We start from the raw sequence: 111036 nt of genomic DNA on the forward strand, positions 1-111036 counted from the left end.
CAGCGCCATGGAGAAGCTCGGAGTCCCGCCGCAGCCCGTCGTGAGCGGCGAGCGCGGCGCCCCGCGCTGGCCGGACGGGCTGGTCGGCAGCATGACCCACTGCGAGGGCTACTGCGCCGCCGCCCTGGTCCGCGCCACCGACCTGGCCTCCCTCGGCATCGACGCCGAACCGCACGCAGCGCTCCCCGAGGGCGTGGCCGAGGCCGTACTGCTGCCCGCGGAGCGGGAGCGGCTCGGCCGCCTCACGGCCGAGCGGCCCAGTGTGCACTGGGACCGGCTGCTGTTCAGCGCCAAGGAATCCGTCTACAAGGCGTGGTTCCCCCTCACCGGGAAGTGGCTGGACTTCATGGAGGCCGACATAGAGCTCGTCCCGGAGCCCGGTGAGCGGCCGCACGGCATCCTGCGCGCCCGCCTCCTGGTGCCCGGCCCGGAGGTCGGCGGGCGGCGCCTGCAGGTCTTCGAGGGCCGCTGGAGCGTGGGGCACGGCATGCTGACCTCGTCCGTGGTCGTGCCGCACCCCTGACGCGCCGCGCCGGCTCAGGTGGGTGGGCACCAGTCGTGCAGCAGCCGGAAGAACGACTCCTCGTTGCCGGTCAGTCCGGCTCCGGCCAGTGCCTCCTCGGCCTCGGCGAGCACGGCCGGCGGCACCACGAACGGGCGCGGGGCGCCGGGCGGTCCGTCGAAGGCCGCGCGCACGGTGTGCAGCAGCCTCAGATAGGCCTGGACGGCGGCACGTTCACGGTCGGTCAGTACGGCGGTGTGCATCGGTCGGCTCTCCCCGTCGGTCGTCGTGGCCACGCGCCCGGACGGCGCGGGCACACCGCGTATGCGGTGCGCACCCCCCAGCTTGCCGGTCGCCACTGACAACGCCCCCGAGCCGGGCGTCGGTTCGCTCGCTTAGCGGAGGCGAAACCTCACCGAAACTCCCCGGGGAAAAGTCTTCCTACCCTGGACGGAGAGGATTCCGGCCGGGCCGCAGCAGGTCCGGGACAGCGGGGGAGGCCCAGCCGTGCCAGAAGGGGTGCCCAGCCGTCCGCAGCGCACCGCGCACCTGCGCCCGGTGGGCGACGGGGAACTCGTCGCGCGCCACCGGGTCGTGCACGGCTACCGACGGGCCTACCGCATCGCCGGTTCCGGGCCCGCCCTGGTCCTCATCCACGGCATCGGGGACTCCTCGGCCACCTGGGCCCGGCTCATCCCCGACCTCGCCCGCACCCACACCGTGATCGCCCCCGACCTGCTCGGCCACGGCGAGTCGGACAAGCCGCGGGCCGACTACTCGGTCGCCGCCTACGCCAACGGGGTGCGGGACCTGCTGACCACCCTCGGCGTCGAGTCCGCGACCCTGGTCGGGCACTCGCTCGGCGGGGGAGTCGCGATGCAGTTCGCCTACCAGTTCCCCGAGCGCACCGAGCGGCTCATCCTGGTCAGCGCGGGCGGGGTGGGCCGCGAGGTCAACCCGGTGCTCCGGCTCGTCTCCCTGCCCGGCGCCCACCTGATGCTGTCCGCGCTGCGGCTGCCCGGCATGCGCCTCCAAGTGGGCCTGGCCGTACGCCTGCTGAGGCTGCTGGACACCGGCCTCGGCCGGGACGCCCCGGAACTGCTCACCCTGGTCGACGCGCTCCCCGACGAGACCTCCCGCAACGCCTTCGTCCGCACCCTGCGCGCGGTCGTCGACTGGCGCGGCCAGGTCGTCACCATGCTGGACCGCTGCTATCTCACCGAGGGCATGCCGACCATGCTCCTGTGGGGCGACCGCGACAGCGTGGTCCCGGTACGCCACGCCCACCGCGCCCTGGAGGCGATGCCCGGCGCCCGGCTGGAGATCTTCGAGGGCGCCGGGCACTTCCCGTTCCACGCCGACCCGGCCCGGTTCGTCGCCCTGGTCCAGGAGTTCACGGCCACCACCGCCCCGGCGGACTGGAGCCGTGAGCACTGGCGCGCCCTGCTCCTCGACGGCCGCCCCGACACCGGCCACGGCCCGGCCGGGCAGCAGGACCTGCGCGAGGCGAGCGAGCGCAGCGCCACCTGAGCCCCTGCCGCCCCCCGCCGCCCCCCGCCGTCCCTGCCAGGGCTCCGAGGCCGCGGGCCGCGAGGCCTACGTCCCCAGGTACCCCAGCGACGCCTCGATACGGCCCGCCACGTCGTGCCGCCGTACCGGCCCGCGCAGTGCCGAACCCGCCAGCCAGGTACGGCACTTGCTGGCCAGCAGCAGCCCGAACGTCTCCGCGTCCCGTTCCTCGGCCCGGTCGAAGCGGGTGCGGGCGGCCACCCGCTGGACGGCGGCCCGGAGCGCGGCCCGGTCGGCCTCCGAGCCAGCGCCGGTGCCGGTGGCGGTGCCGGTGGGGGTCGCGGTGCCGGCGCCGGTGGCCGCGCCGAGGAGCCGTGCGGCCACCCCGACCCCGTCCACGTCATGGCCGCAGTGCTCGGCGTGCATGTGCCACAGTTCGTGGCCGAGGATCACCAACTGGTGGTCGGGCACGGTGCGTTCCTCGACGACGACCAGGTCGCGGTCGGCCAGGTCGAGCCAGAGCCCGCTGGCCGTGCCGGCCGGGAAGGCGGCCGTACGGAACTGGACGGGGCGGCCGCGGCGGCGGCCCAGCGCGTCGCACAGCGCCCGGTACAGCTCCTGCGGCGGGGCGGGCGTGGGCAGGGTCAGTTCCCCGACCAGCTCGCCGCTCAGCCGGCGCATGTCCCTGCCGATGCCCACGTTCCTCCCTCGGCTCACGACTCCCGGCTCACGACGCGGGGCGTTTGACGCTCTCCAGGAGCATGTCCAGCCATTCCGCGACCTTGTCCCGGTGCTGGTCGGTGGGCAGCTGGGCGGCCCGCCAGGCGATGCCGCGCACCCCGTGGTCCTGCAGCAGCCGCTCCAGCGGGTCCTCGGCCGCCCCGGCCGCGGCCCGCTCCCGGTCGGCCAGCTTCTGCAGCAGCTCCTGCTCGACGCGCTGCAGGGCGCCGGCGAGCGCCTCGGGGTCCTCGGCGGTGAGGAACCCCGCGTGCACCCGGAAGTAGCGCTGGAGGGCGTCGCAGTGCTCCATGGTGGGCCGCCGGTCACCGTTGATGAGGGCGCCGGCCTGCTGCCGGGACATGCCCGCGCCGTCGGCGATCTCCTGCTGGGTGTGCTTGCGGCCGTTCGGCTTGAGCCGGGTGCGGCGCAGCAGGTCCAGGCGTTGCAGGAAGCGGGCCTGGACATCGGGCTCGCCCGCCGGGCGGCCGCTCAGCAGGGCCCGGACCACGGGCTCGGGGACACCGCAGGCGTGGGAGAGCCGTCCGACGTCGAGGACCTCGGCGTGCGGGACGCCGAGCCGGTCGGCGAGCGCGGTGACGCGGGCGACGGCGGCCGGCAGCTGGGCGGTCGCCGCGGCGCCCGGATCCTCGTAGCCATCCGTCACCGACTGAACTCCTACGTCTCTCAGGGGAATCAGGGGCTTCTCACAAGCTGTGCCGTGAACTCCCGGCACCCGCGCGAACCCCCCGGACACTAGCGGGTCGTTCGAACTCACATCCAGGTCTCGCCACAACTGTGGCCAATTTCGGACGTCAACAGGCATGAAATGCCACGATAGTTGACATGACTCAGGGTGGGGCAGCAGGATCACATCGCCGCGAGAAGGCCGCATAGGCAAGAGGGGTGACCTCCCGATGGCATATCAGGCAGGTGGGCGGCGGCCGGCGCCGCGGCCCGTCCCCGAGAGCCTTGAGGCCCAGGCGTACCTCCAGGACTACGCGTTACTGCTGGACGCCGTTCCCTTCCCGTCCCTGGTGGTGGACCACCGCTGGGACGTGGTGCTGGCCAACGGCGCGTTCGAGACACTTTTCCGGGCGGTCGCCCCGCATCCCACCGCGATGCCCGGGGACAACTTCCTCCGTTTCGTCCTGTTCCACCCGGACGCCGGTGCGGTCCTCGGCGCCCACGAGGCGGGCTGGTGCCTGCCGATGCTGGCGCAGTTCAAGACCACCCTGGAGCAGTACGCCCACGACCACGAACTCCAGGCCATCCGCCGGGAGATCGCCCAGGACCCCATCATGGAGGCCGCCTTCCGGCAGGGCCTGCCGCACTGGCTGCGGGCGGTCGGCGAGGACGGCGCGCAGCTCGACGGCGCCGTCCGGCCGCTGCTGCACCCGGACCCGCTGCTGGGCGCCACCGAGTGCCGGGTCGTCGGCGAGACCCCCAAGACCCTTCAGGACATGGGCTACGCGCGTTACACCCTGGTGCTGCGCGCCGTCCCCCGCCCGGCCGCCCCGCGCCGCTCCCGGCGGCCCGGCGGCCTCGGTGCCCATCTGACCGTCGTCCCGGCCCCCGAAGGCTGACCCGGCACCGTCGGCGTTCAGGTCGCCGACGGCGCCGGGCCGGACGTGTACGACGCCCCGACCCCGACTCGCCCCCGCTTCGCCCCTGCTGTGCGCAGGCTCAGCCGCCCGCCACCACCAGGACCAGCGGCACGCCCCGGCACGGCACCAGCCGCAGCCCGCCGAACGCGCCCGGCCGGCCGCTCTCCAGCACCGCCGCGAAGTCCGGCCCCCGGTCCAGCGAACCTGCCAGCCGGGCCGGGTCCGCCGACGCCGCCACCCGGCCGCGGGCGTTGACCAGCCGCGCGGGTCCGGGCAGCTCGCGCAGCAGCGGCAGTGCGGCAGCCTCGAAGTGCCGCAGGTACACGTCGGCGGCGGCCACGCCCAGGAACCGGCCGCCCACCTCCACCGGCGCCGACAGCGTGAGGCTGTACTCGTCCGAGCAGAGGTAGTCGACGTACGGCCCGGCCACCGCCCGCCGCCCGGTGTCCCGGGGCAGCGCGAACCAGTCCCAGTGCGTGTAGTCGGAGTAGGCCGAGGTGCGCGGGTCCAGGTCGAGGAGGAGCGGCCGTACGTCCCCCGAGGCGTCGCTCTGCCACCACTCCAGCCAGGCCGGGACGTCGGCCAGCACCCCGGGCGCGGCCACGAACCCGACGCCGGAGACCAGCTCCTGCCGGGTCAGGCGCAGGTGGAGGCCGGGGCGGAGTGCGGCGAGGTCGGCGGTCACCGGCCGGCGGCCCTCGGCGGCCACCCGGGCCAGCAGCGCGGCCGTGTCGGCGCGGGTCGCCGCGACGGCGTCGAACACCGCCTCCAGGGCGTGGCCGACCCGCGCGGCCACGTACTCCTCGGCGGCGTCGAGCGTGGCCGTCGCCGGACCGGAGTGGACGGTGCCGCGGCTCATGGTGCCCTCCGGCGGACGGGGGAGCGGGTACGGCGCGGCTACAGGGCCAGCCGCAGGGCGATGAGCCGCGCCGTCGAGTCCCGTACGCACCGCTCGGCCAGCTCTCTGGCCGATGTGTGCGCCCCATCCTGCACGGCCGAGATTACGGACCGGTGACGGTCCGCCACCTCTTCACGATATTCGTCGTCGCCGAGCACAAGGCAGAGCAGCGCCCCGATCTCCGCCTGCAGCGCGACCTGTTCCCGGGTGAGCCGGGCGGACTGGGCGGCGGCGGCCAGCTCCACGTGGAAGCGGCCGTAGACCCGGCTGCGCGCCGCCGCGTCCGGTGCCCCGCGCAGCTCCTCGGTGGTGCGGCGGAGCTGGTCGAGGTCGTGGTCCTCGGTGCGCTGCGCGGCGAGGTCGGCGGCGGTGCCCGACAGGGCCGCCCAGTGGTCGCCGAGGTCGCGCAGCTCCTCGGGGCTCCAGCCGCGCAGCCGCGCCGTGAGCCGCTCCCGGTCGGGCACCTCGGGGGAGGAGACGAAGCTGCCGCCGCCCCGGCCCCGGCGGGTGACCACCAGACCCTGCTGGCGCAGGGCCATCAGCGCCTCCCGCAGGGTCACCGTGGACACCCCGAGCTGTCCGGCCAGTTCGGTCTCGCCCGGCAGCTGCTCCCCGTCGGAGAGCAGGCCGAGCTCGATGGCGTCGCCGATCCGGCGGACCACGGCGTCGACCCGGGCCCCGCTGTCCACCGGGGCGAAGACGGCCTTTCGGGCGCCGCCCACCGTCTGGTGCTGTCTCACGGCCCACCACCCTATGCGTTGACCCAACCTTTACCTCGGAAGGGTCTTGAGCTTTGAACTATGACTTCATATCTTTCCGGTCACCAGGTGCAACGCACGAGAGCGGCAGAGAGGTTCCCGCCCATGGAGGCCAGCGCGATCCGGTTGCGGGATCTGCGGAAGTCGTTCGGCGGCACGAGCGCCGTGGCCGGGGTCGACCTGGAGATCCGCGACGGAGAGTTCTTCTCGATGCTCGGCCCCTCCGGCTCCGGCAAGACCACCGTGCTGCGCATGGTCGCCGGCTTCGAGACCCCCACCTCGGGCACGATCGAACTCGCCGGGCAGGACGTCACCCGCCGCGCCCCCTTCGAACGCGACGTGCACACCGTCTTCCAGGACTACGCCCTGTTCCCGCACATGACCGTCGAGCAGAACGTCGCCTACTCCCTGAAGGTCCGGGGGGTCCCCAAGGCCGAACGCCTGGTCCGGGCCCGCAAGGCCCTCGCCGAGGTCCGCCTCGACGGCTACGGCGCCCGCCGCCCGTCCCAGCTCTCCGGCGGCCAGCGCCAGCGCGTCGCCCTCGCCCGCGCCCTCGTCGGCCGCCCCCGCGTCCTGCTCCTCGACGAACCCCTCGGCGCCCTCGACCTCAAGCTGCGCGAGCAGATGCAGATCGAGCTCAAGGCCCTGCAACGCGAGGTCGGCATCACCTTCGTCTTCGTCACCCACGACCAGGAGGAGGCCCTGACCATGAGCGACCGCGTCGCCGTCTTCCACCAGGGCCGCATCGAACAGGTCGGCACCCCCGCCGAGATCTACGAACGCCCCGCCACCGCGTTCGTCGCCTCCTTCGTCGGCACCTCGAACCTGCTCACCGGCGAGGCCGCCCTGCGGGTGCTCGGCGAGAGCGGCACCCACAGCATCCGGCCCGAGAAGATCCGCGTCCTCGACGAGACCACCACCCCGGACGAGGAAGGGCACGCCACCGCCGTGGGCACCGTCGCCGAGGTGGTCTACCTCGGCGATGCCACCCGCTTCCTGGTGGACCTGGACGGCGGCGGCCGGCTCACCGCGCTCCAGCAGAACCTCGACACCTCCGCCGAGGACGTCGCCGCCTACCGCGGCACCCGCGTCCGGCTGCGCTGGCAGCGCCGGCACACCGTCCACGTCCCCGACTGAACCGCCGTCCCTCACGCCATGGAGTACGTCGTGCGCCTCAACCGTCTTCGCACCGCGGCCGCCGTCGCCGCCCTGCTGCTGGCCGCCACCGCCTGCGGCTCCTCCGGCTCCGGCTCCTCGGCCGGACTCAACCCGCCCGACCTCAAACCCCTCGCCAAGCTCGGCAAGTCCGAGGGCGAGGTCAACCTGATCGCCTGGGCCGGCTACGTCGAGGACGGCTCCGACGACCCCAAGGTCGACTGGGTCACCGACTTCGAGAAGCAGACCGGCTGCCAGGTCAACTCCAAGGTCGCCGCCAGCTCCGACGAGATGGTCAAGCTGATGAAGACCGGCCAGTACGACGCCGTCTCCGCCTCCGGCGACGCCTCCCTGCGCCTGATCGCCTCCGGCGACGCGGCCCCGGTCAACACCAAGCTCGTACCGAACTACAAGGACATCTACAGCGGCCTGAAGAACGGCGCCTGGAACTCGGTCAAGGGCCAGATGTACGGCATCCCGCACGGCCGCGGCGCCAACCTGCTGATGTACAACACCGAGAAGGTCAGCCCCGCGCCCACCTCCTGGTCCGCCGTCTTCGACGGCGCGGCGACGTACAAGGGCCATGTGACGGCGTACGACTCACCGATCTACATTGCCGACGCGGCCCTCTACCTCAAGGCCACCAAGCCCGAGCTGAAGATCAAGGACCCCTACGCGCTTGACCAGAAGCAGTTCGACGCGGCCGTCGCCCTGCTCAAGCAGCAGAACGCGGACATCGGCGAGTACTGGAGCGACTACCTCAAGGAGATCTCCGCCTTCAAGAGCGGCGACTCCGTCATCGGCACCACCTGGCAGGTCATCGCCAACCTGGCGGCCGACGAGGGCGCGAAGGTCAAGGCCTTCGTGCCGAAGGAGGGTTCGACGGGCTGGTCCGACACCTGGATGGTCTCCGCCAAGGCCAAGCACCCCAACTGCGCCTACCAGTGGCTGAACTGGATCGTCTCCCCGAAGGTCAACGCCGAGGTCGCCGAGTACTTCGGCGAGGCCCCCGCCAACGCCAAGGCCTGCGACCTGACCAGCGACAAGAACTTCTGCGCGACCTACCACGCGGCCGACGAGAGCTACTGGAAGAACATCGCCTTCTGGAACACGCCCATCGAGCAGTGCCTGGACGGCCGCACCGACGTGAAGTGCGTGCCGTACGCCAAGTGGGTGCAGGCCTGGACCGAGATCAAGGGCTGACCCATGGCCCTGCTCACCCGGACCGCGGGGGCGCTGCACCGGCGCCCCCGGCTCCGCCTCGCGCTGCTGCTGACCGCCCCGCTGCTGTGGCTGGCCGTGCTCTACCTCGGCTCGCTGGCCGTGCTGTTCGTCTCCGCGTTCTGGACGACGGACTCCTTCACCTCCGAGGTGGTGAAGGTCTGGTCGACGGACAACTTCCACGAGCTGTTCACGACGCCGGTGTTCCGGCAGGTGATCCTGCGCAGCGTCGGCGTCGCCCTCGCGGTGACCGCCCTGTGCGCGGTGCTCGCCTTCCCGGTCGCCTTCTACACCGCCCGCATCGCCAGGCCGAGCCGGCGCCCGCTGCTCGTGGTCGCCATCCTCACGCCGCTGTGGGCGAGTTACCTGGTCAAGGTGTACGCGTGGCGGCTGATCCTGTCCGAGGGCGGACTCGCCGACTGGCTGCTCAAGCCCCTCGGCCTGAGCGGCCCCGGCTTCGGCCTGCCGGCCACCGTGCTCACCCTGACCTACCTGTGGCTGCCGTACATGATCCTGCCGATCCACACCGCGCTGGAGCAGCTGCCCGACAACCTGCTCGACGCGTCGGCCGACCTGGGCGCCCGCGCCGGGCGGACCTTCCGGTCCGTGGTGCTGCCGATGGTGCTGCCGTCCGTCGCCGCCGGATCGGTGTTCACGTTCTCGCTGAGCCTCGGCGACTACATCACCGTGCAGATCGTCGGCGGCAAGACCCAGCTCATCGGCAACCTCGTCTACGCCAACATCGAACTCAACCTGCCCATGGCCGCCGCGCTCGCCACCGTACCCGTCGTCGTCATCGTGCTGTACCTGCTGGCGATGCGGCGGACGGGGGCGTTGAGCAGCCTCTGACAATCAGGATGCTATGTCACATGTCACACATGACACTCTCCCGGCCCGCCCGGATCGCCCTCCGCATCGCCGCCGCCCTCGGCTTCGCCGTCATCTACGTGCCGTTGCTGCTCGTCCTCGTCAACTCCCTCAACCCCGACCGCAGCGCGAGCTGGCCGCCGCCCGGCCTGACCACCCGCTGGTGGTCGGCCGCCTGGCACAGCTCGGGCGCCCGCGAGGCGTTGTGGACCTCGGTGAAGGCAGGGCTCGGCGCCACCGCGATCGCGCTGGTGCTCGGCACCCTCATCGCCTTCGCGGTCGCCCGGTACCGCTTCTTCGGCCGGGGGGCCCTGTCCTTCGTGGTCGTCCTGCCGATCGCGCTGCCCGGCATCGTCACCGGCATCGCCCTCAACTCGGCGTTCAGCACGGTGCTGGAGCCGCTCGGCGTCGGGCTCGGCCTGTTCACCGTGGTCGTCGGGCACGCCACCTTCTGTGTGGTGATCGTCTTCAACAACGTCGTCGCCCGGCTGCGCCGCACCTCCGGCAGTTACGAGGAGGCGGCCGCCGACCTGGGTGCCGACACCTTCCGTGCCTTCGCCGACGTCACCTTCCCGCTGGTGCGCTCCGCGCTGCTCGCGGGCGGACTCCTCGCCTTCGCGCTCTCCTTCGACGAGATCGTGGTCACCACCTTCACCGCCGGACCGGGCGTCCAGACCCTGCCCCTGTGGATCTTCGACAACATGACCCGCCCGCAGCAGGCGCCGGTGGTGAACGTGGTGGCGGCCGTGCTCGTGCTCCTCTCCGTCCTCCCCATCTACGTCGCGCAACGGCTTTCGGCGGACACGGCGACCGCCAGCCGGGTCTGATCCGGCCGGCCGAGACGTTACGCAAAAGGCTTGCGTAAATTACGCTACTCTTGCGCGCATGACGCGACGACTTGCGGAAGTAGCCAAGAAGGTCGGGGTCAGCGAGGCCACGGTCAGCCGGGTGCTCAACGGCAAGCCGGGGGTCTCCGAGGCGACCCGGCAGGCGGTGCTCTCGGCCCTCGACGTGCTGGGCTACGAGCGGCCCACCCAACTGCGCGGTGAACGGGCCCGGCTCGTCGGTCTGGTCCTGCCCGAGCTGCAGAACCCGATCTTCCCGGCGTTCGCCGAGGTCATCGGTGGCGCGCTGGCCCAGCTGGGCCTCACCCCGGTGCTGTGCACGCAGACCAAGGGCGGGGTCTCCGAGGCGGACTACGTGGAGCTGCTGCTGCAACAGCAGGTCTCCGGGGTGGTGTTCGCCGGCGGGCTCTACGCCCAGGCCGAGGCGCCGCACGACCACTACCGGCTGCTCGCCGACCGCAACATCCCGGTGGTGCTGGTCAACGCCGCCATCGAGCACCTCGGGTTCCCGGGCGTGTCCTGCGACGACGCGGTGGCGGTGGAGCAGGCCTGGCGGCACCTCGCCTCGCTGGGGCACGAGCGCATCGGCCTGGTCCTCGGTCCCGGCGACCACGTCCCCTCGGCCCGGAAACTGGCCGCCGCGCGGGCGATCGGGGAGGTGCCCGACGAGTTCGTGGCCCGTGCGATCTTCTCCATCGAGGGCGGCCACGCGGCCGCGTCCCGGCTCATCGACCGGGGCGTCACCGGCATCATCTGCGCCAGCGACCCGCTCGCCCTGGGCGCTGTCCGCGCGGCCCGCCGCAAGGGGTACGAGGTGCCCTCCCGGGTCTCGGTCGTCGGCTACGACGACTCGGCGTTCATGAACTGCACCGAGCCCCCGCTCACCACCGTCCGGCAGCCCATCGAGGCCATGGGCCGGGCCGCCGTCGAACTCCTGAACGCACAGATCGGCGGGACCGTCGTGCCGGCGGAGGAGCTGCTGTTCGAGCCGGAGCTGGTCGTGAGGGGGTCGACCGCGCAAGCGCCGAAAGCCTGAGGGTCAACAGATCCCATCCGCTGTCGAATAATTACAGATTCTGCGTGACATCTTGCGCGGCGGTGCTGCCGGTGCTTGAGTGTGCGGCGCCCACCGGTCCCGGTGCGGCGCCCAACTGCTCCTGTTCTGGGGGGTCCACCGATGTCCAGCACCGGGTTCCGCCGTGCTCTCGTCGCGTTCGGCGTCTGTTCCTCACTCGCGCTCTCCGCCACGGCCTGCGGGTCGGGCGACGACGACGCGGGCAGCGGCAAGACACGCATCACCGTCAACTGCGAGCCGCCGAAGAGCGCCAAGGTCGACCGGTCGTTCTTCGACCAGGACACGGCCGACTTCGAGAAGAAGAACCCGGACATCGACGTCGTCATGCACGACGCGTTCCCCTGCCAGGACCCGAAGACCTTCGACGCCAAGCTCGCCGGCGGCCAGATGGAGGACGTGTTCTACACCTACTTCACCGACGCCAAGCACGTCGTGGACATCAACCAGGCGGCCGACCTCACGCCGTACCTCAAGGAACTGAAGAGCTACGACACCATCCAGAAGCAGCTGCGGGACATCTACACCGTCGACGGCAAGGTCTACGGCATCCCGCGCACCGGCTACTCGATGGGCCTGATCTACAACCGCAAGCTGTTCCAGCAGGCCGGCCTCGACCCCGACCAGCCGCCGACGACCTGGGAAGAGGTCCGCGCGGACGCCAAGAAGATCGCCGCGCTCGGCAACGGCACCGTCGGGTACGCCGACTACAGCGCGCAGAACCAGGGCGGCTGGCACTTCACCGCGGAGATGTACGCGCAGGGCGGTGACGTGGTGTCGGCCGACGGCAAGTCGGCGACCGTCGACACCCCCCAGGGCCACGCGGTCCTGCAGAACCTGCACGACATGCGCTGGACCGACAACTCGATGGGCAGCAAGCAGCTCCTCATCATCAACGACGTGCAGCAGATGATGGGTTCGGGCAAGCTCGGCATGTACCTCTCGGCGCCGGACAACATCCCGATCCTGGTGAAGGAGAAGGGCGGCAACTACAAGGACCTCGCCCTCGGCCCGATGCCCGGCGGCCAGGGCACGCTCATCGGCGGCGACGGCTACATGTTCAACAAGAAGGACACCCCCGCCCAGATCCGCGCCGGCCTCAAGTGGCTCGACTCCATGTTCCTCACCCCCGGTGACGGCTTCCTCGGCGACTACGCCCGCGCCAAGAAGAACAACGCGCCCGTCGGCCTGCCCGAGCCGCGCCTGTTCACCGGCGCCGCCGACGCCAAGGACCAGGCGGTCAAGAAGGCCAACGCCAACGTGCCGGTGGAGAACTACCAGGCGTTCCTGGACGGCAACCAGTCCCTGCAGATGAAGATCGAGCCGCCGGACGCCCAGCAGATCTACTCCGTCCTCGACGGCACCGTCTCCGCCGTCCTCACCAAGAAGGACGCCGACATCGACCAGCTCCTCAAGGAGGCCAACGACAAGATCGACGGCATCCTGGCCCGGGGCTGACCACGATGACCAAGACGGCCGAGCGCCGACCCGCCCGCGCGGCGGTCGGCGCCCGACAGGCCCCGGCGCCGCCCCCGGCAGGGGACCGGAGGCGGCGCCGGATCACCGACCAGGTCCGCGCCTACGGCTTCCTGCTCGGCGGACTGATCTGCTTCGCCCTGTTCTCCTGGTACCCGGCGATCCGCGCGGTCGTCATCTCCTTCCAGAAGTACACGCCCGGCTCCTCCGCCGAGTGGGTCGGCACCGCCAACTTCACCCGGGTCCTGCACGACCCCGAGTTCTCGGCGGCCTGGCGCAACACCCTCACCTTCACGCTGCTGGCCCTGCTGATCGGCTTCGCGATCCCGTTCGTCCTCGCCCTGGTCCTCAACGAACTGCGGCACGCGAAGGCGTTCTTCCGGGTCGTGGTCTACCTGCCGGTGATGATCCCGCCGGTGGTCAGCGCCCTGCTGTGGAAGTGGTTCTACGACCCGGGTGCCGGCCTCGCCAACGAGACCCTGCGCTTCCTGCACCTGCCCACCTCGAACTGGACCAACGGCACCGGAACCGCGCTCGTCTCCCTCGTGATCGTGGCCACCTGGGCCAACATGGGCGGCACCGTCCTGATCTACCTGGCCGCCCTCCAGTCCATCCCCGGCGAGCTGTACGAGGCCGCCGAACTGGACGGCGCGAATCTCCTCCAGCGCATCCGGCATGTGACGATCCCCCAGACCCGGTTCGTCATCCTCATGCTGATGCTCCTTCAGATCATCGCCACCATGCAGGTGTTCACCGAGCCGTTCGTCATCACGGGCGGCGGCCCGGAGAACGCCACCGTCACCGTGCTCTACCTGATCTACAAGTACGCGTTCCTCTACAACGACTTCGGCGGTGCCTGCGCGCTCAGCGTGATGCTCCTGGTGCTGCTCGGCATCTTCTCGGCCGTGTACCTGCGGCTGACCCGGTCCGGGGAGGACGGATGAGCAGCGCCACCCGCACCCTGATCTCCCCGGCGACGCTGGCCCGCCCGCGCGGGAAGGCCGCCTACTGGACGGTCTTCACCGGGGTCGTCGTCCTCTTCGCCCTGGCCTTCCTGTTCCCCGTGTACTGGATGGTGACCGGGGCGATGAAGTCACCGGACGAGGTCGCCCAGACCCCGCCGACCATCGTCCCCAAGCACTGGCACCTGTCCGGCTACGCCGACGCCTGGGACCTGATGCAGCTCCCGGAGCACCTGTGGAACACGGTCGTGCAGGCCGCCGGCGCCTGGGCCTTCCAGCTGGTGTTCTGCACGGCCGCCGCCTACGCCCTGTCGAAGCTGAAGCCGGCCTTCGGCAACGTGGTCCTCGGCGGCATCCTGGCCACCCTGATGGTGCCGGCCCAGGCCCTGGTCGTACCCAAGTACCTGACCGTCGCCGACCTGCCCTTCATCCACACCAGCCTGCTCAACGACCCGCTCGGCATCTGGCTGCCGGCCGTCGCCAACGCCTTCAACCTCTACCTCCTCAAGCGGTTCTTCGACCAGCTGCCCCGCGACGTGCTGGAGGCCGCCGAGATCGACGGCGCCGGAAAGCTGCGCATCCTCTGGTCCGTGGTCCTGCCCATGTCCCGACCGGTCCTCGGCGTCGTGTCGATCTTCGCCCTGGTCGCGGTCTGGCAGGACTTCCTGTGGCCGCTGATGGTCTTCTCGGACACCGACAAGCAGCCCATCAGCGTGGCCCTGGTCCAGCTGTCGCAGAACATCCAGCTCACCGTGCTCATCGCCGCGATGGTGATCGCCAGCATCCCGATGGTCGCGCTGTTCCTCGTCTTCCAGCGGCACATCATCGCCGGGATCAGCGCGGGCAGCACCAAGGGCTGACGGCCCTTCCTCCGACAGAAAGGTTCGCACCGTGGGACAGCCCAGCCATGCCCCGAAGGACCACGAGGACCACGACTGGTGGCGTTCGGCCGTCATCTACCAGGTGTACGTCCGCAGCTTCGCCGACAACGACGGCGACGGCACCGGCGACCTCGCGGGCGTCCGCGCCAGGCTGCCGTACCTCGCCGAACTCGGCGTGGACGCCCTGTGGTTCAGCCCCTGGTACCCGTCGCCGATGAAGGACGGCGGTTACGACGTCGCCGACTACCGGGCGATCGACCCTGCCTTCGGCACCCTCGCCGAGGCCGAGAAACTCGTCTCGGAGGCCCGGGAGCTGGGCATCCGGACGATCGTCGACATCGTCCCCAACCATGTCTCGGACCAACACCCCTGGTTCCAGGCAGCGTTGGCCGCCGGACCGGGCAGCCCGGAGCGCGGGCTGTTCCACTTCCGCCCCGGTCGCGGCCCGAACGGCGACCTCCCGCCCAACGACTGGCCGTCGCAGTTCGTCGGCTCCACCGAACCGGTCTGGACCCGGCTGCCCGACGGCGAGTGGTACCTCCACCTCTTCACCCCGGAACAGCCCGACCTCAACTGGGCCCACCCGGCGGTCCACCAGGAGCACGAGGACATCCTGCGCTTCTGGTTCGAGCGGGGCGTCGCGGGCGTCCGCATCGACTCGGCCGCGCTGCTCGCCAAGGACCCGGACCTGCCCGACCTGGCCTCGCACCCGCACCCCCACCCCTTCGTGGACCGCGACGAACTCCACGACGTCTACCGGTCCTGGCGCGCGGTCGCCGACGACTACGACGGGGTCTTCGTCGGCGAGGTCTGGCTCCCCGACGCCGAGCGCTTCGCCCGCTACCTGCGCCCCGACGAACTCCACACCGCCTTCAACTTCTCCTTCCTGTCCTGCCCCTGGGACGCGGCCCGGCTGCGGAACTCGATCGACAGCACCCTCGCCGAGCACGCCCCGGTCGGCGCCCCCGCCACCTGGGTGCTGTGCAACCACGACGTGACCCGCACGGCCACCCGGTACGGCCGCGCGGACACCAGCTTCGACTTCGCGGCCAAGGCCTTCGGCGTCCCGACCGATCTGGAGCTGGGGACCCGCCGGGCCCGCGCCGCCGCCCTGCTCTCCCTGGCCCTGCCCGGCGCGGTCTACATCTACCAGGGCGAGGAACTGGGCCTGCCCGAGGCCGACATCCCGCGCGACCGCATCCAGGACCCGATGTACTTCCGGTCCGGCGGCACCGACCCGGGCCGGGACGGCTGCCGGGTGCCGCTGCCCTGGGCGGCCGGGGCGCCGTACGCGGGCTTCGGTTCGCGGGAGGAGCCGTGGCTGCCGCAGCCGGCCGGCTGGGCGTCGTACGCGGTCGACCGCCAGCAGGACGACGCGGACTCCGTGCTCGCGCTCTACCGGCGGGCCGTCGCGCTGCGCCCGCGCTTCGGCGGCGGCCCGCTGACCTGGCTGCCCGCCCCCGACGGTGTCCTCGCCTTCACCCGTGCCGAGGGCGTGACCTGCGTGGTCAACCTGGGCGCCGGCCCCGTCGAACTCCCCGCCCACTCCGAACTCCTGCTCAGCAGCGGCCCGTTGGACGACGAAGGCCGGCTGCCGCAGGACACGGCGGCCTGGCTGGTGAACTGAGCCGCCGGTACCGCTCGCGCTATCCCCGCCCCCCACCCCCGAAGGGATCAGCACATGCAGCGCAGTACCGCCATCTCTGTCAGGAGCATGCCAGCAGTCGCGGCCGCCGTGGCGCTCGCCGCGGGCATGCTCGTCGCCCTCGCGCCCGCCGCCCACGCGGCCGCGGGCGCGAGCCTCCCCTTCACCTCGGTGGAGGCGGAGGCGGCGACCACCACGGGTACGAGGATCGGCCCCGACTACACCCAGGGCACCCTCGCCTCCGAGGCCTCCGGCCGCCAGGCCGTGCGCCTCACCTCAGGACAGCGGGTCGAGTTCACCGCACCCCAGGCGTCCAACGCCGTGAACCTCTCCTACAGCGTCCCCGACGGCCAGACCGGCACCCTGAACGTGTACGTCAACGGGGTCAGGATCGCGAAGACCCTGGCCGTCACCTCGAAGTACTCCTACGTCGACACCGGCTGGATCGCGGGCGCCAAGCAGCACCACTTCTTCGACAACGCCCGGCTGCTGCTCGGCCAGAACATCCAGGCCGGCGACAAGGTCGCCTTCGAGTCCACCGGCACCCAGGTCACCGTCGACGTGGCCGACTTCGAGCAGGTCGCCGCGGCCTCCTCCCAGCCCGCCGGATCGGTCTCCGTCGTCTCCAAGGGCGCCGACCCCAGCGGCAACGGCGACTCCACCCAGGCCTTCCGGGACGCCGTCTCCGCCGCCCAGGGCGGCACGGTGTGGATCCCGCCGGGCGACTACAGGCTGACGTCCTCGCTCAGCGGCGTGCAGAACGTCACCCTCCTCGGCGCCGGCAGCTGGTACTCGGTCGTGCACACCTCCCGGTTCATCGACCAGTCCAGCTCCTCCGGGAACGTCCACATCAACAACTTCGCGGTCATCGGCGAGGTCACCGAGCGCGTCGACTCCAACCCGGACAACTTCGTCAACGGCTCCCTCGGGCCCAACAGTTCGGTCTCCGGCATGTGGATCCAGCACCTCAAGTGCGGGTTCTGGCTGACCGGCAACAACGACAACCTCGTCGTCGAGAACAACCGCATCCTCGACACCACCGCCGACGGCCTCAACCTCAACGGCAACGCCCACGGCGTCCAGGTCCGCAACAACTTCCTGCGCAACCAGGGCGACGACTCCCTCGCCATGTGGTCCCTGAACTCGCCCGACTCCAACTCCAGCTTCGCGAACAACACGATCTCCCAGCCGAACCTGGCCAACGGCATCGCCATCTACGGCGGCACCGACCTCTCGGTGAGGAACAACCTGGTCTCCGACACCAACGCCCTCGGCAGCGGTATCGCCATCTCCAACCAGAAGTTCCTCGACCCGTTCTCCCCGCTGTCCGGCACCATCACGGTCGACGGCAACACGCTGGTGCGCACGGGCGCGATCAACCCCAACTGGAACCACCCGATGGGCGCGCTGCGCGTCGACTCCTACGACAGCGCCATCAACGCCACCGTGAACATCACCAACACCACGATCACCAACAGCCCTTACAGCGCCTTCGAGTTCGTGTCCGGCGGCGGGCAGGGGTACCCGGTCCGGAACGTCAACGTGACCGGAGCGACCGTGCAGAACACCGGGACGGTCGTGGTGCAGGCCGAAGCGCAGGGCGCCGCGACCTTCCGCAACGTCACCGCCACCGGCGTCGGCGCGGCCGGGATCTACAACTGCCCCTACCCGTCGAACTCCGGCTCCTTCGCGCTCACCGACGGCGGCGGCAACTCCGGCTGGTCCAGCACCTGGTCGGACTGCTCCACCTGGCCGGCGCCGGGGCAGGGCAACCCCGACCCGGACCCGAACCGCAACCTCGCCAAGGGCCGCCCGGCGACCGCCACCGGCTCGGTGGACGTCTACACCCCCGGCAAGGCGGTCGACGGCGACGCGAACAGCTACTGGGAATCGACCAACAACGCCTTCCCGCAGTCGCTGACCGTCGACCTCGGCGCCTCCTACGCGGCCCGCCGGCTGGTGCTGAAACTGCCCCCGTCCTCGGCCTGGAGCGCACGGACCCAGACCGTCACCGTTCTCGGCTCCACCGACGGCTCGAACTACTCGACGGTGGTCGGCTCCACGGGCTACCGCTTCGACCCGGCCACCGGCAACGCCGTCACCGTGCCGCTGCCCGGCTCCACCAACCTGCGCTACCTGCGGCTCACCGTCACCGCCAACAACGGCTGGCCGGCGGGCCAGTTCAGTGAGGTGGAGGCGTATCCGACCTCGTGACCGGGTCCTCCCCCCGGGGAACCCCGCGCTTCGCCGCCTGGATCTGCTCGTAGACATGGGTCCGCAGTTCGGCGAAGCGCGGGGCGATCCGCGTGTGCAACTGGTCGCGCTCGTCCGGCAGATCGACCTTGAGCTGCTCCTGGACGACGGTCGGCGAGGCGGAGAGCACGATCACCCGCTGGCCGAGATAGACCGCCTCGTCGATGTCGTGGGTGACGAACAGGATCGTGATCCCGCGCTCCCGCCACAGCCCCCGGACCAGATCCTCCAGATCGGCCCGGGTCTGCGCGTCGACGGCGGCGAACGGCTCGTCCATCAGGAGTACCCGGGGCTCGTAGGCGAGGGCGCGCGCGATCGCCACCCGCTGCTGCATACCGCCGGACAGCTGCCACGGGTAGGCACCGGCGGCGTCCGCGAGACCGACCGAGCCGAGCGCGTCGGCGACCAGCGCCTTCCGCCGCTCGCGCGGCAACCGCTTCTGCTTCAGCGGGAGTTCGACGTTCTCGGCGACCCGCATCCAGGGGAAGAGGCTGCGGCCGTACTCCTGGAACACGAACGCCATCCCGGGCGGCGGACCGCTCACCCTCCGGCCCTCCAGGAGGACCTCGCCGCCGGTCGGGGTGAGCAGGCCGCCCATGCACTTCAGCAGGGTGGTCTTGCCGCAGCCCGACGGGCCGACCAGACAGGCGAGTTCGCCCGCCGCCACGGTGAAGGTGAGGTCCCGTACCGCCTCGACGCGCCGGCCGGATCCGTCGTAGACCTTGTTCAGGCGGCGTACGTCGAGCATGGACCGCCCCTTCGACAGGCTCATTCAGGACCGCCGGGTTGACGCGCGCAGCCCGTGGTACCAGCCGAGCACCCGTCGCTCGACCACCTGGAAGACCACCGACAGCGCGAAGCCGAGCAGACCCAGCAGCAGGATCCCGGTCCACATGTCGGGGATCGCGAACTCGCGCTGGAACTGCACGATGGAGAAACCGAGCCCGTTGCTGGCCGCGAACATCTCGCTGATGACCATCAGGATGATCCCGATCGACAGCGCCTGCCGCAGGCCCGCGAAGATCTGCGGACTCGCCGAACGCAGTACCAGCGTACGCAGCCTTGCCGGACCCGTGATGCCGTAGGAACGGGCCGTCTCCGCCATCACCGGGTCGACCGCCCGTACGCCCTCGACGGTGTTCAGCAGGATGGGCCAGACGCAGCCGCTGGCGATCACCACGATCTTCATGGCGTCGCCGATGCCCGCGAACAGCATGATGACCGGCACCAGGACGGGCGGCGGCACGGCCCGCAGGAACTCCAGGACCGGTTCGCACACCGCCCGCACCCGCCGGTACGAGCCGATGACCGTGCCCAGCGCCACGCCCACGACGGCCGCCGACGCGTATCCGGCGAGCAGCCGCAGCACACTGCGCAGCAGGTCCTCACGGAGCCGCTGACCGGTCCACACGTCCGGGAACGTCTTCAGGATCGTGCGCAGCGGCGGCCAGTAGACGTTCGTGCTGCCGTCCGAGGCCAGCCACCACAGCGCGACCAGGACGGCGGGCAGCGCGAGGACGTACCCCACCCTCAGCAGTACGGCCCTCACACCGCCACCTCCCCGCGCACCGACTGGTGCCAGGCCAGCGCCCGCCGCTCCACCGACCGCGCGCCCACGTTGATGACCAGCCCCAGCAGCCCGGTCACCACGATCAGGGCGTACATGTCCGGCACCGCCTGCGAGGCCTGGGCGACCGCGATCCGCTGCCCCAACCCCGGTGCGCCGATGACCAGTTCGGCGGTGATGGTGAGGATCAGCGCGACCGCGGCGGCCAGCCGGACGCCGGTCATCACGTACGGCAGCGCGGTCGGCCACAGCACGTGCCGGATCCGCGCCCAGGTGCCCAGACCGTACGACCGCGCCGTCTCCTCGGCGACCGGGTCGACGTCCTGGACGCCGTACATCACCTGGATCAGCACCTGCCAGAAGGAGGCGTAGACGACGAGCAGGAGGACCGAGCGGAGTTCGGTGCCGTAGAGGAGGATCGCGAGCGGGATCAGGGCGACCGAGGGGATCGGGCGGAGGAACTCGATCGTGGAGGCGGTGGCCGCGCGCAGGTGCGGGACGACCGAGAGGACGACGCCGGCCACGATGCCGGAGCCGACCGCGACGGCCAGGCCCACCGCCCAGCCGGTGAGGGTGTCGCCGAGCGCCGACCAGAAGGCGCCGTCGGCGAGTTCGGTGCCGAGGGCGCGGGCGATCCGGCTGGTCGGCGGGAAGTAGTCCGCCTTGACCAGGCCGAGCCGCGGCACCGCCTCGCCGAGGGCGAGGAAGGCCGCGAGCCCGGCCGCGCCCAGCGCGGCGTCCAGCCATTTCACGTTCTTCACGGCAGCAGCTTGTCCAGGTCGGGGGCCGTCTTGAACAGGCCGTCCTGCTCGCTGAGTTTCTCCAGCGTCTCGATCGAGGAACGGTTCGCGTCGGCGGGCCACTTGGGGAGGGTCACCTTGGCCAGCACGTCCGCCGGGGTCTTGGTGTAGGTGGTGACGATCTGCCGGACCTCGTCCGGGTGCGCGTCGGCGTAGGACAGGGACTCCGCGACGGCCTCCTGGAACTTCTTCACGACGGCCGGGTTCTTCTGCGCGTACGACGTCGAGGTGAAGTACATGGCGACGGTCAGGTTCGCCGCCACGTCGACGAGCGGCGAGGCGATCTCGGTGGCGCCCTGGAGCTTCATGGTCGCGAGGGCCGGTTCGACGGCCATCGCCGCGTCGATCTGGCCCTTGTCGAGGGCGGCCGGCATCTGGTCGAAGGCGAGCTCGACGAACTGCACCTTGTCCGGGTCGCCGCCCGCCTTGCGCACGGACTCGCGCACGGCGGTCTCGTTGATGTTCTTCAGCGTGTTGACGGCGACCTTCTTGCCCTCCAGCTGCCTGGGCGACGTGATGCTGCTGCCCTTCTTCACGACGAGCCCGCCGAAGTCCTTGCCGGCCACGCCCGTCGAGGCCACGCCGTTGGCGATCGCCTGCACCGGCACGCCGTTGGACTGCGCGATCATCAGCGAGGTCATGTTGCTGAAGCCGAACTGGAACTGACCGCTCGTCACGCCGGGCACGATGGCCGCGCCGCCCTGCGCGAGGGTCGTCGACAGCTTCAGGCCGCGCTTGCCGAAGAAGCCCTCCTTCTGGCCGAGATAGAGGGGGGCCACGTCGACGATGGGGATGATCCCCACCTTGACCGTGGTGGTGCCGCCCGACGAGCCGGCGGTGGACGACGAGCCCCCGGAGGAGCCGCAGGCCGCCGTGGCGAGCAGGAAGGTGCCGGTCGCGAGACCGGCGAGCAGACGACGCATGGCTCCTCCTGTGCAGACAACGGTGTTCCGACAGGCTGTGCGCACTGCGCACAGTGGTGCTCGAACGGGGGGTGCTCAGCGGGACGGTAGAACCGGCCGGAGGAGCGGGTCAATGGGCTTGGCTGACAAAATTGTTGACAGTTATCGAACCGCGCTCTCACCGTGTTCCGGGTGTCGTCCATGTCGGACCGGGGAGGCGACGATGCCCGCGAACGCCCGCGCACCGCACTTCGTGAGGTCCTTCGAGCGCGGCCTGGCCGTCATCCGCGCCTTCGACGCCGAGCATCCGGCGCGCACGCTCAGCGAGGTGGCCCGCGCCTGCGACCTGACCCGCGCCGCCGCCCGCCGCATGCTGCTCACCCTCACCGACCTGGGCTACGTCCACTCGGACGGCCGTCTGTTCCGCCTCACCCCGCGCGTCCTGGAACTCGGCTACGCCTACCTCTCCGGTCTCGACCTGCCGCGCCTCGCCGCCCCGCACCTGGAGCAACTCGCCTCCCTGGCGGGGGAGTCGGCGGCGCTGTTCGTCCCGGACGGGGACATGGTCGTGTGCGTCGCCCAGGTTCCGGCCCGGCGGGTCATGGCCGCGGCCGTCGCGGTGGGGGCGCGCTTCCCGGCGCACGGTACGGCGGTGGGCCGCGCGATGCCGGCCCACCTGCCGGGAGCCGGGCACACGGAGGGGCACGTGCTGCTCGACGGCGACCCCGAGGACGGCGTGACGTCACTGGCCGCCCCGGTCCGCGACCGGGGCGGCCGGGCGGTGGCCGGGGTGAGCCTCGCGGTGCACTCCGGACGGATGTCCGGCACGACGGTCCGCCGCGATCTGCTGCCCCGTCTCCGGGCGGCCGTGGCGGCGATCGAGGCGGACCTGCGGATCACAGATCCAGCACCAGGCGCGCCCCCCGGCACCGCGACACGCAGATGAGCATGGTCTCCCCGGCCGCCCGTTCCTCCTCGGTGAGCACCGAGTCCCGGTGGTCCGGGTCGCCTTCGAGGACGTCCGTCTCACAGGTCCCGCAGGTGCCCTCGGTGCACGAGTAGAGCACCTCGACCCCGGCGGCCCGGACGGTGTCGAGCACGGAGACGCCGGGTGCGACGGCGAGGGTACGACCGCTCCGGGCGAGGACCACCTCGAACTCCAGCTCCTCGCCCGCCGCCTGGGCCTTCGGCCGGAACCGCTCGACCCGCAGTACGCCCGCCGGACACCGCCCCTCCACCGCGTCCAGCAACGGCCCCGGACCGCAGCAGTACACGAGGGTGCCGTCCGGGACGTCGTCGAGTACGGCGGCCAGGTCCAGCAGCCCGGCCTCGTCCTGCGGGACGACGGTGACCCGCTCGCCCCCGTACCGGGCCAACTCGCCGGTGAACGCCATGGACCGCCGGGTGCGGCCGCCGTACAGCAGCGTCCACTCGGCGCCCGCGGCCTCGGCGGCGGCGAGCATCGGCAGGATCGGGGTGATGCCGATGCCGCCCGCGACGAACCGGTAGCGCGGTGCGGGTTCGAGCCGGAAGCGGTTCCGCGGCCCGCGCACCCGCACCTTGCCGCCGACGCCCAACTGCTCGTGGACGTGGGCGGATCCGCCCCGCCCGTCCGGTTCCCTGAGCACCGCGATCCGCCAGCGGGACCGGTCCCCGGGATCCCCGCAGAGCGAGAACTGCCGCTCCAGCCCGGGCCCGAGCAGGACATCGACATGCGCCCCCGGCTCCCACTGCGGGAGTTCCCCGCCGAGTGGATGGCGAAGGGTGAGGGCGACGACACCGTCGGCCGCCGACTCCCTTTCACTCACGACGAGTTCGGCTTCGTAGAGGCTCATGCGGTGCGCTCCGGGGGCTGGTGGCCTTCGGGGTGGCCGAGCATCCACTCCCACATCTCGACCGGGTCCTGGGCGGTGTGCTCGGCACCGCAGTGGCAGGTGCCGTGCAGGACGTCGGTGCCCGGCAGCCAGTCGATGCGGTAGATCTCCCCGGTCGCACCGGTCGCACCGGTCGCACCGGTCGCACCGGTCGCACCGGTCGCACCGGTCCTGCCGGTCCTGCCGGTCCTGCCGGCCGGTGCGGTCACAGGACCTTCTCCACGGGCTTGTCGCCCTCCTCGACCAGCCGGGCGAGGATACGGCGGGCGGCCAGACCACCGGTGTCGATGTTGATGCTCAGCTCCTGGTAGCCGGCCCGCTCCGAACCCAGTGTCCGCTGCAGGAGGTTGAGGGCGTCCACGTCCTGCATGACCACGGTGTGGTTGTTGCTCCGCAGGAACTCGGTGACCTCGGCGTCGTCGGTCGCCCAGTCCCGGGAGACCATCCAGAAGTCGTACACCCTGCCGTCCGAGGAGGGGGTGATCGCATAGGTGATCTCCGTGTGGAAGCCGTTCGGGTCGCTGCCGTCGGCCTCCGGCACCACACCGGTCGGTGCGATCCGGCTGTGCAGCAGATACAGGCACGGCGCGTGGTACTCGATGTCCTGCCAGCGTGTGATCCGGCCCTCGATGCCGGTCGAACGGGCGTAGAACGGCGGGCACTCGGCGTCGTCCATGTGCCGGCTGACCCGCACGATCCCGGCGCCCTCGTCGACCTCGGTGGTGATGGGCGTCTCGGCGACCTCGGGGGTGCCTATGTAGCCGCCGTGCAGATAGGTCTCGTGGGAGAGGTCGAGGAGGTTGTCGACGAGGAGGCCGTAGTCGGCGTCGATGGGCTCCATGCCGCGCACGGTCAGCCAGCCGGGGGAGTCCAGGTGCCGGGCCCGCGGGATGCTGCCCGCGTCGGCGAGCGCCGGGTCGCCGACCCACACCCACACCAGCGAGTCCTGCTCGACCACCGGGTAGGAGGCGACCCGGGCGGTGCGCGGGATGCGTTTCTGCCCCGGCACGTACACGCACGCGCCGGTCCGGTCGTAGGTGAACCCGTGGTACCCGCACACGATCCGGTCGCCGTCGAGCCCGCTCTCCGACAGCGGGTAACGGCGGTGCACACAGCGGTCGCTGAGGGCGACGGCCGTACCGTCCTCCTCCGCCCGGTAGAACACGAGGGGTTCCCCGAGGATCGTCCGCCCGAGCAGCTCACGCCCGACCTCGTGGCTGTAGGCGGCGACGTACCACTGGTTCCTGGCGAAGGCGGTCATGTGCGGCATCGTTGCGGCTCCCGTCAGTGGGTGATGGCGACATCGTGCGGAAGGGCGTCGCAGGGCTGCAATACCTCTTCCGTCTCACGGAAGACGCAGGGGAAACCGCCTGTTCAGGGTGGGTGCTCGTCTGCGGGAGTGAAATGCGGAGTGCGCCGAGCCGACGACTTTGCCGAACGATGTGGTGGAGACGTTCACGGGGGCTGCGGTTGACGCAGTTCTCGGGTCCGTCGAAGGTGGTGCGGGAGCGCGGCCAGGGGGAGTGGATCACTCAGAAGGTGAGCACCACACGTCCCCGGAACCCGCCCGACTCCAGCAACCGGTGCGCTTCGGCGGCCTGTTCGGCCGGAATGCTCCGGAAGACCCGCGAGGTCAGGCGGCCTTCCTCCGCCAGCCCGCGGAGGCGGTCGAGTCTGGCGTGTTCGCGTGCGTACTGCGGCACGAAGGTGTTGCGGATCTCGATGCCGCGTTCGGCAGGCACATGGACGCCACCCACCGACGACACCACCCGGCCGCCGTCGCGCACGGCGCGGATGGCGGAGCCGGCGACACCGGCGGTGTCGACGAGTCCGTCGACACCGCCGGGGATCTCCGCACGCACCGACTCGGGGAACTGGTCACCACGAGGCAGGACCACGTCGGCACCGAGTTCCTTCACCAGCGTCTCGTCCTTCGGCGCCGCGTCGGCGATCACCCGGAAGCCGTCCGCCCTGGCCAGCTGCACGGCACAGCCGCCGACCGCACCGGCCGCTCCGGTGACCGCCACGGTGGCGCCTGCGGGAAGCTCCAGCAGATCCAGCGCCATACGGGCCGTCAGACCGTTCATCGGCAGCGTGGCGGCCTCGACGTCGGTCGCGCCCGCTGGTACGCGGACCACCGACTCGGCGGGGACGACGAGGTGCTCCGCGTAGGCGCCGTGTGTTCCGGAGACGACCACGACAGCCATGACATGGTCACCGATGCCGAGGTCGGTGTCGGTGCCCTCGCCGATCTGCTCGACCACGCCGGCCGCGTCCATCCCCGGGACGTAGGGCGGCTCGGCGTCGGAGACGAAGGCGATCCCGCGGCGCACCAGCGCGTCGACGGGGTTGACCGTCGCCGCGTGCACCCGGACGCGGATCTCGCCCGGTCCGGCCTCGGGAACCGGAAGGTCCAGGACCCGCAGCACGTCGGGCCCGCCGAACTCGGTCAGTCCTACGGCCTTCATGAGAATGTCCTTCCTCGGAAAACGAGTCGTTCGACCGCCGCGCCTCCGTGGGGTGTGCCCTCGTGGGCGTGAACGCGGCCGGCGCGGCCCACGCCCACGAGGCGAGCGGGGTCAGGGCGTGAGGAGGGTCTTGATGGCGCGGCGCTCGTCCATCGCCTGGTAGCCCTCGGCGACCTGGTCCAGGGGCAGGGTGAGGTCGAAGACCTTGCCCGGGTCGATCCGGCCGGACAGTACGCGGTCGATGAGGTCGGACATGTAGCGGCGCACCGGAGCCGGGCCGCCGCGCAGGCCGACCTGGGAGAAGAACAGCTCCAGGCCGTCGACGGCCACCTCGTGCGGGACGCCGACGAAGCCGACGTTGCCGCCGGGCCGGGCGGAGTGCAGGGCCTGGCGCATGGCCTGGGCGGTGCCGACGCACTCCAGGACGCTGTCGGCGCCGATCCCGCCGGTCAGCTCCTTGATGCGGGCGACGCCGTCCTCGCCGCGCTCGGTGACGATGTCGGTGGCGCCGAACTCCAGGGCCAGCCTCTGCCGGGACTCGTGCCGGGACATGGCGATGATCCGCTCCGCGCCCAGTTCCTTCGCGGCGATCACACCGCACAGGCCGACCGCGCCGTCACCGACCACCACGGCGGTGGAACCCGGCTTGACCTCGGCGGCCAGCGCGGCCCACCAGCCGGTGCCCATCACGTCGGAGACGGCCAGCAGGCCGGGCACGAACTCCTCGCCCGGGGCGCCGTCGGTGGCGACCAGGGTGCCGTGGGCGTTGGGGATGCGCACGTACTCGGCCTGGCAGGTGCTCATGAACTCGCGGTTCAGGCAGGAGGACTGCCAGCCCCTCTGACAGTTGGCACAGGTGTTGTCCGAGGTCGCGAAGGAGCCGACCACGAACTGGCCCGGCTTGACGTGGGTGACCTCGCTGCCGGTCTCCTCGACGATTCCGACGTACTCGTGCCCCATGGGGTGCGGGTCGCCGACGGGCTCCAGACCGCGGTACGGCCACAGGTCCGAGCCGCACACACAGGTGGCGACGGTGCGGATGATCGCATCGGTGGGGTTGACGATCTCGGGCTCGGGGACGTCCTCCACCCGGATGTCGCCGGGGGCGTGGATCACGGTCGCGCGCATGACTTTTCTCCTGATGCGTTTCTCGGGTGGGGGGCGGGCCCGGGTGGGCTCTTCGCACTGATGGGTGGCCCTTGCCGGTCGGCGGCCGCTTCAGGAGTTCCCTCGTGACTCTCATCGTGCATTCCTGTACTGCCGGGGCAGCCATGTCACCCGGACATGCCGAATTCCTCGACAATGGCCGATGGGGTATGGGGAAGCGTCGGCGACCGGTGCCGAATTATTGCCGGTCTCCGACTCTGCCATTGCCTGCCGGGCCCGTACAGAGAAGAATTCCACCCAGGGAGCGGTGTATCCAGGGAGAAAACCGTCCTACCCAGCCAAGTGGCGGACCGCGCACACTGGTCGGTATGAACAGCGGTACGCACCGTAAGGAGCTGGGGCAATTCCTGAAGGCCCGCCGGGCCGAGCTCAGCCCCCGCACGGTCGGTCTGCCCGACACCGACCGGCCAAGGCGCGTGACCGGCCTGCGCCGGGACGAGGTGGCCGTACTGGCCGCCATCAGCACCAACTACTACACCCGTCTGGAGCAGGGGCGCATCACCCCCTCCGCGGCCGTGCTGTCCGAGCTCGTCCGGGTCCTGCACCTGAGCGACGAGCAACGGGACCAGCTGTTCGAGCTGGCCGGAAAGGGCGCCGGCGGGCCGCGGCGGCGCGCCCCGCAGCAGGCGCACCCCCGGCTGCAAGCCGTGCTGAACGAGCTCGGCGTGGCCCCCGGCATGATCCTGGGGCGGCACCTGGACATCCTCGCGTGGAACCCGATGGCCGCCGCCCTGTTCGGCACCGACTTCGCGAAGATCCCCAAGTTGCAGCGCAACTACGTCCGGCGGCTCTTCACCGACCCGGCGATGCGTACGCTGTACGCCGACTGGGAGGAATCCGCTCGCAACACCGTGGCCGTGCTGCGGCAGCAGGCCGCGGCCTGCCCCGACGACCGGCGGCTGACCGCCCTCGTGGGCGACCTGTCCGTGAGCGACGACCAGTTCCGTGCGTGGTGGGGAGGCCGCCATGTGGCCCCCCGCGCCGGTGGCACCAAGGCGTTCAACCACCCGGTCGCCGGTGAACTCACCCTCGGCTGGGACGCACTCGTCTGCGTGGCCGACCCCGATCAGCAACTCGTCGTCTGGGCCGCCGAACCCGGCTCGCGTGCCTATGAGGGGCTGCGCTTCCTCTCCTCCTGGGCGGTGACCCAGCAGGACGGCCCCGCGTCCGACACCGCCGTCTGACGGGTCCGCCTGACGGGTCCGCCTGACGGTTGTGATCTCCGCACACACCTGTCCGGAGAAAAGGCAGGAGGACCCGAAAGAAACGGGCACTCCGGTTTTCGGCATGCCCTTCTGGGATTTCCGCCGAGCCAGGGACCAATCCTTCCTACCTTCGTTTTCGAATTCCGTGCCAGGCTTCCAGAGCACGATGCACACGATCCTTTTCCAGGAGTAATGCCCCCATGTCCTCCACCTCCCGTCCCACGGTCGCCGTCGCTTTCCATTCCGGTTACGGACACACCGCCGTCCTCGCCGAAGCCGTGGCCCGCGGCGCCGCCGAAGCCGGTGCCGAGGTGATCTCCGTCCCCGTGGACTCCATCACCGACGACCAGTGGACACAGCTGGACGCCGCCGACGCGATCGTCTTCGGCGCGCCCACCTACATGGGCACCGCGTCCGCCGCCTTCCACGCCTTCGCCGAGGCCAGCAGCAAGCGCTGGTACACCCAGGCCTGGGCCGACAAGATCGCCGCCGGTTTCACCAACTCCGGGGCCAAGAACGGCGACAAGTCCTCCACCCTCGGCTACTTCTTCACGATGGCCGCCCAGCACGGCATGCACTGGATCAGCCTCGGCGTGCAGCCCGGCTGGGCCTCCACCGAGGGCAGCGAGGACGACGTCAACCGCCTCGGCTATTTCGTCGGCGCGGGCGCCCAGACCCCGGTCGACGCCGGTCCGGAGGCGGTCCACAAGTCCGACATCGCCACCGCCGAGGGGCTCGGCGCCCGCGTCGCCCGGCAGACCGCGTACTTCCGCGCCGGCCGCGCCGCCCTCACCGGCCTCGCCGACCGCGCCGCCCTCACCGGCCTCGCCGACCGCGCCGCCTGAGACACCCACCGCAGATCATCGAGGAGCACCCCCATGCCCGATTCCCCGAACGTCGCCCTCGTCCGCCGGCTCTACGACTCCGGCATGGCCCCGGACGTGGTCGGCGAGGTCATCGACCCCGACATCGTCTGGGACATCACCCCCGGCTTCCCCTACGGCGGCGTCTACAAGACCTGGGCGAGCGCCGGCGCCGACTTCTTCGGCCGGCTCGCGCCCCGCTTCACGTCCTTCGGCGCGGTGGCCGAGGAGTTCTACGACGCCGGTGAGCAGGTCTTCGTCCGCGGCCACTACCACGCGGTCGCCAAGTCGGGCGCCGAGTCGGACGCCCGCTTCATCCACCTGTGGACGGTGAACGGCGGCAAGCTCACCCACCTGGTCCAGGCCGCCGACAGCCACGTCGTCCAGCTGGCCGCGAACGACGACTGACCCACTACTCGCCCACCCCGCAAGGAGAAGACCATGGCGAAGATCCTCTTCCTCGTCACCGCCGCCGACCACTGGACCCTGGCCGACGGGTTCGAGCAGCCCGCCGGCTTCTGGGCCGAGGAGGCCGTCGGCCCGTACGGCGTCTTCAAGGCGGCCGGCCACGAGATCGCGGCAGCCACCCCGGGCGGTGTCCCGCCGACCGCCGACCCGCTCAGCCTGACCCCCGACTTCAACGGCGGCGAGGAGGGCGCGGAGAAGATGCGGACCGCGCTGCGGCAGGCCACCGAGCTGGCCAGCCCGATACGCATCGAGGACGTGAACATCGACGACTACGACGCCGTCTTCGTCCCCGGCGGCTGGGGCCCGATGGAGGACCTCTCCGACGACCCCGCCACCGGCAGGCTCCTCAACGCCTGGCTCGCCTCCGGCAAGATCGTGTCGCTGGTGTGCCACGGCCCGGCCGCCCTGCTGTCCACCGTGGACGCCGACGGCAGGTCCCCCTTCGCCGGCTACCGCCTGACCGGGCTGTCCAACTCCGAGGAGATCCAGAACGGCCTCGCCGGCCGGGCGAAGTGGCTCCTCCAGGACCGCCTCGTCTCGGACGTGGGCGCGGACTACCGCCAGGGCGAGGAGAACTTCGCCCCCCACCTCGAAGCGGACCGCACCCTCCTCACCGGCCAGAACCCGGCCTCGGCCGTCCCGCTCGCCCTGGCAGTCGTCAAGGCGCTCGGCTGACGCCCGGCACCACCGCTCACAGCACCACGGAAAGAGGCAGTAACGATGGACAGCAACGCGACTCTCCCCAGCGTCGGGCAGACCTGGCTGGCGGACCTCGGCCCGGACACCCCGCTCGGCCACTTCACGGTGGAGATCACCTTCGACTCGGCGACCCAGGTCAGCTTCGAGGTGACCGGCGGCGCCATCAAGGGCCGCAAGCAGACGATGGAGTACACCACCACCCGGCTCCGCGACGGCCTCTTCGCCGTGCGCTGGACCGAGCCCGACGCCGGTGACCACGTCACGCACATCGAGGACTACACCGAGGGCACCTGCATGGCCAGCTCCGTCATCGGCGGGCAGTTCGTCCAGCTGCACGGCAAGTGGAGCCGCGTCCGCTGAACCAGGGAGAGATCCCTCCCCCTGACAACCCCGCGCTCCGGTGCCAGGGTGAGGGCATGAGCCACGATCCGCACCGCCATGATCTGGGCGAATTCCTCAAGGCGCGCCGCGCCGAGCTCGACCCGGCCGCCGTCGGCCTGCCCGACGGCGGCCCGCGGCGCGTCGCGGGCCTGCGCCGTGAGGAGGTCGCCGTACTGGCGGCCATCAGCACCGACTACTACGCCCGCCTCGAACAAGGCCGCATCCAGCCCTCGCCGTCTGTGCTGGAGTCCCTGTCCCGGGTCCTGCGCCTGGACGACGACCAGCGCGCGTACCTGTACGAGCTGGCGGCCAAGGAGGAGTTCCGTCCGCCCCGCCGACGCCCGCGTCCCAAGGCGCAGCCGCAGTTGCAGCGGATGCTCGACGACATGGCGCACACCCCGGCCTTCGTGATCGGTCCGCGTACCGAGATCGTCGCCTGGAACGCCATGGGCGCCGCCCTGATCACCGACTTCGGGAAGATCCCCGAGAAGCAGCGCTACTACATCAGGCTGCTCATCACCGACCCGACGATGCGCGAGCTGTACGCGGACTGGGAGGGCGTCACCCGGCTGGCCATCGCCCAGATGCGGATGCACAACACGAACAACCCCGGGGACGCGCAGCTCGCCGCCCTGGTGGGTGAACTCTCGGTCCGGGACGACCAGTTCCGGCAGTGGTGGGGAGCCCACCACGTCGCCGTCCGGGACACCGGGAGCAAGCACCTGCGCCACCCCGTAGTAGGGGACCTGCATCTCGACTGGAACGCCGTCACCTGGGCCGCCGACCCCGACCTCCAGATCATCGTCTGGACCGCCGAATCCGGCACACCCACCCACGACAGCCTGCGCATGCTGGCGTCCTGGGCCGCGGACCCGAGCCACACGGCCAGGAGCAGCTCCGCCTGACGCCCGCCGGCTGTTCCCTCCCCAAGCTATTCCCTTCAAAGGGGGAGCCTTTTCTCCTACGCACCCCGTGCCTGGGAAGAGACTCTCCCTTCTTCGTGTACGGCATCTCCTGGCACGCTCGTCACGAGGCCGACCGCGCCGCGCGTCCCCGCCCCCGGTCCGGCCCTCTTCCGACCGGTTCCTCAGCGCCGAGGCGTCCGACCGGCCGGCTCATCCGCCAGGAAAGAGATCCACCCCCTCATGTCCCTGACCCAGTCCCGCTCCGGGACACCGTCCTCGGCCGCCTCCGACCCGCGCTGGACCGCCCGCCTGTGGGCCGTCCTCGCCGTGCTCTGCCTGGTGCTGTTCCTCGACGGCCTCGACGTCTCCATGGTCGGCATCGCCCTGCCCTCCATCGGCCACGACCTCGGCCTGGCCACCGGCTCCCTGCAGTGGATCGTCAACGGCTACGTCCTCGGCTACGGCGGACTGATGCTGCTCGGCGGCCGTACCGCCGACCTGCTCGGCCGCCGCCGGGTCTTCCTGCTCGCCCTCGCCGTCTTCGCCGCCGCCTCGCTGCTCGGCGGGCTGGTCGACGACGGCACGCTGCTGATCGCGACGCGCTTCGTCAAGGGCGTGGCAGCCGCCTTCACCGCGCCCGCCGGCCTGTCCATCCTCACCACCACGTTCCCGGAGGGCCCGCAGCGCAACCGGGCCCTGTCGGTGTTCAGCCTCTTCGGCGCCCTGGGCTACTCCTCGGGCCTGATCCTCGGCGGCCTGCTCACCGGGATCGGCTGGCGCTGGACCTTCCTGATGCCGGTCCCGCTCGCGCTGCTCGCGCTGGGCGTCGGCCTGGTGCTGATACCGCGCGACCGCCGCACCGAGACCGGCGGCCATGACCCGGCGGGGGCGGTCACCCTCACTGCAGGCATGCTGCTCGCCGTGTACGCCGTGGTCACCGCTCCCGGCAAGGGATGGACCTCCCCGGCGACGCTCGGCGCCTTCGCCGCGGCGGTGGTCCTGCTGCTCGCCTTCGTCCTGGTCGAACGGCGGGTCCGGCATCCGCTGATCCGCTTCGGGATCCTGCGCCAGGCCACCACGGTCCGGGCCAACCTCAGCATGATCGCGCTGATGGGCTCCTACATCAGCTTCCAGTTCATGATGACCCTCTTCCTCCAGGACGGCCGCGGCTGGTCGCCCCTGCGCATGGCGTTCGCGCTGCTGCCCGTCGGCCTGATCGTCGCGGTCGGCTCACCGCTGACCGGCCGACTCGTCGACCGGTTCGGCACCGCACCGCTGATCATCACCTCGATGACGTCCTCGACCCTCGGCTACCTCTGGTTCCTGGCCACGGCCGGATCCTCTCCCGACTACCTGTCCGCCATGTTCCCGTCCCTGATCCTGCTCGGCGGCGGCTTCGCGTTCGGGTACAGCGCCATCATGGCCCAGGCCACCGAGGGCATCGACGACTCCGAACAGGGCCTCGCGTCCGGCCTGGTGCAGACCTCCGGCCAGGTGGGCGCCGCCCTCGTCCTCGCCGTACTCACCGCCGTGCTCGCCCAAGCGGGCGGCAGCGGCGCCGACTTCACCGCCTACCGGCCCGGCCTGAACCTGGTCACCGGCGTCGCGGTGGCCGGGCTGCTCCTGAACCTGGTCCCCGTGCTGCGGCTGCGGCGACGACACTGAGACCCGGCGCACGGGAGGCCGCCCTGGTCAGCGGACGTGCTCGTCGAACCAGGCGACGGCGACCTCGGGGTGCTCGCTGAAGTAGTTGCAGCCGTCGAAGCGGCGTGAAGTGCCCTGGATCCAGGGCATCTTCTTGTCCTCGACGGGGATGGCGTCGTGGACGGCCCGCACGGCTTCCGGGGTGGTCATCACGTCGTCGTGCACCTGCCCGACCAGCGTGGGCACGGTGATGGCGGAGGCGTACGGTTGCCGGGCGAGAAGTGGTTGTGGATGACCAGCCCGTCGGAGTCCGCCGGGATGAACCACCCTTCGAGAGGCACGCCGTCCAACGACGGGAACGTCACGTCCTCGTAGGCCAGGCCCAGTTCGGAGGGGCGGCGCAACAGGGGCGGCGCAACAGGGGCGCGCGCCGGCGATCGACACTGGCAGGGGCAGGACCGGCCGGAGATCCTGACTCGTATGTCGAGGCAGCTCCTTACTTCATCTCTAGGCGTGTGAAAACCAAGGGGGGTCAAAAGTCTCCCTGTCATGGGTGATGCGCGGGGTGTGAGACTGCTCGTGCGACCGGTCGGCACCTCCTGGGTGTGCGGTCGCTCGGTCTCCCGCGGTGACATCGGTCCCGCGCTGTGCCCCCCACCGCTGCCGTACATGACGGTCCGCCCCCCCCATGCGAAGGCGTACGTATGTCTGTTGACCTGCACGAAACCGCTGTCCCGCCACCCGACGGATCCCGCGGGCCCGTATCGGGGCCCAGCCGGCGCACCGTGATCGCCACCGGTGTCGCGGTGGGCGGCGCCCTGGTGGCCGGAGGAGCCCTCGCGCTCGCCCCGCAGGAGGCGGCCGCCGTCGGCACCGTACCCTCCACCGAGGTCTCCCTGACCGTCAACGGCACCCGGCGGACCGTCACGGTGGACAACCGGACCTCCCTGCTGGACCTGCTGCGCGAGCACCTGGGCCTGACCGGCTCCAAGAAGGGCTGCAACGCGGGCGCCTGCGGGGCGTGCACGGTGCTGGTCGACGGCCACCGCGTCAACTCCTGCCTGACGCTGGCCGTCCGGCTGGAAGACGCCGAGGTCACCACCGTCGAGGGTCTGTCCGACGGCGACGAACTGCACCCGCTGCAACAGGCGTTCATCGACCAGGACGCCTTCCAGTGCGGTTACTGCACCCCCGGCCAGATCGTCTCCGGCGTCGGCTGCATCCAGGAGGGGCACACCGGCTCGCCCGAGGAGATCCGGGAGTGGATGAGCGGCAACATCTGCCGCTGCGGCTGCTACGTCAAGATCGTGCGCGCGGTCGAGCAGACCGCGGGGAGGTGAACCGTGCATCCCTTCTCCTACACCCGTGCCGCGGACACCCGGGGAGCCCTCGACGCGGGCCGCCGCGGCGGCCGTTACATCGCCGGTGGCACCACCCTCGTCGACCTGATGCGGGAGACCGTCGAACGCCCCGACACCCTGGTCGACATCTCCGGTCTGCCGCTGCGCGATATCCTGGTCGCCAAGGACGGCGGTCTGCGGATCGGCGCCCTCGCCCGGATGGCGGAGACCGCCGCCCACCCCACGGTGCGCGCCGCCTTCCCCGTCGTCGCGCAGGCCCTGGAGCTGAGCGCCTCGGCCCAGCTGCGGAACATGGCCACCATCGGCGGCAACATCATGCAGCGCACCCGCTGCACGTACTTCCGTGACGTGAGCGCCGACTGCAACAAGCGTGAACCGGGCTCCGGCTGCGCGGCACGGGACGGCTTCAACCGGATGCACGCGATCCTCGGCACCTCCGAGTCCTGCGTGGCCACGCACCCCTCGGACGTCGCCGTGGCGTTCGCCGCGCTGGAGGCGCGCGTGCATGTGCTGGGCCCGGACGGGGCACGCGACATCCCCTTCGCCGACTTCCTGCTGCGGCCGGGAAGTACCCCGAGCCGCGAACAGGCCCTCGGGAAGGGTGAGTTGATCACGGCGGTGGAGATCCCGGCGCGGCCGCGTCCGCTGCGGTCCGGCTACCTGAAGGTCCGCGACCGGCAGTCGTACGAGTTCGCGCTGACGTCGGCGGCCGTCGCCCTGCACATCCGGGGCGGGGTGATCCGGGAGGCGAAGGTCGCGGCGGGCGGCGTGGGCACCGTGCCCTGGAAGCTGTCGGCCGTCGAACAGGCCCTCGTCGGTGAGCGTCCCTCGGACGCGCTGTGGACCGCGGCGGCGGCACATGCGGCGGACGGCGCCCGCCCTCTGCACCACAACCGCTTCAAGGTCGCCTTGCTGAAACGGACCGTCGAGCGTCAGCTGCGGGTCGTAGGAGGTTCGAAGTGAGTCCCCAGCCGAGTCCGCAGCCGAGTAGTCCCCGGCCGAGTGCCCAGCCGCGATCCGCCGTGGGCGCGCCGCTGTCCCGGGTGGACGGCCGGCTCAAGGTCACCGGCCAGGCGGAGTACGCCGCCGAGCTCCCCCACGCTCGAACGACCTCGCGCGGGGGGACCCCCACCACCGAGGGAGTCGTGCACGCGGTCATCGTCGACGCGACCGTCGGACGCGGCCGGATCACCTCCGTCGACACGGGCGCCGCCGAGCAGGCCGCGGGTGTGCTGCGGGTGATCCACCACGGCAACGCGCCGAAGCTGCCGTACCGCGGCAACACGGGCTCCAACACCCCGCCCGGCCGTCGGCTGCGGGTCTTCCAGGACGACCGGGTGCTCTTCTTCGGGCAGCCGGTGGCCGTCGTGGTGGCCGGCACCCTGGAGGCCGCCCAGCACGGCGCGAGCCTGGTGAAGGTCGGCTACGACGCCGAGCAGCCCTCGACCGACCTCACCGGGGCGGAGCCGGTCGAGCCGGTGAACTACGCGCGCGGCGACGCGGAAGCGGGTCTGGCCTCCTCGGCCGTACGGCTGGATCTGACGTACGAGCTGGCCCGCAACCACCACAACCCGATGGAGCCGCACGCCACCGTGGCCCGCTGGGACGGCGGCCGGCTCACGGTGTGGGACAAGACCCAGTGGGCGATGGGCACGCGCGACGAGATCGCCGCGGTCTTCGACCTGCCGGCGGACGCGGTGCGGGTCGTCAACCCGTTCGTGGGCGGCGGCTTCGGCAGCGGACTGCGCTGCTGGCCGCACACGATCGTCGCCGCGCTGGCCGCGCGGGTCGTCGGCCGCCCGGTCAAGCTCGTGCTGAGCCGCCGGCAGATGTTCTTCGGCACCGGCTTCCGGCCCTCCTACGCGTACCGGCTGCGCCTCGGCAGCGACCGGCGCGGCAAGCTGTCCGCCGCGATCCACGACATCGACGCGGAGACCTCGTCGTACGAGATGTTCTTCGAGGCCGTCATGGGCGCGGGGCAGATGATGTACAGCATGCCGAACGTCCGGCAGGCGTACCGCAGGGTGCCGCTGGACGTGAACACCCCGATCTGGATGCGCGGCCCCGGATTCGCCTCGGCATCGTTCGTCATCGAGTCCGCGATGGACGAACTCGCGCACCGACTCGGCGTCGACCCGATCGAGTTGCGGCGGCGCAACGAGCCGAGCGAGGACGAGTCGACCGACGAGCCGTTCTCCACGCGGCGGCTGCGCGAGTGCTGCACGATCGGCGCCCGCGAGTTCGGCTGGGACCGCCGCGACCCGAGGCCGCGCTCCAGGCGGGACGGGGACTGGCTGATCGGGATGGGCATGGCCGCCGGTGTCTACGACTCCGGGCGGTTCCCGGCGCAGGCCCGGGCCCGGCTGGACGCCGACGGCACCGCCGTGGTCGAGGCGGCCACCAGCGACATGGGGCCGGGCACCTACACCTCCCAGACCCAGGTGGCCGCCGACGCCCTCGGCCTGACCATGCGCACTGTGACCTTCCGGCTCGGCGACTCCCGGTATCCGCCGACCTCCCCGCACGGCGGCTCGGCGACCATGGCCAGCGTCGGCTCCGCCGTCGTCGACGCCTGCAACCAGGTGCGGCAGCAGGCGGTCGAACTGGCCGTAGGGGACCGGGAGTCGCCGCTGTACGGCGTGCACGCGGACGACGTGGTGGTGCGCGGCGGGCGGCTGCACGTGCAGGGCGACCCGGTGCGCGGTGAGACGTACAAGAGCCTGCTGGCCCGGGGCGGCCGCACCCACCTGGAGGCCGACGGCTCCTACACCGGGCCGGGCAGCGACCGGTCCGCCTACTTCGCCTACAACGCCACCTTCGCCGAGGTCGCCGTGGACGCCACCCTGGGCCTGGTGCGGGTGCGCCGGATGCTCGGCGTGTACGACGCGGGGCGGATCATCAGCCCCAAGCTCGCCGAGAGCCAGGCGTTCGGCGGGATGGTGGGCGGCATCGGCACGGCGCTCCTTGAGCACACGGTCACCGACCACCGCGACGGGCGGATCGTCAACGCCAGCCTGGCCGACTACCTGGTCCCGGTCAACGCCGACGTCCCCGAGATCCGGGCGATCTACCTGGACGGCGAGGACAACGCCGGCAACCTGCTGGGCGTCAAGGGTCTCGGCGAGGTCGTCCAGGTGGGGGTCGCGCCCGCCATCGCCAACGCGGTCTTCAACGCCACCGGCCGACGGATCCGCCAACTGCCCGTCACCGCAGATTCGTTGCTCTGACGCCACGGTCACCGTCACCGAAACCGCTACCGCCACTCCCACCGCCCCCACAGCCGGGTCCGGCAGCCGAACTCCCCGTACGGTTGCCGGTCCCTCCCCGGGCCGCCGCCGCGCATGCGCCCTGCCGCGGCGGCGGCCCGCTCACCCGTTGCACGACTTCTACGACGGCGCTCGTCTGCCCCGGAGCCCCCCATGCTGAACATCGCGGACACACTGCACCGCTGGTGCCGTGCGGAACGCCCCTTCGCCCTGGCCACCATCGTGGACGTCACCGGCAGCGCACCCCTGCCCATCGGGACGTCGGTTGGGGTGGACGAGGACGGGAACGCCGTCGGCAGCATCTCCGGCGGCTGCGTCGAGGGCGCGGTGTACGAGCTGTGCCGACAGGTGCTGCACGACCAAGGGCCCACCCGGCGGGCCTGGTTCGGCTACTCCGACGACGACGCCTTCGCCGTGGGACTGACCTGCGGCGGCGAACTCGGCGTCCTCGTCCAGCGCATCGACCCCGCCGGTCGGCCGCATCTCGGTGCGGCGCTCGCCGAGGCCGCCGAGGGCCGGCCCGCAGCGGTCGCGCAGGTCGTCGACGGCCCCGACCTGATGGCCGGCGCTGTGCTGAGCGTGCTGGGGGACAGCTGGATCGCCGACCGCGGGCTCGGCGACGGGCCGACCGGCCGGGCGGTCGCGGACCGGGCCGCCGCCCAACTGCGCACCGGACGCGCCGCGTTGCTCTCCCTCGGAGGAGACGCCGACAGCTGCCCGGAGCAGCTCTCCGTCCTCGTCCACGCGGCCGCCACCCGCCCCCGCATGCTGATCTTCGGCGCCGTCGACTTCGCCGCCGCTCTCGCTCGGGCCGGCAGCTTCCTCGGCCATCACGTCACCGTGTGCGACGCCCGCCCCGTCTTCGCCACCGAGGCCCGCTTCCCGTACGCAGACGAGGTGGTCGTCGACTGGCCCCACCGGTACCTGGCACGGACGGCCGTGGACGCCCGGACCGCCGTCTGCGTCCTGACCCACGACGCCAAGTTCGACATCCCCCTGCTCCGCCTCGCCCTCGACCTGCCCGTCGGCTACGTCGGCGCCATGGGCTCCCGGCGCACCCATGACGAACGCCTGCGCCGGCTGCGCGAAGTCGGAGTGAATGAAGGGCAGTTGGAGCGGCTGCGCTCCCCGATCGGCCTCGACCTCGGCGCCCGGACCCCCGAGGAGACGGCCGTCTCCATCACCGCCGAGATCATCGCCCACGCCAACCGGAGCACCGGCCTGCCCCTCACCCGGGTCACCGGGCCGATCCACCGCAGGCTTCCGCCGACGCGGCTGACGGACGTGGCCGGCTGACATCCGATGGCGCTGCCGACGGGACGGGAGCGCGGATCAGGCGCCGCGGGTGCTGCGGCGCGGGCCGACGTACTCGGCGTCCGTGACGTGGTCGAGCCAGTCGACCTCGTCGGTCTCCCACAGCGCGATGTGGACCATGAAGTGGTCGGGGGCGGCGCCGTGCCAGTGCTGCTCGCCCGGCGGGGTCCAGACCACGTCGCCGGGGTGGGCTTCGAGGATGGCGCCGCCGCGGGACTGGATCAGGGCGATGCCCTCGACGATGTACAGGGTCTGGCCCAGGCCGTGGGAGTGCCAGGCGGTGCGGGCACCGGGTGCGAAGCGCACCGCGTTGGCACGGGCTCGGGACGGCTCCTCACCGCGGTAGATCACGTCCGCCCAGGCGTCCCCGGTGAACCACTTCTCGGGCAGCTTCATCGTCGGTGGCTTCGGGAGCAGTTCCATGATCGATTCCTTTGTGCTCGTGCTCGTGCTCGTGCTCGTGCGTGTGCGTGTGCGTGTGCGTGTGCTTGTGTTCGTGTTCGTTTTCGTGTTCTTCGTGCAGGTTCAGGCACCGCGCTTCTCGGCGATGCCCTTCAGCCTGGTGATCGCCGACATGGCGTTGGGCCAGCCGGCGTAGAAGGCCAGGTGCGTGATCGCCTCGGACAGCTCCGCCACGGCCAGCCCGTTGTCGAGGGCCACGCCCAGGTGGTGGTCGAGCTGCTCGCCGCGGTAGAGGGCGGCCAGCACGCTGACGGTCACCAGGCTTCGGTCGCGCGGCGACAGTCCCGGCCGTTCCCAGACGTCACCGAAGAGGACCTGATCGGTGATCTCGACGAGCTTGGGCGCGATCCCGGCCAGCTCCTGGGGTGCGGACTGCTTCGGCATGAGAGACGACTCCTTGGTCTGAACGGTCTGCCTCTGTCGAGGAAACAGCAGCTCAAGGCGGTGAGGGAGGGTCTGCGCCGCCAGGTACTGACAGGACCCCCCACGCCCGCGCCGCCCGGCCTAGCCTGGAACGGTGAGTACCGAGAGCGACATCCGCGAGTTCCTGGCCTCCCGGCGCGCCAGGATCACCCCGCAGCGGGCCGGGCTGCCCGCCTACGGCGGCAACAGGCGCGTGCCCGGCCTGCGCCGTGAGGAAGTCGCCCTGCTCGCCGGCGTCAGCATCGACTACTACGTCCGCCTGGAACGCGGCCGCATCGCCGGGGCCTCCGAGGAGGTCCTCGGCTCCGTCGCGAACGCCCTCCAGCTCGACGACGCCGAACGCGCCCACCTGTACGACCTGGCCCGGGCCGCCGCCAAGCGCCCGGCCCGCCGCAGGCGCGCCCGCGGCCCGCTCCCGGACAGCGTCCTGCGCGTCCTGCGCTCCATGACCGACTCGCCGGCCTTCATCCGCAACGGCCGCCTGGACATCCTCGCCACCAACACCCTCGGCCGCGCCCTCTACGCCCCCCTGTTCCCCACTCCCACCGCGCAGACGGCCAACATCGCCCGCTCCCAGTTCCTCCTGCCCGCCGGCCATGACTTCTTCCCCGACCGGGAGGTGTCCGTGCAGACCACCGTCGCCCTGCTCCGCACCGAGTCGGGCCGTGCCCCGCACGACACCGAGCTCACCGGACTGATCGGCGAACTCGTCACCCGCAGCGAGGAGTTCCGCACCGCCTGGGCCAGGCACAACGTGCGCCTGCACCACACCGGCCGCAAGTCCTTCCACCACCCGGCCGTCGGCACCCTCACCCTCGACTTCGACGCCATGGAACTGCCCGCCCAGCCGGGGCTGACCCTCACCGCCTACAGCGCCGCGCCCGGCACCCCCGACCACGACGCCCTGCGGCTGCTCGCCTCCTGGGCCGCCACCGAAGACGTCCGGCCGGACCCCGCCCCGGCCTCCCGCAGCCACCACGACGCATGAGCAGTACGCCACCATGCGGCCCGCGCCGTCAGCTCGGCGGCTGCGACGCCGGCAGGTGCTGGTCGGCGGCCCAGGAGGCGAGGATGCCCAGGCGGTCGTGGGTGGCGGAGCCGGGTTCGGCGGTCCAGACGGTGAGGTTCTGGTCGGGGTCGGTGCTGGCGGTGAGGGTGTCCCAGTCCAGGACGAGTTCGCCGACGACCGGGTGGTCGAGGGTCTTGGTGCCCACCGTGCGCGCCGCAACCTTGTGGTCGCCCCACCACTGGGCGAACTGCTTGTCCCGCAGGGACAGTTCACCGACCAGCTCGATCAGCCGAGGGTCTTCGGGGTACTTCGCCGCCTCCATCCGCAACTGAGCCACGGCGAGCCTCGCCGAGGTCTCCCAGTCGGCGTAGAGGGTGCGCATGGCCGGATCGACGAAGATGATCCGCGGGTAGTTGCGCTGCTTCTCCGGGATCCGGGAGAAGTCGGTGACCAGCGCTGCCGCCAGCGCGTTCCAGGCCAGGACGTCCCCGCGGCGGCCCTGCACGACGGCCGGGGTCGCGGTGAGGTCGTCCAGCACCCGCTGCAGTTGCGGCTGGACCTTCTGCCGGCCCCGGCTCCGGCTTCGGGTGCTGGTCTTGCCGGCTAGCTGGAAGAGGTAACCGCGCTCGTCGTCGTCCAGGTGGAGCACCCGGGCGAGAACGTCGAGGACCGGCGCGGAGGCGTGCATGCGGCCTTGTTCGAGGCGTGTGTAGTAGTCGGTGCTGATGCTGGCGAGCTGGGCGACCTCCTCGCGGCGCAGCCCGGCGACCCTGCGGGGCCCGCCGGTGTCGGGCAGTCCGACAGCGCGCGGGCTCAGTTCCGAGCGACGCTTCCTGAGGAACTCTCCCAGCTCGTTGAGGGGGACATTGCTGGTCATACGCCGAGCATGGCATCGATCGCAGCCGGGGAAGGGGGGAGAGATTACTCCCAGGAAGTCTTCCTCCCCGGATGTGTTCCTCCGCTTTTGGCCCCTGCCCCTGGCTGTGAGGCTCGGTGCAGAACGACTCCCGCGTGATCGCCGACCGCGGCACGTGAGCCCCTGCCCGGCTGATGCCCGAGGACGATGCCATGACCCCGACCGCGCGCGCCGGCCTCGCCCGCGCCGTCCCGACGGCCGTCACCGTCACCGGTGACGTCAGCTTCAGCCGGACGACTCCTGGCGAACGCTGGTCGCGGGCGGGGTCGGGACGGAATGATGGCAGACCCGGCGGCGGGAGCCGACCATCGCCGAGCCCTCCGCCCCTCTCAGGGAGCACTCCTTGTTAAGACGCATGTGCATCTTCCTCGCCTCGCTCGTCCTCGCCGCCGCGTCCGCGCTGATCTCGGCGAGCGCCGCCGACGCGGCCCCCATGCGAAGCGCCGACTGGTCCGGGTACGCCGCCTCCGGCGCCCACGACCTCATCCAGGCCACCTGGGTGCTGCCGGCGGTCAGCTGCACCTCCGGCAGCCAGTACTCCAGCGTCTGGGTGGGCCTGGACGGCTACACCAACAGCACGGTCGAGCAGATCGGCACCGAGGCCGACTGCTCGAACGGCACCCCGGTGTACTACGCCTGGTACCAGTTCTACCCGGATCAGCGGCACACCTTCAGCGAACCCGTCCAGCCCGGCGACGAGCTGACCGCCTTCTCGCACTACAACCCCCTCCTCAAGTCCTACGACATGGGGATCCTGGACTACACCGCGCGCTGGTCGGAGCACCCGCGCGGCGTGGCCTCGGGCCCGCCGCCCAGTTCCGTCGAGGTCATCGTGGGGCTGCCCCCCTGTGACAGCGGCTGCATCCAGCCGCTGGCGGACTTCGGCACCGTCTCCGTCCAGGAAACCCTGGTCCAGGGCTTCCCGCTCGCCGACGCCCACCCGTCGCAGATCGTCATGGTCACCGGCACGGGCCAGAACAAGGACACCGTCAGCGCGCTGAGCAACGGCACCGACTTCAGCGCCACCTGGGTCAGGGCCGGCTAGTGTCAGACCCGCACCTGCTCACCCCCGAGGAGAAGCTCGCCGACGCGAAGAGGCTGTTGGGCCTCCCGCGTATCGTCGTCATCTGCGGCTCCACCCGCTTCATGACCGAGATGAACGAGGCCGATCTGCGGGAGACCGAAGCCGGAAAGATCGTCGTCAAACCGGGCTGTGACCTGAAGTCGCCGCACGAACTCTGGTCCGATCCTGTCGAGGCCGAGGCGCTGAAGGTTCGACTCGACGATCTGCACCGGGCGAAGATCCGGCTCGCTGACGAGGTGCTCGTGGTCGGCGGCTACATCGGCGACAGCACCCGAGCCGAAATCGCCTACGCCCGGTCCCTGGGCAAGCCCGTGCGGTTCACGCATCCCGAAGTCGCCCCTGACGCCTGACCGCCCGCCCCGCACCCTCCGCAGGCATCCCCCGGAATTGATCGTCTAGGGCCCGGAAGGGACGGCGGAGGGTACCGGGTGCGGGACGGTGGGGGTGGGGGCGACGGTGGGGCTGGAATGCCGTGCGGGCGGTGTCGGGCGGGGGCGGTCCGGGGTGGCGGAGGACAGCACGAGGATGATGGCGGCCGCGGCCGCCGCCGTGGCGGCGACGGCGATGGACAGCACCCGCCGAATCCGGCGTGTGCCCCAGGTGCTGCCGGCAGGCGGGCGGGCCGGTGACAGGTCGTGGGCGCTGATGAGCTGCCCGCGCGCTTCAAACGCGGCACGCAGCCGCTCTTCGAGCGGCGCCCGATTACTCATCGGTCCACCTCCAAAAGCTTCTCCAGAGTGGCGAGCGCGCGGCTCGCGGTCGACTTGACGGTGCCACGGGACACGCCGAGGGTCTCCGCGATCTGTGCCTCGGTCAGGTCGGACCAGTAACGCAGGACCAGCACCTCGCGCTGGCGCGCGGTGAGTCGGGCCAGCGCGTCGAAGACCTGCCGGTGCTCCTCGGCGAGCAGCAGCAGTTCGTCGACCGGCGCCCCCGGGCCCTGGTAGGGCGGGGTGTACGCGCGTGCGGTGCGCCGCCGACGCAGCATCGAGCGGGCGGCGTTGACCACCGCGGTGTGCAGGTAGGCATGCGCGTCCTGGAGGTCGTCCAGCCGTTCGCCGTGCCGACGGCAGACGGCGGCGAAGGCGTCCTGGACGACGTCCTCGGCGGAGTGCAGGTCGTCCACCAGGAAGGCCGCCAGCCGGACCATGTCGAGCCGTCGGGTCCGGTACAGATCGGCGAGTGTGGGGGCGTCCTTCTCGCCGTCCCGGTCCGCCACCGAACGCAGGTGCCGGAATCGCCGGCCGGGGTGCGGCACGCCCGACGCCGGAGAGGGGGTGGTCCGGGTACGGCGCATCAGCCGGGTCCACCAGGGCAGGGCAAGGGTGAGCTGCATCGTCCTCGTTCACATCAGGGGTACGGCGGGGCCGGCTCCGGTCCGGCCCCGCCACACCGATGGTCGGCGGCTCAGCGGCCGGTGTTACCGGGGGTAGGGCTTGCCGTTCTCGTCGCCCGGCACGGGGGTCGGGTCGGTGTCGCCGGAGGTGTGCGTGCCCGGGGTGGAGGGGACGGGCTTCGGGTAGGGCTTGCCGTTCTCGTCGCCCGGTACCGGGGTCGGGTCGGTGTCGCCGGAGGTGTGCGTGCCCGGGGTCGAGGGCACGGGCTTCGGGTCGGCCGGTGCCGACTTGCCCGACTCGGCCGGGTGGGCGTGGCCGCCGGTGGCGGCCTGGGCGGCGATGCCGCCGCCCACCACCAGGGCGAGACCGGCAGCCGACCCCAGCATCCAGGTGCGCAGGGGACGGTTCGACTTCTTGGCGCGGGAGTGCCGCATAGGAAACGACTCCAAAGAGTTCAGGGACAACGCTGACTGGTCGGACAGCGCCGGGACCGGAAATCCCGCCCCGGAAACTGCCTTTCACCCCACCAGACGTGCGGCCCCACCCGAGGTTGTCGTGACCCGCGAAAAAGTTCTGCAGCCTTCGTGAGGCCGGCGACGAGCGCCCACCGGTGGACGGCGGCGCTGTGCCTTTACGTGCGTCGGACCGGGATCCCCCGGGAATCCGCGAGACGGCTGCTGATGCCGTGGCGGATGACGGGGCATGTGACGTGTCGTCCGCCGCTGCCGCGCCGGGTTCCCGCCGGTGCCGAGCAGGCGATCTGCCGAGGGTTCGCGGATACGTGTGGTCCCTGTCAGCGCGGCGGAGGCTGTTCGATCGGGCCGCCGCGATGCGGTGCGGGGAGGTGGCCCCTCGTCCCGGGGGGCAGGGCGCCGAGGCATGCCTGGGAGCAGGCGTTGACCAGGAGCGGCAGGACGTCGGTCGCCACCGCCCGGGAGAGCCACGCCTGGTGCGGGCCCGTCGTCGGGATGGGCCCGGTGCAGACACCGCAGGTGCGGGCTGTGGTGGTGCCCCAGCGGGCGGGAGGCAGACCGTCGAGGTCCAGGACCGTGTCGCCGGGTGGGAGGAGCCGCGGGAACGGCGGCCGGTACTTGTGGTTGCCGTAGATCGAGCGCGTGCTCACCGTGCTGTTCACCAGCCGGCCGCACCGCGTGATCTCGTACGGGAACCAGTGCAGCCGTCGCGAAGTGTAGGGGCTGAACTCCTCCAGGCTTGCCATGCCTCCGATCTCGGGAGGTATCCGAACCAGGTTGCTTCCGTACAGCACGAGGGTCCGCACCGCCGTCAGCCGTCCTATCGACGCCGGCAGCGTCACGATCTGCCGCCGCTCCTCGGGACTCAGTTCCGGCAGTGGGCGGAACTCCTCCCGCCCGTCGGCCGCCGCCTCTTCGATCAGCTCCAGCAGCCGCAGCCAGCCCGGAGCGCCGGTGTCCTGGATCTCGGCGTGGAAGGCCGTCGACGCGCCGGGCGGGCTCACCCGGCCCTGGCTGAAGCAGTGACAGCGGTCCTGCGGCACTCCGGGCCGGGAGTCCACCGCCTCGGGAAAGCGGTTCGGGAAGACCTGCGCAGGCAGCTGTTCGTCCGTCATGGCGCCACGATAGGGACGCGGTGCCTGGCTCGGGACTCGGTACCGCCAGGGCGTCGAGCAGTTCACCTGCGCTCCACGCAAGCGCAGGCCGGCCGCGGCCGTCGACGGCGCCTAGACCGTCGTCATGTCGAACTGTTCCCAGGTGCCGATGGCGGTGCGGTTGGCGACGAGAGGGTCGGCGCCGGCGTCCTCGGCGGTGACGTACTTGCCGTTGGTGGTGGCGAGGAGGCTGACGGTGCCGTTGGTGTTCTTGACGAGCTGGAAGGTCTCGTAGCTGCCGATGGCGGTGCGGTTGGCGATGAGGGGGGAGGTGCCGGCGTTGTCGGCGCAGACGATCCGGCCGTTGGCGCGGGAGCGGAGGGCGATGGTGTTGTTGCCGAGGTCGATCCGGTCGAACTTCTCCCAGGTGCCGGCGGTGTCGCGGTTGGCGACGAGGGGGTTGGCGCCGGCGTTCTCGGCGGTGACGTACTTGCTGTTGGCACGGGCCTTGAGGGTGATGGTGGCGATGGCGGGGGCGCCTGCGGAAGTGCCGTTGACGTAGGGGGTGGTGGGCCGGGTGGCGGTGAGGGCGAGGGTGCCCTTGAGCATGCGGCCGCCGTCGCCGGTCAGGCGCAGGTAGTAGTCGGCGGAGCAGGCGGTGCCGTCCTCGTCGAGGGCGAGGAGGCCGGAGTCGGTGGGCACCCAGGCCTGTGATTCGGCGGTCTTGGCGATCTGGTTGCCCTCGTTGTACTCGTCGTACATGGAGATGTAGATGCCCTGCACCCCGGCGCGGACCATGTTGTAGAACTGCCGCCACATGAAGTCGCCGTGGGCGCGCTGGTGTTCGGCGACGTCGCCGGGCAGGACGCAGGGCTGGTAGTCGATGCCGTGCGAGGTGCAGTCGGCGAGGTCGGGGACGGTGGCGTTGGTGTAGAAGTTGTCGGCGTCGGCGGCGGTGCCGATCCGGCCGACCATCCAGGGGGAGATCATGTCGAGGGCGTGGTAGACGTCGGCGAAGCCGGAGCGTGAGTCGCCGGTGCCGGTGCGCCACCAGGTGGGGACGCCGCCGATGACGTAACACCCCTGGTTCTTGAACCAGTTGACGACGTCGAGGCAGGCGTCGGCGGTGAAGGCGTGCTTGTCGTCGTTGAAGCCGAAGCCCCAGACGCACACGACCGGCTTGCCGTTCTGTGTGGCATACGCCGAACTCGCCGTGTGGGCGGACATCTTGTTCGTCCAGTCCGTCTTGATCTCGGACTGCATGTTCGTCCAGCCGCTGACGTCGTACATGACGTAGAACCTGCGGCCGTAGGTCTCGGCGGCGCTGCGGACCTTGGTGGTCATGTCGTCGCGGGTGGGGCCTTCGCCGCCGGTGGGGTTGAAGCGTTGCAGGGCGGCGGTGTCGATGCCGTACTGCTGCATCCACAGGAAGTGGGTGTCGACGGTCTGCTGGTCGTAGGAGGAGAAGAGGGCGGGGGTGCGGCCGTTGCCGAAGTTCGCGAACGCGGTGGTGTAGGTGTGGGTGTAGTCGCGGATGTCGGGCCAGGCCTTGATGCCGTTGTTGGTGGGGGAGGGGGTGGCGGCGCTGTTGGGGGCCCAGTGCCACCAGGCGTTGATGGGGGCGCCGTCGCCCTTGCAGGCGAACCAGCCCTGGTAGCCGACGGTCACCTTGCCCACGACGTCACCGGAGGCGCTCGCGGTGGTGCCGGTGTCGGCCGCCGAGGCGAAGCGGGTGACGCCGAACGTGCCGAGCGCGGCGGCAGCGGTGCCGCCCGCCGCGGTGCCGAGGAGCTTGCGGCGCGACCATGCCGGAGCGCGGTGGGAGAGGGGTTTGCGGGGCTCCGGGGTGGGAGCGGAGGTGTCCATGTGAGGGGAGGGACCGCCACCGGTGCCGTCGTAACAGAAACTGGGCGGGATTTTCTTCGGCGCCCCGATCCCCCCGGTTCTGCCCCGCTCCGGAACTACTTCGCGGGTCGGCCTCCGCTCTCCGGCTGCTCCAGGTGGGAGGCGAGGACCGCGGCCTGGACGCGACGCTGGACGCCCAGCTTGGCGAGGAGGCGGGAGATGTGGTTCTTGACGGTCTTCTCGGAGAGGTAGAGCTTCTTGCCGATCTCGCGGTTGGTCAGGCCGTCGCCGATGAGGGCGAGGATGTCCCGCTCGCGGGGCGAGAGGCCCGCCAGCTCGGGCGGCACGGCCGGGCTCTCGGCGGGGTCGGCGCGCAGGGAGCGCATGAGGCGGGCCGTGGTCGCGGGGTCCAGCATCGACTGGCCCGAGGCGACCGTGCGGACCGCCGAGACCAGGTCCGAGCCCTTGATCTGCTTGAGGACGTAGCCGGACGCCCCGGCCATGATCGCGTCGAGGAGGGCCTCCTCGTCGTCGAAGGAGGTGAGCATGAGGCAGGCGAGGCCGGGCATCTGGTCGCGCAGCTCCCGGCAGACCGTGATGCCGTCGCCGTCGGGCAGCCGGACGTCGAGGACGGCGACGTGCGGGCGCACGGCGGGGCCGCGGGCGAGGGCGTGCTGGACGGTGCCGGCGTCGCCGACGACCGAGATGTCGGGTTCGGCGTCCAGGAGGTCCGTCAGACCGCGCCGGACGACCTCGTGGTCGTCGAGCAGGAACACGCGGATCGGGTCCTGCTCCGAGAAGGTGCGTGACTCCGACATCATGACGTCCCCTTGTCCCCGGCCGACCGGCTCCTCGGCCGACCGGCTCCTCGGCCGACCGGCTCCTCGGCCGACCGGCTCCTCGGTCGACCGGCTCTCCGGCGGACCGGTCCTCCCGCGGACCGATCCTCCGGCCAACCGGCTTTCCGGCCGGCCCTCCGGCTCCCCGGCTGCCCCGGCCCTCCGGCTGTCCCGGCTCCCCGGCTGTCTTGGACCGAGGGTAGACCGTGGGCCCACCATTAGGATCATCGTCCGCCCGGGCGGGTTGCACTAGGGCCGACCGGCCCCACTTGCCTCACCGGAGCGGTGTCCGCCGACGGTGACGGGGGGCGTCAGACGCTCGCGCCCGCGCCGTACGGGGCGTACAGGTCCAGCAGCCGTTTGCGGGCCGCGCGCAGGCGGTGCGCGAGCACCTGGCCCACCCACTGGCTGACCGCGTTGCCCAGCGCCGGATCCTCCTGGCACAGGGCCAGCACGGTCGCGGCGTCGAACTCGTAGGCGCGTACCGGTGTGGTGGTCTCGGCGCCCAGGTGCCAGACCGGGGGTGCGAACAGCCAGGACCAGCCGATGAGCTCGTTGTGCCCGAGGCTCTCTATGACGGCCGCACGGCGGCCCGGGACGTGCATGTCGAGTTCGACGCGGCCGGTCCGGATGATCCAGAACCGGTCGGCGTGACCGCCTTCCTCGAAGAGCCGCGTGCCCTGCGGGAAGGAGACCTCCCTGGCGTGGCGCATCAGCTGCCGCTGCCGGTCGGCGGGCAGGACGTGCAGCATGCTGAGGGTCGACGGGGTGTTCATGGCCTGCCTCCCGGGACGGGACGTGGGTACGGGCTACCACCGCCAGCGTGCGGTGCCGGGGCCGGGCCCGCCATGGGCCGAGCGGTCCCTGCGGCCCGGGACCTTCGGTACGGGACCGCGGACCGGACGGCCGCTCCCCGCGGGAGCCGCGCGAGCCGTGTGAGCCGCGCGAGCCGCGCGAGCCGCGCGAGCCGCGCGAGCCGTGTGAGCCGTGCCCGGTCCACGCCCCTACCCGCCCGGCTGGGCCGCCAGCCATGCGCGGTAGGCGGTCACCGCCGTCGGCAGGGTCGGGAAGATGCGGTCGTGGCCGACCGCGTCCGCGAGGCCGTACGCCTCCAGGCTGTCCAGCAGGTCCTGCTTCACCCGGGCGAGGCAGAAGACGACGTCGCGCGCGGTCAGTTCGCGGCGCAGGGCGTCCACCGCGTCGAGGGCGGTGATGTCGACCTCCACGTTGGCCTCGGTGTTGAGGACGAACCACCGGACGGGCGCGGTCTGCCCGTCGACGGCGGCCAGCGCCCGGCGGTGGAAGTTCTCGGCGTTGGCGAAGAACAGGGGCGAGTCGTAGCGGTAGACCAGGAGACCGGGGATCGTCCGGGCGGTGGGGTAGTCGTCGATGTCGTGCATGCCGGCGACGCCGGGCACCAGGCCCTCGACCGCGTCGTGCGGGCGGGCCACCCGGGTCAGCAGTTCGGCCACCGACAGGCCGACGGCGACCAGCACGCCGTACAGGATGTCCAGGGCGAGGACCCCGGCCAGGCAGCCGAGCGCGAGGAGCAGTTCGCGGCGGCGGAAGGCGGCCAGGCGGCGGAAGCCGGCGAGGTCCGTCATGCGGGTCGCCGCGTAGACGACCAGGGCGCCGAGCACCGCGGTGGGCGTCCGGGCGAGGAGGGGGCTGAGGAAGAGCAGGACCGCGAGGACCAGGGCGCCGGCGACCAGGGAGTACGCCTGGCTGCGGGCCCCCGCCGAGGTGGCCAGGGCGGTGCGGCTGGCGCTGCTGCTCACCGGGAAGCCGTGCAGGGCGCTCGCGCCGAGGTTGGCCGCGCCGAGGGCCAGGAACTCCTGGTCGGCGTCGAGCTCCGGGCCGTCGGCGGGGCCGCGGCCGGCGAACGCGCGGGCGGTGAGGATGAAGTCCGTGTACGCCACCAGGAGGACCCCGAGCGCGGGGAGCACCAGGCGCGGCAGCTCGGCCGGGTCGGGCGCGGCGAGGTCGGGCAGACCCGCCGGGACGGTGCCGATGACCTTGATGCCGTAACGGCCGTCGAGGCCGAACGCCACCACGGCCGCCGTGCCCAGGACCACGGCCAGCAGCGGGCCGGGGAGCACCCGGAAGTACCGCGTGACGACGAGGAGGAAGAGCAGCGTCGCCGCCGAGAAGACCACGGTCGGCGCATGGGCTTCGCCCAGATGGGTGAAGAACGACCAGAGCTGGGGGAAGAACTCGGTTCCCGTCCCCGGTACTCCGGTGAGTTTGGGCAGCTGGTCCACGACCATGATCAGGGCGACCCCGGCCAGGTAGCCGATCAGGACGGGGCGGGAGAGCAGGTCCGCCAGAAAGCCCAGCCGGACGGCGCGCGCGACCAGGCAGAGCAGTCCGACCGTGGCGGCGAGGCCGGCCGCCAGTACGGCGTACCGGGCGGGGTCGCCGGTGGCGAGCGGGGCGACCACGGTGGCCGTCATCAGGGCGGTCGTCGACTCCGGGCCGACCGACAGCAGCCGCGAGGAGCCGAACACCGTGTACAGGGCCAGCGCGGGCAGGATCGCCCACAGCCCCGCTACCGGGGGCAGCCCGGCCACCCCGGCGTACGCCATGACCTGCGGCACCAGGTACGCGGCGACGGTCACCCCGGCCAGCAGGTCGCCCCTCAGCCAGGCGCGCCGGTAGCCGAGCAGCGAGACGAGTCCGGGCACGAGCCGTTGCCACCCCGGGGGTCCGCCGCTGCCGTGGGTCATGCCTCGCCTTCCGTCCGGTGAGCCCAGAATCCGCCGGTCCTCGTCGTGCCGCGATGCCGCCGGTCCTTACCGTGCCGCGATGCCGCCGGTCCTCCTCGTGCCGCGAGGCCGCCGGGCGTGTCGTGCCGCCACGCACACGCCGCGTACATGCTCAACAGCGGGCACGGATTGGGCCGTTCGGCCCAACGGGTACCGACCTTCGGCATCCGGCGCGCCCGTGCCGGTCCCGCCAGGGTGGGAGGCGTGCGGAAACGCACGCGTCGTCCCCGACTCCCCGAAGGGATCGCCGCCATGGCAGGGCACGAGCACCCGCACCGGGACCGGGACGCGGGCCGGGACCGTCGAGGGACCCGACCGGTCGCGGTCGCACCGGGCGTCGTACCCGGGCGGAGGCGACCGCGGTGACCGGCCGCTGCTCAGAGACCGGCCGCGTGGTCGGGGACGTAGGTCTGCAGATCCCGCGGCGGGCGCTCGTAGCCGGTCGACGGCGGCCGCTTCGGGAGCTTCAGCACCGGCGGCGGCACGTCGTGGTACGGCACCGTCGACAGCAGGTGGGCCATCATGTTCAGCCGGGCCCGGCGCTTGTCGTCGCTCTCCACGACGTACCAGGGAGCGTCGGGGACGTCCGTGTGGACCAGCATCTCGTCCTTCGCCCGGGAGTACGCCTCCCAGTGGGTGATCGACTCCAGGTCCATCGGCGAGAGCTTCCAGCGCCGCACCGGATCGTCGAGACGCTTGCGGAACCGTTCCTGCTGCTCGGTGTCGCTCACCGAGAACCAGTACTTGCGCAGCAGGATCCCGGACTCCACCAGCATCCGCTCGAAGATCGGGCAGTGCCGCAGGAAGAGCTGGTACTCCTCCTTCGTACAGAAACCCATCACGTGCTCGACGCCGGCCCGGTTGTACCAGGACCGGTCGAACAGCACGATCTCCCCGGCCGCCGGGAGATGCTCCGCGTACCGCTGGAAGTACCACTGGGTGCGCTCGCGCTCGGTGGGCTTCGGCAGCGCCGCGATCCGGGCGATCCGCGGGTTGAGGTGTTCGGTCACCCGTTTGATCGTCCCGCCTTTGCCGGCCGCGTCCCGTCCCTCGAAGATCACTACAAGACGTGCGCCCGTGGCCCGCACCCACTCCTGCAGTTTCGCCAACTCGGTCTGCAACCGCAGCAGTTCCGCTTCGTACACCTTGCGCGGCAGCTCCGCCGCCCGCTTGCCGGCCATGCCGCCTCCACCGCCCGATGACCTACCCATGGAGCCATCCGATGTCCAAGGTCGAACACCAGGACGCCACCGTACTGTCAGATGAGGAACTGCGCACCCTGGACGCGCACTGGCGTGCCGCCAACTACCTCGCGGCGGGCCAGATCTACCTGATGGCCAACCCGCTGCTCACCGAGCCCCTGCGGCCCGAGCACATCAAGCCCCGGCTGCTCGGCCACTGGGGCACCTCACCGGGCCTGAACCTCGTGTACACCCATCTCAACCGGGTGATCAGGGCGCGCGGCCTCGACGCGCTGTGCGTGTGGGGGCCGGGCCATGGCGGCCCGTCCGTGCTGGCCAACTCCTGGCTGGAGGGCAGCTACAGCGAGACCTACCCGGACGTCACCCGGGACGGGGCGGGGATGGGCCGGCTGTTCCGGCAGTTCTCCTTCCCCGGCGGCGTACCCAGCCACGTGGCCCCCGAGACGCCCGGTTCCATCCACGAGGGCGGCGAGCTCGGCTACTCCCTCTCCCACGCCTACGGCGCGGCGCTCGACAACCCGGACCTGCTGGTCGCCTGCGTGATCGGCGACGGCGAGGCGGAGACCGGGCCGCTGGCCGCCTCCTGGCACTCCAACAAGTTCCTCGACCCGGTCCATGACGGCGCCGTCCTGCCGATCCTGCACCTCAACGGCTACAAGATCGCCAACCCGACCGTCCTGGCCCGCCTGCCGGAGTCCGAACTGGACGAGCTGCTGCGCGGCTACGGCCATCTGCCGATCCACGTCACGGGCGACGACCCGCGCGAGGTCCACCGGGCCATGGCGGCGGCGATGGACGACGCGCTGGACCGGATCGCCGTGATGCAGCGTTCGGCGCGCGAGGAGGGGGTCGCCGAACGGGTGCACTGGCCGGTGATCGTGCTGCGTACGCCGAAGGGGTGGACCGGTCCGGTCGAGGTGGACGGCGTGCCCGTCGAGGGCACCTGGCGGGCCCACCAGGTCCCGCTGGCCGGTGTCCGGGAGAACCCCGAGCATCTGCGGCAGCTGGAGGCGTGGCTGCGGTCGTACCGGCCCGAGGAACTCTTCGGTCCCGACGGCCGTCCCGCCGCCGACGTGCTCGCCTGCGTCCCCGACGGCGCGAAACGGCTCGGCGCGTCGCCGTACGCCAACGGCGGGCTGCTCGTCCGCGACCTGCCCCTGGCCGACCTCGACGAGTTCGCCGTCCCCGTCGACAAGCCGGGCACCGCCCTGCACGAACCCACCCGAGTCTTCGGCGACTTCCTGGCCCGCGTCATGGCGGACACCGGGACCCGCCGGGACTTCCGGCTGGTCGGCCCGGACGAGACCGCCTCCAACCGGCTCCAGGCCGTCTACGGTGCCAGCGGCAAGGCCTGGCAGGCCGAGCGGCTGCCGGTCGACGAACACCTGGACCGGCACGGCCGGGTGATGGAGATCCTCTCCGAACACACCTGCCAGGGCTGGCTGGAGGGCTACCTCCTCACCGGCCGGCACGGGCTGTTCTCCTGCTACGAGGCGTTCGTGCACATCGTCGACTCGATGGTCAACCAGCACATCAAGTGGCTCAAGACATCGCGGGAGTTGGCGTGGCGGGCGCCCGTCGCCTCCCTCAACTACCTGCTCACGTCGCATGTCTGGCGCCAGGACCACAACGGCTTCTCGCACCAGGACCCCGGCTTCGTCGACCACGTCCTCAACAAGAGCCCCGAGGTCGTCCGCGTCTACCTCCCGCCGGACGCCAACACCCTGCTCTCGGTGGCGGACCACGCGCTGCGCAGCCGCGACTACGTCAACGTGATCGTGGCCGGCAAACAGCCCTGCTTCGACTGGCTCTCCATGGACCAGGCCCGCGTGCACTGCGCGCGCGGCGCCGGGATCTGGGAGTGGGCCGGCACCGAGAACGGCACCCACGAACCCGACGTGGTGCTCGCCTGCGCCGGTGACGTGCCCACCCAGGAGGTGCTCGCCGCCGCCCAGCTGCTGCGCCGGCAGCTGCCCCAGCTGGCCGTGCGGGTGGTGAACGTCGTCGACATGACGAGGCTGCTTCCGAAGGACGAACACCCGCACGGCATGACCGACTTCGAGTACGACGGCCTGTTCACCGCCGACAAGCCGGTGATCTTCGCCTATCACGGGTACCCCTGGCTGATCCACCGCCTCGCCTACCGCCGCACCGGCCACGAGCACCTGCACGTGCGCGGCTACAAGGAGTCCGGCACCACGACCACGCCGTTCGACATGGTCGTCCGCAACGACCTGGACCGCTACCGCCTGGTCATGGACGTCATCGACCGCGTTCCCGGCCTCGCCGTCCGGGCCGCCGCCGTACGCCAGCAGATGGCCGACGCCCGCACCCGCCACCGGGCCTGGATCCGCGCCCACGGCACCGACCTGCCCGAGGTCGCCGACTGGACCTGGAACGGCTGAACGTCCCGGACGCGGGCGCGGGCCCGGTCAGGCGACCGCTCCGGGGACGTCCTCGGCGGCGAGGGCGTCGGGGAGGCCCGGATACAGCTCGAAGGCGTCGCCCAGGCCCGTGCGGCGCAGCAGCCGGCGGAAGTCGTCGTCCGGTGCGACCAGGCGCAGTCTGCCGGTGCGGTACCGGACCCGGTTGCGGGCCCGGCACAGGAGGCCGAGGCCGGAGCAGTCGATGAACGAGATTGGGCTCAGGTCGAGCACCAGATCGGGCTCCGCACCGGACGTCAGGTGGTCGAGGACCGCGGAGAGGACCGGAACCGCCAGGAGGTCGAGGTCGCCGTGCAGGGCGACGACGGTGGTGCCCCCGTCGGTACAGGTGGTGCGGTACGTCGCGGACCTCGGGTGGTTGTCGGCCATGAAGAGAGCGAAGTCCAGCCGGCGGGTCGTGCGGAAGTGCCGTTCGGCCCTCTCGACGACCTGGCGGCGGGCCCGAACGGCCCGTCCTGCGGTGCTCCGGCACGGGAGGGACCGTCCGGCCGTCGACGGGGGCCGAACGGCCCCACGCGGACCCCGCCGAGCCGGGACAAGCTGGATGGGCGCTGAGAGAGCTGTCGTGAGAGAGCTGTCGTGAGAGAGCTGTCCTGAGAGAGCTGTCGTGAGAGAGCTGGGAGACGAGGCGGCCGATGTATGCCAACGACGGATTCCGTGAACTCGACCGGCGGGAGTGCCTGCGGCTGCTCACCGGGGTGCCGGTCGGCCGTATCGTCCACACGCGCGGGGCGCTGCCGGCCGTGCTGCCCGTCAACTTCGGGCTGGACCGCGACGGAGCGGTGGTCCTGCGCACGTCCGAGGCCTCGGAGCTGGTGCGGGCCGTCGACGGTTCCGTCGTCGCGTTCGAGGCCGACGAGGTCGACGCCGTCGCACAGGCCGGCTGGAGCGTCGTCGTGACCGGCCGCGCGGCCGTGGTCACCGACCCCGGCGAACACGCACGGCTCGTCCGGGACGGCCCCACGTCCTGGGTTCCGTCCCCGCGGGAGGTCTTCGTCCGCATCGAGCCGGAACTGGTCACCGGACGCGCGCTGACCGGCGGCCGCACCCGGTACGGCCTGGACCCCATCTCCTGACCCCGCCGCGCGCCCGTCGGCACAGGCGGCACGGAGCGGCACCGCGGGGGACCGGTGCCGCTCCTGAGCCCAGTCTCGCCCCGGCCCGTGCCCCGCGGCAGGCACCGATGGTCACCGTTTCCGGGCTGGTCGGCCCTTACGGCTCGGGCGGCGCACCCGTTACGGACGCTCCGCTCCGGTCGTGTCCGGCGCGCTGCGCGGACGCCCGGCCCACTTGCCCGATCCAGGTGCCCGACGCGGTCGGCGCCCACTACGGTGGGCTTTGACCGGACCTGCCGGTGTACGAGTCGACGGGGTCGGGAGGAGTGCGGTGGAGAGCCACGAGGCGGCCCGGGTGCGGCTGCCGCAGCTCAGGCTGGACGAGCTGCTCGAAGAGCTGCAGGCCCGGCTGGACGCCGCGCGTGGCACCCGGGACCGGGTGCACAGTCTGCTGGAGGCGGTGCTCTCGGTCGGCCGGGAACTGGACCTGGAGCAGGCCCTGCGCGGCATCGTCGAGGCGGCGGCCGTGCTGGTCGACGCCGAGTACGGGGCCCTGGGCGTGATCGGCCCGGACGGCAGGCGGCTGTCGGCCTTCCACACGGTCGGCGTCACCGAGGAGGAGATCGCCAGGATCGGCCCGTTCCCGGAAGGGCACGGGATCCTCGGAGAGCTGATCCGCCACCCCGAGCCGCTGCGCCTGACCAAGCTCTCCGAGCATCCGGCCTCGTACGGCTTCCCGCCGAACCACCCGCCGATGAACACCTTCCTCGGCGTCCCGATCCGCGTCCGCGACCAGGTCTTCGGCAACCTCTACCTGACCGAGAAACGCGGCGGCGGCCGGTTCGACGAGGAGGACGTGTCGGTGACGTCCACGCTGGCCGTGGCCGCCGGCGTGGCGATCGACAACGCCCGGCTGTACGAGGAGTCGCGGCTGCGCGAGCGCTGGCTGCGGGCGAGCGCGGAGATCACGAACAGCCTGATGTCCGGCACCGCGACCGCGGATGCCCTCGGGCTGATCGCCGAGCAGGCCCGGGAGATCACGGGCTCGGCGCTGGCCGCGGTCGCGACTCCCATGGCGGACACGGGCTCGCTCACCGTGGAGATCGCCGTGGGCATGGACGCCGACGCGCACCGGGGGCTGGTGCTCGCGCCGAAGGGGACGCTCATGGGCCTGGCGTTCGCCGAGGGCACCGCGGTCACCAGCACGGACGTGGTCCATGACGAGCGGGTCTCGCCCGAGCCGCCGCGGTTCGCCGGGCTGGGGCCCGCGGTGGCCAGCCCGATCGGCACGGGTGAGACGGGTGTGCGTGGTGTGGTGCTGCTGGCGCGTGAGGCGGGCCGGCCGCCGTTCACCGCGAAGGAGACCGAGCCCCTTCAGGTCTTCGCGGCGCAGGCGGCCCTCGCGATGGAGCTGGCGGAGCGGCGGCGGGACGCCGAGGAGATCGCGGTGCTGAAGGACCGCGACCGGATCGCCCGGGATCTGCACGACCTGGCGATCCAGCGGCTGTTCGCCACCGGGATGACCCTGCAGAGCGCCGGGCGCTTCATCGAGCACTCGGAGGCCTCCGAGCGGGTGCTGCGGGCCGTGGACGACCTGGACGAGACCATCAAGATCATCAGGTCGACCATCTTCGGGCTGCGGACCCGGGAGGGCGGGGCCGGCAGCGGGCTGCGGGCGCGTGCCGTGCGGGTGGTCGGTGAGGCGGCCCCGGCACTCGGGTTCGCGCCGAGCGTCCGCATGGAGGGGCTGATCGACACCGACGTGCCCAAGGAGATCGCCGACCACGCGGTGGCCGTCCTCTCCGAGGCCCTGACCAACATCGCCCGGCACGCCCGTGCCGACCGCACGGAGGTCGTCCTCGCGACCGACGGCCGGGAACTGGTCCTCACCGTCCGGGACAACGGCGTCGGCATCCCGCCCGACGGCCGCCGCAGCGGACTGCGCAACATGGCGGAGCGCGCGGCGGAACTCGGCGGCAGACTGGAGTGGGACTGCCCCGGAGGCCCCGGAGGCCCGCAGGGTTCGCAGGGCGGCGGTACGACGCTGGTGTGGCGGGTGCCGGTGACGGGGCCGTAGCGTCGAATAGCCCCCGCCACCCGATCCGGCGAAGAACGGGACCAGATCCAAGACCCTGACCAGGACCCGGACCGGGACCGGGACGGGACCGTTCGGCCCATGCCCGCGGAGCACGGGTAACCGATCCTGAGGGTGTCGGACGGACCGCCGCAGCCGGACTCTGGAGGTCGTCATGACCGGCTCTCCACACGTCGTGGACGACGTGATGACCCACACCGTGCTCGCCCTGCGCCATGGCGCAGCCTTCAAGGACATCGTGAGGGCCATGCAGCAGTGGCGGGTGAGCGCGGCCCCCGTCCTCGCCGACGACGGCCGCGTCGTCGGCGTCGTCTCGGAGGCCGACCTGCTGCGCACGGAGCAGGCCCGCTGCGACGGTCCGGGCCCGGGCCCCGCGGCCGGGCCCACCGAGGCGACGGCGATGACCGCCGAGGAGCTGATGACCGTACCGGCGGTCACCGTCCACCCGGAGACCGCACTGCCGGAGGCCGCGCGCACCATGGCCCGGCACGGCGTCAAGAGGCTTCCGGTGGTCGACGCGGACGGACGGCTGCGGGGCGTCGTGAGCCGCGCCGACCTGCTGAAGGTGTTCCTGCGGGACGACGAGGACATCGCCGCGGAGATCCGGCGCGAGATCCTCCCGCACCTGTTCGCCGACTCGGCCGACCGGGTGCGCGTGCAGGTCCGCGACGGCGTCGTCACCCTCACCGGCCGGGTCCCGGACAGCGCGCTGGGCCCGGTGGCCGCCGGGTGGGTGCGGTGCGTGGACGGCGTGGTCGCCGTGGACTGCGCGCTCGCCGGTCCGCCCCGCCGCCCGGACCTCGACCCTGACCTTCCCGACGCGGAGCACGCCCCGTCGACGCGCGGCCGTACCTCCTCCCGGGCCCCGGGCGAAGCCGCCGGATCATGAGTACGACGCGTGGCGTGCGCGTGACCAGGAGACTTCTCTGGCGCTGGCGGCACAATCCGCTGCGGCGCCACAGCGACGTCGTGGAAGCCTGGATCGTGCTCGCCGTGTGGACCGTGGCCCTCCTCGGCGGACTGCTCGCCGGAGCGGCGGCCGGCGCGGCCGTGCTCCAGAACGTCGCCGACCGCCGCGCCGCCGTCCACCCCGTGTCGGCCCGCCTGACCGAGGACGCGGCACGCGGCGCACCCGTCCTCGACAGCTACGACGTGGGGAAGTCGTGGGTCACCGTGCGCTGGACGGGCGCGGACGGCTCTCCCCGCACCGGCCTGGCCAAGGCCCTGCCCACGGCCGGGGCGGGCAGCCTGCTGCGGATCTGGGTGACCCGCGACGAACGGCCGGCCGGCCCGCCGCCGAGCCGGGCCGAGGTCACCTACGAGTGCCTGGCGAGCGCCGCCCTCGTGGCCCCGCTCGCCGCCACCGCGGTGTGGGGCGGCGGATGGCTGGTCCGCCGGCAGCTGATGCGCCGCCGGCTCGCCGAATGGGACGCGGAATGGCGGCAGGTGGGGCCCCAGTGGCGGAACTTCAGCGGCGGCAAGGGATGAGGCGGGACACACCCGGGGATGACGTGCGGCTCCGGCCGGACCAGGCGGTACGACGGTCACGTGGCCGCGGTCGCCCGTCGGCCGAGCCGCATCCAGACAGCCCGGGTCAGGTGCCGGGGGCGTCCGTACATCCAGGTCATGTGGCCGAAGCCGGGGGTGTGGCGCGTTCATACCGTGGGGCGGGTCCGCGAGATGCACGTCCCGGGGACGGGGATCGGCACGAGCGTGCTCGACGTCATCGGGTGGGCCGGGTCGGGTCGGCGGTCCGTCCGGTCGCTGCTGCCGGCCGGCTCCAGGTGGTGACGAACAACCGCCCCTCCCGCCCCCGGCTCTCCGGAGGGGCGCGGTACGGCGTGCGCGGCCCGGTGCCGGGCAGGGTCGGCGACCGGGTCCGGGTAAACGCAGGATACTTGCGTTAAGGTATGCGGCATGAGTACCGAGCCGGTGCGCCGGCGCACCGGTGGCCGCAGTGCCAAGGTCCGCTCCGCCGTCACGGCGGCCACCCTCGAACTGCTCGCGGAGTCGGGCCCGGACAGGCTGAGCATCGCCGAGGTGGCGGCGCGCGCCGGAGTGCACGAGACCTCGATCTACCGGCGCTGGAAGACCCGCGAACGGCTCGTCCTCGACTCGATGACCGAGCTCAGCGACGAGCTGCTGGCGGTCCCCGACACGGGTTCGCTGCGCGGGGACCTGGTCGCCCTGGGGCAGCGGATCGTCGGCTACGGAACCTCTCCGCTGGGCTCGGCACTCGTCCGGAGCCTCGCCGCCCACGACGACGACGCCGACGCCGCGCGGAGCCGGCACGAGTTCTGGGAGAACCGCCTCACCGGGGCCGAGGTCATGATGGAACGGGCCAAGGCCCGCGGCGAGCTCCCCGCCCACGTCGACAGCCGCACGCTGCTGGAACTGTTCGTCTCGCCGATCCACTTCAGACTGCTGCTCACCCGTCAGCCTGTGGACGGCAGCTACCTGGAGCGGATCGCCGACATCGCGGTCGCGGGCACGACGGCGCTCGCGCCACGCGGGGAAGCGCTGTGACGGCCCCCGCAACTCCGGCCGGCGAGGCAGCCGTTGACCTCGACGCGGGGGCGGGCCCGGGGCCGGGCGGCCGCCTCGTCGGGCGGTCGGCGGAGCTGGCCCTGCTCGACGGGTTCCTCGCCGCCGCCGGGTCCCGGGGCGCCGCGCTGATGCTGACCGGCGACGCGGGCGTCGGCAAGAGCGCCCTGCTGGACGCCGCGGCGGCGCGGGCGGCCGAGCGGGGCTTCAGGGTCGTGCGGGTCGTGGGCTCGCCCTTCGAGGAGAGCGTCAGCTTCTCGGCCCTGCACCAGCTGCTCCAGCCGCTGGCGGACGAGATGGCCGCGCTGCCCGCCCGCCGGGCGGGCGCGCTCCGCGCCGCCCTCGGCCGGTCCGACGAGCAGCCGGCCGAACTCCGCGCCGTGGCCGGCGCCGTCCACACCCTGCTGTCCCGGACCGCGGCCCGCACCGGCCCCGTCGCACTCGTCGTCGACCAGGTGACCTGGCTCGACCGCCCCAGCGCGGTCGTCCTGGCGAGCCTCGCCCGCCACATCCGCACCGGCCCCCTGGCCCTGCTGGCCGCCTCCCGGACCGGCGACGAGTCGTACTTGAGCGGCGCCGGCCTGCCCACCCACGAGGTCCCGCCGCTGGACCCGGAGTCCGCGCACCGCCTGGTGGCGGAGCGCTTCCCGGCCCTGCCGCCGGGGGTCCGCGGCCGGCTGGTCACCGAGGCCGCCGGCAACCCGCTGGCCCTGCTGGAGCTGCCGGCCACCCTCGACGGGGCACGGCTGACGGACCGCGGACCGCTGCCGGCCGCGCTGCCCCTGTCGGAGCGGCTGCAGAGGATCTACGGCGACCGGATCGGCAGCCTGCCCGAACCGACGCGGGACCTGCTGCTGCTCGCCGTCCTCGACGGCTCCGGCCGCCTGGACATCCTCCGACGGGCCGGGAACGCCGACGTGCCGGCCGCCCTCGGTCCCGCCGAGCAGGCGGGCCTGGTACGGGTGGAGCCCACCACCGGCCGGCTCGCCTTCCGGCATCCGCTGACCCGGTCCGCGGTCCTGGAGCTGTCGACGGGCGCCGAGCGCAGGCGCGGGCACCTGGCCCTGGCCCGCGAGTTCCCGGCGGGATCCGAACACCGGGCCCGGCACCTCGCCGACGCCACGATCGGGCCGGACGACGAGGTGGCCGCCCTCCTCCACGAGGTCGCCCACCGCACCCTGGGCCGCGGCGACGCCGTCGGTGCCGTCACCACCCTGCTGCGCGCCGCCGAACTGAGCCTCGACGGCACGGCCAAGGCCAGGATGCTGACCGAGGCGGCCTGCCTGGGCGCCAACATCACCGGCGACCTGCGCAACGTACGCGCCCTGCTGGACGGCGCGGCGCTCGCCGACCCCGCGGACCCCGGCTCCCTGGCCGCCGCGACCGCCGCGGCCAGCCAGCTCGTCAACGGCGAGGGCGATGCCGACACCGCCCACAAACTCCTCGTCGGCGCCCTCGGCGGCCGGCACCCGCAGCACCGGTTCGGCACCGACGTCCTGCACGAAGCGGTGCTCACCCTGGTCCGGGTGTGCTTCTACAGCGGCCGGCCGGAGCTGTGGCGGACCTTCGACGACGTGGTCCGCGAGACCCCGTCGGCGGCCGGCGAACCGCTGCTGCCGGTGCTCCGCGGTGCCCTGGGCGACCCCGCGCACGCCGCGCTGCCCGTGCTGGACACGCTCGACGGCCTCATCGCGGACCTGCACCGCGAGACGGACCTCAGGCGGATCATCGGTGCGGCCGCCGCGGCCGCCTTCGTCGACCGGCTGCCCGGCTGCCGCGGCGCGCTGCGCCGGGTCGTCGACAGCGGCCGCGACGGTGGTGCCGTCGCCGCCGCGATCGAGGCGAGCTTCATGCTGGCGAACGACGCCTACTTCTCCGGACGGTGGGACGACATACCGGAGCTGACCGAGGAGGGGCTGCGCTGGTGCGACCGGCACAGCTACCGGCTCACGGCGCAGCCCTGCCGGTACCTGCGGGGCCTGCTGGCCGCCGCCCGGGGCGACACCCGCACCGCGCTGACCGTCGCCGACCGCCTGGTGTCCTGGGGCGGCCCCCGGCGGCTGGACACGCTGGGCGTGTACGCGGCCCACATCAGGGCGATGTGCGCGCTCGGCGGCGCCGACTTCGAGAGCGCGTACCGGCACCTGGCGTCGGTCGTCACCCCGGGCGAGCTGCCGCCGTACCAGCCCCATGCCCTCTGGTTCTTCCTGGACTTCGCCGAGACCGCGGCCCGCACCGGCCGCCATGCCGAGGCCGCCGACCATGCGGCCGCGGTCCGGGAGACCCACATCCCCGCCGTCTCGCCCCGCCTGGCGATGCTGGCCGACGCCGCCCGGGCCGTCGCCACCCCGGACGCCGTCGCCCACGACCTGTTCGAGCGCGCCCTCGCCACCCCGGACGCCGAGCGCTGGCCCTTCGAACGGGCACGGATCAGCCTGCTCTACGGCGAACGGCTGCGCAGGGCCAGGGCGGGCGGCGCGGCCCGGGTCCATCTCGACGCGGCGCTCACCACCTTCCGGCGCCTGGGCGCGGTCCCCTGGAGCGACCGGGCCGCGAACGAGCTGCGGGCCAGCGGCATCGCCGTCGCCGGCCCGGCGTCCGGTGCGCACGGCGCGGCCCTGCTCACCCCGCAGGAGCTGCAGACGGCCCAGCTGGCCGCGACCGGGCTGACCAACAAGCAGATCGCCGCCCGGCTCTACCTCTCGCCCCGCACGGTGGCCGCGCACCTGCGCAGCGCCTTCCCGAAACTCGGCGTCTCCTCCCGCGCGGGCCTGCGCGACGCCCTCAGCGGCCGGCCCCGGGACGGGCGGTACTGAGCAGCATGTACGGCGCCCGGCCCATCCCGGCCGCCGGGTCGGGCCCGGCCACGGCCGGGGTGACGGCGGCGGGTGCTGCGAACCCGGCCCCGGTGAGCAGGGCGGTGTAGGCGGACACGGAGCGGAAGTGGCAGACCGTCGTGACCGAGCCGCCGTCGAGCCGGCGCAGTTCGGTGGGCACGGGCGCCCCTTCCGCGTAGGACGCGCCGGGCTCGCCGTACCGCAGGGTGGCGAACTGCTCCCCGACCGCGGCCGGGTTGAGGTCGGCGAGGACGTAGGGGGCGCCGGGCCGGAGCACCCGGTGGATCTCGGCGGTCAGCGCGGCCAGCCGCAGGTCGTCGGGGTCGGTGCAGTAGACCAGGCAGCAGACGGCCGCGTCGACGGTGCCGTCCGGGATCCAGGCCAGCGAACGGCCGTCGAAGAGGCGGTAGTCGACGCGCGGGTGCGGGCGGTCGGCGCGGGCGATGTCCAGCATGTGCGCCGAGGGGTCGACGCCCTGCACCGACCAGCCGCCGCCCCGGGCCAGCTCCAGGGCGAGCGCGCCGGTGCCGCAGCCGATGTCGAGGACGGTCGCGCCGGGGTCCGGGGGAGTGCCGACCCCGTCGAGGACCGCGGGGAAGATCAGCTGCCGGGCCAGCCGCATGTCCCGGTCGCGGTAGGCGGCCGCCGCGGCGGGGGTGTCCCAGGCGAGCGCCTGCGGCCGGTCGGAGGAAGCGGTCATGGCCCGAGTCTCGTGGCCGGTGCCCCGGCCCCACCAGTCCCTCGATCGGGCGACCCGGTCCCCCGGCCGGGCGGCGCGGGCGCCGGGCCCGCCGCGTTCCGCCGGGGTCACCGCGCGGCGGCGGCCTCCTCGGCGATCTGCTCGAACCGGGCGCCCATCGCCTCGGACAGCGCCTGCGCGGCCGACAACGGGCGCACCATCACCGTCAGTTCGTCGATCTTCCCGTCCTCGTCGAAGTGCAGGAAGTCGCAGCCCTGGAGCTGCTTGCCGGCGACCGTCGCCGTGAACACGAAGGCGTGGTCGCGGCCGTCCGGGTTCGCGATCTCCCGTACGTACGTGAAGTCCTCGAACACCTGGGACACCGCGCGCAGGATCGCGGCCGTGATCGGCTTGCCCGGGTACGGCTTGAAGGCGACCGGGCTGGTGAAGACGACGTCGTCGGCGAGCAGGGCGGCCACGGCGGCCATGTCGCCGTCCTCGACGGCCTTGCGGAAGGGGTGCACGGGGGGCATGGGGTCCACCTCACCTATTCAAAAAGTTGAGTAGGCGCATGCTAGCGTGCACGCATGGCTCTGCGGAACGCGGTGATGGCCGCCCTCCTGGCGGGCGAGGCCTCCGGCTACGACCTCGCCAAGGGATTCGACGCGACGGTCGCCAACTTCTGGACGGCGACGCCCCAGCAGCTCTACCGCGAGCTGGAGCGCATGGCGGCCGAGGGGCTGGTCACCGCCCGCGTCGTCGAGCAGGAACGCCGCCCCAACAAGCGGCTGTTCTCGCTCACCCGGGCCGGCCGCGAGGCGGTCCGCGCGTACACGGCCGAGCCCCCGGCCAGGCCGTCCGTGGTCCGCGACGAACTGATGGTCAAGGTGCAGTGCGCGGACGCCGGCGACCTCGATGCGGTCCGCACCGCCGTCGCCGGGAGCATGGAGTGGGCCGCCGCCAAACTGGCCCGCTACGAACGGCTCCGGCAGCGCCTGCTCGCCGGCCGCTCGGAGGAGGCGTACTTCGCCGAGGCCGAGCGCATCGGCCCGTACCTGACGCTGCTGCGCGGGATGTCCTTCGAGCGCGAGAACCTCCAGTGGGGGGAGCTGGCCCTGCGCAGACTCGAACAGCGGGCGGCCCTTCATAAGCAACAAAGTGAGTAGCGGTACGTGAAGGCGGGGTGCCCTGCGGGCCGGGCACCCCGCGGCCGGCCCGGGTCAGCAGGTCGCGACCCCCGGCAGCCAGTCCGGGCCCTTGACGTAGATGTTCGTCAGCCACGCGCCGTTGGTCAGCTTGGACCAGGCGTCGTTGGTGTACCCCTCGGCGGTGACCGTCTGCGCGTGCGCCTGGCAGACCACGTTGACCGTCGTCGGCTGCGGGAAGTAGTCCACGACACCGGCGTTCACGTTGGGCTCGCTGTGCGTGCGCACGCCCGTGCCCCAGGTCTGGAACGCCGTGCTGCCCCCGCTCGGCGGCGGCGGGTTGTCGCCGCCGCAGTCCGGGATGCCGGGCAGCTCGGCCGGGCCCTTGATGTAGATGTTGGTCAACCAGGAGCCGTCGGCCAGCTTGGCCCAGATGTCGTTGGTGTAGCCCTCGGCGCTCACCTCCTCCGCGTGCTCCTGGCACTGGACGGAGACCTGCGTGGGACCGGCGAAGGTGTCCACCACCGAGGCGTGCACGCTCGGCGTGGAATGCGTGTGCACCCCCGTGCCCCAGGTCTCGAACGTCGAACCGCCGTTCGCCGGCGGGGGCACCGGCGTACCGGTCGGGTTGATGCGGACCGCGCCCGCGTAGTCGCCGCCCGTGCGGACCGGGGTCACCCGGATGTGGGTGCCCGACTCGTACGCCTCGACCATCTGCCCCGCGCCCAGGTACATGGCGACGTGGTGGATGTACCCGCTGCCCCAGAACATCAGGTCACCGGGGACCAGCGGAGCCGTGCCCTGGGCCGCCGAGAAGCGGGCCGAGGCCTGCGGGCTGTGGAACTGGTCGTCGGCGGTGCCGTTCAGCAGGTCCCGGCCGGTCGCCCGGTAGTACGCGTACCGCATCAGGCCCGAACAGTCGAAACCCATGCGCTCGTTGTCGTGCAGGCTGTCCGGGTCGGAGCCGTCGTAGTAGCCGTACGTGGCCCCGGGCGTGGCACCGTGGCCGCCGCCCCAGCTGTACCAGACGCCGATCTGGGAGCAGGCCGCCGCGACGGCGGCCTGCGCGGTGGCCGAGGCACCGGAGGCCAGCACACCGCACGAGGTGTCCTGGGCCGCGGCGTGCGCGGTGACGGGAAGCAGCGGGGCCGTCGCCAGGGCCGCGACCGCCGCGAGCGTCCTGGCAGGCGTGATGAGGTTCAAGGTGTACGTCCTTCGTCGACGTGGAGCCGGGTGCGGGGGTCGGGCGGATCCACCGGGTGCCGCGCCCCACCCCCGTCGGGGCGCGGCACCCGGAGCTCAACCGGCCAGCGCCGCGCGCATCTTGGCCAGCGCCCGCATGCGGTTGCGCTGGACGGTGCCGCGATGGGCGCCGAGCCGTTCCCCGGCCGTGTCGTGGGTGAGCCCCTCCAGGTCGACGAGGATCACCGCGGCCGCCTCCTTCGGCGAGAGCACGCTCAGCAGCGCGAGGGCGGTGGCCGAGGCCTCGTAGCTGCCGAGACCGCCGTCCCAGCCGGCCTCCGGCAGCCGGTCGGTGGTGCGCTCCCGCCGGGACGGGTGCAGCCAGGAGTCGCGCAGCAGGTTCAGCGCGACCGTGCAGGTGTAGGCGTACGGATGCTGCTGGGGCGTCAGGTTCCTGGCCCGGGCCCGCCGGGAGAGCCGCAGGTACGTCTCCTGGAGGAGGTCGTCGGCGTCGTGCGGGTTGCCGGTCAGGGCGAGCAGCCGTCTGCGCAGTCTGGGCATGTCGGCGGTGAAGCCGGCGTCGAACTCGGCCGGGCTCACGGGCTCGTGGACGTCGTCCACGTCGTCGCGCGGGTCGCGCGTACAGGTACCGCCGTGGATCTCCATGGTCGTCCCCCCGATGGTGGCTGGTGATGTGGAAGCGGTGCCCGGTCCGTCGGTCAGGCGGGCCGGACGGGTGCGGCGGCGGGTCCGTAGCGGGCGGCCGGTGCCCCGCTCAGCAGAGCCCAGTACCGGTCGCCGTAGGACCAGTGCCACCACTCCGTGGGGTAGTTGACGAAACCGGCCGTGGTCAGCGCCCGGTCCATCAGCGCCCGGTTGGCGCGCGCCTCGGCCCCGACGTTCGGCGCCCCGGTACGGCAGGCGCCCGCGCTCTCCTCCGGGGTGGCGTTGACCTCCGTGCCCAGCGGCAGCTCGGTGCCGTCCGCGGTGCACAGGGTCAGGTCCACCGCCCCGCCGCTCACGTGCGGGGCCACCTCCGGCGGGGAGATGTAGGCGCTGGCCAGCTCCCGGATCCGGGCCGGACCGGCATCGGGGTGGACCGCGCGCAGGGTCGCCGCGTACTGCTCGAAGTAGCGGCGCTGCAGGCCGGGCGGCCGGAACCCCTCGACCACCAGGAACCGGACCCCGGCGGGCAGCAGGGACTGGGCCTGGAGCAGCCGGCGCAGCGCCCCGAGGCGCAGGTGCGCGTAGCTGCCGTCGGCGTCGGCCTGCCGTAGGTCGATCCGCAGGCCGGGTGTCTCCCGCAGGTCGACCAGTGGTTCACCGCACTCCTGCTCGGTGACCTCGGCGACCCGGGAGTCGGAGAGCGTGATGATGTCCGTCACGCAGAACAGCGTGCCGGGGGCCTCTGCAATTGCTCTGCAGCTTCCCTGCAAGCGCGTCACCGGGCCTTCCGCGGCCGGGGTCCGGCTACGGCGTCTCGTCCCCCGCCCGCTCCCACGCCTCCCGGACGCCGACCGACCGGAAGACCTCCATGGCCTCCGCCCGCGCCGCCCGCGCCCGTTCCGCCTCGCCGTCGGCCGACCACACCCCGGCCAGGTCCCACACCGTGCGGGCCCGCCACAGCGGCAGCCCCAACTCCGCCCAGAGGGCCGCCGCCCGCTCCAGCGGCTCCCGGGCCGCGTCGGTGTCACCGGCCGCCAGCCGCAGCTCCCCGAGCGTGCGCAACGCAAGCGCCTCGCCGAACCGGTCCTGGCGCTCCCGGGCCACGGCCAGGCAGCGCATCAGCCGCCGTCCCGCCTCCGCCGGCCGGCCGGTGCGCAACTCCACCTTGGCCAGCGCCTGTTCGGTGTACATCACCCCGAAGGTGTCGTGCAGGCCGGTGAAGACCCGCAGCGCGTCGAGGAAGAGCCGTTCGGCGTCGGCGTACCGGCCCTCGGCCCGGTCGCACAGGGCCAGCGAGCGCAGGGTGAGCCCCTCGCCGTGCTGGTCGGCCGCCGCCCGGTACAGCGCGAGGGCAGCGGACAGCGCCGCCCGGGCCTGCGGGCTACGCCCCTGTTCGCGGTGCACGTAGCCGATGCCGTACAGCACACCCGCCCGGGCACCGGCGTCGCCCGTCTCGCCGTACCGCTCCAGCGCGGCCTCCAGCAGCTCCAACGCCTCCGGATAGCGGGCCTGTTCGCGGCGGGCGGTGCCCATCCCGGCGAGGGCCACGGCCGCCCCGTCCGGCAGCTCCTCCCCGAACAGCCGCAGCGCGTCCGAGAAGTAGGCGTAGGAGTCCTCGAACCGGTCCTGCTCGTAGCGGAGCTGACCGAGCCCGGCGAGGAGCCAGGCCTCGCCCTCCACGTCGCCGCCGCGCCGTACCGCGGCCATGGCCGCCGTGTGCGCCCGGGACCAGGCGTCGAACTGGTTGTACAGCGCGGCGGAACTCGCGATCAGCGCCCCGGCGAGATCGCGCGCGGTGCGGGCCATGCCGTGGTCGGCGCAGTGCGTCACGGCGGCCAGCAGTCCGGCCTGCTCGGCGGCGAACCAGGCCGCGGGCCGGGCGAGGACGGCCTCCTCGGTCTCCGGGTCGAGCGGGCGGACGGCGGCCGGTTCGGGGAAGTGGCGGGTCGCGCCGCCCGGGCCCCGGGCGGCGGCCTTCCGGGCGAGGTCCAGCCAGCTCGCGGCCAGCCGGAGCACCGCGGCCGTGCGGTCCTCGGTGCTCTCCTCGGCGAGGCAGCGCTCACGGGCGTGTTCGCGGGCGAGGTCGTGGATGCGGTAGCGGGCCAGGCCGGTGCCGTCCACGCCGACCACGTCGACGAAGTGGCGGTCCACCAGCCGCTCGACGGCCTCCTCGGCCTCCTCCGTCCCTATGTCGAGCAGCGGAGCGGCGATCCAGGCCGCGAAGTCGGGCAGGTCCAGCAGGGCGAGGCGGCGCAGGGCGCGGCGTTCCTGCGGGGCGAGGTCCGTGTAGCCGAGTTCCAGGCTGGCCCGCAACTCCAGGTCCCCTGCGCTGAGTTCGTTGAGCCGGCGGCGCTCGTCGCGCAGCCGGCCGACGAGCCGGCCGGGTGCCCAGTGCGGACGGGCGGCGAGGCGGGCCCCGGCGATCCGCACCGCGAGCGGCAGCCGCCCGCACAGGGCGACGATCTCGGCGGCCTGCCCCGGCTCCGCCCAGCTCCGTCCGGCACCGGCCACCCGGCGGAGCAGGTCGAGGGCCTCGGCCTCGTCCGGGACGGCGAGGTCCAGATGGGCGGCGCCCTCCAGCGCCACCAGCCGGCGGCGGCTGGTGATCAGCACCGCCGAACCGGGGCCCGGCGGGAGCAGGGGCCGCAGATGCGCCTCACCGGCCGCGTTGTCCAGGACGATCAGGGTCCGCCGGTGCCCGATGTGGGTGCGGTACAGGCCGGTCAGCTCCTCGACGCCGGAGGGCAGCGTGTCCGGGTCGACGCCCATCGCCCGCAGCAGCCGGGCCAGCGCGTCGGCGGGTTCCAGCGGGGTGGTGTCGGCGGCCCGCAGGTCCACGAAGAGCCGGCCGTCCGGGAAGAGGTCGGCGGTGCGGTGCCCGACATGCACGGCGAGGGCGGTCTTGCCGATGCCGGAGCGCCCGGAGATCACCCCGATCGGCGGCGCGGTCCGGCCGGGGTCGCCGACGCCCCGCACCAGCTCGGTCGCCCACTCGACCTGCTCGGTCCGGCCCACGAAGTCGGCGATGTCGGGCGGGAGATGGGAGGGCGCGGGGCGGGACCGCCCGTTCCGGGGAGCCGGTACCGGCCGCGCGGCCCGCCCGCTCCCCAGCGTTCCGGTGTCCTGGGTGAGGACGGCCTGGTGCACCGCCCGCAGCTCCGGCCCCGGGTCGATGCCCAGTTCGTCGCGGAGCACCGACCGGCCCTCCTGGTAGACGCGCAGCGCGTCGGAGACCCGGCCGGTGCGGAACAGGGCGGTCATCAGCTGGCCGCGCGGCCGCTCGCGCAGCGGATGCGCGGCCACATGGGCGAGCAGCGGGGCGATGGCGCCGTCCGCGCGGTCCAGGTCCAGGGCCAGCCCGAAGGACTCCTCCTGGGCCACCAGCCGCAGCTCCGCGAGCCGGGCCGCCTCGATCCGGGCGAACGACTGGCCGAGCCCCTCCAGCGCCTCCCGGCCCCGCCACAGCCCCAGCGCCTCGGTGAGCGTGTCGGCGGCCTCCTCCGTGCGGCCCAGGGAGCGCCCGGCCGCGAGGAGTTCCTCGAAGCGGCGGGCGTCGACCCGGTCCGGGGCGAGGCCGGCGACGTAGCCCGGCGGCCGGGTGCGGACCACCTCGGCCGTGCCGACCCGGGCCAGGGCCCGGCGTACGGCGGAGACATGGGTGGCGACCAGGGCACCCGCGGTGGCCGGCGCCTCCTCGTCCCAGACGAAGTCCACCAGGCGCTCGGTGGAGATCACCTCGCCCAGGTGGACGACGAGCGCGGCGAGGACGGCCAGTGGCCGGGAGCCGCCGAGCGGGGCCCGTCTGCCCCCCTCCCAGACCTCCACCGGGCCGAGCAGACGTACTTCGAACATCGGTCCCCGATCGCCGCCCCGCGGATGGCGACAACGATATCGGCGGCCACCGTCCGGGCACGCCGACTGCCGGGCCGTCGTGTCCGGAACCGTTCCGTCCCCCCGGTCGGACGGAACCGCCGCGACGCCCGGTATGCCGACCGGGGACAGGCCCGTCGGCGCTGCGGGAGCCGTTCTCCCTCCTGTCTCGGTTGGCTGGTTTCTGTGGGTGGCCATAGCGGCCCCTGTGCGGGAGACGGCCGGCGGCCGGCTCCCGTATGACCGCGCACCCCGGTCCGCCGCGAATTCCGCGGCGCCGGAAAAACCCGGCGGCCGCATGTCATACGAACGCCCTGCCGGCGGCGTCAACGGCCCGTAAGCCCCGAGCCGTTCGCCGTACGTCCAAGGAGCCGCCCGATGAAGCGCACCGCCTTCCGCCGAAGGACCGCGCGGCTGAGCGCCGTCGCCGCCGTGGCCGCGCTCGCCCTCACCGGCTGCTCCCGGACGTCCGGCGACGGCTCGGCCCCCGTCGCCGCGCACCGGGTCCGCGACCTCACCTACGCGGAGGACCTGCGGGTCTCGGACGCCGAACAGCGCCTGGTCGCCCGGTGCATGGCCCGCCACGGGTTCCGCTACTGGACGGACCGCCCGCTGAGCCTGGCCGAGAGCAGGCCGCTCGGCTACGTCCAGGACGACGTGAACTGGGCCCGCACCTACGGATACGGCAGCCGCATCACGGCGAAGGAGGACCGCGCCCGGCTGCACAACCCCAACAGCGCCTACCGCAAAGGCCTCGGCGCCACCCGGCGGGCCGCGTACGACACCGCCCTCGACGGCGGGCGGCGGGCCGAACTGCTGCGCACCGACGTCCCGGGCGGCGGCGAGGTCAGGAAGCAGACCGGCGGCTGCGACGCCGAGGCGGAGCGCCGGCTCTACGGCGATCCGCAGACCTGGTTCCGGCTCGACACCACCGCGAGCAACCTGCGCCCGCTCTACGTCGGCAAGCTGCTGCACGACCCGCGGTTCACCGCCGCCGTGCACGCCTGGTCGGCCTGCATGAAGCGGGCCGGCCACCCCTACCCGGACCCGGACGCGGCCCGGCAGGCCACCCGCGAGCACCCGGCGGTGCAGACCCGGGCCGAGGAGGCCCGGAGCTTCGCCGCCGAGACCCGGACCGCGGTCGCCGACGCCACCTGCGCCCGCCAGGTCTCCCTCAGGTCCGTGGGCCAGGACCGCGAGGCCCACTACCTGGCCCGGCTGGACGGCGAGTACGGCGCCCGGCTGGACGCCTACCGGCAGGTGCGCCTGACGGCGCTGGAGCGCGCCGAGCGGATCGTGCCCGCCCGCGCCTGACACCCGCACCTGCCGTACCCCATGACTCCGCGGCGCCCGCCGCGGCCCTCTCCCACACCGACCGCCTCCGACGAGGCAGAACGGGATGCATCATGCGCAAAACGACCCTCGCCCTCACCACGCTGGCCCTCGCGGCCGTCGGCTTCGTGCTGCCGGTGAACGCCCACGCCTCCGCCGGCTGCAACGCGGCCTGGCCGGGCCGCGACGGCAACGTGCGGGCCTGGCGGGACTGGGACTGCGCGGGCGGCCTGCTCGGCGTCAGCGCGGGCAACGACGCCAGCTGGTCCGACAACGCCGGCGGTTTCCAGGGCGTCGGCAACATCGCCTCCTCCGTGATGAACAGCGGCTACGTCGGCGGCAAGGACGTCGTCGCCTTCTACTACCTCACCAACTACGGGGGCGGCTACGGCTGCCTGAAGCCGGGCGAGCTCTACGTGGACGACCTCACCCGCGACCACTTCACCGACGGCCACCCCATGAACGACAACATCCTGTCCCACCAGTGGGTGACGGAGAGCGCCTGCGCCGCGGGCTCCTTCATCAGCTGACCCCGGGCGGCCGGCCGCGGTCACCGTCCCCCCGCCGCGGCCGGCTCCGGCTCCTTACCGATTACCTACCTCACGTACCGCCGAGTTTCACATCCGCGCCACCGGACCCTTCCCTGACGTTCGATGCCCTTGGAACACTCGCACCCGCGCACAATCCGCCCTGTTCCGGCCAACCCGTGCGTCAGGATGAGAGGTCGCTCACCCATGCCCGAAGTCAACCGGCGCAGATTCCTCCAACTCGCGGGCGCCACCACGGCGTTCACCGCGCTGTCCAGCAGCATCCAGCGTGCCGCCGCGCTGCCCGCGAACCACCGCACCGGGTCGATCGAGGACGTCGAGCACATCGTCGTCCTGATGCAGGAGAACCGGTCGTTCGACCACTACTTCGGCACCCTCAGCGGCGTCCGCGGCTTCGGCGACCCCCGCTCGGTCACCCAGAACAACAAGTCCGTGTGGAAGCAGTCGGACGGCACGAAGGACATCCTGCCCTTCCACCCGGACGCCGACGACCTGGGCCTCGCCTTCCTCCAGGACCTCCCGCACGGCTGGAACGACACGCACACCGCCGTCGACGGCGGCAAGTACGACAAGTGGGTGCCGGCCAAGGGCTCCACGACCATGGCGTACCTGAACCGGGACGACATACCGTTCCACTACGCGCTCGCCGACGCGTTCACCATCTGCGACGCCTACCACTGCTCGTTCATGGGCTCCACCGACCCGAACCGCTACTACATGTGGACGGGTTACACGGGCAACGACGGCCAGGGCGGCGGCCCGGTCCTCGGCAACGACGAGGCCGGCTACAGCTGGACGACGTACCCGGAGCGCCTGGAGAAGGCCGGCGTCTCCTGGAAGATCTACCAGGACGTCGGCGACGGCCTGGACGCGGCCGGCGGCTGGGGCTGGATCCAGGACGCCTACCGCGGCAACTACGGCGACAACTCGCTGCTCTACTTCAAGCAGTACCAGAACGCCCAGCCCGGCGACCCGCTGTACGACAAGGCCCGCACCGGCACCGACGCGACCAGGGGCGAGGGCTTCTTCGACCAGCTGAAGGCCGACGTCAAGGCCGGCAAGCTGCCGCAGATCTCCTGGGTGGTCGCCCCCGAGGCGTTCACCGAGCACCCCAACTGGCCGGCCAACTACGGCGCCTGGTACGTCTCCCAGGTCCTCGACGCGCTCACCGCCGACCCCAAGGTGTGGGCGAAGACGGCCGTGTTCATCACGTACGACGAGAACGACGGCTTCTTCGACCACCTGATCCCGCCGTTCCCGCCGGCCTCCGCCGCGCAGGGCAAGTCCACGGTCGACCCGGCCCTGGACCTCTTCGCGGGCAACGCGAGCCACCCCGCGGGCGCCTACGGCCTCGGCCAGCGCGTCCCGATGCTCGTCGTCTCCCCGTGGAGCAAGGGCGGCTTCGTCTGCTCCGAGACGCTCGACCACACCTCGATCATCCGGTTCATGGAGGCCCGCTTCGGCGTCCACGAGCCCAACATCTCGCCCTGGCGGCGCACCGTCAGCGGTGACCTGACCGCCGCGTTCGACTTCTCCCGCAAGGACACCAAGCCGGTCGCGCTGCCGGCCACGGACGGCTACCGGCCGCCGGACGGCAACCGCCACCCCGACTACGTGCCCACCCCGCCCGCCAACCCCTCCCTGCCCAGGCAGGAGCGCGGCTCGCGGCCCACCCGGCCGCTCAGGTACGCCCCGCTGGTCGACGGTTCGCTGGACGCGGCGGCCGGGAAGTTCACCCTCACCTTCGCGTCGGGCGCGCACGCCGGTGCCGCCTTCCTGGTGACCTCCAACAACCGCACCGACGGCCCCTGGAGCTACACCACCGAGGCCGGCAAGTCCGTCTCCGACACCTGGAACTCGGTGTACTCGGGCGGCTCCTACGACCTGACCGTGCACGGCCCGAACGGTTTCCTGCGCACCTTCCAGGGGCGCGGCAAGGTGGCAGGGCCCGAGGTCACGGCCCGGCCGCACGGCGACGACATCGAGCTGACCTTCACCAACAAGGGCAGCGGCACGGTGAAGCTGGCGGTGGCCGACGGGTACGGCGGCCGGGGGCGCACGTTCACGGTGCGGGCCGGGGCTGTGGTGACGCACATCGTGCACCTCAACCACAGTGAGCGGTGGTACGACCTGACGGTCACGTCCGCGTCGGACGCGGGCTTTGTGCGGCGGTTCGCCGGGCACGTGGAGAACGGGGAGCCGGGGGTCAGCGACCCGGCGATCATCACGGTGTGAGCTGCGCCCAGGGGGCGCGGGGGACTGTCGGGCGGCGGCTGCGAGTGATCCGTGGCCGGCCGCGCGGTTCCCCGCGCCCCTTCGGGGCGCTCAGAGGGCCGTCAGTTTCTTCGGTTCCGACGGCTGGCGGGGGAGCAGGGTCGGGTCCAGGGCCAGGACCGCTGCCACCGGGTGTTCGTCGTCGTCCAGTTCGAGGACCGGGGTCGGCGGGGTCACCCGGGTGAGCAGGACCACGCCCCAGGAGGCCAGGCCCGCGCCCGTGAGGGCGAGCAGTATGCCCCACACGCCGCCTTGCAGGCCCTGGCCCAGGAGGGCCAGGCCGATGACCGACGCCGCCATCGGGTTGGACAGGGTGACGACCGCCAGCGGGGCGCCCAGGCCGCCGCGGTAGGCCGTCTGGGAGAGCAGCAGGCCGCCCACCGCGAACGCGGCGACCAGCAGGGCCACCACGACCACCTCGACGCTCAGGGCCGGGCCCGAGCGGTCCGTCGCCGCCACGGTCACCGTCTGGGTGAGGGCCGAGGCGACGCCCGAGGCGATGCCGGACGCGGTCGCGTGCCGCAGGCCCGGGCGGGTGCCGGGGCGGGACAGGACACCGATCAGGGCGGTCGTCGTACCGGCGACGGCGAGGGCCTCGGTGAGGCTCATCACCTGGTGGGGTGCCGGACCCGAGGCCGTGACCAGGAGGGCGCCGAGGCCCAGCAGGGTCAGGGCGGTGCCCCGCCACTCCGTTCCGGTGACCCGGCGGCCGGCCACCCGGGCGCCCATCGGCACGGCGGCCACCAGGGTGAGCGCGCCCAGCGGCTGGACGAGGGTGAGCGGGCCGTACTTCAGGGCCACGACGTGGAGGAGGGCGGCGCCGGCGTTCAGGCCCACCGCCGCCCACCAGGCACCGGAGCCGAGCAGCCGCAGCAGGCCGGCTCCGTCGGTCTTCGAGGCGAGGCGCTCCTGGGCCACGGCGGCGGCCGCGTAGGCGACGGCCGAGACCAGGGAGAGGCCGACGGCGATCAGGGCCGCGGCGCTCATCGTCCCGCCCCCACCAGCGCGGGCTCCTCGGTGACGAGGCGCCGGGTGCCGCGGCCGGCCGTGGTGGCGGTGCGGCGCGGCGAGCGAAGCGAGGTGGGGGTCCCCCCGGACGAAGTGTGGGGGCGGATCACGGCCAGGGCGGCACCGAGCATCGCGGTGGCGACGATCGCGTCCAGCCAGTAGTGGTTCGCGGTGCCGACGATCACGAGCAGGGTGATCGCGGGGTGCAGCAGCCACAGCCAGCGCCAGCGGGACCGGGTCGCGACGATCAGGCCGATCGCCACCATCAGGGCCCAGCCGAAGTGCAGCGAGGGCATCGCCGCGAACTGGTTGGAGAGGTGGTCGCTGGAGGGCGGGCCGTAGACGGAGGGGCCGTAGAGGCGGGCGGTGTCGACGAGGCCGGACGCGGCCAGCATCCGGGGCGGTGCCAGCGGGAACGTGAACGGCAGCACCAGGGCGGCCGCGGTCACCAGGGCGAGGACCCGGCGGGCCCAGACGTAGTGCGCGGGCCGCTTCAGGTAGAGCCAGACCAGGAAGGCCAGGGTGGCCGGGAAATGAATCGTGGCGTAGTAGGTGTTGGCCAGGTGGACGAGGGTGTCGCCGTGCAGCAGTGCGGACTGCACGTCGACCTCCGAGGGCAGGTGCAGCGTCCGTTCCAGGTCCCAGATCCGGTGGGCGTTGTGCAGGGCCTCGGCGGTATGGCCGGTGGCCAGCTGGCGCCCGAATTTGTAGACGAGGAAGAGCCCCGCGACGAGCAGGAACTCACGGACGAGCGGCGGCCGGGCTATTTCGCCCGGCTCCGCTGATGCCGGCTCGGACTGGGATCTCATCCCAGGCCCCCTCACTGACGGTGGTGCTGTGCGAGTCCCGGACGGTGGCCCGAACTCTTCGATACGGAAGCGTACCGATACGCCACTGTACCGATACGGTCGAGTACCGGTACAGTGGCGTATCGATAGACGTAGGCCACACTGGTTGTAGGTTTCCGCGTCGGCCGAACGCAGGGCGGGGCGGAAGTGATCCGCACGTGATGAACGAGTGAGGAGCAGGGCACATGACGTCGCAGGCCGCGGACGGACCGGACATGGTCGCCGCCTCGCGCCGCTCCAAGATCACGCCGGAGCGTGAGCGGGAGTTCTTCGACGCCGTGCTCGAACAGATCCGCGAGTGCGGCTACGACTCCGTCTCGATGGAGGGGATCGCCGCCAGCACCCGGTGCAGCAAGTCCACGCTCTACCGGCAGTGGAAGACGAAGCCGCAGTTCGTCGCGGCCGCGCTGCGGGCCAGCCGGGAGGTGCGCTTCGTCGGCATCGACACCGGGTCCCTCGCCCGGGACCTGCGCGAGGTGGCGCGGACCGCGGGCGACTGGTCACGCAAGGACACCAAGCTGCTCGCGGCGCTGGGCCACGCGGTCCACTCGGACGCGGAACTGGCCACGGCGCTGCGCGAGGCGCTCGTCGAACCCGAGATCGCCGCGCTCCAGGAGATCCTGCTCCGCGGTGTCGCGCGCGGCGAGGTGCCCGAGGGCCATCCGGCGCTGGACTACGTGCCCGCCATGATGTTCGGCGTGCTGCGGGTGCGGCCCGTGCTCACCGGCGAGTACGCCGACGCCGACTATCTCGTCCGCTTCGTGGAGGCCGTCGCGCTGCCCGCACTCGGACTGACATGAGGCCCAGGCCGCCGTCCACGGGATGACTGGACGGCGACCTGCTCGCGCCGCACCGTGGGGACGGGGGCGGCGCGCACCCACCGGCCGGGTGGGATGCCCCTTTGAGCGGAGGGGCACCCCACCCGGCCGACTGCTGTTCTGGGACCGGCGGGGCAGGGGCCGGCGTGGGTCAGACGTTCGATCCGCTGCCGCTGCCCGAGGACACCTTGATGCCGCTGGTGATCGTGTCGATGATCGACTCCTTCTGGCCGACGTCGACGCCGAACCGGACCACGACGATCTGCGCGGAGTTCGCGGGCGACGGGAAGGCCAGCGACTCGACGTAGCCGTCGGCGCCCTTGCTGGTGATCGCCTTCCAGCGGACCAGGTACCCCTTCTGTCCGGCCACGGTGACCGCCTTGGAGGCCAGCACCTGGTGCGAGGTGATCGAACCGTAGGTCTTGCCGCCGTACGACTCCGTCGCGTTGGCCGAGATGTCCGCCTTGGCGACCGCCTCGGCCGTGTCCCCCTTGGTGCCCAGCACCACCGCGGGCGCCGAGTAGGCACCGCCGGCGGTGCAGGTCTGCGAGGTGTCGCCCGGGCACTTGTAGGAGTCGTCGGAGCTGACGTTGGCGCCGTAGCTGATCGCCTGCCCGGTCCAGCCGTCCGGCACCGGGATGCTGATGGCGTTGATCGAGTCCGACACCGTGCCGCCGCCCTTGACCTTCGGCGCCTCGGACTGGCCCGGCGAGGGCGACGCGCCCCCGTCGGTGCCACCGGAACCCGAGCCGCCCGACCCGCCGAACGGGAAGCCCTGGCCCCCGTTCTGGCCCCCGTTCTGGCCGCCGTTCTGCCCCTCGGGGCCGCCCTGGCCGAAACCGCCCTGGCCGCCCGAGCTCTGCGAGGCCTGCTGGTCGCCGCTGCCGCTGCCGTTTCCGGTGAGCGCCCACACGCCCACCCCGATCGCGGCGAGGACCGCCACGGCGACGCCGACGGCGATGCCGGTGCGCAGCCCGCGCCTGGCCGGGGCCGGCGGCACCGGCGGGTATCCCGGATACCCCGGATACCCCGGGTGGGCGGAGTAGGCGCCGCCGGCCGGGTACGCCGGGTAGGCCTCGGTGGCCGGCTGGGGCCCGTCGGCCTCGGGCTGCGGCGGGGGACCCCAGTCCGCGGCCGACCCGGCGGGCCGGGTCTGCTCCGTCCAGGCCTTGCCGTCCCACCAGCGTTCGGTGGCCGGACCGTCACTTGTCTGCCCGGGATCGGGATACCACCCGGGAGGAGTCACCTGCGTCATGCCCCTACCGTATGAGGCATCGGTGAAAGTCGGATGAGAGGATCCGGCGATGTTCCGGCGAGCCGGTCCGGCGCGCGTGGGATGCCCGATCCGGCCTGGTTCGCCCGGGGTGTTCCCGTTCGGCTCACTCGATCCGCAGCCGTACCGGCGGTCCCGCCGCGGGCGGCGGCAGGCGAAGTCCGTTCCGCCCCGGGGTCAGTGAGCCCAGGACGCTCGGGTGGCGGGCACCGGTGGCGGCCGGGGCCGTCCCCGCGAGGCCGTGCGCGGTGAGGAAGCCGAGGACCGCGAAGGCGTACGCCTCCTTCGCCGCCGCGGGCAGACCGAGTTCGTCGGAGACGCGCACCGGGATCTCCGGGAGCAGGCCGCGCAGCGTCCGCATCAGCTCCGGGTTGCGGGTGCCGCCGCCCGACGCGACCACCTCCGTCGCCGCCACGCCCCGCACCGCGTCCGCCACCGTCCGGGCGGTCAGGTGGGTGAGGGTCGCCAGCGCGTCCTCGGCCGAGATCCCGGCGGGCGCCCGCCAGTACCCGGCGTGGAACAGCTCCTTGCCGGTCGTCTTCGGCGCGGGCAGCGCGTAGTACGGCTCCGTCAGCAGCTCGTCGAGCAGCGGCCCGTGCGGACGGCCGCGCGCCGCCAGCGCCCCGTCCGCGTCGTACGCCAGCCGGCCGCCGGTGAACTCCCGGGCCGCCGCGTCGAGCAGCGCGCACCCGGGCCCGGTGTCGAAGGCCGTGCCGTCGGGCGCGGTGAGGTTGGCGATCCCGCCGAGGTTCAGCGCCACCGGCGTCCCCGGCCGGCCACGCAGCCACAGCAGGTCGAACAGGCTGACCAGGGGAGCGCCCTGCCCCCCGGCCGCCACGTCCCGCGACCGCAGGTCGGCGACGACCGGCAGCCCCGTCGCCTCGGCGATCCATGCCGGTTGCCCGAGCTGCAGCGTGCCGTGCACCCGGCCGCCGTCCACCCAGTGGTAGACCGTCTGCCCGTGCGAGGCCACCAGCTCGGCCCGCCCGCCGCACAGTTCACGGTCGGCCCGGACCGCGGCCGCCGCGAACGCCTGACCGATCCGGGTGTCCAGCAGACACACCCGCGCCAGCGGCACGGCGGCCGGCGGCAGCGCCCCCGCGAGCGCCTCCCGCAGCTCCTCGTCGTACGGCGTGCTCACCATCCCCAGCGGCTTGAGCAGCAGCGTGCCGTCCAGCAGCCGCAGCTCGGCCGCCGCCGCGTCCACCGCGTCGTACGACGTCCCGGACATCAGCCCGATCACCAGCACCGTCTCAACCCGCCTCTCGACGCGCCTCTCGACCCGCCTTCCGACCCGGTTCGGTCCGCTGCGGCCCGAGCAGTGCGAGCACGCTGACCGCGCAGGTCGCCGCCGCGTAGTAGCCGGGAACGTCGAGATTCCCGGTGCGCTGCACCGCCTCCGTGATGATGAGGCCGGCACAGCCCGAGAACACGGCATTGGACAGTGCGTAGGCGAGTCCGAGGCCCGTGCAGCGGGCCCGCGCCGGGAACATCTCGGCCAGCAGCGCGGGCCCCGGCCCGGCCATCAGCCCCACCACCGCGCCCGCGCCGAACAGCGCCGCGCCCCGCACGGCGGCCGAGGCCCCCGGGTCCTGGAGGAGGTGTAGCAGCGGCAGCGCCAGCAGCACCACGAGCCCCGCGCCCGCCAGCATCACCGGCCGCCGCCCCACCCGGTCGCTGAGCATCCCGGCCGGCAGGATCGCCGCCGCGAACCCCAGGTTCGCCACCACCGTGGCCAGCAGCGCCGCACGGAAACCGGTGTGCAGCGCGGCCTGGAGATACGACGGCAGCACCACCAGGAAGGTGTACCCGGCCGCCGACCAGCCCATCACCCGCGCGCCGGCCAGCGCGACCGCCCGGACCGGCACGCGCACGGATCGCACGGCGGCCACGGCCGGCTCCCGGAACTCCGGCGTCTCGTCGAGACCGATCCGCAGCCACAGCGCCAGCGCGCCCAGCGGCAACGCCAGCAGGAACGGCAACCGCCACCCCCAGGACCCGAACTGATCCGCGGTCAGGAGCGTGGACAGTCCCACCGCCACGCCCGCCCCGCCCAGCAGGCCCAACGCCACGGTGAACGACTGCCACGCCCCGTACAGCCCCCGCCGCCCCGGCGGCGCGAACTCGGTCAGCATCGCCACCGCACCCCCGAACTCCCCGCCCGCCGACAGCCCCTGGACCACCCTCAGGAACGTCAGCAGCCACGGCGCGAGCGCGCCGGCCTGCGCGTACGTCGGCAGCACGCCGATCAGCGCCGTGGCCCCCGTCATCAGCGCCACCACCAGGATCAGCACCGGCCGCCGGCCCAGCCGGTCCGCCAGCCGGCCGAACAGGGCCGCGCCCAGCGGACGGAAGAAGAACGCCAGCCCGAACGAGGCGTAGGTGCGCACAAGACCCTCGGCCGCGCTGCCGCCCGCCGGGGTGAAGAACCGCTCGGCGACGACGGTCGCGACATAGCCGTAGACGCCGAACTCGTACCACTCGATGAAGTTGCCCACCGAGCCCGCCGCCAGCGCCCGGAGGGGCCGGTTCCGCTCCCGTACTGCCCGATCTTCGAAAGTCAGCTTCATGTCCCTGCCCGTTGACGGTCCGTTCGCTGCACAGCGGCAGGTCGGGGCTGTCCCGCGTCGCCCGGCCGCACCCGCTTTCACCCGTCACGGCAACAGCTGTCCGGACCCGCCTCCGGACAGCCAACAGGACGGCTACGCTCGTGGTCTGTACGTCGTTCGGGCGACTTGGGGAGGTAGCAGGATGACGGAGGAGCAGCCCTCGGGAGGCGCCCCGGCCCGCCTCTGGGAGCGCGAGGAGGAGATCGCCGCCGTCACCGAGGCCCTCGACGTCCTGTGCGCCGACCGTTCCACCTCCGGGCACCTGCTGGTGGTCCGCGGCGAGGCCGGGCTCGGCAAGACCGCGCTGCTGGCCGAGACCCGGCGCCTCGCCGAACGGCGGGGCTGCACCGTCTGGTCCACCCGCGGCGTGGAGACCCTGCGCAGCGTCCCCTTCCACGTGGTCCGGCAACTGCTCCAGCCCGCCCTGGTCTCCCTGCTGCCCGAGGAGGCCCGGGAGTACCTCGGCGACTGGTACGAGATCGCCGGCCCCGCCCTCGGCATCACCGACCCCGGGGACCGCCAGGCCGACCCGCAGGGCGTCTGCGACGGCCTGGTCGCCGCCGTCCGCCGGCTCGCCAAACGCGACTGGCCGCTGGTCCTGCTGGTCGACGACGCGCACTGGGCCGACCAGGAGACCCTGGCCTGGCTCGCCGCCTTCGTGGAACGCCTCGACGACCTGTCCGTCCTGCTCCTGGTGGCCCGCCGCCCCGGCGAGGTCAGCGGCGACAGCGCCCGCCACCTCGACGCCGTGGCCGCCGCGTCCGGCCGCCCCGTCCGCACCGTCAGCGCACTCACCCCGGACGCCACCGCCGGCCTCACCCGCGCCACCCTGGGCGAGCACGCCGACGCCCCGTTCTGCCGCGAGGTCTGGGCCGTCACCGGCGGCAACCCCTACGAGACCGTCGAACTCCTCGCCAAGGTCCAGGACAGCGAGGTCGAGCCGGTCGAGTCCCGGGCCGGCGAACTGCGCGCCCTCAACCGGTCGGCCAGGGGCGGCGGCCTCGTCACCCGCCTCGAAGGCCTCGGCGTCGACGCCACCCGGTTCGCCTGGGCCGCGGCCATCCTCGGCACCGGCATCTCCGTCGGTCTCGTCGCCCAGCTCGCCAGCATGGCCGTGGACGACGCCGAGCGCTGCGCCGAACTGCTGTGCACCGCCCGCATCCTCACCGCGCCCGACCCGGCCGGCTCCCGGACCCACACCGGCGACCTGGAGTTCGTCCACCCGCTGATCGCCACCGCCGTCTACAACTCCATCCCGCCCGCCATGTGCACCGCCATGCACGGCATCGCCGCCCAGATCGTCCTGGACGACGGCCGCGGCATCGCCGAGGCGTCCCGCCACCTGCTGAAGGTGCACCCGGACGACGACGAGGAACTCGTCGAACAGCTGCGGGACGCGGCCAAGGAGCACCTCGCGGTCGGCGCCCCGGACGCGGCCCGCCGCTGCCTCGAACGCGCCCTGCGCGAACCGCCCCTCCCCGAGGTCCACGCGCGCGTGCTCTACGAACTGGGCTGCGCGACCCTGCTCACCAACCCCGCCGTCACCATCGGACACCTGCAGAGCGCTCTCGGCATGCCCGGCCTCTCCGGTCCCGAACGCGTCGACGCCGTCTTCCGGCTCTCCCAGGCGCTCCTCCACAACGACCAGCTGGAGGAGGCCGTCCGCGCGGTCGAGGCGGAGGCCGCCCGGCACGAGGAAGGACCCGCCAGACTCCGGCTCCAGGCCGTCCAGTTCATGTGGGAGGGCATCGCGGGCGAGGCCGTCTCCCCACGCCGCTCCGAACGGCTCGCCGACCTCGCCGCCATCTGCACCGGCCGCGACAACTCGGAGCGCGCCCTGCTGATGCTGCGCGGCTTCGACCTGCTGATACAGGGCGAGAGCGCGGAGGAGGTCGTCGAGCTGTGCGACCGCGCCCTCGTCAACGGCCGGCTCGCGCCCGGCCTCGGCTGGACCGACACCGAGTGGGGCATCGAACTCCTGCTGATGCTCGCCAACTCCTACGTCTACACCGACCGCCTCGACCGCGCGGAGAGCCTGTACAACGAGGCCCTGCGCGCCTACGAGTCGTCCGGCTGGAGCGGCGGCCACCTCGCCCTCGCCCATGCCTACGTCGGCCTCGGCCACCGCAGGCGGGGGCGGCTGCGGGACGCCGAGACCTCCCTGCGGGAGTCCCTGCGGATCGCCGAGCGGGTCGGCCGCCGGCTGCCCCTGTACTGGACCGCCACCTGCAACCTCGTCGACACGCTGCTCGCCCGCGGCCATGTCGAGCAGGCCTGGGAGACCGCCGAACAGTACGGCTTCGCACCGCCGTACCCCTCCACCATCGTCATGCCGGACCCGCGGTCGGTGCGCGGCCGGCTGCTGCTCGCGGTCGGGCGCACGGAGGAGGCGGTGAACGAACTGGAGGCGGCGGAGAAGGCGGCCGCCGCGCGCGGCCACTTCAACCCCGTGGTCGTGCCCTGGGCGCTCGACCTCGCCCGCGCCCTCGCGGGCGAGGACCCGGCGCGGGCGGCCCGGCTGGCGGTCGACGCGTGACGGCAGGCCGAGCGGTTCGGCACGGACACCGCGATCGGCGAGGCGCTGCGGTGCGCCGCCGCGCTGGAGACCGGGCAACGGCAGGTGCGGCTGGCCTCGCAGGCGGTGGCGTATCTGGAGGCCTCGCCCTGCCAGTACGAGCATGCGGCGGCGCGGGTGGAGTACGGGATCGCGGCGCGGTCGGTGGCCGAGTTGAATCGGGGGCTGGCGTTGGCTCGGTCCTGTGGCGCCGACGGGCTGGTTGCTCAGGCTCGGGAGGTTCTGGATACGGGGCGCGGGTTGCGTTGACGGGTGCGGGTGGTGCGTGGCTGGTCGCGCAGTTCCTCCCCCAGCCTTCGGCCGGGGGTACCCCCAGCGCCCCCGAAAGAAGGGGCGCTACAGGGACAGGAGTTGATCAGTCACCGCTGACAGGCGTTTCTGCACCTCTCGGCTGTACGTCGCCTCGTGCGCCCGCGCCTTGTTCGTGCCGTCGAAGTAGCCGCCCGTTCCCAAGTCCTGCGTGGCCAGGGCCAGGACGCCCGGGGCGCCGTCCGCCACCGTGCTCCAGGGCGCCACACCGCCCTCCCGCACCATCGCGGTGTCCATGAAGGTCGCCGGGTGCAGGACGTTCACCGAGACGCCGGTGTCCGCCAACTCCTCCGCCAGCGCGAAGGTGTGGGCGGCCAGGGCGAACTTGGCCCGGCAGTACGCCGCGAAGCCCTGGTAGCCGCGGGTGAATTCGGGGTCGTCGAAGTCGAGGGGTTCCTGGCCCGCCGAACCGACGTTCACGACCCGCGAGGGGGTGTTCGCGCGCAGTACCGGGAGGAGGGCGCGCGTCAGGGTCACCGGGGCCAGGTAGTTGACGGCCAGGCGCAACTCGTGGCCGTCCGTGCTCAGTTCGCGTCCCGAGCCGGGGGTGCCGGCGCCGACGCCCGCGTTGTTGACCAGTACGTCCAGGCCGGGGTGGGCGTCGGCGACCCGGGCGCCCAGTTCGCGGACCTGGGCCAGCACGGCCAGGTCCGCGACGAAGCCCTCCGCCGTGCCCTCGGTGCGCAGTTCGTCGACCAGGCGCCCGGTACGGCCCGGATCGCGGCCGTGGGCGAGGACGAGGTGTCCGGCGCGGACCAGTTCGAAGGCGACGTACCGGCCGAGCCCGGAGGTGGCACCGGTGATCAGAACAGTGGACATGCCGTCAGCCTAGGCGCGGGACGGCGCCGGATGGGTACTGCCGCTGGAGGTACGACCGGCAGGGTCACCCTTCCTCCTCCGCCAGCACCCGTTGCGCCGTCGCGAACGCCGAGTTGGCCGCCGGGACCCCGCAGTACACGGCCGTCTGCAGCAGCACCGCGCCGATCTCCTCCGGCGTCAGCCCGTTGCGCCGGGCCGCCCGCACGTGCATTGCCAGCTCGTCGTAGTGGCCGTGGGCGACCAGCGCGGTGAGAGTGATCATGCTGCGTTCACGCCGGGAGAGCGTGGGGTCGGTCCAGATCTCGCCCCACGCGTAGCGCGAGATGAAGTCCTGGAAGCGGGCCGTGAAGGGCGTCTGCCGGGCCTGGGCACCGTCGACGTGGGCGTCGCCGAGGACTTCGCGGCGTACCGCCATCCCGCGCCGGGCACCCCCGTCGAGGTGGGAGCGGAGCGCGGTCAGGACGGCCTCGGGGCACTGCGCGGGCGCCAGATGCGCGGCGCCCGGCAGTTCGACCAGCGTCGACGACGGCACCGCGTCCGCGATCTCCCGCAGGTGCGGCGGCGGGGTCGCGGGGTCCTGCCGGCCGGCGATCAGCAGGGTGCGTACGGCGATCTCGCCGAGCCGGTCCCGCAGGTCGAAGGCGGCCAGCGCGTCGCAGCAGGCGGCGTACGCCTCCGGGTCGGCGGTCCGCTGGTCCTCGACCAGCCGGGGCACGGTGAACCCGGGGGTGAACCAGCGGGAGTCGGCGTTCTCCGCCAGCCACGCCACGCCCTCCCGGCGCACCCGCTCGGCCCGCTCCTCCCAGGGACGGGACCCGCCGAAATGGGCCGAGGAACAGATCACCGCCAGGTTCTCCAGCCGGTCCGGGTGGTGGACGGCCAGGTGCAGGCCCACGGCACCGCCCAGCGACACCCCCGCGTACGCGAACCGCTCGATGCCGAGCGAGTCGGCGAGCGCGAGCACCAGGTCGGCGAGGTCACCGACGGTCGCCCCCGCCTTGATCAGGCCGGGCGCCGAACCCCCGTGGCCCGGCAGGTCCCAGCGCACCACCCGGTGCGCGGTGGACAGCTCGGGTGCCACGGCGTCCCACAGGGCGTACGAGGTGCCGAGCGACGGCCCGAGGAGCAGCGGGGGAGCCGAAGCGGGGCCCTCGACGCGGTGGTTGAGGAAGTTCTCGGTCAACGTCGCTCCAGGGCACGGTCGGTGAGCACACCGGCAGAACCGGTGTAGCGGGCGGGATCGGTCAGGTCGTCGAGATCGACGTCCTTCAGGTCGGGCTCCTCGGCGAGGAGTTCACGCAGCGCTCGGTGCTCGGAGTGGGTACGGCGGGCCAGTTCGCCGAGCAGCTCCTTGGCGCGGGCCCGGCCGAGCACGGGGGCCAGCTCGGCGGAGAGCCGCTCCGAGACGATCAGCCCGTTGGTGAGGCCGAGGTGGCGGCGCATCGCCTCCGGGTGCACCCGCAGCCCCTCCACCAGCTCCGCCGCGTCCCGGGCCGCGCCTCCGACGGTGCGCAGCAGATCCCGCAGCGGCTCCCACTCGGCGTGCCAGGCGCCGGCCGGCCGTTCGTCCTCCGCGGCCATCGAGCCGTACAGGACGGCCGCGAGCTGCGGGGCCCGCCGCGCGGCCGCCGCGATCAGGGTCGACCGCACGGGGTTGGCCTTGTGCGGCATCGCCGAGGAACCGCCCCCGCTGCCCTCGGCGACCTCGCCGATCTCGGTACGGGACAGGAGCAGCACGTCCACGGCGGTCTTCCCCAGCGCCCCGGCCGTGAAGGCGAGGCACCCGGCGAGGTCGGCGACCGGCGTGCGCAGGGTGTGCCAGGGCAACAGCGGCGTGGCGAGGGCGAGTTCACGGGCGTACGCGGCCGGCAGCTGCTCGGGGTGCGCCGCGCCGTACGCCCCGAAGGCGGCCAGCGTGCCTGCCGCGCCGCCGAGTTGGGCGGGCAGCGACTCCCGGACCAGGGCCGCGCGGTCCCGGGCGTCGAGGACCAGCGAGCGCCAGCCGGCCGCCTTCAGTCCGAACGTCGTCGGCACGGCGTGCTGGGTGAGCGTGCGGCCCGGCATCGGCGTGTCTCGGTGCTCGGCGGCCAGCCGGGCCAGCGCCCGCTCGGTCCGTCCGAGGTCGGCGAGTACGAGGTCCAGGGTGCGGGCGGCGACCAGCATGGTTGCCGTGTCCATGATGTCCTGGCTGGTCGCACCCCGGTGGACGAACGGCCCGTACTCCGTGCCGACCGCCTTCGTCAGCTCGGCGACCAGCGGGATGACCGGGTTGCCGCCGCCGCGGGCGCGCTCCGCGAGGGCGCCGACGTCGTAGCGGCCGGGGTCGGCCGCCTCGGTCACGGCCGTCGCGGCCCCGGCCGGGGCCAGTCCCAGGGCGGCCTGGGCACGGGTGAGGGCCGCCTCCGCGTCGAGCAGGGCCCGCAGAAAGGCGCCGTCGCTCGTCGCGGCCGCGGCCGCGGAACCGGACCACCCGGGACCGAGCAGCCCGGCGTCACCGCCGCCGTGATCCACTGAACTCACTGGAACTCCAGGAAGACCGTCTCGCCCTCGCCCTGAAGGCGGATGTCGAAACGGTAGGTCCCCCGGCCCTCGTCGGCGGCGATCAGCGTGTCGCGTCGCTCGCCCACCCGGGTGAGCAGCGGGTCGGCGGCGAGCGCCGCGTCGTCGCCCGGCAGGTAGATCCGGGTGAACAGGTGCACCAGCAGCCCGCGCGCGAACACGCACACGCTGAGGTAGGGCGCGCTGCCGCCGCGGGCGCCGGGCCGCAGCGTCCGTGCGTACCAGTGGCCGTCGGCGTCGGTCTGGATCCGGCCCCAGCCGGTGAACTCCACGCCGTTGCGGCCGAGATAATCACCGGTCGCCGGGTCGCGGCGGATCGAACCGTCGGTCGTGGACACGTTCCCGTCCGGGTCGGCGCCCCACACCTCCAGGAGCGCGTCGGGCAGCGGGGCGCCCTCCCCGTCGTAGACGTACCCGTGGACGGTGACCGTGTCCGGGTGCCCGAGGGGTGCGATGTCCTCGCCGCCGCGGAACGGCAGCGCGTAGCCGTAGAACGGGCCGACCGTGTGCGACGGGGTGGGCAGCACGTGCTCGGGGCTGCTCGTGTCGATCTTCGTCATGGCGGGTCAGCGTCCTTCTTCGATCCAGGTGGCGTGCGGGCCGTCCAGCACGATGTCCCAGTGGTAGCCCATCGAGAACTCCGGCACGGACAGACCGTGGTCGTAGGTCGCGACCAGGCGCTGGCGGGCCGCGTCGTCCGTCACCGACTGGATGATCGGGTCGTACGGGAACAGCGGGTCGCTCGGGAAGTACATCTGCGTGACCAGCCGCTGCGTGAATGCCGAACCGAACATCGAGAAGTGGATGTGGGCCGGACGCCAGGCGTTGAGGTGGTTGCGCCAGGGGTAGGGGCCCGGCTGGACAGTGGTGAAGTGGTAGCCGCCGTCGGCGTCGGTGATCGTACGGCCGACGCCCGTGAAGTTGGGGTCCAGCGGGGCGTCGTGCTGCTCGCGCTGGTGCGCGTAGCGGCCCGCCGAGTTGGCCTGCCAGATCTCGATCAGCTGGCCCCGGACCGGCCGGCCGTCCCGGTCCAGGAGCCGTCCGGAGACGGTGATCCGCTCACCGACGGGCTCACCGCTGTGCTGCCGGGTCAGGTCGTTGTCTATGCCGGTGATGTCCCGCTCCCCGAACGCGGGGGAGTGCAGCTCCACCAGCTCCGGGTCCTGGGCCGTGTCGATGGCGACCAGGGGCTGTTTCGGATGCCGGAGCACGGAGGACCGGTAGGGGGCGTAGTCCCGCCGGGGGTGATGCTCGACGGGAGCGCCGTCGGCGACGCGCTTCTCGTAGGCGGCATGCTCGGCGGCGATTTCGAGGTCGATGTCGCCCTGGGTGAGTGTCATAAGGAGTCCTCGGTGAAGCGCCCTGTCTTTGTCTTCAGGGGCGCTGGGGGTACCCCCGGCCGAAGGCTGGGGGAGGAACTGCGCGACCAGCCACAACGCCCCCGCAGGCGCTCCACGACCTGTCGCTCTGTCGCTCTATCGCTCAAGAACAAGCGCGAGCCCCTGCCCGACGCCGATGCACAGGGTGGCCACGCCGACACCGGAACCGCGCCGGGCGAGTTGATGGGCCACGGTCCCGGCGAGCCGGGCCCCGGACGCGCCGAGGGGGTGGCCGAGGGCGGTCGCCCCGCCCTGCGGATTGAGGATCGCCGGATCGAACTCGGGCCACTCGGCCACACACCCCAGCACCTGCGCGGCGAACGCCTCGTTCAGCTCCAGCACCGACAGATCCCCGAACCCCTTGCCGGCCTTGCCCAGCGCACGCGTCACCGCCTCGACCGGGGCCAGGCCGAAGTAGTCCGGGTCGATCCCGGACACCCCGGTCGCGCTGACCCGGGCCAGCGGTTCCCGCCCGAGCGTCTTCAGGCCCTCCTCGTCGGTCAGCAGCAGCGCCGCCGCGCCGTCGTTGAGGGGGGAGGAGTTGCCCGCGGTCACGGTGCCGCCCTCGGCCCGGAAGGCCGGCTTGAGCTTGGCCATCGCGGTGAGCGAGGCATCGGGCCGCACGCACTCGTCGGCGGTGAAGGGAACCGGGTCGCCCTTGCGCTGCGGGACGGGCACGGGGGCCAGTTCGGCGTCGAACAGGCCCTGCGCCTGCGCGGCGGCCGCCTTCCGGTGGGAGGCGAGGGCGAACTCGTCCTGCTGCTCCCGGCTGATCTTGTGCTTGTCCGCGATGCGTTCCGCGGACTCGCCCAGCGGGATGGTCCACTGCGGGGCCATCTTCGGGTTGACCATGCGCCAGCCGAGGGTGGTCGAGTACAGCTCGGCGTTCCCGGCGGGGAACGGCCGGTCGCTCTTGGGCAGCACGTACGGCGCCCGGGTCATGGACTCGACGCCACCGGCCACGGCGATGGAGGCGTCGCCGACGGCGATGGCGCGGGCGGCCTGGACGACCGCCTCCAGGCCGGAGGCGCACAGCCGGTTGACGGTGACGCCCGGCACGCTGGTGGGCAGCCCGGCGAGCAGCGCGGCCATCCGGCCCACGTTGCGGTTCTCCTCGCCCGCGCCGTTGGCGTTGCCGAAGTAGACGTCCTCGATCCGCGCCGGGTCCAGGTCCGGGGTGCGGGCGAGGAGTTCGCGGATGGTGTGGGCGGCCAGGTCGTCCGGCCGTACCCCGGCGAGCCCGCCGTTGTAGCGGCCGATCGGCGTGCGGACCGCGTCGACGATGTACACCGTGTTCACAGCAGAGCCTCCGGGACAGTGAGTTTGGCGTCGGTTTTGGCGATGATCTCCTCCACCCCGACCCCGGGCGCGGTCTCGACGAGGACGAGTCCGTCGTCGGTGACGTCCAGGACCCCCAGGTCGGTGATGATCCGGTCCACGCACGCCTTGCCGGTCAGCGGCAGCGCGCACTCGGTGAGGATCTTCGCCGAACCGTCCTTGGCGGTGTGCGTCATCACCACGATGACCGTGCGGGCGCCGTGCACCAGGTCCATCGCCCCGCCGATCCCGGTGACCAGCTTCCCGGGGATCGCCCAGTTGGCCAGGTCCCCGCCGGCCGACACCTGCATCGCCCCCAGCACCGCGACGTCGATGTGCCCGCCGCGGATCATCGAGAACGACAGCGCGGAATCGAAGAACGACGCCCCCGGCAGGACCGTGACCGTCTCCTTCCCGGCGTTGATCAGGTCCGGGTCGACGGCGTCCTCGGTGGGGTAGGGGCCGGTGCCCAGGATGCCGTTCTCCGACTCCAGGACCACCTCCACCCCCTCGGGCAGATAGTTCGGGATCAGCGTCGGCAGGCCGATCCCCAGGTTCACGTACTGCCCGTCCCGCAGTTCGCGCGCCGCCCGCGCGGCCATCTCCTGACGCGTCCAGGCCATCAGCTGCTCACCGTCCGCTGCTCGATCTTCTTGTCCGCCGCCTGCCCGGGGGTGAGGGCCACCACCCGCTGCACGAAGATCCCCGGCAGATGCACCGCGTCCGGGTCGATCGCGCCGGGCTCCACCAGCTCCTCCACCTCGGCGACGGTGACCTTGCCCGCCATCGCCGCGAGCGGGTTGAAGTTGCGGCTGGACTTGTTGAACACCAGGTTCCCGTGCCGGTCGCCCTTCGCGGCGCGCACCAGCGCGAAGTCCGTGCGGATGCCCCGTTCCAGCACGTACTCGGTGCCGTCGAACTCCCGCACCTCCTTCGCGGGCGAGGCCAGCGCCACCCCGCCGGCGCCGTCGTAGCGCCAGGGCAGCCCGCCCTCCGCGACCTGGGTGCCCACTCCCGCCGGCGTGTAGAACGCGGGGATCCCCGCCCCACCCGCCCGCAGCCGCTCGGCGAGGGTGCCCTGGGGGATCAGCTCCACCTCCAGCTCACCGGCCAGGTACTGGCGCGCGAACTCCTTGTTCGCCCCGATGTACGAGCCGGTGACCCGTGCGATCCGCCCGGCGGCGAGCAGGACGGCCAGCCCCGTGTCCATCGCCCCGCAGTTGTTCGAGACCACACTCAGGCCACTGACGCCCCGCTCGTACAACGCCCCGATCAGCACGTTGGGCACACCGCTCAGCCCGAACCCGCCCACCGCCAGCGACGCGCCCTCCGGCACATCGGCCACCGCTTCCGCGGCCGTGGCGACCACCTTGTCCATCCGTGAAGCCTCATCTCTCAGCGAATTAATCAGGGCACTGAGTATTTCAGCGAGATGTCTGCCACGCTGCCACTGGCATCGCCACCCGTCAAGAGCTGGGGTGATGGCAGACGGGTATACAGACAGCGCCAGCGTCTGCCGCTATCGTTCAGTGCACCAACGAATTCGGACCACGGGAGTGCACATGGCCGCGGTGGACCTCACCACCCACCCCGGGCACCTGGCCCGGCGGCTCCAGCAGGCCCACTACCTGCTGTGGAACACCATGGTCTCGGAGGAGATCACCTCGCCGCAGTTCGCCGTGCTGAACGCGCTCGTCGCCGAGCCGGGACTCGACCAGCGGACCGTGGGGGAGCGGGTGGGGCTGGACCGGTCGACCATCGCCGAGGTCATCAGCCGGCTGGGCCGGCGCGAGCTCCTCGACAAGGTGCGCGACCCGCAGGACGGGCGCCGCTTCCTGCTGCGCCTCACCGACGAGGGGGTGCGGGTCCACCGCAAGCTCTCCGTGCGCACCGCCCGGATGAACCAGGTCTTCCTCGCCCCGCTCTCGGCCGAGGAGCAGAACCTGTTCTTCGAACTGATCCGCAGGGTCTCGGACGCGGCAGAGGGCCTGCGCAACGCGGCCGAGCCGGCCGTGCCGGAGGGTCAGGCCTTCGCGAACACCACCCACACCTGACCGTCGGCGAACTCCACCGGGCTGCCGTCCGGGCCCGTGAAGGCCGTTCCGCCGGTGGCGGCCGGGCGGGACCAGGTGGCTTCGAACGACCGCCCGTCCCGCAGCACCTCCGCCTTCCCCGAACCCACCGTCTCGGTGAACGGTGTGTTGTTGCCGAGCACGTCGTGGTACCCCGACCGCCGGACCCGCACGTGCTGCACCACGACCGTCGCCGGTGCCAACCGGGCGCCGGCCGTCGTCGTCGCCGGGGTGCCGTCCATCGACACCAGCCAGCGGTTCCGGTCGCCGGACCAGGTGAAGGCGAAGCGGGCCGCGGGGAACCGCACCGTGCGGGAGGCGGTGACCGTGCCGCCGGCCGGGGCCGGGCCGTAGCGGAAGCCGGTGGTGAGCGCCGCTCTGCCGGGCGCCCCGTCCGGCATCAGCCCGGCCGGGCGGAGGTACAGGTTGTGCGGAGCGGGCCGGCCGCTGCCCCGGTAGTAGGCGCCGGACGCCTCCGCCGGTGACTCGGGCCGCAGCGGCGCCTCGCGGATCAGGGGGAGCAGTTTCCGCTGGGCGCCGGAGAAGGCGAGCGTCGGGCGGTCGAACTGGCGCAGCAGTTCCAGATCGGACTCGCGGGCACTGCGGACGGGCCCGACGACCTCGGGGAGCCGGGTGGCGTACACCGCCATCAGCCGGCTGAGCCCGCCCTCCACCTGCTCCGCGTACACCACGTCCGCCGCGTCCAGCCCGGTCTGCGGGCGGGCCGCCGCCACGTTGTCGATCTTCACGGCGAGGACCGGTCCGGTGGCCTGCTGCCCGCTCGGTGCCGGGGTGGCCCCGCCCGGCGTCGGGGTGGCCCGTGGTGTGCGGCCGTCGTCCGTCGTGCCGTGCCGGGTGCAGCCCGCCGAGAGGGAGGCCGTCGTCGCGACCGCCGCCAGTGCCGCCGTCAGCACGGTCCGGCGCGTCGGCGCCTCGTGTCGCCCGTCCACCGCTGCCCCCCGGTTCGTCCCGCCCCGTTCACGCTCCTGCTTGATTGTGTGCTCAACAGGTCATCGGGAGCCATACCTGGCCGAATCGGATCGGGGACGGTCAGGACCCCAGGATCTCCGTGAGGTCGTAGCGCACCGGCTCCTCCAGCTGGGCGTACGTGCAGCTCTCCGGTGTGCGGTCCGGGCGCCAGCGGCGGAACCGGGCCGTGTGCCGGAAGCGGGCCCCGTTCTCCATGTGGTCGTACGCCACCTCGGCCACCCGCTCCGGCCGCACCGGCACCCAGGACAGGTCCTTCTTGCCCGACCAGCGGCTCGGCGCGCCGGGCAGCCGGGCCGACTCGTGCGCGGCCTCCTCCGCCCAGGCCGCCCACGGGTGCCCGGAGACGTCGGCCATGCGCAGCGGCTCCAGCTCCTCGACCAGCTCGGCCCGCCGCTTCATCGGGAACGCGGCCGACACGCCCACGTGCTGCAGGGCGCCCCGGTCGTCGTACAGGCCCAGCAGCAGCGAGCCGACCACGGGGCCGCTCTTGTGGAAGCGGTAGCCGGCCACCACGACGTCCGCCGTCCGCTCGTGCTTGACCTTGAACATGGCACGCTCGTCCTGCCGGTAGCGCAGCGTGAGCGGCTTGGCGATGACCCCGTCGAGACCGGCCCCCTCGTACTGCTCGAACCACTGCCTGGCCACCTCGACATCGGTGGTGGCCGGCGCCAGATGCACCGGCGGGGTCACGTCGGCCAGGGCTCCGGTGAGCAGGGCGCGGCGGTCGGTCAGCGGGACGTCGAGGAGGGACTCGTCGTCCAGCGCCAGCAGGTCGAAGGCGACGAAGGAGGCGGGCGTCCGCTCCGCCAGCGTGCGCACCCTGGAGTCCGCCGGATGGATCCGCTCGGTGAGCGCGTCGAAGTCCAGCCGGCCCTCCCGCGCGATCACGATCTCCCCGTCCAGCACGCACCGCTCGGGCACCCGCTCCAGCAGCGCCGCCACCAGCTCGGGGAAGTACCTGGTCAGCGGCTTCCCGGTGCGGCTGCCCAACTCCACCTCGGCGCCGTCCCGGAACACGATCGCGCGGAAGCCGTCCCACTTCGCCTCGTACTGCATGTCCGGCGGGATCGTCGCCACCGACTTGGCGAGCATCGGCTTCACGGGCGGCATCACCGGCAGATCCATGCCACGACTGTACGAGCGCTCCCCGGCGTCCGCTCGTCACGCCGCCCGCTCCGGTACCGGCCGGGCGGCCGTGCCGAGCCGATATGCGGGGTGGGGGTGGTGCGCCTACCGTGGCCGCATGGGCGATGCGGTGCAACTGGAGGTGGCCGGCCGGACCGTACGGCTGTCCAGCCCGGACAAGGTGTTCTTCCCGGAGCGCGGTTTCACCAAGCTGGACGTCGCCCGCTACTACGCGGCCGTCGCCCCCGGCATCCTGCGCGCCCTGCGCGACCGGCCCACCACCCTGCAGCGCTACCCGGACGGCGTCGAGGGCGAGTGGTTCTACCAGAAGCGCGCCCCCAAGGGCATGCCCGACTGGATCCCCACCGCACACATCACCTTCCCCAGCGGCCGCAGCGCCGACGAGATGTGCCCCACGGAGGAGGCCGCCGTCGTGTGGGCCGCGCAGTACGGCACGCTCACCTTCCACCCCTGGCCGGTGCGGCGCGGCGACGTCGACCGTCCCGACGAACTGCGGATCGACCTGGATCCGCAGCCCGGCACCGACTTCGCCGACGCGGTCCGCGCCGCCCACGAACTGCGCGCCGTCCTCGACGAGTTCGGCGGACTGCGGGGCTGGCCCAAGACCTCCGGAGGCCGTGGCCTGCACGTCTTCGTGCCCATCGAACCGAGGTGGACCTTCACTCAGGTCCGGCGCGCGGCCATCGCCGTGGGCCGGGAGCTGGAACGCCGGATGCCGGACCGGGTGACCGTCAAGTGGTGGAAGGAGGAGCGCGGCGAGCGCATCTTCGTCGACTACAACCAGACCGCCCGCGACCGCACCATCGCCTCCGCCTACTCCCTGCGGCCCCGCCCGAACGCCCCGGTCTCGGCGCCGTTGCGCTGGGAGGAGGTCGACGAGGTGCAGCCCGCGGACTTCGATCTGGTCACGATGCTGGCCCGGTTCGCCGAACTCGGCGACGTGCACGCCGACATGGACGAGCACGCCTACTCCCTCGACGCCCTGCTGGAACTCGCCCGCCGGGACGAGGACGAGCACGGCCTCGGCGACCTGCCCTATCCGCCGGAGTACCCGAAGATGCCGGGCGAGCCCAAACGCGTCCAGCCGAGCCGGGCCCGGCCCGAACAGCCTTCCTGACGGCGGGAGTCGGCAACGCCCCGGCATCGCCCGGCGGGAGCACTCCGACCGCCCTCCCGCGGCCGGGACTATGCTGATCGCCAGCCGCCGAGGAGGAGGGCCGAGGTGTCCGAGGCAGTGTCGCGCCCCACGCTGGAGGCCGTGGCCGCACGGGCCGGGGTCTCCCGGGCCACCGTGTCACGGGTCGTCAACGGCGGGGACGGCGTGCGCGAGCCCCTCGTCCAGCGGGTGCGGCGGGCGGTCGAGGAACTCGGCTACGTCCCCAACCAGGCGGCCCGCAGTCTCGTCACCAGGCGGCACGACGCCGTCGCCGTCGTCATCGCCGAACCCGAGACCCGGATCTTCACCGACCCCTTCTTCGCCCTCCAGCTGCGCGGCATCAGCAAGGAACTGACCGCCCACGACAACCAGCTCGTCCTGCTGCTCACCGAGGGACGGGACGACCACGCGCGGGTGGCCCGCTATCTCGCCGGCGGCCATGTCGACGGCGCGCTGGTCTTCTCGCTGCACCTCGACGACCCGCTGCCGGGCCTGATCGAGGGCGCCGGCGTCCCCACCGTGTTCGGCGGCCGGCCCGGCTGGAGCGACGGCACGGACAGCGCGGTGTACGTCGACTGCGACAACCGGGGCGGCGCCGAGGAGGCGGTACGCCATCTCGTCGGTCTCGGCCGGACCCGGATCGCGCACATCACCGGACCGCTGGACCAGACATCGGCGGCCGACCGGCTGCAGGGCTACCGGGACGTGATGGGGGAGACCGACCCCCGGCTGGTCGTCGCCAGCGACTTCACCCCCTCCGGCGGCGAGCGCGCCATGGCCGAACTCCTCGACCGCTGCCCCGACGTGGACGCCGTGTTCGCCGCCAACGACCTCACCGCCCTCGGTGCCCTGCGCGTCCTGCGCGAGCGCGGCCGCCGGGTGCCCGAGGACGTCGCCGTGATCGGCTTCGACGACGTGCTGCCCGTCGCCGAACAGACCGAGCCGCCACTGACCACGGTCCGTCAGGACATCGAGGAGATGGGCCGGCTGATGGCCCGGCTGCTGCTGTCCACGCTGACCCGCGACGAGTCGGCGACCGGCGCGCCGGCCGGCGTCGTCCTGCCCACGACGCTGATACGGCGCGCGACCGCTTGACGAGTCCCGGCTCCCGGGTCAGGTCTGCTGCGGCTCGCCCTTGATCACCGCGAAGCGGGCGCCGTACGGGTCGGCCAGCTTGGCCATCCGGCCCACCCCCTCCAGCGTGGTCGCCGGCATCCGCACCCGGCCGCCGGTCTGCTGGGCCTTCTCGACCACCGCGTCCGGGTCCTCGACCTCGAAGTACGGCAGCCAGTACGCGCCGGCCTGCGCCTCGGCCGGGTCCTCGGCCAGCGGCACCATCCCGCCGAACACCGACGCGTCGTCGCCGCCCGCCGGGTTGACGCAGGTGTAGGTGCCGCCGGGGAAGGGCACGCCGGAGGTCTCCAGGCCGAGCACCTTGTAGTAGTAGGCCGCGGCGGCCGCGATGTCCGGGGTGTACAGCTCGACCCAGCACAGCGAACCCGGATCGCCCGCCACGTCGACGCCCTTGGTCAGGGCCGGCTGCCAGATGCCGAAGGGGACGCCCGCCTGGTCGGTGAGGATCGCCAGGTGGCCCTGGCCCATGACGTCCATCGGCTGGGCGACGACGCTGCCGTGCGCCTGCTCGGCCGCCTTCGCGGTGGCCTGCGCGTCCTCGCTCCGGAAGTACACCGTCCAGGACGGCGGACCCTGCTCCGGGGTGGTCTGCATACCGCCGGCGACGGTCCGGCCGTCCAGCTGGAAGAAGCCGTAACCGCCGGCGTCGGGCCCCGCCGACCGGAACTGCCAGCCGAAGAGACCGTGGTAGAAGGAGACGGCGCCGTCGATCTCGGGCGTGCCGAGGTCGATCCAGTTGGGAGCGCCGTTGACGAAACGGGTGGTGAGCATCATCGCCCTCCTCGGAAGGGTCCTGTTCTCTGCTGCGCCGAGTCTTCCACCGCCCACTGACAATCGCTGCCCGACCACGCCCACCGCAGCCCGGTTACCGTGGGTCACCCGACGCAATCGCCGAGTTTCGGATCCGCTTGGCGCGCCGCCGTGCACGGGCGTGGTGCGCGGGAGCATGATCGAGGCTGCGGTGCTCTGTCGCCAGGACGTTGAGCGGGCGTTGATCGAACGTTTTTCGCCGCCCGGCACGATCCTGGCCATGCACTTCGACACCATCACCCCGCCCCGCACGCCCGTCCCGGCCTGGCAGGCGCAGGCGTTGTGCGCGCAGACCGGGGCGGAGTTCTTCTTTCCCGAGCCCGGCAGCTCGGTACGCGAGGCCAAGCGCATCTGCGGCATGTGCGAGATGCGTGCGGCCTGCCTGGAGTACGCGCTCGACAACGACGAACGCTTCGGCGTCTGGGGCGGCCTGTCCGAGAAGGAACGCCTGGAACTGCGCCGCGGGTCCCGCTGAGGCCGCGCCTGCCCGGATAATGCGGTACGGCCGTACGCCCCGGCCGGGCTACGATCCCGGGACGCGGCCGGACGTAGCGCAGAGGCAGGCGCACCGCCTTGCCAAGGCGGAGACGCCGGTTCGAATCCGGCCGTCCGGGCCGCGTGACGAGGTCCTGTGGAGCAGAGGCAGACTCGCCGTCATGGCATGACGGATACGCCGGTTCGAATCCGGCCGGGACCGCGGTACGGCGGACACGGGCTGGGCGGGGCGGATGAGCGAGGCGATCACCGAGGCGGAACTGGCCGCCTTCCACGACGTGGTGGGGAAACTGCGGGCGCTGCCCGTCGACGACCCGGTACGGCTGCGCGCCGAGCAGGTCGCCGCCTCCTTCGCCCGCGACGGACGGCTGCGCCGCCGCAGGACGCGCAGCACCGAGACGTCGACCGCCGACGCCGCCGTGATGGCCGCGACCGCGACCGGCGCCCCGGACCGCCGCGAGGACGCGCCGCTGGCCGTGCCCGGCACCGGCGGCGTCTTCCGCAAACCCCGCACCTGTTACGTCTGCAAGTCGCCCTATCGACAGGTCGACACCTTCTACCACCGGCTCTGCCCCGACTGCGCCGCCGACAACAGCGCACGCCGCGTCCTGAGCACCGACCTCGGCGGCCGCCGGGCGCTGCTCACCGGCGGCAGGGTGAAGATCGGCTTCCAGCTGGCGCTGATGATGCTGCGCGACGGCGCCGAGGTCCTGGTCACCTCCCGTTTCCCGCAGGACACCAGGCGCCGCTTCCAGGCCGCGCCCGGCAGCGCGAAGTGGCTGGACCGGCTCACCGTCCTCGCCGTCGACCTGCGCGACCCGCGCCAGGTGCTCGGCCTGTGCGAGGAGCTGCGGCAGGAGGGCGAACCGCTGGACATCCTCGTCAACAACGCGGCCCAGACCGTGCGCAGACCGCCCGAGTCGTACGCTCTGCTGGCCGCCGCCGAACCCGACGCGCTGCCCCCGGGCGCCCGGCAGGCCCCCGGGTTCACCCCGATGCGCAGACTGGCGGGCTCGGCCGCGGCCCTGCCCGTCGCGCTGCGCGAGGCCGACGAGGCCGGGCTGCTGCCCGACCCGTCACCCGAGAACTCCTGGTCGGCCCGGCTCGGCGCCCTCGACCCGGCCGAGGTCCTGGAGACCCAGCTCGTCAACGCCCTGGCCCCGGCCCTGCTGTGCGACCGGTTGCTCCCGCTGCTGCTGGCCTCGCCCCGGCCGCGCCGCTACGTGGTCAACGTGACCGCCGTCGAGGGCCGTTTCACCGTCCGCAACAAGATGCCGGGCCATCCGCACACCAACATGGCCAAGGCCGCCCTCAACATGCTCACCCGCACCAGCGCCGCCGAACTCGCCGAGCGGGGCGTCCACATGTGCGCCGTCGACACCGGCTGGATCACCGACGAGAACCCGGCCCCGAAGAAGGCCCGGATGGCCGGGGCCGGCTTTCGCACCCCCCTCGACATCGTCGACGGCGCGGCCCGCGTCTACGACCCGATCGTGCGCGGCGAGGCCGGGGACCCGGTGTCCGGGGTGTTCCTGAAGGACTACCGAGAGGCGGAGTGGTGAGCGGGGCGCCGGGGTCCGCCGTCGGCGGCCCGGCCGTCAGCTCCGCCGCAGCTCGGTGAAGACCCCCGTCCAGTACCGCTGCTGCTGCTCGGACGCCCCCACCAGGTAGGTCGCGCGCAGCTTGGCCGGGAGCAGGGCCACCAGGCGGCCGACCGCCGCCCGGTGCCTCTTCAGCTGCGACAGCTCGGCGTTGGCGAGGATCTGGTGCACCACGTCGCTGTCGTCACCGCCCTCGTCCGAGTGCGCGGCGGCTCTGCGCAGCCGGGCCTCCCAGGCGTCGACGTCCCGGGCCAGCTCGCGCAGACCGGTGACCGGGCGGCCCTGGAAACGGTCGACGAGCGCGGTCAGCGGCACCGGCGCGTACTCGCCGTCGCCGAGGTAGACCGTGCCCATCTCCAGCGGCAGCCCCTTGCGGTGCAGCTTGACGAGCCGCTCCAGGGTCCGCTTGGTGATCCAGGCCCGGCCCTCGTCGTCGATGTCGTGCTTCCACCACTCCAGGACCGTCTCGGCGTCCCGGCCGTACCGCGCGAGCAGCCACTCGTTGGCCGGGATGTCCTCGGGCTCGACCTGCAGCGACGCCGTGAACCGGGTCGCCTGGGCGATGTTGTTCCGCGACACCAGCAGCTTGCGGCCCAGGTGGTACGGCGGATTCTGCACGGCTATCTGGGCCCGCAGGTTCTCGATCCGCCGTCCCGCCAGCGACCACTCCTGGGTGACCTCCATCAGCTTGGCGAACGCGGCCTTGTCCTTGGGCCGGTTGTACTCGTCCCACACGATCGCCTTGGGCTCCGGGCCCGTGAAGGGCGCGGCGAGGAGGTTGTCGAGCGTGCCGTCCGGGGACGGCACCGGGGCGCACAGGTCCTCGACGTTCGTCACCGGCAGCGAGAAGTACAGGGCGTCCCGGCCGAGCCCGTCGCGCAGGGTCTCCCGGACCAGCTCCGTCTTGCCACAGCCCGGCGGCCCCTGGAGCAGCACCGTCCAGCGGTTGCGCAGCGCCGCCCGCACCACCTGCCGCACCGGGTCCGCGACCGTCGCCGGGTTGGCGACGCCCAGGCTCGCGGCGATCCGGTCCAGGATCTCGGCCGTACGGTTCTGTCCCGGCCGTCCGTCCGGGCCCGGCTCGGCCAGCCGCAGCCGCTCGCCGTCGACCAGCGGCAGGCCCCACCGCAGCGGGAAGCCCTCGCGCGCGTTGGCCAGCACGTGGTCCAGGGTGCGCGGGGAGAGCAGCTCGCGCAGGGCAGGGGCGAGGGACGCCCACAGGGAGAAGACCGGACGCAGGTCCCAGGGGCGGTACTTGGCCGCGAGATGCCGGCGCCACGACGTGTCGTTGGCCGTGATCCGCATCGTCACCATGCGGTCCAGGAGCGCCAGGTCACCACGGCGTGCCGAGGTCTCCGACAGTGACTCGTTGTCGGTCAGGAACACGCCGACGCAGCCCAGGGCGCGCAGATCGTGCTCGCCCAGCGACCAGTTGCAGGCGATCTGCATGAGCTGCGACTGGATCGTGTCGCCCGCCTGCAGCGAGTCGTCGATCAGCAGCACGAACGGCCGGCCCGGCTTGAGCTGGCTCATCACCAGCTGGCGCAGCACCAGTTCGCCCGTCTGCGGATCCCGGACCGGCGCGTTGACCAGCAGGTCGTCCGGGGTCAGGTTCGCCGCCGGCACGTACACCAGGGCGGTGTCCGGGTGGGCGCGGGCGAGGTGCGAGAAGAACGTCGCCGTCTTGCCGATGCCGTGCTCGCCGAAGACCTGCCCGGTCTGACCCATGTCGATCATCGCGTCGATGAAGGACTCCAGACGGGAGGCCATGGGCTGCTCCGTCCGCTCTGTCTGCTGCGTCTGCTGCGTCTGCTGTGTCTTCTGCGTCTGTGTGGTCATCTACCGTGATCCCGTGGTGACGCGATGGCAGTCCATCGCGGGTGTGTGCGTCTCGGGCCAGTCGTTGCCGCCCTCGGTGATCAGCCAGATCCATTTCTCCGGCTCGGCCGGGGTGATCGGCGGGGCGTATCCGTCGGTGAGCACGACGACCGCGTCCGGGTTCACCTCGCAGCGCCGGCCCGCCACTTCGGTACGGCCCTCCACGAAGTCCGCGACCACCTGGAAGCTGGTGCCGCCCCCGCCGTACACCCTCTCGCCGGGCCGGAACGGCATCACCACGGCGTCGAAGGACAGCCAGTGCGCCTGCACCCCGTCGATCCGGCCGACGAGCCGGGTGAGCCAGTCGATCACCCGCTCCGGCATCGAGCCCGAGGTGTCGTACGCGATGACCAGCACCTTGTCGCGCACCGGGCCGCGCCGGGCGAGCATCGGGTTCTGGCCGAGGGCCGCGAGCAGGGCGCCGCGCTTCTTCGGGTACACCAGCCGCTCGCCGTCGCGCAGCCGGGAGCCCAGGACGTCGACCAGCCAGCGCTGCCACCAGTCGACGGTCCCGGTGCGGGTGGTCTCGCCGCGCAGCATGCCCGCGCCCAGCTTCCCCCAGAGCTTCGCGGCCCGCGCCGAACCCTCCTCCGTGCGGTCCATGAGGTCGAGCAGCTCGCGCTCGGCGCCCGCGTGGCCGCGCCGGGCCGCCAGCAGGGAGTTGAGCAGCGCGGACGAGGCCACCGCGTCGACCGTCTCCTGGTCGGCGGGGACCAGACCGGCCACCAGGTGCGGGCACAGCGGCGGCGGCACCGGCGGATCGCACATCCGCTTCAGTTCGCCGTAGACGCGCATGTCGGTCTCGATGAACTCCTCGTACACGAGGGGGTCCAGGCCGTGGGCCGTCAGGTCCTGCCGGTAGGCGTCGTGCACCGCGCGCGGGTCCACGCCCGTCGGCCGGCCGTCCAGCACGGGCAGCTCCGTGCGGCCCAGACGGACCAGGGTCACGTGGTTGATGGCGACCTCGGCGGCCAGCGTGAAGACCGGGTCCTCGCGCAGCTCGGGACCGGCCAGGAGATGCCGGTGCACCAGATGCCGGGCCTCGTGGAACAGGACGAACTTCACGCCGTCCAGGCCGAGGCCGACGAAAAAGTCCGGGTTGTAGAGCAGCAGGCAGGTGCCGTCGCCCGAGGCGACCACGGCCGCCGTGTCCACCGCCGTCGTCGGGATCTGGTGCGGGCACTTCGAGTACAGCCACGAGGCCACCGCCGACTCCGTCAGCCCGAAGTCCAGCAGCGCGGCCTCCTTCAGCCGCCGCGCCTCAGCCACGACCTCCGGATCCGCCGGGCGGTAGGCCTCAAGCGCCCTGCGGTCGGCCAGGCCTACCACGAGAGGGCGTGGCCGCCCCCGCTCTCCGTACGCCATGTGCCGTCCCCCGCCCCGCAGTTCCCCCGGTGCTCCATTGGTACCAGCCGGCACTGACAACGGGCCAAGGCATTACGCTCTGCCGCAAGGGCGGGGCCGTAGCGCAGAGGCAGGCGCACCGGTCTCCAGAACCAGAACACGCCGGTTCGAATCCGGCCGCCCCGCCCCCCTCACGCGGCCCACCGGGTCGTCCCCGTCGCGCTGCTGGTCCGGGCCGTGAAGCTCACCGAGCGCTGTCCGGAGACGTACCGGCAGCGGGTGGGGGGCCGGTCAGGCGATGGCCCCCGCGGTCCTGACCAGTTCCGCGGTCGTGCCGTGGAAGGTGTCCAGGAGCTGGGCCAGCACCGCCCAGGCCTCCTCGCGGTCGCCCAGGTGGTCCCGGACCAGCGGGCGCAGCGCGTCCCCCGCCTCGGCGGCGCGGCGCGGGAACAGCACGTGTCCCAGGGAGAGCACCTTGAGGACGTCCAGGGCCGGTCCGTGGTCCAGCGCGTAGCCGGCCGGGCCGTCCAGGATGCCCGCCTGGCGGACCCGGAAGTCGAACTTGCGGTGGCTGCCGAACTGGGCGCGCAGCGAGGGCGGGCAGTCCGGGCGGACGGACAGGGCCCAGCGGACGTAGCCGGGCAGGGAGTTCTCGCGGTCCGCCTCGGCGACCGTCTGCCAGTGCTCACGCCGGTAGACCATGGAGGCGGTCTCCCGCGCCGCCGCCATGGACGCCGACTCGCGCAGGGCGGCCACGAGTCCGACGCGGGCGACCCGGTCGGGGACCGGCGGCTCCGCCTGGTTGTCGCGCAGGGCCGGATCGACCTGCACCGCGAGGAGCCGGCCCGGGCCGAACGGCACGCCGTCCAGGACGGCCCGCCGCAACGCCGTCTCCCGGTCGGTGAGCAGGTGCCAGACCACGACGTTCAGATCCGGGTCGTCCTCCTGGAGCATCCACAGCACCACCGAGGACGGCAGCGCCGGCACCCATGGGGAGATCCGGCGACCGGCCTCCCGGAGGTCCTCCGGCACCGGCCGGGGCAGCCCGACACGCGCGCGTACCCGGTCGGCGTCCGCGGCGTCGATCAGGTCCAGCAGGAAGCCGACCGCCCGGCCGGAGGTGGTGTCAGCACGCATGCGCGCATGATGCCGCAGGCCGCCGACAGGGCGCACCGGAAAATCCGGGCGCCCGTCCGTCGTCGCGTCAGGCGCCGGCGCGCGCCGCCATCCGGGCCTTGCGCGCGGCCAGCTTCTCGTCGAACTTCGCGGCCTCCGCGTCCAGTCCGCCCATGAACAGGCCGAGTTCCTCCTGCGCCTTGAGGCCCTCCGGGCCCAGGCCGTCGATCTCCAGGACCTTCAGGTGGCGCAGCACCGGCTGGAGCACGTCGTCGTGGTGGATGCGCAGGTTGTAGACCTCGCCGATCGCCATCTGGGCGGCGGCCCGCTCGAAGCCGGGGATGCCGTGCCCGGGCATCCGGAAGTCCACGACGACGTCCCGCACCGCCTGCATGGTCAGGTCGGGGGCCAGTTCGAACGCGGCCTTCAGGAGGTTGCGGTAGAAGACCATGTGCAGGTTCTCGTCGGTCGCGATGCGGGCCAGCATGCGGTCGCAGACCGGGTCGCCGGACTGGTGGCCGGTGTTGCGGTGCGAGATGCGGGTCGCGAGCTCCTGGAAGGCGACGTAGGCGATCGAGTGCAGCATCGAGTGCCGGTTGTCCGACTCGAAGCCCTCACTCATGTGCGACATCCGGAACTGCTCCAGCTTGTCCGGGTCCACCGCGCGCGAGGCGAGCAGGTAGTCGCGCATCACGATGCCGTGCCGGCCCTCCTCGGCGGTCCAGCGGTGCACCCACGTGCCCCAGGCGCCGTCCCGGCCGAACAGCGAGGCGATCTCGTGGTGGTAGCTGGGCAGGTTGTCCTCGGTGAGCAGGTTCACCACCAGCGCGGTCCGGCCGATCTCGGTGACCTTGGACTGCTCCTTGCCCCAGGCCTCGCCGTCCTCGAAGAAGCCGGGGAAGTTGCGGGCGTCCGTCCACGGCACGTACTCGTGCGGCATCCAGTCCTTGGCGACCTTCAGATGCCGGTTCAGCTCCTTCTCGACCACTTCCTCCAGGGCGTACAGCAGCCGCGCGTCGGTCCACACGGACGGGCTGCCGAGGTGGGGAGAAGTGATCGTCACGAGAACTCCAGGGGGACGCCGAACAAGAGCGGATGAACGGGGGAAGACCGGCGAGCGGGGCCGGAAACCTACGTGATCGTAGGCTACGAATCCGTAGGTTACGAAGCCGTAGGTTAAGTGCGCTGTAAAGACTGCTGATCAGGCCTGGTGCGCAAGGCCATTCGGGACATGCCAAGCGGCCCCGGGACGCGCAGGTCCCGGGGCTGAAGAGGTGAAACGATCACCCGTCAGGCGTACAGCTCCCGCAGCCGCACCGAGAGGCACGTCACACATCCCTCAAGCTTCTCGAACTCGGATATGTCCACCGTGACCACCTCGTGGCCGAGGTCGGCCAGCAGCTCCGCGGTCTTCGGCGCGCTCGCCGACATGAGCAACTTGCCGCCGCCGAGCAGCACCACATGAGCGCCGGCTTCCTCGGGCACCGCCAGGAACCCCGGGAACAGCGACGGCCGGTCCACGTTCGGGATGTGCCCCAGAATCGTTCCGTCGGGCAGCGCGGTCACCGCCGACTTGAGATGCAGCACCTTGCTCACGGGCACGGCGACCACCCGCGCGCCCAGCGGCTCGAACGCGGCCCGCAGCTGCTGCACCCCGGCCGCGTTGGTCCGTCCGCCGCGGCCGACGTACACGGTGTCGCCGACCTTGAGGACGTCACCGCCGTCCAGGGTCCCCGGTTCCCAGATCCAGTTCACCGAGCAGCCGAGCCGGGCCACCGCCTCCTCGACGCCGGCCGTCTCCGCGCGCCTGGACTCGGCGCCGGGCCGGGTGATCAGCGCCACGTTCCGGTACATGACGACCGTGTCCTCGACGAACACCGAGTCCGGGCAGTCGTCCTCCGGGTCCACCTCGACGGTCTCCCAGCCGTGCGTGCGCAGGGCCTCCGCGTAGGCCTCCCACTGCTCCTGGGCGAGCTCGACGTCGACCTTCTCCCGCTCGATGTGCGTCACCAGGCCTTCGGCGAGGCGCGGGCTGGGGCGGCGGATGAGGGCCTTCTTGCTGGGCACGACGGGTCTCCGGGGTCGGGGTCGGTCCGGCGCCCATGGCGGGGCGCCGGACCGCCATCATGCAGGGCGGGTCCGTGTCGACAAAACCCCCCGTTGTCAGGCTGTGTCCTCCCCGAGCCGGGCCACCTCGTCCGGAGTCGTGCCCGTCAGCTCCCCGTCCGCCATCAGCAGCCACCGCGTGATCCCGACCGACTCCAGGAACGGCAGGTCGTGACTGGCCACGACCAGGGCGCCCGCGTACGACTCCAGGGCCGTGGTGAGCTGCCGGACGCTCGCCATGTCGAGGTTGTTCGTCGGCTCGTCCAGCATCAGCAGCTGCGGCGCGGGCTCCGCGAGCAGCAGCGCGGCCAGCGCGGCCCGGAAGCGCTCGCCGCCGGAGAGCGTCCCGGCCTGCTGGTCGGCCCGGGCGCCCCGGAACAGGAAGCGGGCCAGCCGCGCCCGGATCCGGTTGTTGCCGGCGTCCGGCGCGAACCGGGCCACGTTCTCGGCGACGGTCAGCCCGTCGTCGAGAACGTCCAGCCGCTGCGGCAGGAAACGCATCGGCACGTGCGTGTGCACCTCGCCCGCGACCGGTGCCAGCTCCCCGGCGATCGTCCGCAGCAGCGTCGTCTTGCCCGCGCCGTTGCGCCCGATCAGCGCGATCCGCTCGGGCCCGCGCAGGTCGACGATCCCCTTCACCCGCGAGCCGTGCGCGAGCTCCAGGTTCTCCAGCGTCAGCACGTTCCGGCCCGGCGGCACGGCCGTGTACGGCAGTTCGACGCGGATCTCGTCGTCGTCCCGCACCGCCTCCACCGCCTCGTCGAGCCGCTCCTTCGCCTCGCTGAGCCGTTCCTCGTGCATGATGCGGTGCTTGCCCGCGGACTCCTGGGCCGCGCGCTTGCGCGCCCCCATGACGATCTTCGGCTCGCGCTTCTGCTCGAACATCTTCTGCCCGTACCGCTTGCGGCGGGCCAGTTTGACCTGGGCGTCGGAGAGTTCGCGCTTCTGCTTGCGGACATCGGCCTCGGCGACCCGCACCATGCGCTCGGCCGCCTCCTGTTCGACGGCCAGGGCCGCCTCGTACGCCGAGAAGTTGCCGCCGTACCAGGTGACCTCCCCGGCGCGCAGGTCGGCGATCTGGTCGACCAGGTCGAGGAGTTCACGGTCGTGGCTGACCACGATCAGCACGCCCGGCCAGGAGGCGACGGCCGCGTACAGCCGCCTGCGGGCGTACAGGTCGAGGTTGTTGGTGGGTTCGTCGAGCAGCAGCACGTCCGGTCGCCGAAGGAGCAGCGCGGCCAGCCGCAGCAGCACCGACTCGCCGCCGGACACCTCGCCGACGGTGCGGTCCAGGCCGATGTGGTCCAGGCCGAGTTCGCCGAGGGTGACCAGGGCGCGCTCCTCGACGTCCCCAGGCGTCGCCGAGCGTCTCGAAGTGCGTCTCGGACACGTCACCCGCCTCGATGGCGTGCAGCGCGGCCCGCCGCTCGGCGATGCCGAGCACCTCCTCGACGCGCAGCGCGGTGTCGAGCGTGACGTTCTGCGGGAGGTGGCCGACCTCACCGGCCACCTTCACGGAGCCGTCGGCCGGGGTGAGTTCTCCGGCGACGAGCTTCAGCAGCGTCGACTTCCCCGATCCGTTGACACCGACCAGGCCGGTGCGGCCGGGGCCGAAGGAGATGTCCAGGCCGTCGAAGACGGGGGAGCCGTCGGGCCAGGCGAAGGACAGGGACGTGATGCTCAGGGATGCTGACATGGGCGCCTCGCGGTTGCTTGCGGTGTCGGGGGACGGACGCGTGTCGAGACACCGCGAGGCAGCAGCCGAGAGGGCCAGGGAGAGATCCTGTGCCGGGAGGACGGCTCGCACGCCGAGGTCGAACGCCACAGACACACCTCACGGGTGTGACGCGGTGTCTCGGGACCTCAGACGAGCAACGTCCTTCTCCAATCGGCGGCAACAGGACGTGTCCACCGTACGAGCGGGCTCGGCGAGGCGTCAACGCATTAAAACCGGGGCGTCGACGCGCGGGACGGCGGTCCGGCCGGGCGCCACCTGCATGTCGGATTCCTGCCAGCCTCCGTCCGGCACGGGGTGGTTGAGTCGTCCGCATGACGAACAACCAGAGCACCCTCCGGGACCACGCCCTCGCCTTCCACGCCCTGCACGTCCCGGGGCGGCCGCTCGTCCTCCCCAACGCCTGGGACGCGGTGAGCGCCCGGCTCGCCGAGGACGCGGGTGCCGCCGCGGTGGCCACCACCAGCGCCGGGCTCGCCTGGGCCCTCGGCGCCGCCGACGGCGACCGGCTGGACCGGGAGCGTGCGCTGGCGGCCGTGCGGCGCATCGCCGCCACGGTGCGGGTTCCGGTCAGCGCCGACATCGAGAGCGGGTACGCCGAGGACCCGGAGGGTGTCGCCGACACCGTCCGCGCGGTGCTCGCGGCGGGCGCGGTGGGCGTCAACGTCGAGGACGCGCTGTACGGCGACGAGGCGGGCGACGGACCGCTGCGGTCGGTCGCCGGGCAGGCCGAGCGCATCGCCGCCGCACGGGAGGCCGCGGACAAGGAGGGCGTGCCGTTGTTCGTGAACGCCCGGATCGACACGTTCCTGCGTGCCGGCGGGGGAGTGGACGCCACCCTGGAGCGGGCCGCCGCCTTCCGGGCCGCGGGCGCCGACGGGATCTTCGTCCCCGGGGTGGTCGATCCGGCGACGGTCAAGGAGCTGGTCGAGGGTGTCGACGGGCCGCTGAACGTGCTGGTGGGCCCGGGCGCGCCGGCCGTCGCCGAACTGGCCGCCCTCGGGGTGGCCCGGGTGAGCGCCGGCTCCGGCCTGGCCGAGGCCGCGCACGCGGCCGTCCGCCGCGCCGCGCGGGAGCTGCTGGACGCGGGAACGTACGGGGCGCTGGCGGGCGGGCTCGGCTACGGCGAGCTCAACGCCCTGCTGGCGCGGGAGAGCTGACTCAGCAGGCGTCCCGCATCAGCTCGGCCAGGTCGTGGTCCAGGTCCAGCTGGAGGTGTTCGAGACCGGTGGGCACCAGGTCGCCGGTCGCCTCCAGGAACCGGCGTATCTCGCCCGTGCGCACATGGATGACGGCGGTGCCCTCGGGGGCGTGGAACTCCAGCACGGTCCGGTCGTAGCCGTACGGCCGCACCCGGACGTCCCCGCTGCCCTCGGGGGCGTGCAGCCCGGCCGCCAGCAGCTCGCGGGAGAACGTCCAGCAGACGTCGACCCCCTCCAGGGTGGCCGGGGCCGGGAAGGTCATGCGCACGGCGAACGGGTCCTCGCGGTCGTAGCGCAGGGTGGCGGGGATGCTCGGCATGCGCGGTGACGCGGCGACCAGGCGGGCCTCTACGGGCTGCTCGATGACGATGGACAACGCCTTGCTCCCTCGTGACGGCTGTACGAATTTCCGGGCGTGTGAGACCTGGCACTGGAAGAGACGACGGAAGCGGCCGATCCGTGCACGCGAAGAGCGAGTGACCTCCGTCACCGGCGCTATTCACACCCGGGGCTTACCTGCCACGAGGGGCCGCGGGGCCCTCTGGACGGCGCCGTGGCGGTCGGCTAGCTTCGCGCGCCATGAGGCGCTTGGGGAGCACGCGACGCACAGGACGAGCCCGACGTACCGGCCGGGCGGCCGTGGTGGGGGTGGCGTGCGCGGCGGCGCTGGCCGCGCTGACCGCCGGTTCCGCACAGGCCACGACCAGGGCGCCGCACTGGGCGCTCAAGGACACCGGCAGCCCGGACGTGCGGTTCCGGGGCCTGGCCCCCGTCGACCGGGACACCGCATGGCTGGCCGGTACCGGCGGCACCGTGCTGCGCACCACGGACGGCGGGACGAGCTGGCGGAACGTCTCCCCGCCGGGCGCGGGCGACCTCCAGTTCCGGGACGTCGAGGCGTTCGACGCGCACCGCGCGGTGGTGCTGGCCATCGGCGAGGGCGAGGCGTCCCGGGTCTACCGCACCGAGGACGGCGGCCGGACCTGGACGGAGTCCTTCCGCAACACCGACCCCGCCGCCTTCTACGACTGCATGGCCTTCTTCGACCGCCGCCACGGCCTCGCCATGAGCGACCCGGTCGACGGGAAGTTCCGCATCCTGTCGACCAGTGACGGCGGCCGCTCCTGGCGGGTGCTGCCGGACGACGGCATGCCGGCCGCCCTGGCGGGCGAGGCGGGCTTCGCGGCGAGCGGCCAGTGCCTGGTCACCTCCGGGCCGAAGGACGCCTGGCTGGCCACCGGCGGCGGCGCGCACGCGCGCGTGCTGCACTCCACCGACCGCGGCCTGACCTGGACCGCCGCCGACACCACGATCCCGGCGGGCGACCCGGCCAAGGGCGTCTTCGCCGTCGCCTTCCGCGACCGC

103 protein-coding genes, 3 tRNA genes and 2 pseudogenes (2 of these 108 only partly in view) are annotated in these 111036 nt (G+C 72.6%); 51 read left to right on the forward strand and 57 right to left on the reverse strand.

The annotated features are described in order from the left end of the window. On the forward strand, nucleotides 1–523 hold the 3' portion of the coding sequence (locus ACFZB3_RS03970) for a 4'-phosphopantetheinyl transferase superfamily protein (RefSeq protein ID WP_391369167.1). 158 nt of this gene lie to the left of the window's left edge; only the last 523 of its 681 coding nucleotides appear in the window; the start codon falls outside the window, past its left edge; its stop codon occupies nucleotides 521–523. A gap of 14 nt (nucleotides 524–537) precedes the next feature. Here ACFZB3_RS03970 and ACFZB3_RS03975 read toward each other — a convergent pair whose 3' ends face one another. Then, complete coding sequence (locus ACFZB3_RS03975) at nucleotides 538–765, reverse strand: hypothetical protein (protein ID WP_391369169.1); 228 nt, start codon at nucleotides 763–765, stop codon at nucleotides 538–540. Nucleotides 766–1009: 244 nt separating this feature from the next. Between ACFZB3_RS03975 and ACFZB3_RS03980 the strand changes: the two genes are divergently transcribed. Then, a complete protein-coding gene (locus ACFZB3_RS03980) occupies nucleotides 1010–2032 on the forward strand; it encodes an alpha/beta fold hydrolase (RefSeq protein ID WP_391369171.1) in 1023 nt (340 codons plus the stop codon). Nucleotides 2033–2098: 66 nt separating this feature from the next. On the opposite strand, the gene ACFZB3_RS03985 is transcribed toward ACFZB3_RS03980, so the two are convergent. Together ACFZB3_RS03985 and ACFZB3_RS03990 are read right to left on the reverse strand one after the other, a co-directional pair. Further along, complete coding sequence (locus ACFZB3_RS03985; protein WP_391369761.1) at nucleotides 2099–2692, reverse strand: toxin-antitoxin system, toxin component; 594 nt, start codon at nucleotides 2690–2692, stop codon at nucleotides 2099–2101. A gap of 46 nt (nucleotides 2693–2738) precedes the next feature. After that, on the reverse strand, nucleotides 2739–3395 hold the full coding sequence (locus ACFZB3_RS03990) for a helix-turn-helix domain-containing protein (RefSeq protein WP_391369173.1): 657 nt from the start codon (nucleotides 3393–3395) through the stop codon (nucleotides 2739–2741). A gap of 250 nt (nucleotides 3396–3645) precedes the next feature. On the opposite strand from ACFZB3_RS03990, the gene ACFZB3_RS03995 reads away from it, so the two are divergent. Next, nucleotides 3646–4314, forward strand: coding sequence for a hypothetical protein (locus ACFZB3_RS03995; protein WP_391369176.1), 669 nt, complete (start codon nucleotides 3646–3648; stop codon nucleotides 4312–4314). Nucleotides 4315–4414: 100 nt separating this feature from the next. Here the strand turns inward: ACFZB3_RS03995 and ACFZB3_RS04000 are convergent, their stop codons facing one another. Next, complete coding sequence (locus ACFZB3_RS04000) at nucleotides 4415–5194, reverse strand: cache domain-containing protein (protein ID WP_391369180.1); 780 nt, start codon at nucleotides 5192–5194, stop codon at nucleotides 4415–4417. A 38-nt stretch (nucleotides 5195–5232) separates the two neighbouring features. Then, the gene (locus ACFZB3_RS04005) at nucleotides 5233–5973 is read right to left on the reverse strand and encodes a GntR family transcriptional regulator (protein ID WP_391369183.1); all 741 of its coding nucleotides are present in this window, start codon (nucleotides 5971–5973) and stop codon (nucleotides 5233–5235) included. 123 nt (nucleotides 5974–6096) lie between these two features. Between ACFZB3_RS04005 and ACFZB3_RS04010 the strand changes: the two genes are divergently transcribed. From ACFZB3_RS04010 to ACFZB3_RS04055, 10 genes are all read left to right on the forward strand, one after another. Further along, nucleotides 6097–7128 (forward strand): ATP-binding cassette domain-containing protein, encoded by a 1032-nt coding sequence (locus ACFZB3_RS04010; RefSeq protein ID WP_391369186.1) that lies wholly within the window; start codon nucleotides 6097–6099, stop codon nucleotides 7126–7128. Between the two features lie 18 nt (nucleotides 7129–7146). Beyond that, a complete protein-coding gene (locus ACFZB3_RS04015; RefSeq protein WP_391369189.1) occupies nucleotides 7147–8349 on the forward strand; it encodes an extracellular solute-binding protein in 1203 nt (400 codons plus the stop codon). A gap of 3 nt (nucleotides 8350–8352) precedes the next feature. Further along, entirely contained in the window at nucleotides 8353–9216 is an 864-nt protein-coding gene (locus tag ACFZB3_RS04020) for an ABC transporter permease subunit (RefSeq protein WP_391369192.1), read from the forward strand. A gap of 29 nt (nucleotides 9217–9245) precedes the next feature. Further along, the gene (locus ACFZB3_RS04025) at nucleotides 9246–10061 is read left to right on the forward strand and encodes an ABC transporter permease subunit (RefSeq protein WP_391369763.1); all 816 of its coding nucleotides are present in this window, start codon (nucleotides 9246–9248) and stop codon (nucleotides 10059–10061) included. A 58-nt stretch (nucleotides 10062–10119) separates the two neighbouring features. Then, a complete protein-coding gene (locus tag ACFZB3_RS04030; protein WP_391369195.1) occupies nucleotides 10120–11115 on the forward strand; it encodes a substrate-binding domain-containing protein in 996 nt (331 codons plus the stop codon). A gap of 141 nt (nucleotides 11116–11256) precedes the next feature. Beyond that, entirely contained in the window at nucleotides 11257–12609 is a 1353-nt protein-coding gene (locus tag ACFZB3_RS04035) for an extracellular solute-binding protein (protein ID WP_391369197.1), read from the forward strand. A 5-nt stretch (nucleotides 12610–12614) separates the two neighbouring features. After that, entirely contained in the window at nucleotides 12615–13571 is a 957-nt protein-coding gene (locus ACFZB3_RS04040) for an ABC transporter permease subunit (RefSeq protein ID WP_391369200.1), read from the forward strand. After that, nucleotides 13568–14449 (forward strand): ABC transporter permease subunit, encoded by an 882-nt coding sequence (locus ACFZB3_RS04045; RefSeq protein ID WP_391369202.1) that lies wholly within the window; start codon nucleotides 13568–13570, stop codon nucleotides 14447–14449. The genes ACFZB3_RS04040 and ACFZB3_RS04045 overlap by 4 nt, the downstream gene beginning before the upstream one ends. A gap of 31 nt (nucleotides 14450–14480) precedes the next feature. Beyond that, the gene (locus ACFZB3_RS04050) at nucleotides 14481–16097 is read left to right on the forward strand and encodes an alpha-amylase family glycosyl hydrolase (protein WP_391369204.1); all 1617 of its coding nucleotides are present in this window, start codon (nucleotides 14481–14483) and stop codon (nucleotides 16095–16097) included. Between the two features lie 87 nt (nucleotides 16098–16184). Beyond that, a complete protein-coding gene (locus ACFZB3_RS04055) occupies nucleotides 16185–18329 on the forward strand; it encodes a discoidin domain-containing protein (protein ID WP_391369207.1) in 2145 nt (714 codons plus the stop codon). Here ACFZB3_RS04055 and ACFZB3_RS04060 read toward each other — a convergent pair. Genes ACFZB3_RS04060 through ACFZB3_RS04075 form a run of 4 tightly spaced genes read right to left on the reverse strand, consistent with a single transcriptional unit; the run spans nucleotide 18298 to nucleotide 21658 of the window. Further along, complete coding sequence (locus ACFZB3_RS04060) at nucleotides 18298–19116, reverse strand: ATP-binding cassette domain-containing protein (RefSeq protein WP_391369210.1); 819 nt, start codon at nucleotides 19114–19116, stop codon at nucleotides 18298–18300. The genes ACFZB3_RS04055 and ACFZB3_RS04060 overlap by 32 nt on opposite strands. Before the next feature lie 24 nt (nucleotides 19117–19140). After that, nucleotides 19141–19917: an ABC transporter permease subunit gene (locus ACFZB3_RS04065; RefSeq protein WP_391369212.1), complete on the reverse strand. Its 777-nt coding sequence runs from the start codon at nucleotides 19915–19917 to the stop codon at nucleotides 19141–19143. Next, nucleotides 19914–20687, reverse strand: coding sequence for an ABC transporter permease subunit (locus tag ACFZB3_RS04070; RefSeq protein WP_391369766.1), 774 nt, complete (start codon nucleotides 20685–20687; stop codon nucleotides 19914–19916). Before ACFZB3_RS04070 ends, ACFZB3_RS04065 begins: the two co-directional genes overlap by 4 nt. Nucleotides 20688–20692: 5 nt before the next feature. Beyond that, a complete protein-coding gene (locus tag ACFZB3_RS04075) occupies nucleotides 20693–21658 on the reverse strand; it encodes an ABC transporter substrate-binding protein (RefSeq protein WP_391369214.1) in 966 nt (321 codons plus the stop codon). Between the two features lie 202 nt (nucleotides 21659–21860). Between ACFZB3_RS04075 and ACFZB3_RS04080 the strand changes: the two genes are divergently transcribed. Then, on the forward strand, nucleotides 21861–22583 hold the full coding sequence (locus tag ACFZB3_RS04080; protein WP_391369218.1) for a helix-turn-helix domain-containing protein: 723 nt from the start codon (nucleotides 21861–21863) through the stop codon (nucleotides 22581–22583). On the opposite strand, the gene ACFZB3_RS04085 is transcribed toward ACFZB3_RS04080, so the two are convergent. The 5 genes from ACFZB3_RS04085 to ACFZB3_RS04105 form a co-directional block, all read right to left on the reverse strand. Beyond that, nucleotides 22534–23472 carry a 2Fe-2S iron-sulfur cluster-binding protein gene (locus tag ACFZB3_RS04085; protein WP_391369221.1) on the reverse strand — a complete coding sequence of 313 codons (939 nt, stop codon included), beginning with the start codon at nucleotides 23470–23472 and terminating at the stop codon, nucleotides 22534–22536. The genes ACFZB3_RS04080 and ACFZB3_RS04085 overlap by 50 nt on opposite strands. Beyond that, nucleotides 23469–23720 carry a hypothetical protein gene (locus ACFZB3_RS04090; protein WP_391369801.1) on the reverse strand — a complete coding sequence of 84 codons (252 nt, stop codon included), beginning with the start codon at nucleotides 23718–23720 and terminating at the stop codon, nucleotides 23469–23471. The genes ACFZB3_RS04085 and ACFZB3_RS04090 overlap by 4 nt, the downstream gene beginning before the upstream one ends. Continuing rightward, nucleotides 23717–24781, reverse strand: a complete 1065-nt coding sequence (locus ACFZB3_RS04095) for a Rieske 2Fe-2S domain-containing protein (protein ID WP_391369223.1) — start codon at nucleotides 24779–24781, stop codon at nucleotides 23717–23719. The genes ACFZB3_RS04090 and ACFZB3_RS04095 overlap by 4 nt, the downstream gene beginning before the upstream one ends. Nucleotides 24782–25043: 262 nt before the next feature. Then, nucleotides 25044–25979: an alcohol dehydrogenase catalytic domain-containing protein gene (locus ACFZB3_RS04100; RefSeq protein ID WP_391369226.1), complete on the reverse strand. Its 936-nt coding sequence runs from the start codon at nucleotides 25977–25979 to the stop codon at nucleotides 25044–25046. Between the two features lie 111 nt (nucleotides 25980–26090). Beyond that, nucleotides 26091–27107, reverse strand: coding sequence for a zinc-binding dehydrogenase (locus tag ACFZB3_RS04105; protein ID WP_391369229.1), 1017 nt, complete (start codon nucleotides 27105–27107; stop codon nucleotides 26091–26093). A 347-nt stretch (nucleotides 27108–27454) separates the two neighbouring features. Between ACFZB3_RS04105 and ACFZB3_RS04110 the strand changes: the two genes are divergently transcribed. The 7 genes from ACFZB3_RS04110 to ACFZB3_RS04140 all read left to right on the forward strand — a co-directional run bounded on the left by ACFZB3_RS04110 (nucleotide 27455) and on the right by ACFZB3_RS04140 (nucleotide 33332). Next, the gene (locus ACFZB3_RS04110) at nucleotides 27455–28330 is read left to right on the forward strand and encodes a helix-turn-helix domain-containing protein (RefSeq protein WP_391369232.1); all 876 of its coding nucleotides are present in this window, start codon (nucleotides 27455–27457) and stop codon (nucleotides 28328–28330) included. A gap of 221 nt (nucleotides 28331–28551) precedes the next feature. After that, entirely contained in the window at nucleotides 28552–29196 is a 645-nt protein-coding gene (locus tag ACFZB3_RS04115) for an NAD(P)H-dependent oxidoreductase (RefSeq protein ID WP_391369235.1), read from the forward strand. Between the two features lie 33 nt (nucleotides 29197–29229). Continuing rightward, on the forward strand, nucleotides 29230–29622 hold the full coding sequence (locus tag ACFZB3_RS04120; protein ID WP_391369238.1) for a nuclear transport factor 2 family protein: 393 nt from the start codon (nucleotides 29230–29232) through the stop codon (nucleotides 29620–29622). A 33-nt stretch (nucleotides 29623–29655) separates the two neighbouring features. After that, the gene (locus ACFZB3_RS04125) at nucleotides 29656–30357 is read left to right on the forward strand and encodes a DJ-1/PfpI family protein (RefSeq protein ID WP_391369241.1); all 702 of its coding nucleotides are present in this window, start codon (nucleotides 29656–29658) and stop codon (nucleotides 30355–30357) included. Between the two features lie 45 nt (nucleotides 30358–30402). After that, nucleotides 30403–30741: a hypothetical protein gene (locus ACFZB3_RS04130; RefSeq protein ID WP_391369244.1), complete on the forward strand. Its 339-nt coding sequence runs from the start codon at nucleotides 30403–30405 to the stop codon at nucleotides 30739–30741. Nucleotides 30742–30797: 56 nt separating this feature from the next. Next, the gene (locus ACFZB3_RS04135) at nucleotides 30798–31667 is read left to right on the forward strand and encodes a helix-turn-helix domain-containing protein (protein ID WP_391369246.1); all 870 of its coding nucleotides are present in this window, start codon (nucleotides 30798–30800) and stop codon (nucleotides 31665–31667) included. A 240-nt stretch (nucleotides 31668–31907) separates the two neighbouring features. After that, on the forward strand, nucleotides 31908–33332 hold the full coding sequence (locus ACFZB3_RS04140; RefSeq protein WP_391369249.1) for an MFS transporter: 1425 nt from the start codon (nucleotides 31908–31910) through the stop codon (nucleotides 33330–33332). Nucleotides 33333–33359: 27 nt separating this feature from the next. Here ACFZB3_RS04140 and ACFZB3_RS04145 read toward each other — a convergent pair whose 3' ends face one another. Further along, nucleotides 33360–33557, reverse strand: coding sequence for a hypothetical protein (locus ACFZB3_RS04145; protein ID WP_391369252.1), 198 nt, complete (start codon nucleotides 33555–33557; stop codon nucleotides 33360–33362). Nucleotides 33558–34015: 458 nt separating this feature from the next. On the opposite strand from ACFZB3_RS04145, the gene ACFZB3_RS04150 reads away from it, so the two are divergent. The 4 genes from ACFZB3_RS04150 to ACFZB3_RS04165 all read left to right on the forward strand — a co-directional run bounded on the left by ACFZB3_RS04150 (nucleotide 34016) and on the right by ACFZB3_RS04165 (nucleotide 39234). Next, nucleotides 34016–34651: a 2Fe-2S iron-sulfur cluster-binding protein gene (locus ACFZB3_RS04150; RefSeq protein WP_391369255.1), complete on the forward strand. Its 636-nt coding sequence runs from the start codon at nucleotides 34016–34018 to the stop codon at nucleotides 34649–34651. A 3-nt stretch (nucleotides 34652–34654) separates the two neighbouring features. Next, nucleotides 34655–35635 (forward strand): FAD binding domain-containing protein, encoded by a 981-nt coding sequence (locus tag ACFZB3_RS04155; protein ID WP_391369258.1) that lies wholly within the window; start codon nucleotides 34655–34657, stop codon nucleotides 35633–35635. Nucleotides 35636–35694: 59 nt separating this feature from the next. Continuing rightward, a complete protein-coding gene (locus tag ACFZB3_RS04160) occupies nucleotides 35695–37899 on the forward strand; it encodes a molybdopterin cofactor-binding domain-containing protein (RefSeq protein ID WP_391369261.1) in 2205 nt (734 codons plus the stop codon). Nucleotides 37900–38091: 192 nt separating this feature from the next. After that, on the forward strand, nucleotides 38092–39234 hold the full coding sequence (locus ACFZB3_RS04165) for an XdhC family protein (protein WP_391369264.1): 1143 nt from the start codon (nucleotides 38092–38094) through the stop codon (nucleotides 39232–39234). 36 nt (nucleotides 39235–39270) lie between these two features. Here the strand turns inward: ACFZB3_RS04165 and ACFZB3_RS04170 are convergent, their stop codons facing one another. Together ACFZB3_RS04170 and ACFZB3_RS04175 are read right to left on the reverse strand one after the other, a co-directional pair. Beyond that, nucleotides 39271–39675, reverse strand: a complete 405-nt coding sequence (locus ACFZB3_RS04170) for a cupin domain-containing protein (RefSeq protein WP_391369266.1) — start codon at nucleotides 39673–39675, stop codon at nucleotides 39271–39273. A 102-nt stretch (nucleotides 39676–39777) separates the two neighbouring features. Then, nucleotides 39778–40098, reverse strand: coding sequence for a carboxymuconolactone decarboxylase family protein (locus ACFZB3_RS04175; protein ID WP_391369269.1), 321 nt, complete (start codon nucleotides 40096–40098; stop codon nucleotides 39778–39780). A gap of 133 nt (nucleotides 40099–40231) precedes the next feature. On the opposite strand from ACFZB3_RS04175, the gene ACFZB3_RS04180 reads away from it, so the two are divergent. Continuing rightward, a complete protein-coding gene (locus tag ACFZB3_RS04180) occupies nucleotides 40232–41125 on the forward strand; it encodes a helix-turn-helix domain-containing protein (protein ID WP_391369272.1) in 894 nt (297 codons plus the stop codon). A gap of 28 nt (nucleotides 41126–41153) precedes the next feature. Here the strand turns inward: ACFZB3_RS04180 and ACFZB3_RS04185 are convergent, their stop codons facing one another. Beyond that, entirely contained in the window at nucleotides 41154–42023 is an 870-nt protein-coding gene (locus ACFZB3_RS04185) for a helix-turn-helix domain-containing protein (protein ID WP_391369275.1), read from the reverse strand. A gap of 382 nt (nucleotides 42024–42405) precedes the next feature. Here ACFZB3_RS04185 and ACFZB3_RS04190 point away from each other — a divergent pair, with 382 nt between their 5' ends. Both ACFZB3_RS04190 and ACFZB3_RS04195 read left to right on the forward strand, forming a co-directional pair. Continuing rightward, nucleotides 42406–43107 carry a G1 family glutamic endopeptidase gene (locus ACFZB3_RS04190; protein ID WP_391369278.1) on the forward strand — a complete coding sequence of 234 codons (702 nt, stop codon included), beginning with the start codon at nucleotides 42406–42408 and terminating at the stop codon, nucleotides 43105–43107. Continuing rightward, entirely contained in the window at nucleotides 43107–43496 is a 390-nt protein-coding gene (locus ACFZB3_RS04195) for a hypothetical protein (protein ID WP_391369281.1), read from the forward strand. The genes ACFZB3_RS04190 and ACFZB3_RS04195 overlap by 1 nt, the downstream gene beginning before the upstream one ends. Before the next feature lie 45 nt (nucleotides 43497–43541). Here ACFZB3_RS04195 and ACFZB3_RS04200 read toward each other — a convergent pair whose 3' ends face one another. The 9 genes from ACFZB3_RS04200 to ppk2 form a co-directional block, all read right to left on the reverse strand. Further along, nucleotides 43542–43856, reverse strand: a complete 315-nt coding sequence (locus ACFZB3_RS04200) for a hypothetical protein (protein ID WP_391369284.1) — start codon at nucleotides 43854–43856, stop codon at nucleotides 43542–43544. Continuing rightward, nucleotides 43853–44482, reverse strand: coding sequence for a SigE family RNA polymerase sigma factor (locus tag ACFZB3_RS04205; protein ID WP_391369287.1), 630 nt, complete (start codon nucleotides 44480–44482; stop codon nucleotides 43853–43855). Before ACFZB3_RS04205 ends, ACFZB3_RS04200 begins: the two co-directional genes overlap by 4 nt. Nucleotides 44483–44566: 84 nt before the next feature. Beyond that, a complete protein-coding gene (locus ACFZB3_RS04210; RefSeq protein WP_391369290.1) occupies nucleotides 44567–44917 on the reverse strand; it encodes a hypothetical protein in 351 nt (116 codons plus the stop codon). Between the two features lie 359 nt (nucleotides 44918–45276). After that, nucleotides 45277–46071 (reverse strand): leucine-rich repeat domain-containing protein, encoded by a 795-nt coding sequence (locus tag ACFZB3_RS04215; protein WP_391369293.1) that lies wholly within the window; start codon nucleotides 46069–46071, stop codon nucleotides 45277–45279. A gap of 111 nt (nucleotides 46072–46182) precedes the next feature. After that, nucleotides 46183–47916, reverse strand: coding sequence for a xylosidase (locus ACFZB3_RS04220; protein ID WP_391369296.1), 1734 nt, complete (start codon nucleotides 47914–47916; stop codon nucleotides 46183–46185). Between the two features lie 95 nt (nucleotides 47917–48011). Further along, nucleotides 48012–48713 (reverse strand): response regulator, encoded by a 702-nt coding sequence (locus ACFZB3_RS04225; RefSeq protein WP_391369769.1) that lies wholly within the window; start codon nucleotides 48711–48713, stop codon nucleotides 48012–48014. 332 nt (nucleotides 48714–49045) lie between these two features. Further along, entirely contained in the window at nucleotides 49046–49510 is a 465-nt protein-coding gene (locus ACFZB3_RS04230; protein ID WP_391369299.1) for a cyclic nucleotide-binding domain-containing protein, read from the reverse strand. A 228-nt stretch (nucleotides 49511–49738) separates the two neighbouring features. Further along, nucleotides 49739–51460, reverse strand: coding sequence for a sulfate permease (locus tag ACFZB3_RS04235; RefSeq protein ID WP_391369302.1), 1722 nt, complete (start codon nucleotides 51458–51460; stop codon nucleotides 49739–49741). A 416-nt stretch (nucleotides 51461–51876) separates the two neighbouring features. Next, the gene (gene ppk2, locus ACFZB3_RS04240) at nucleotides 51877–52680 is read right to left on the reverse strand and encodes a polyphosphate kinase 2 (RefSeq protein WP_391369305.1); all 804 of its coding nucleotides are present in this window, start codon (nucleotides 52678–52680) and stop codon (nucleotides 51877–51879) included. Nucleotides 52681–52721: 41 nt separating this feature from the next. Here ppk2 and ACFZB3_RS04245 point away from each other — a divergent pair, with 41 nt between their 5' ends. After that, on the forward strand, nucleotides 52722–55106 hold the full coding sequence (locus tag ACFZB3_RS04245; protein ID WP_391369308.1) for a phosphoketolase: 2385 nt from the start codon (nucleotides 52722–52724) through the stop codon (nucleotides 55104–55106). Nucleotides 55107–55133: 27 nt separating this feature from the next. On the opposite strand, the gene ACFZB3_RS04250 is transcribed toward ACFZB3_RS04245, so the two are convergent. Next, nucleotides 55134–55514, reverse strand: a complete 381-nt coding sequence (locus ACFZB3_RS04250) for an anti-sigma factor antagonist (RefSeq protein ID WP_391369311.1) — start codon at nucleotides 55512–55514, stop codon at nucleotides 55134–55136. A gap of 266 nt (nucleotides 55515–55780) precedes the next feature. Here ACFZB3_RS04250 and ACFZB3_RS04255 point away from each other — a divergent pair, with 266 nt between their 5' ends. The 6 genes from ACFZB3_RS04255 (at nucleotide 55781) to ACFZB3_RS04280 (ending at nucleotide 63655) form a co-directional block, all read left to right on the forward strand. Then, nucleotides 55781–56221 carry a pyridoxamine 5'-phosphate oxidase family protein gene (locus tag ACFZB3_RS04255; RefSeq protein WP_391369314.1) on the forward strand — a complete coding sequence of 147 codons (441 nt, stop codon included), beginning with the start codon at nucleotides 55781–55783 and terminating at the stop codon, nucleotides 56219–56221. A 310-nt stretch (nucleotides 56222–56531) separates the two neighbouring features. Next, entirely contained in the window at nucleotides 56532–58277 is a 1746-nt protein-coding gene (locus ACFZB3_RS04260) for a GAF domain-containing protein (protein WP_391369317.1), read from the forward strand. A gap of 172 nt (nucleotides 58278–58449) precedes the next feature. After that, entirely contained in the window at nucleotides 58450–59184 is a 735-nt protein-coding gene (locus tag ACFZB3_RS04265; protein WP_391369329.1) for a CBS domain-containing protein, read from the forward strand. After that, on the forward strand, nucleotides 59181–59783 hold the full coding sequence (locus tag ACFZB3_RS04270; RefSeq protein WP_391369332.1) for a hypothetical protein: 603 nt from the start codon (nucleotides 59181–59183) through the stop codon (nucleotides 59781–59783). The genes ACFZB3_RS04265 and ACFZB3_RS04270 overlap by 4 nt, the downstream gene beginning before the upstream one ends. Nucleotides 59784–60212: 429 nt before the next feature. Next, the gene (locus tag ACFZB3_RS04275; RefSeq protein ID WP_391369335.1) at nucleotides 60213–60821 is read left to right on the forward strand and encodes a TetR/AcrR family transcriptional regulator C-terminal ligand-binding domain-containing protein; all 609 of its coding nucleotides are present in this window, start codon (nucleotides 60213–60215) and stop codon (nucleotides 60819–60821) included. Next, a complete protein-coding gene (locus tag ACFZB3_RS04280) occupies nucleotides 60818–63655 on the forward strand; it encodes an AAA family ATPase (protein WP_391369338.1) in 2838 nt (945 codons plus the stop codon). Before ACFZB3_RS04275 ends, ACFZB3_RS04280 begins: the two co-directional genes overlap by 4 nt. Here the strand turns inward: ACFZB3_RS04280 and ACFZB3_RS04285 are convergent. Continuing rightward, nucleotides 63624–64376, reverse strand: a complete 753-nt coding sequence (locus ACFZB3_RS04285) for a methyltransferase domain-containing protein (RefSeq protein ID WP_391369340.1) — start codon at nucleotides 64374–64376, stop codon at nucleotides 63624–63626. The two genes, ACFZB3_RS04280 and ACFZB3_RS04285, sit on opposite strands and share 32 nt — an antisense overlap. Before the next feature lie 107 nt (nucleotides 64377–64483). Continuing rightward, a complete protein-coding gene (locus ACFZB3_RS04290) occupies nucleotides 64484–64879 on the reverse strand; it encodes a nuclear transport factor 2 family protein (protein WP_391369772.1) in 396 nt (131 codons plus the stop codon). A gap of 63 nt (nucleotides 64880–64942) precedes the next feature. Here ACFZB3_RS04290 and ACFZB3_RS04295 point away from each other — a divergent pair, with 63 nt between their 5' ends. Further along, nucleotides 64943–65521, forward strand: a complete 579-nt coding sequence (locus tag ACFZB3_RS04295) for a helix-turn-helix transcriptional regulator (protein WP_391369343.1) — start codon at nucleotides 64943–64945, stop codon at nucleotides 65519–65521. Between the two features lie 54 nt (nucleotides 65522–65575). Here the strand turns inward: ACFZB3_RS04295 and ACFZB3_RS04300 are convergent, their stop codons facing one another. The 4 genes from ACFZB3_RS04300 to ACFZB3_RS04315 form a co-directional block, all read right to left on the reverse strand. Next, nucleotides 65576–66703 carry an NlpC/P60 family protein gene (locus ACFZB3_RS04300; protein ID WP_391369346.1) on the reverse strand — a complete coding sequence of 376 codons (1128 nt, stop codon included), beginning with the start codon at nucleotides 66701–66703 and terminating at the stop codon, nucleotides 65576–65578. A gap of 96 nt (nucleotides 66704–66799) precedes the next feature. Further along, the gene (locus tag ACFZB3_RS04305) at nucleotides 66800–67348 is read right to left on the reverse strand and encodes a sigma-70 family RNA polymerase sigma factor (RefSeq protein ID WP_391369349.1); all 549 of its coding nucleotides are present in this window, start codon (nucleotides 67346–67348) and stop codon (nucleotides 66800–66802) included. 53 nt (nucleotides 67349–67401) lie between these two features. Then, entirely contained in the window at nucleotides 67402–68067 is a 666-nt protein-coding gene (locus tag ACFZB3_RS04310) for a M15 family metallopeptidase (RefSeq protein WP_391369352.1), read from the reverse strand. A gap of 85 nt (nucleotides 68068–68152) precedes the next feature. Next, nucleotides 68153–71200 (reverse strand): BTAD domain-containing putative transcriptional regulator, encoded by a 3048-nt coding sequence (locus tag ACFZB3_RS04315; RefSeq protein ID WP_391369353.1) that lies wholly within the window; start codon nucleotides 71198–71200, stop codon nucleotides 68153–68155. 396 nt (nucleotides 71201–71596) lie between these two features. On the opposite strand from ACFZB3_RS04315, the gene ACFZB3_RS04320 reads away from it, so the two are divergent. From ACFZB3_RS04320 to ACFZB3_RS04330, 3 genes are all read left to right on the forward strand, one after another. Continuing rightward, a complete protein-coding gene (locus ACFZB3_RS04320; protein WP_391369355.1) occupies nucleotides 71597–72532 on the forward strand; it encodes a hypothetical protein in 936 nt (311 codons plus the stop codon). Between the two features lie 92 nt (nucleotides 72533–72624). Continuing rightward, entirely contained in the window at nucleotides 72625–73080 is a 456-nt protein-coding gene (locus tag ACFZB3_RS04325; protein ID WP_391369357.1) for a hypothetical protein, read from the forward strand. A gap of 204 nt (nucleotides 73081–73284) precedes the next feature. After that, the gene (locus ACFZB3_RS04330; protein ID WP_391369359.1) at nucleotides 73285–75333 is read left to right on the forward strand and encodes a phosphocholine-specific phospholipase C; all 2049 of its coding nucleotides are present in this window, start codon (nucleotides 73285–73287) and stop codon (nucleotides 75331–75333) included. A gap of 90 nt (nucleotides 75334–75423) precedes the next feature. On the opposite strand, the gene ACFZB3_RS04335 is transcribed toward ACFZB3_RS04330, so the two are convergent. After that, nucleotides 75424–76359: a hypothetical protein gene (locus tag ACFZB3_RS04335; RefSeq protein ID WP_391369361.1), complete on the reverse strand. Its 936-nt coding sequence runs from the start codon at nucleotides 76357–76359 to the stop codon at nucleotides 75424–75426. Next, nucleotides 76356–77189, reverse strand: coding sequence for a phosphatase PAP2 family protein (locus tag ACFZB3_RS04340; protein WP_391369364.1), 834 nt, complete (start codon nucleotides 77187–77189; stop codon nucleotides 76356–76358). The genes ACFZB3_RS04335 and ACFZB3_RS04340 overlap by 4 nt, the downstream gene beginning before the upstream one ends. Nucleotides 77190–77413: 224 nt before the next feature. On the opposite strand from ACFZB3_RS04340, the gene ACFZB3_RS04345 reads away from it, so the two are divergent. Next, nucleotides 77414–78028: a TetR/AcrR family transcriptional regulator C-terminal ligand-binding domain-containing protein gene (locus ACFZB3_RS04345; RefSeq protein ID WP_391369367.1), complete on the forward strand. Its 615-nt coding sequence runs from the start codon at nucleotides 77414–77416 to the stop codon at nucleotides 78026–78028. Nucleotides 78029–78197: 169 nt separating this feature from the next. Here the strand turns inward: ACFZB3_RS04345 and ACFZB3_RS04350 are convergent, their stop codons facing one another. The 3 genes from ACFZB3_RS04350 to ACFZB3_RS04360 form a co-directional block, all read right to left on the reverse strand. Next, complete coding sequence (locus tag ACFZB3_RS04350; protein ID WP_391369370.1) at nucleotides 78198–79301, reverse strand: DUF2510 domain-containing protein; 1104 nt, start codon at nucleotides 79299–79301, stop codon at nucleotides 78198–78200. A 124-nt stretch (nucleotides 79302–79425) separates the two neighbouring features. Next, a complete protein-coding gene (locus ACFZB3_RS04355; RefSeq protein WP_391369373.1) occupies nucleotides 79426–80568 on the reverse strand; it encodes an anhydro-N-acetylmuramic acid kinase in 1143 nt (380 codons plus the stop codon). A gap of 4 nt (nucleotides 80569–80572) precedes the next feature. Next, entirely contained in the window at nucleotides 80573–81889 is a 1317-nt protein-coding gene (locus tag ACFZB3_RS04360; RefSeq protein WP_391369376.1) for an MFS transporter, read from the reverse strand. A 181-nt stretch (nucleotides 81890–82070) separates the two neighbouring features. On the opposite strand from ACFZB3_RS04360, the pseudogene ACFZB3_RS04365 reads away from it, so the two are divergent. Further along, nucleotides 82071–84752 (forward strand): annotated as a pseudogene (locus ACFZB3_RS04365) (ATP-binding protein). Nucleotides 84753–84839: 87 nt separating this feature from the next. Here the strand turns inward: ACFZB3_RS04365 and ACFZB3_RS04370 are convergent. From ACFZB3_RS04370 to ACFZB3_RS04405, 8 genes are all read right to left on the reverse strand, one after another. Next, nucleotides 84840–85631: an SDR family NAD(P)-dependent oxidoreductase gene (locus ACFZB3_RS04370; RefSeq protein ID WP_391369379.1), complete on the reverse strand. Its 792-nt coding sequence runs from the start codon at nucleotides 85629–85631 to the stop codon at nucleotides 84840–84842. A gap of 64 nt (nucleotides 85632–85695) precedes the next feature. After that, nucleotides 85696–86814: a 3-oxoadipate enol-lactonase gene (gene pcaD / locus ACFZB3_RS04375; RefSeq protein WP_391369382.1), complete on the reverse strand. Its 1119-nt coding sequence runs from the start codon at nucleotides 86812–86814 to the stop codon at nucleotides 85696–85698. Beyond that, the gene (gene pcaB, locus ACFZB3_RS04380; RefSeq protein WP_391369385.1) at nucleotides 86811–88151 is read right to left on the reverse strand and encodes a 3-carboxy-cis,cis-muconate cycloisomerase; all 1341 of its coding nucleotides are present in this window, start codon (nucleotides 88149–88151) and stop codon (nucleotides 86811–86813) included. The genes pcaD and pcaB overlap by 4 nt, the downstream gene beginning before the upstream one ends. Next, a complete protein-coding gene (gene pcaG, locus ACFZB3_RS04385) occupies nucleotides 88148–88750 on the reverse strand; it encodes a protocatechuate 3,4-dioxygenase subunit alpha (protein ID WP_391369387.1) in 603 nt (200 codons plus the stop codon). Before pcaG ends, pcaB begins: the two co-directional genes overlap by 4 nt. Before the next feature lie 6 nt (nucleotides 88751–88756). Continuing rightward, a complete protein-coding gene (gene pcaH / locus ACFZB3_RS04390; protein ID WP_391369390.1) occupies nucleotides 88757–89530 on the reverse strand; it encodes a protocatechuate 3,4-dioxygenase subunit beta in 774 nt (257 codons plus the stop codon). Between the two features lie 135 nt (nucleotides 89531–89665). Next, complete coding sequence (locus ACFZB3_RS04395; RefSeq protein ID WP_391369393.1) at nucleotides 89666–90868, reverse strand: acetyl-CoA C-acyltransferase; 1203 nt, start codon at nucleotides 90866–90868, stop codon at nucleotides 89666–89668. Beyond that, nucleotides 90865–91509 carry a 3-oxoacid CoA-transferase subunit B gene (locus ACFZB3_RS04400; RefSeq protein WP_391369396.1) on the reverse strand — a complete coding sequence of 215 codons (645 nt, stop codon included), beginning with the start codon at nucleotides 91507–91509 and terminating at the stop codon, nucleotides 90865–90867. Before ACFZB3_RS04400 ends, ACFZB3_RS04395 begins: the two co-directional genes overlap by 4 nt. After that, nucleotides 91509–92264 carry a 3-oxoacid CoA-transferase subunit A gene (locus ACFZB3_RS04405; RefSeq protein ID WP_391369399.1) on the reverse strand — a complete coding sequence of 252 codons (756 nt, stop codon included), beginning with the start codon at nucleotides 92262–92264 and terminating at the stop codon, nucleotides 91509–91511. The genes ACFZB3_RS04400 and ACFZB3_RS04405 overlap by 1 nt, the downstream gene beginning before the upstream one ends. 184 nt (nucleotides 92265–92448) lie before the next feature. Here ACFZB3_RS04405 and ACFZB3_RS04410 point away from each other — a divergent pair, with 184 nt between their 5' ends. Beyond that, entirely contained in the window at nucleotides 92449–92940 is a 492-nt protein-coding gene (locus tag ACFZB3_RS04410) for a MarR family transcriptional regulator (protein ID WP_391369402.1), read from the forward strand. Here ACFZB3_RS04410 and ACFZB3_RS04415 read toward each other — a convergent pair. Further along, nucleotides 92910–93908, reverse strand: a complete 999-nt coding sequence (locus ACFZB3_RS04415) for a DUF3048 domain-containing protein (RefSeq protein WP_391369405.1) — start codon at nucleotides 93906–93908, stop codon at nucleotides 92910–92912. The genes ACFZB3_RS04410 and ACFZB3_RS04415 overlap by 31 nt on opposite strands. A gap of 100 nt (nucleotides 93909–94008) precedes the next feature. Further along, nucleotides 94009–95073, reverse strand: a complete 1065-nt coding sequence (locus ACFZB3_RS04420; protein WP_391369407.1) for an ATP-dependent DNA ligase — start codon at nucleotides 95071–95073, stop codon at nucleotides 94009–94011. Nucleotides 95074–95191: 118 nt separating this feature from the next. Here ACFZB3_RS04420 and ligD point away from each other — a divergent pair, with 118 nt between their 5' ends. Both ligD and ACFZB3_RS04430 read left to right on the forward strand, forming a co-directional pair. After that, on the forward strand, nucleotides 95192–96211 hold the full coding sequence (gene ligD / locus ACFZB3_RS04425) for a non-homologous end-joining DNA ligase (protein ID WP_391369409.1): 1020 nt from the start codon (nucleotides 95192–95194) through the stop codon (nucleotides 96209–96211). Between the two features lie 105 nt (nucleotides 96212–96316). Further along, nucleotides 96317–97345, forward strand: coding sequence for a substrate-binding domain-containing protein (locus ACFZB3_RS04430; protein ID WP_391369412.1), 1029 nt, complete (start codon nucleotides 96317–96319; stop codon nucleotides 97343–97345). 18 nt (nucleotides 97346–97363) lie between these two features. On the opposite strand, the gene ACFZB3_RS04435 is transcribed toward ACFZB3_RS04430, so the two are convergent. After that, nucleotides 97364–98155: a VOC family protein gene (locus ACFZB3_RS04435; protein WP_391369776.1), complete on the reverse strand. Its 792-nt coding sequence runs from the start codon at nucleotides 98153–98155 to the stop codon at nucleotides 97364–97366. Between the two features lie 259 nt (nucleotides 98156–98414). Here ACFZB3_RS04435 and ACFZB3_RS04440 point away from each other — a divergent pair, with 259 nt between their 5' ends. The 4 genes from ACFZB3_RS04440 (at nucleotide 98415) to ACFZB3_RS04455 (ending at nucleotide 100251) form a co-directional block, all read left to right on the forward strand. Beyond that, nucleotides 98415–98669, forward strand: a complete 255-nt coding sequence (locus tag ACFZB3_RS04440; RefSeq protein ID WP_391369779.1) for a WhiB family transcriptional regulator — start codon at nucleotides 98415–98417, stop codon at nucleotides 98667–98669. A gap of 67 nt (nucleotides 98670–98736) precedes the next feature. Further along, nucleotides 98737–98808 (forward strand) — tRNA-Gly (locus ACFZB3_RS04445). 11 nt (nucleotides 98809–98819) lie between these two features. Further along, nucleotides 98820–98891: transfer RNA gene (locus ACFZB3_RS04450), tRNA-Ala, on the forward strand. A 31-nt stretch (nucleotides 98892–98922) separates the two neighbouring features. After that, nucleotides 98923–100251, forward strand: coding sequence for an SDR family NAD(P)-dependent oxidoreductase (locus ACFZB3_RS04455; RefSeq protein ID WP_391369414.1), 1329 nt, complete (start codon nucleotides 98923–98925; stop codon nucleotides 100249–100251). A gap of 36 nt (nucleotides 100252–100287) precedes the next feature. Here the strand turns inward: ACFZB3_RS04455 and ACFZB3_RS04460 are convergent, their stop codons facing one another. Together ACFZB3_RS04460 and ACFZB3_RS04465 are read right to left on the reverse strand one after the other, a co-directional pair. Further along, nucleotides 100288–102060, reverse strand: coding sequence for an AAA family ATPase (locus ACFZB3_RS04460; RefSeq protein ID WP_391369782.1), 1773 nt, complete (start codon nucleotides 102058–102060; stop codon nucleotides 100288–100290). A 69-nt stretch (nucleotides 102061–102129) separates the two neighbouring features. Next, the gene (locus tag ACFZB3_RS04465) at nucleotides 102130–103533 is read right to left on the reverse strand and encodes a hypothetical protein (RefSeq protein ID WP_391369417.1); all 1404 of its coding nucleotides are present in this window, start codon (nucleotides 103531–103533) and stop codon (nucleotides 102130–102132) included. 90 nt (nucleotides 103534–103623) lie between these two features. On the opposite strand from ACFZB3_RS04465, the gene ACFZB3_RS04470 reads away from it, so the two are divergent. Then, nucleotides 103624–103699: transfer RNA gene (locus tag ACFZB3_RS04470), tRNA-Trp, on the forward strand. A 104-nt stretch (nucleotides 103700–103803) separates the two neighbouring features. Here the strand turns inward: ACFZB3_RS04470 and ACFZB3_RS04475 are convergent. The 4 genes and pseudogenes from ACFZB3_RS04475 to ACFZB3_RS04490 all read right to left on the reverse strand — a co-directional run bounded on the left by ACFZB3_RS04475 (nucleotide 103804) and on the right by ACFZB3_RS04490 (nucleotide 108430). Further along, nucleotides 103804–104649: a hypothetical protein gene (locus ACFZB3_RS04475; RefSeq protein ID WP_391369420.1), complete on the reverse strand. Its 846-nt coding sequence runs from the start codon at nucleotides 104647–104649 to the stop codon at nucleotides 103804–103806. 67 nt (nucleotides 104650–104716) lie between these two features. Next, a complete protein-coding gene (locus tag ACFZB3_RS04480) occupies nucleotides 104717–105691 on the reverse strand; it encodes an acyl-ACP desaturase (RefSeq protein WP_391369423.1) in 975 nt (324 codons plus the stop codon). 227 nt (nucleotides 105692–105918) lie between these two features. Further along, nucleotides 105919–106695 carry a dimethylargininase gene (gene ddaH / locus ACFZB3_RS04485; RefSeq protein ID WP_391369426.1) on the reverse strand — a complete coding sequence of 259 codons (777 nt, stop codon included), beginning with the start codon at nucleotides 106693–106695 and terminating at the stop codon, nucleotides 105919–105921. A gap of 96 nt (nucleotides 106696–106791) precedes the next feature. Then, nucleotides 106792–108430 (reverse strand): annotated as a pseudogene (locus ACFZB3_RS04490) (ABC-F family ATP-binding cassette domain-containing protein). A gap of 353 nt (nucleotides 108431–108783) precedes the next feature. Here ACFZB3_RS04490 and ACFZB3_RS04495 point away from each other — a divergent pair. Then, nucleotides 108784–109629: an isocitrate lyase/phosphoenolpyruvate mutase family protein gene (locus ACFZB3_RS04495; RefSeq protein ID WP_391369429.1), complete on the forward strand. Its 846-nt coding sequence runs from the start codon at nucleotides 108784–108786 to the stop codon at nucleotides 109627–109629. A 1-nt stretch (nucleotide 109630) separates the two neighbouring features. Here ACFZB3_RS04495 and ACFZB3_RS04500 read toward each other — a convergent pair whose 3' ends face one another. Next, the gene (locus tag ACFZB3_RS04500; RefSeq protein WP_361290489.1) at nucleotides 109631–110047 is read right to left on the reverse strand and encodes an SsgA family sporulation/cell division regulator; all 417 of its coding nucleotides are present in this window, start codon (nucleotides 110045–110047) and stop codon (nucleotides 109631–109633) included. Nucleotides 110048–110250: 203 nt separating this feature from the next. Here ACFZB3_RS04500 and ACFZB3_RS04505 point away from each other — a divergent pair, with 203 nt between their 5' ends. Next, on the forward strand, nucleotides 110251–111036 hold the 5' portion of the coding sequence (locus tag ACFZB3_RS04505; RefSeq protein ID WP_391369432.1) for a WD40/YVTN/BNR-like repeat-containing protein. Its footprint extends 318 nt past the window's final position; 786 of the gene's 1104 nt are visible here — the first part of the coding sequence; the start codon lies at nucleotides 110251–110253; its stop codon lies beyond the right edge, outside the window.

The organism is Streptomyces sp. NPDC008092 (assembly GCF_042957285.1).
Lineage (GTDB): Bacteria > Actinomycetota > Actinomycetes > Streptomycetales > Streptomycetaceae > Streptomyces.

What these genes read in the sequence shown, in the direction of transcription:
- pcaH (WP_391369390.1), bottom strand. Translation starts at nt 89,530, where the DNA reads ATGACACTCACCCAGGGCGACATCGACCTCGAAATCGCCGCCGAGCAT.
- ACFZB3_RS04110 (WP_391369232.1), top strand. Translation starts at nt 27,455, where the DNA reads ATGAACAGCGGTACGCACCGTAAGGAGCTGGGGCAATTCCTGAAGGCC.
- ACFZB3_RS04170 (WP_391369266.1), bottom strand. Translation starts at nt 39,675, where the DNA reads ATGGAACTGCTCCCGAAGCCACCGACGATGAAGCTGCCCGAGAAGTGG.
- ACFZB3_RS04030 (WP_391369195.1), top strand. Translation starts at nt 10,120, where the DNA reads ATGACGCGACGACTTGCGGAAGTAGCCAAGAAGGTCGGGGTCAGCGAG.
- ACFZB3_RS04085 (WP_391369221.1), bottom strand. Translation starts at nt 23,472, where the DNA reads ATGAGCCTCTACGAAGCCGAACTCGTCGTGAGTGAAAGGGAGTCGGCG.
- ACFZB3_RS04360 (WP_391369376.1), bottom strand. Translation starts at nt 81,889, where the DNA reads ATGAAGCTGACTTTCGAAGATCGGGCAGTACGGGAGCGGAACCGGCCC.
- ACFZB3_RS04265 (WP_391369329.1), top strand. Translation starts at nt 58,450, where the DNA reads ATGACCGGCTCTCCACACGTCGTGGACGACGTGATGACCCACACCGTG.
- ACFZB3_RS04080 (WP_391369218.1), top strand. Translation starts at nt 21,861, where the DNA reads ATGCCCGCGAACGCCCGCGCACCGCACTTCGTGAGGTCCTTCGAGCGC.
- ACFZB3_RS04335 (WP_391369361.1), bottom strand. Translation starts at nt 76,359, where the DNA reads ATGAGCGCCGCGGCCCTGATCGCCGTCGGCCTCTCCCTGGTCTCGGCC.
- ACFZB3_RS04165 (WP_391369264.1), top strand. Translation starts at nt 38,092, where the DNA reads ATGCTGAACATCGCGGACACACTGCACCGCTGGTGCCGTGCGGAACGC.
- ACFZB3_RS03995 (WP_391369176.1), top strand. Translation starts at nt 3,646, where the DNA reads ATGGCATATCAGGCAGGTGGGCGGCGGCCGGCGCCGCGGCCCGTCCCC.
- ACFZB3_RS04000 (WP_391369180.1), bottom strand. Translation starts at nt 5,194, where the DNA reads ATGAGCCGCGGCACCGTCCACTCCGGTCCGGCGACGGCCACGCTCGAC.
- ACFZB3_RS04105 (WP_391369229.1), bottom strand. Translation starts at nt 27,107, where the DNA reads ATGCGCGCGACCGTGATCCACGCCCCCGGCGACATCCGGGTGGAGGAC.
- ACFZB3_RS04205 (WP_391369287.1), bottom strand. Translation starts at nt 44,482, where the DNA reads ATGCAGCTCACCCTTGCCCTGCCCTGGTGGACCCGGCTGATGCGCCGT.
- ACFZB3_RS04220 (WP_391369296.1), bottom strand. Translation starts at nt 47,916, where the DNA reads ATGGACACCTCCGCTCCCACCCCGGAGCCCCGCAAACCCCTCTCCCAC.
- ACFZB3_RS04340 (WP_391369364.1), bottom strand. Translation starts at nt 77,189, where the DNA reads ATGAGATCCCAGTCCGAGCCGGCATCAGCGGAGCCGGGCGAAATAGCC.
- ACFZB3_RS04460 (WP_391369782.1), bottom strand. Translation starts at nt 102,060, where the DNA reads ATGGCCTCCCGTCTGGAGTCCTTCATCGACGCGATGATCGACATGGGT.
- ACFZB3_RS04075 (WP_391369214.1), bottom strand. Translation starts at nt 21,658, where the DNA reads ATGCGTCGTCTGCTCGCCGGTCTCGCGACCGGCACCTTCCTGCTCGCC.
- ACFZB3_RS04320 (WP_391369355.1), top strand. Translation starts at nt 71,597, where the DNA reads ATGAAGCGCACCGCCTTCCGCCGAAGGACCGCGCGGCTGAGCGCCGTC.
- ACFZB3_RS04140 (WP_391369249.1), top strand. Translation starts at nt 31,908, where the DNA reads ATGTCCCTGACCCAGTCCCGCTCCGGGACACCGTCCTCGGCCGCCTCC.
- ACFZB3_RS04465 (WP_391369417.1), bottom strand. Translation starts at nt 103,533, where the DNA reads ATGGCGTACGGAGAGCGGGGGCGGCCACGCCCTCTCGTGGTAGGCCTG.
- ACFZB3_RS04095 (WP_391369223.1), bottom strand. Translation starts at nt 24,781, where the DNA reads ATGCCGCACATGACCGCCTTCGCCAGGAACCAGTGGTACGTCGCCGCC.
- ACFZB3_RS04020 (WP_391369192.1), top strand. Translation starts at nt 8,353, where the DNA reads ATGGCCCTGCTCACCCGGACCGCGGGGGCGCTGCACCGGCGCCCCCGG.
- ACFZB3_RS04225 (WP_391369769.1), bottom strand. Translation starts at nt 48,713, where the DNA reads ATGTCGGAGTCACGCACCTTCTCGGAGCAGGACCCGATCCGCGTGTTC.
- ACFZB3_RS04285 (WP_391369340.1), bottom strand. Translation starts at nt 64,376, where the DNA reads ATGACCGCTTCCTCCGACCGGCCGCAGGCGCTCGCCTGGGACACCCCC.
- ACFZB3_RS04120 (WP_391369238.1), top strand. Translation starts at nt 29,230, where the DNA reads ATGCCCGATTCCCCGAACGTCGCCCTCGTCCGCCGGCTCTACGACTCC.
- ACFZB3_RS04010 (WP_391369186.1), top strand. Translation starts at nt 6,097, where the DNA reads ATGGAGGCCAGCGCGATCCGGTTGCGGGATCTGCGGAAGTCGTTCGGC.
- ACFZB3_RS04440 (WP_391369779.1), top strand. Translation starts at nt 98,415, where the DNA reads ATGCACTTCGACACCATCACCCCGCCCCGCACGCCCGTCCCGGCCTGG.
- ACFZB3_RS04270 (WP_391369332.1), top strand. Translation starts at nt 59,181, where the DNA reads ATGAGTACGACGCGTGGCGTGCGCGTGACCAGGAGACTTCTCTGGCGC.
- ACFZB3_RS04495 (WP_391369429.1), top strand. Translation starts at nt 108,784, where the DNA reads ATGACGAACAACCAGAGCACCCTCCGGGACCACGCCCTCGCCTTCCAC.
- ACFZB3_RS04060 (WP_391369210.1), bottom strand. Translation starts at nt 19,116, where the DNA reads ATGCTCGACGTACGCCGCCTGAACAAGGTCTACGACGGATCCGGCCGG.
- ACFZB3_RS04055 (WP_391369207.1), top strand. Translation starts at nt 16,185, where the DNA reads ATGCCAGCAGTCGCGGCCGCCGTGGCGCTCGCCGCGGGCATGCTCGTC.
- ACFZB3_RS04410 (WP_391369402.1), top strand. Translation starts at nt 92,449, where the DNA reads ATGGCCGCGGTGGACCTCACCACCCACCCCGGGCACCTGGCCCGGCGG.
- ACFZB3_RS04230 (WP_391369299.1), bottom strand. Translation starts at nt 49,510, where the DNA reads ATGAACACCCCGTCGACCCTCAGCATGCTGCACGTCCTGCCCGCCGAC.
- ACFZB3_RS04100 (WP_391369226.1), bottom strand. Translation starts at nt 25,979, where the DNA reads ATGAAGGCCGTAGGACTGACCGAGTTCGGCGGGCCCGACGTGCTGCGG.
- ACFZB3_RS04185 (WP_391369275.1), bottom strand. Translation starts at nt 42,023, where the DNA reads ATGACCAGCAATGTCCCCCTCAACGAGCTGGGAGAGTTCCTCAGGAAG.
- ACFZB3_RS04175 (WP_391369269.1), bottom strand. Translation starts at nt 40,098, where the DNA reads ATGCCGAAGCAGTCCGCACCCCAGGAGCTGGCCGGGATCGCGCCCAAG.
- ACFZB3_RS04405 (WP_391369399.1), bottom strand. Translation starts at nt 92,264, where the DNA reads ATGGACAAGGTGGTCGCCACGGCCGCGGAAGCGGTGGCCGATGTGCCG.
- ACFZB3_RS04035 (WP_391369197.1), top strand. Translation starts at nt 11,257, where the DNA reads ATGTCCAGCACCGGGTTCCGCCGTGCTCTCGTCGCGTTCGGCGTCTGT.
- ACFZB3_RS04275 (WP_391369335.1), top strand. Translation starts at nt 60,213, where the DNA reads ATGAGTACCGAGCCGGTGCGCCGGCGCACCGGTGGCCGCAGTGCCAAG.
- ACFZB3_RS04025 (WP_391369763.1), top strand. Translation starts at nt 9,246, where the DNA reads ATGACACTCTCCCGGCCCGCCCGGATCGCCCTCCGCATCGCCGCCGCC.
- ACFZB3_RS04235 (WP_391369302.1), bottom strand. Translation starts at nt 51,460, where the DNA reads ATGACCCACGGCAGCGGCGGACCCCCGGGGTGGCAACGGCTCGTGCCC.
- ACFZB3_RS04475 (WP_391369420.1), bottom strand. Translation starts at nt 104,649, where the DNA reads ATGCGTGCTGACACCACCTCCGGCCGGGCGGTCGGCTTCCTGCTGGAC.
- ACFZB3_RS04295 (WP_391369343.1), top strand. Translation starts at nt 64,943, where the DNA reads ATGGCTCTGCGGAACGCGGTGATGGCCGCCCTCCTGGCGGGCGAGGCC.
- ACFZB3_RS04245 (WP_391369308.1), top strand. Translation starts at nt 52,722, where the DNA reads ATGTCCAAGGTCGAACACCAGGACGCCACCGTACTGTCAGATGAGGAA.
- ACFZB3_RS04215 (WP_391369293.1), bottom strand. Translation starts at nt 46,071, where the DNA reads ATGACGGACGAACAGCTGCCTGCGCAGGTCTTCCCGAACCGCTTTCCC.
- ppk2 (WP_391369305.1), bottom strand. Translation starts at nt 52,680, where the DNA reads ATGGCCGGCAAGCGGGCGGCGGAGCTGCCGCGCAAGGTGTACGAAGCG.
- ACFZB3_RS04015 (WP_391369189.1), top strand. Translation starts at nt 7,147, where the DNA reads ATGGAGTACGTCGTGCGCCTCAACCGTCTTCGCACCGCGGCCGCCGTC.
- ACFZB3_RS04135 (WP_391369246.1), top strand. Translation starts at nt 30,798, where the DNA reads ATGAGCCACGATCCGCACCGCCATGATCTGGGCGAATTCCTCAAGGCG.
- ACFZB3_RS04370 (WP_391369379.1), bottom strand. Translation starts at nt 85,631, where the DNA reads ATGTCCACTGTTCTGATCACCGGTGCCACCTCCGGGCTCGGCCGGTAC.
- ACFZB3_RS04330 (WP_391369359.1), top strand. Translation starts at nt 73,285, where the DNA reads ATGCCCGAAGTCAACCGGCGCAGATTCCTCCAACTCGCGGGCGCCACC.
- ligD (WP_391369409.1), top strand. Translation starts at nt 95,192, where the DNA reads ATGGGCGATGCGGTGCAACTGGAGGTGGCCGGCCGGACCGTACGGCTG.
- ACFZB3_RS04045 (WP_391369202.1), top strand. Translation starts at nt 13,568, where the DNA reads ATGAGCAGCGCCACCCGCACCCTGATCTCCCCGGCGACGCTGGCCCGC.
- pcaG (WP_391369387.1), bottom strand. Translation starts at nt 88,750, where the DNA reads ATGACGAAGATCGACACGAGCAGCCCCGAGCACGTGCTGCCCACCCCG.
- ACFZB3_RS04255 (WP_391369314.1), top strand. Translation starts at nt 55,781, where the DNA reads ATGTATGCCAACGACGGATTCCGTGAACTCGACCGGCGGGAGTGCCTG.
- ACFZB3_RS04115 (WP_391369235.1), top strand. Translation starts at nt 28,552, where the DNA reads ATGTCCTCCACCTCCCGTCCCACGGTCGCCGTCGCTTTCCATTCCGGT.
- ACFZB3_RS04420 (WP_391369407.1), bottom strand. Translation starts at nt 95,073, where the DNA reads ATGGATCTGCCGGTGATGCCGCCCGTGAAGCCGATGCTCGCCAAGTCG.
- ACFZB3_RS04250 (WP_391369311.1), bottom strand. Translation starts at nt 55,514, where the DNA reads ATGGCCGACAACCACCCGAGGTCCGCGACGTACCGCACCACCTGTACC.
- ACFZB3_RS04315 (WP_391369353.1), bottom strand. Translation starts at nt 71,200, where the DNA reads ATGTTCGAAGTACGTCTGCTCGGCCCGGTGGAGGTCTGGGAGGGGGGC.
- ACFZB3_RS04210 (WP_391369290.1), bottom strand. Translation starts at nt 44,917, where the DNA reads ATGCGGCACTCCCGCGCCAAGAAGTCGAACCGTCCCCTGCGCACCTGG.
- ACFZB3_RS04350 (WP_391369370.1), bottom strand. Translation starts at nt 79,301, where the DNA reads ATGACGCAGGTGACTCCTCCCGGGTGGTATCCCGATCCCGGGCAGACA.
- ACFZB3_RS04400 (WP_391369396.1), bottom strand. Translation starts at nt 91,509, where the DNA reads ATGGCCTGGACGCGTCAGGAGATGGCCGCGCGGGCGGCGCGCGAACTG.
- ACFZB3_RS04150 (WP_391369255.1), top strand. Translation starts at nt 34,016, where the DNA reads ATGTCTGTTGACCTGCACGAAACCGCTGTCCCGCCACCCGACGGATCC.
- ACFZB3_RS04125 (WP_391369241.1), top strand. Translation starts at nt 29,656, where the DNA reads ATGGCGAAGATCCTCTTCCTCGTCACCGCCGCCGACCACTGGACCCTG.
- ACFZB3_RS03985 (WP_391369761.1), bottom strand. Translation starts at nt 2,692, where the DNA reads ATGCGCCGGCTGAGCGGCGAGCTGGTCGGGGAACTGACCCTGCCCACG.
- ACFZB3_RS03975 (WP_391369169.1), bottom strand. Translation starts at nt 765, where the DNA reads ATGCACACCGCCGTACTGACCGACCGTGAACGTGCCGCCGTCCAGGCC.
- ACFZB3_RS04200 (WP_391369284.1), bottom strand. Translation starts at nt 43,856, where the DNA reads ATGAGTAATCGGGCGCCGCTCGAAGAGCGGCTGCGTGCCGCGTTTGAA.
- ACFZB3_RS04325 (WP_391369357.1), top strand. Translation starts at nt 72,625, where the DNA reads ATGCGCAAAACGACCCTCGCCCTCACCACGCTGGCCCTCGCGGCCGTC.
- ACFZB3_RS04455 (WP_391369414.1), top strand. Translation starts at nt 98,923, where the DNA reads ATGAGCGAGGCGATCACCGAGGCGGAACTGGCCGCCTTCCACGACGTG.
- ACFZB3_RS04130 (WP_391369244.1), top strand. Translation starts at nt 30,403, where the DNA reads ATGGACAGCAACGCGACTCTCCCCAGCGTCGGGCAGACCTGGCTGGCG.
- ACFZB3_RS04305 (WP_391369349.1), bottom strand. Translation starts at nt 67,348, where the DNA reads ATGGAGATCCACGGCGGTACCTGTACGCGCGACCCGCGCGACGACGTG.
- ACFZB3_RS04040 (WP_391369200.1), top strand. Translation starts at nt 12,615, where the DNA reads ATGACCAAGACGGCCGAGCGCCGACCCGCCCGCGCGGCGGTCGGCGCC.
- ACFZB3_RS04345 (WP_391369367.1), top strand. Translation starts at nt 77,414, where the DNA reads ATGACGTCGCAGGCCGCGGACGGACCGGACATGGTCGCCGCCTCGCGC.
- ACFZB3_RS04435 (WP_391369776.1), bottom strand. Translation starts at nt 98,155, where the DNA reads ATGCTCACCACCCGTTTCGTCAACGGCGCTCCCAACTGGATCGACCTC.